Annotated in this window: 113 protein-coding genes, 3 tRNA genes and 1 other RNA gene (2 of these 117 running past the window's edge); 46 read left to right on the top strand and 71 right to left on the bottom strand. The window is 73.8% G+C overall.

Annotated elements, in window-relative coordinates; translation table 11 throughout:
• On the bottom strand, positions 1 to 548 hold the 5' portion of the coding sequence (locus HBO46_RS01400) for an FAS1-like dehydratase domain-containing protein (RefSeq protein WP_166135845.1). 7 nt of this gene lie to the left of the window's left edge; the window shows 548 of its 555 coding nt (coding positions 1-548); it begins with the start codon at positions 546 to 548; its stop codon lies beyond the left edge, outside the window.
• 228 nt (positions 549 to 776) lie between these two features.
• Between HBO46_RS01400 and HBO46_RS01395 the strand changes: the two genes are divergently transcribed.
• Positions 777 to 1,361: a TetR/AcrR family transcriptional regulator gene (locus tag HBO46_RS01395; protein WP_166135842.1), complete on the top strand. Its 585-nt coding sequence runs from the start codon at positions 777 to 779 to the stop codon at positions 1,359 to 1,361.
• Here HBO46_RS01395 and HBO46_RS01390 read toward each other — a convergent pair.
• Positions 1,345 to 2,175: a hypothetical protein gene (locus HBO46_RS01390; RefSeq protein WP_166135839.1), complete on the bottom strand. Its 831-nt coding sequence runs from the start codon at positions 2,173 to 2,175 to the stop codon at positions 1,345 to 1,347. The genes HBO46_RS01395 and HBO46_RS01390 overlap by 17 nt on opposite strands.
• A 179-nt stretch (positions 2,176 to 2,354) precedes the next feature.
• On the opposite strand from HBO46_RS01390, the gene hsaA reads away from it, so the two are divergent.
• Positions 2,355 to 3,521: a 3-hydroxy-9,10-secoandrosta-1,3,5(10)-triene-9,17-dione monooxygenase oxygenase subunit gene (gene hsaA / locus HBO46_RS01385; RefSeq protein ID WP_166135836.1), complete on the top strand. Its 1,167-nt coding sequence runs from the start codon at positions 2,355 to 2,357 to the stop codon at positions 3,519 to 3,521.
• Positions 3,522 to 3,549: 28 nt separating this feature from the next.
• Here hsaA and HBO46_RS01380 read toward each other — a convergent pair whose 3' ends face one another.
• Positions 3,550 to 4,434 (bottom strand): IclR family transcriptional regulator, encoded by an 885-nt coding sequence (locus HBO46_RS01380; protein ID WP_207949866.1) that lies wholly within the window; start codon positions 4,432 to 4,434, stop codon positions 3,550 to 3,552.
• Between the two features lie 138 nt (positions 4,435 to 4,572).
• Between HBO46_RS01380 and HBO46_RS01375 the strand changes: the two genes are divergently transcribed.
• Both HBO46_RS01375 and HBO46_RS01370 read left to right on the top strand, forming a co-directional pair.
• Positions 4,573 to 5,463: a CoA transferase subunit A gene (locus HBO46_RS01375; protein ID WP_224769318.1), complete on the top strand. Its 891-nt coding sequence runs from the start codon at positions 4,573 to 4,575 to the stop codon at positions 5,461 to 5,463.
• Positions 5,460 to 6,230, top strand: coding sequence for a CoA-transferase subunit beta (locus HBO46_RS01370; RefSeq protein WP_166135833.1), 771 nt, complete (start codon positions 5,460 to 5,462; stop codon positions 6,228 to 6,230). The genes HBO46_RS01375 and HBO46_RS01370 overlap by 4 nt, the downstream gene beginning before the upstream one ends.
• 39 nt (positions 6,231 to 6,269) lie before the next feature.
• Here the strand turns inward: HBO46_RS01370 and HBO46_RS01365 are convergent, their stop codons facing one another.
• Both HBO46_RS01365 and HBO46_RS01360 read right to left on the bottom strand, forming a co-directional pair.
• Positions 6,270 to 6,740: a ribonuclease H family protein gene (locus HBO46_RS01365; RefSeq protein WP_224769317.1), complete on the bottom strand. Its 471-nt coding sequence runs from the start codon at positions 6,738 to 6,740 to the stop codon at positions 6,270 to 6,272.
• Positions 6,741 to 6,797: 57 nt separating this feature from the next.
• Positions 6,798 to 7,298: a pyridoxamine 5'-phosphate oxidase family protein gene (locus HBO46_RS01360; RefSeq protein WP_166135830.1), complete on the bottom strand. Its 501-nt coding sequence runs from the start codon at positions 7,296 to 7,298 to the stop codon at positions 6,798 to 6,800.
• Between the two features lie 42 nt (positions 7,299 to 7,340).
• Between HBO46_RS01360 and HBO46_RS01355 the strand changes: the two genes are divergently transcribed.
• Positions 7,341 to 7,946 (top strand): TetR/AcrR family transcriptional regulator, encoded by a 606-nt coding sequence (locus tag HBO46_RS01355; protein ID WP_166135827.1) that lies wholly within the window; start codon positions 7,341 to 7,343, stop codon positions 7,944 to 7,946.
• A gap of 92 nt (positions 7,947 to 8,038) precedes the next feature.
• Here the strand turns inward: HBO46_RS01355 and HBO46_RS01350 are convergent, their stop codons facing one another.
• The 12 genes from HBO46_RS01350 to HBO46_RS01295 form a co-directional block, all read right to left on the bottom strand.
• The gene (locus HBO46_RS01350) at positions 8,039 to 9,007 is read right to left on the bottom strand and encodes an aldo/keto reductase (RefSeq protein ID WP_166135824.1); all 969 of its coding nucleotides are present in this window, start codon (positions 9,005 to 9,007) and stop codon (positions 8,039 to 8,041) included.
• 20 nt (positions 9,008 to 9,027) lie between these two features.
• Positions 9,028 to 9,897 (bottom strand): fumarylacetoacetate hydrolase family protein, encoded by an 870-nt coding sequence (locus tag HBO46_RS01345; protein WP_166135821.1) that lies wholly within the window; start codon positions 9,895 to 9,897, stop codon positions 9,028 to 9,030.
• A 36-nt stretch (positions 9,898 to 9,933) separates the two neighbouring features.
• Positions 9,934 to 10,995, bottom strand: a complete 1,062-nt coding sequence (gene paaE / locus HBO46_RS01340; protein WP_166135818.1) for a 1,2-phenylacetyl-CoA epoxidase subunit PaaE — start codon at positions 10,993 to 10,995, stop codon at positions 9,934 to 9,936.
• Positions 10,995 to 11,498, bottom strand: coding sequence for a 1,2-phenylacetyl-CoA epoxidase subunit PaaD (gene paaD / locus HBO46_RS01335; protein ID WP_166136344.1), 504 nt, complete (start codon positions 11,496 to 11,498; stop codon positions 10,995 to 10,997). Before paaD ends, paaE begins: the two co-directional genes overlap by 1 nt.
• Before the next feature lie 5 nt (positions 11,499 to 11,503).
• Positions 11,504 to 12,367 (bottom strand): 1,2-phenylacetyl-CoA epoxidase subunit PaaC, encoded by an 864-nt coding sequence (gene paaC / locus HBO46_RS01330; RefSeq protein WP_166135815.1) that lies wholly within the window; start codon positions 12,365 to 12,367, stop codon positions 11,504 to 11,506.
• Complete coding sequence (paaB, locus tag HBO46_RS01325; RefSeq protein WP_166135812.1) at positions 12,351 to 12,638, bottom strand: 1,2-phenylacetyl-CoA epoxidase subunit PaaB; 288 nt, start codon at positions 12,636 to 12,638, stop codon at positions 12,351 to 12,353. Before paaB ends, paaC begins: the two co-directional genes overlap by 17 nt.
• Positions 12,635 to 13,573 carry a 1,2-phenylacetyl-CoA epoxidase subunit PaaA gene (gene paaA / locus HBO46_RS01320; protein WP_166135809.1) on the bottom strand — a complete coding sequence of 313 codons (939 nt, stop codon included), beginning with the start codon at positions 13,571 to 13,573 and terminating at the stop codon, positions 12,635 to 12,637. The genes paaB and paaA overlap by 4 nt, the downstream gene beginning before the upstream one ends.
• A gap of 186 nt (positions 13,574 to 13,759) precedes the next feature.
• On the bottom strand, positions 13,760 to 14,308 hold the full coding sequence (locus tag HBO46_RS01315; protein ID WP_166135806.1) for a hypothetical protein: 549 nt from the start codon (positions 14,306 to 14,308) through the stop codon (positions 13,760 to 13,762).
• 132 nt (positions 14,309 to 14,440) lie between these two features.
• On the bottom strand, positions 14,441 to 14,836 hold the full coding sequence (locus HBO46_RS01310) for a hypothetical protein (RefSeq protein WP_166135803.1): 396 nt from the start codon (positions 14,834 to 14,836) through the stop codon (positions 14,441 to 14,443).
• Positions 14,837 to 14,960: 124 nt separating this feature from the next.
• Complete coding sequence (gene dmpG / locus HBO46_RS01305) at positions 14,961 to 15,995, bottom strand: 4-hydroxy-2-oxovalerate aldolase (RefSeq protein ID WP_166135800.1); 1,035 nt, start codon at positions 15,993 to 15,995, stop codon at positions 14,961 to 14,963.
• A complete protein-coding gene (locus HBO46_RS01300) occupies positions 15,992 to 16,948 on the bottom strand; it encodes an acetaldehyde dehydrogenase (acetylating) (RefSeq protein WP_166135797.1) in 957 nt (318 codons plus the stop codon). The genes dmpG and HBO46_RS01300 overlap by 4 nt, the downstream gene beginning before the upstream one ends.
• On the bottom strand, positions 16,948 to 17,805 hold the full coding sequence (locus HBO46_RS01295) for a 2-keto-4-pentenoate hydratase (protein ID WP_153321771.1): 858 nt from the start codon (positions 17,803 to 17,805) through the stop codon (positions 16,948 to 16,950). Before HBO46_RS01295 ends, HBO46_RS01300 begins: the two co-directional genes overlap by 1 nt.
• A 144-nt stretch (positions 17,806 to 17,949) precedes the next feature.
• On the opposite strand from HBO46_RS01295, the gene HBO46_RS01290 reads away from it, so the two are divergent.
• Positions 17,950 to 18,714, top strand: coding sequence for an IclR family transcriptional regulator (locus HBO46_RS01290; RefSeq protein ID WP_166135793.1), 765 nt, complete (start codon positions 17,950 to 17,952; stop codon positions 18,712 to 18,714).
• 32 nt (positions 18,715 to 18,746) lie between these two features.
• Here the strand turns inward: HBO46_RS01290 and HBO46_RS01285 are convergent, their stop codons facing one another.
• The 3 genes from HBO46_RS01285 to HBO46_RS01275 are packed head-to-tail and all read right to left on the bottom strand — an operon-like array spanning position 18,747 to position 21,323.
• Positions 18,747 to 19,439: an acyltransferase gene (locus tag HBO46_RS01285; protein WP_166135790.1), complete on the bottom strand. Its 693-nt coding sequence runs from the start codon at positions 19,437 to 19,439 to the stop codon at positions 18,747 to 18,749.
• On the bottom strand, positions 19,436 to 20,413 hold the full coding sequence (locus HBO46_RS01280) for an alpha/beta hydrolase (RefSeq protein ID WP_166135787.1): 978 nt from the start codon (positions 20,411 to 20,413) through the stop codon (positions 19,436 to 19,438). The genes HBO46_RS01285 and HBO46_RS01280 overlap by 4 nt, the downstream gene beginning before the upstream one ends.
• A 10-nt stretch (positions 20,414 to 20,423) precedes the next feature.
• Entirely contained in the window at positions 20,424 to 21,323 is a 900-nt protein-coding gene (locus HBO46_RS01275) for an endonuclease/exonuclease/phosphatase family protein (protein WP_166135784.1), read from the bottom strand.
• Between the two features lie 89 nt (positions 21,324 to 21,412).
• Here HBO46_RS01275 and HBO46_RS01270 point away from each other — a divergent pair, with 89 nt between their 5' ends.
• Entirely contained in the window at positions 21,413 to 22,123 is a 711-nt protein-coding gene (locus HBO46_RS01270) for a YoaK family protein (protein ID WP_166135781.1), read from the top strand.
• 31 nt (positions 22,124 to 22,154) lie between these two features.
• Here the strand turns inward: HBO46_RS01270 and HBO46_RS01265 are convergent, their stop codons facing one another.
• Together HBO46_RS01265 and HBO46_RS01260 are read right to left on the bottom strand one after the other, a co-directional pair.
• Positions 22,155 to 22,562 carry a DUF6157 family protein gene (locus HBO46_RS01265; protein WP_191480187.1) on the bottom strand — a complete coding sequence of 136 codons (408 nt, stop codon included), beginning with the start codon at positions 22,560 to 22,562 and terminating at the stop codon, positions 22,155 to 22,157.
• Positions 22,563 to 22,687: 125 nt separating this feature from the next.
• Positions 22,688 to 23,056: a winged helix-turn-helix transcriptional regulator gene (locus HBO46_RS01260; protein ID WP_166135778.1), complete on the bottom strand. Its 369-nt coding sequence runs from the start codon at positions 23,054 to 23,056 to the stop codon at positions 22,688 to 22,690.
• Positions 23,057 to 23,149: 93 nt separating this feature from the next.
• Here HBO46_RS01260 and HBO46_RS01255 point away from each other — a divergent pair, with 93 nt between their 5' ends.
• Entirely contained in the window at positions 23,150 to 23,764 is a 615-nt protein-coding gene (locus HBO46_RS01255; RefSeq protein WP_166135775.1) for a malonic semialdehyde reductase, read from the top strand.
• Positions 23,765 to 23,830: 66 nt separating this feature from the next.
• Here HBO46_RS01255 and HBO46_RS01250 read toward each other — a convergent pair.
• Positions 23,831 to 23,906 (bottom strand) — tRNA-Thr (locus HBO46_RS01250).
• Positions 23,907 to 24,014: 108 nt separating this feature from the next.
• On the bottom strand, positions 24,015 to 24,203 hold the full coding sequence (locus tag HBO46_RS01245) for a hypothetical protein (protein WP_166135772.1): 189 nt from the start codon (positions 24,201 to 24,203) through the stop codon (positions 24,015 to 24,017).
• 104 nt (positions 24,204 to 24,307) lie between these two features.
• Between HBO46_RS01245 and HBO46_RS01240 the strand changes: the two genes are divergently transcribed.
• Positions 24,308 to 25,234: a LysR family transcriptional regulator gene (locus HBO46_RS01240; protein ID WP_166135769.1), complete on the top strand. Its 927-nt coding sequence runs from the start codon at positions 24,308 to 24,310 to the stop codon at positions 25,232 to 25,234.
• Between the two features lie 86 nt (positions 25,235 to 25,320).
• Positions 25,321 to 26,253, top strand: coding sequence for a TauD/TfdA dioxygenase family protein (locus tag HBO46_RS01235; RefSeq protein WP_166135766.1), 933 nt, complete (start codon positions 25,321 to 25,323; stop codon positions 26,251 to 26,253).
• Between the two features lie 12 nt (positions 26,254 to 26,265).
• On the opposite strand, the gene HBO46_RS01230 is transcribed toward HBO46_RS01235, so the two are convergent.
• The 8 genes from HBO46_RS01230 to HBO46_RS01195 all read right to left on the bottom strand — a co-directional run bounded on the left by HBO46_RS01230 (position 26,266) and on the right by HBO46_RS01195 (position 38,071).
• On the bottom strand, positions 26,266 to 27,840 hold the full coding sequence (locus tag HBO46_RS01230) for an alpha/beta hydrolase (protein WP_224769316.1): 1,575 nt from the start codon (positions 27,838 to 27,840) through the stop codon (positions 26,266 to 26,268).
• Entirely contained in the window at positions 27,837 to 29,015 is a 1,179-nt protein-coding gene (locus HBO46_RS01225) for a DNA polymerase III subunit delta' (protein ID WP_166135763.1), read from the bottom strand. Before HBO46_RS01225 ends, HBO46_RS01230 begins: the two co-directional genes overlap by 4 nt.
• Positions 29,012 to 29,662 (bottom strand): dTMP kinase, encoded by a 651-nt coding sequence (gene tmk, locus HBO46_RS01220; RefSeq protein WP_224769315.1) that lies wholly within the window; start codon positions 29,660 to 29,662, stop codon positions 29,012 to 29,014. The genes HBO46_RS01225 and tmk overlap by 4 nt, the downstream gene beginning before the upstream one ends.
• 92 nt (positions 29,663 to 29,754) lie before the next feature.
• Entirely contained in the window at positions 29,755 to 30,630 is an 876-nt protein-coding gene (locus HBO46_RS01215; RefSeq protein WP_166135760.1) for a hypothetical protein, read from the bottom strand.
• Between the two features lie 114 nt (positions 30,631 to 30,744).
• A complete protein-coding gene (gene topA, locus HBO46_RS01210) occupies positions 30,745 to 33,474 on the bottom strand; it encodes a type I DNA topoisomerase (protein WP_166135757.1) in 2,730 nt (909 codons plus the stop codon).
• 126 nt (positions 33,475 to 33,600) lie between these two features.
• Positions 33,601 to 35,088 (bottom strand): DUF7059 domain-containing protein, encoded by a 1,488-nt coding sequence (locus tag HBO46_RS01205; protein ID WP_166135754.1) that lies wholly within the window; start codon positions 35,086 to 35,088, stop codon positions 33,601 to 33,603.
• A gap of 87 nt (positions 35,089 to 35,175) precedes the next feature.
• A complete protein-coding gene (locus HBO46_RS01200) occupies positions 35,176 to 37,566 on the bottom strand; it encodes a sodium-translocating pyrophosphatase (protein ID WP_166135751.1) in 2,391 nt (796 codons plus the stop codon).
• Between the two features lie 166 nt (positions 37,567 to 37,732).
• Positions 37,733 to 38,071 carry an anti-sigma factor antagonist gene (locus HBO46_RS01195; protein ID WP_166135748.1) on the bottom strand — a complete coding sequence of 113 codons (339 nt, stop codon included), beginning with the start codon at positions 38,069 to 38,071 and terminating at the stop codon, positions 37,733 to 37,735.
• Positions 38,072 to 38,257: 186 nt separating this feature from the next.
• Between HBO46_RS01195 and HBO46_RS01190 the strand changes: the two genes are divergently transcribed.
• Complete coding sequence (locus HBO46_RS01190) at positions 38,258 to 40,618, top strand: DEAD/DEAH box helicase (protein ID WP_166135744.1); 2,361 nt, start codon at positions 38,258 to 38,260, stop codon at positions 40,616 to 40,618.
• 21 nt (positions 40,619 to 40,639) lie between these two features.
• On the opposite strand, the gene HBO46_RS01185 is transcribed toward HBO46_RS01190, so the two are convergent.
• The 8 genes from HBO46_RS01185 to ssd all read right to left on the bottom strand — a co-directional run bounded on the left by HBO46_RS01185 (position 40,640) and on the right by ssd (position 46,746).
• Positions 40,640 to 41,848 carry a cysteine desulfurase-like protein gene (locus HBO46_RS01185; RefSeq protein ID WP_166135741.1) on the bottom strand — a complete coding sequence of 403 codons (1,209 nt, stop codon included), beginning with the start codon at positions 41,846 to 41,848 and terminating at the stop codon, positions 40,640 to 40,642.
• 51 nt (positions 41,849 to 41,899) lie between these two features.
• Positions 41,900 to 42,241, bottom strand: coding sequence for an Rv3654c family TadE-like protein (locus tag HBO46_RS01180; protein ID WP_224769313.1), 342 nt, complete (start codon positions 42,239 to 42,241; stop codon positions 41,900 to 41,902).
• Positions 42,242 to 42,249: 8 nt separating this feature from the next.
• Entirely contained in the window at positions 42,250 to 42,642 is a 393-nt protein-coding gene (locus HBO46_RS01175; RefSeq protein WP_166135735.1) for a TadE family type IV pilus minor pilin, read from the bottom strand.
• Entirely contained in the window at positions 42,639 to 42,827 is a 189-nt protein-coding gene (locus HBO46_RS01170) for a DUF4244 domain-containing protein (RefSeq protein ID WP_166135732.1), read from the bottom strand. The genes HBO46_RS01175 and HBO46_RS01170 overlap by 4 nt, the downstream gene beginning before the upstream one ends.
• A gap of 172 nt (positions 42,828 to 42,999) precedes the next feature.
• A complete protein-coding gene (locus HBO46_RS01165; protein WP_166135729.1) occupies positions 43,000 to 43,743 on the bottom strand; it encodes a type II secretion system F family protein in 744 nt (247 codons plus the stop codon).
• A 2-nt stretch (positions 43,744 to 43,745) separates the two neighbouring features.
• Positions 43,746 to 44,426, bottom strand: a complete 681-nt coding sequence (locus HBO46_RS01160; RefSeq protein ID WP_166135727.1) for a type II secretion system F family protein — start codon at positions 44,424 to 44,426, stop codon at positions 43,746 to 43,748.
• A gap of 98 nt (positions 44,427 to 44,524) precedes the next feature.
• On the bottom strand, positions 44,525 to 45,703 hold the full coding sequence (locus HBO46_RS01155) for a TadA family conjugal transfer-associated ATPase (RefSeq protein WP_224769312.1): 1,179 nt from the start codon (positions 45,701 to 45,703) through the stop codon (positions 44,525 to 44,527).
• Positions 45,700 to 46,746: a septum site-determining protein Ssd gene (ssd, locus tag HBO46_RS20495; RefSeq protein ID WP_207949865.1), complete on the bottom strand. Its 1,047-nt coding sequence runs from the start codon at positions 46,744 to 46,746 to the stop codon at positions 45,700 to 45,702. Before ssd ends, HBO46_RS01155 begins: the two co-directional genes overlap by 4 nt.
• 131 nt (positions 46,747 to 46,877) lie before the next feature.
• Between ssd and HBO46_RS01150 the strand changes: the two genes are divergently transcribed.
• From HBO46_RS01150 to HBO46_RS01135, 4 genes are all read left to right on the top strand, one after another.
• Entirely contained in the window at positions 46,878 to 47,675 is a 798-nt protein-coding gene (locus tag HBO46_RS01150; RefSeq protein WP_166135724.1) for an HAD family hydrolase, read from the top strand.
• Positions 47,676 to 47,768: 93 nt separating this feature from the next.
• Positions 47,769 to 48,626 (top strand): ABC transporter permease, encoded by an 858-nt coding sequence (locus HBO46_RS01145; protein ID WP_224769311.1) that lies wholly within the window; start codon positions 47,769 to 47,771, stop codon positions 48,624 to 48,626.
• On the top strand, positions 48,623 to 49,348 hold the full coding sequence (locus tag HBO46_RS01140; RefSeq protein WP_166135721.1) for an ABC transporter ATP-binding protein: 726 nt from the start codon (positions 48,623 to 48,625) through the stop codon (positions 49,346 to 49,348). The genes HBO46_RS01145 and HBO46_RS01140 overlap by 4 nt, the downstream gene beginning before the upstream one ends.
• 97 nt (positions 49,349 to 49,445) lie before the next feature.
• On the top strand, positions 49,446 to 50,420 hold the full coding sequence (locus HBO46_RS01135; RefSeq protein WP_166135718.1) for an ABC transporter substrate-binding protein: 975 nt from the start codon (positions 49,446 to 49,448) through the stop codon (positions 50,418 to 50,420).
• Positions 50,421 to 50,737: 317 nt separating this feature from the next.
• Here HBO46_RS01135 and HBO46_RS01130 read toward each other — a convergent pair whose 3' ends face one another.
• Positions 50,738 to 51,490: a Fic family protein gene (locus HBO46_RS01130; protein WP_166135715.1), complete on the bottom strand. Its 753-nt coding sequence runs from the start codon at positions 51,488 to 51,490 to the stop codon at positions 50,738 to 50,740.
• 47 nt (positions 51,491 to 51,537) lie between these two features.
• Between HBO46_RS01130 and HBO46_RS01125 the strand changes: the two genes are divergently transcribed.
• From HBO46_RS01125 to acs, 9 genes are all read left to right on the top strand, one after another.
• Positions 51,538 to 52,413, top strand: a complete 876-nt coding sequence (locus HBO46_RS01125; RefSeq protein WP_166135712.1) for a class I SAM-dependent methyltransferase — start codon at positions 51,538 to 51,540, stop codon at positions 52,411 to 52,413.
• 88 nt (positions 52,414 to 52,501) lie between these two features.
• Positions 52,502 to 53,629 (top strand): sensor histidine kinase, encoded by a 1,128-nt coding sequence (locus HBO46_RS01120; RefSeq protein WP_207949864.1) that lies wholly within the window; start codon positions 52,502 to 52,504, stop codon positions 53,627 to 53,629.
• Positions 53,626 to 54,372, top strand: a complete 747-nt coding sequence (locus HBO46_RS01115) for a LytR/AlgR family response regulator transcription factor (protein ID WP_166135706.1) — start codon at positions 53,626 to 53,628, stop codon at positions 54,370 to 54,372. The genes HBO46_RS01120 and HBO46_RS01115 overlap by 4 nt, the downstream gene beginning before the upstream one ends.
• Entirely contained in the window at positions 54,369 to 54,746 is a 378-nt protein-coding gene (locus HBO46_RS01110) for a DUF485 domain-containing protein (protein ID WP_166135703.1), read from the top strand. Before HBO46_RS01115 ends, HBO46_RS01110 begins: the two co-directional genes overlap by 4 nt.
• Positions 54,743 to 56,263 (top strand): sodium/solute symporter, encoded by a 1,521-nt coding sequence (locus tag HBO46_RS01105; protein WP_166135700.1) that lies wholly within the window; start codon positions 54,743 to 54,745, stop codon positions 56,261 to 56,263. Before HBO46_RS01110 ends, HBO46_RS01105 begins: the two co-directional genes overlap by 4 nt.
• Before the next feature lie 21 nt (positions 56,264 to 56,284).
• Positions 56,285 to 57,463, top strand: a complete 1,179-nt coding sequence (locus HBO46_RS01100) for a PucR family transcriptional regulator (protein ID WP_166135697.1) — start codon at positions 56,285 to 56,287, stop codon at positions 57,461 to 57,463.
• A gap of 263 nt (positions 57,464 to 57,726) precedes the next feature.
• Positions 57,727 to 58,089, top strand: coding sequence for a DUF485 domain-containing protein (locus HBO46_RS01095; protein WP_166135694.1), 363 nt, complete (start codon positions 57,727 to 57,729; stop codon positions 58,087 to 58,089).
• A 1-nt stretch (position 58,090) separates the two neighbouring features.
• The gene (locus HBO46_RS01090) at positions 58,091 to 59,704 is read left to right on the top strand and encodes a solute symporter family protein (protein ID WP_166135691.1); all 1,614 of its coding nucleotides are present in this window, start codon (positions 58,091 to 58,093) and stop codon (positions 59,702 to 59,704) included.
• A 128-nt stretch (positions 59,705 to 59,832) separates the two neighbouring features.
• Positions 59,833 to 61,839, top strand: a complete 2,007-nt coding sequence (gene acs / locus HBO46_RS01085; protein ID WP_166135688.1) for an acetate--CoA ligase — start codon at positions 59,833 to 59,835, stop codon at positions 61,837 to 61,839.
• Between the two features lie 21 nt (positions 61,840 to 61,860).
• On the opposite strand, the gene nhaA is transcribed toward acs, so the two are convergent.
• Entirely contained in the window at positions 61,861 to 63,225 is a 1,365-nt protein-coding gene (gene nhaA / locus HBO46_RS01080; protein ID WP_166135685.1) for a Na+/H+ antiporter NhaA, read from the bottom strand.
• Between the two features lie 175 nt (positions 63,226 to 63,400).
• Here nhaA and HBO46_RS01075 point away from each other — a divergent pair, with 175 nt between their 5' ends.
• Positions 63,401 to 63,805 (top strand): phage holin family protein, encoded by a 405-nt coding sequence (locus HBO46_RS01075; RefSeq protein ID WP_166135682.1) that lies wholly within the window; start codon positions 63,401 to 63,403, stop codon positions 63,803 to 63,805.
• Between the two features lie 112 nt (positions 63,806 to 63,917).
• Here the strand turns inward: HBO46_RS01075 and HBO46_RS01070 are convergent, their stop codons facing one another.
• From HBO46_RS01070 to nth, 4 genes are read right to left on the bottom strand one after another with little or no spacing between them, the layout of a single operon-like run.
• Positions 63,918 to 65,093 carry a MarP family serine protease gene (locus tag HBO46_RS01070; protein WP_166135679.1) on the bottom strand — a complete coding sequence of 392 codons (1,176 nt, stop codon included), beginning with the start codon at positions 65,091 to 65,093 and terminating at the stop codon, positions 63,918 to 63,920.
• Complete coding sequence (locus HBO46_RS01065) at positions 65,090 to 65,818, bottom strand: NUDIX hydrolase (protein ID WP_166135676.1); 729 nt, start codon at positions 65,816 to 65,818, stop codon at positions 65,090 to 65,092. Before HBO46_RS01065 ends, HBO46_RS01070 begins: the two co-directional genes overlap by 4 nt.
• Entirely contained in the window at positions 65,815 to 66,435 is a 621-nt protein-coding gene (locus HBO46_RS01060; RefSeq protein ID WP_166135673.1) for a TlpA family protein disulfide reductase, read from the bottom strand. The genes HBO46_RS01065 and HBO46_RS01060 overlap by 4 nt, the downstream gene beginning before the upstream one ends.
• The gene (nth, locus tag HBO46_RS01055; protein WP_224769310.1) at positions 66,432 to 67,148 is read right to left on the bottom strand and encodes an endonuclease III; all 717 of its coding nucleotides are present in this window, start codon (positions 67,146 to 67,148) and stop codon (positions 66,432 to 66,434) included. Before nth ends, HBO46_RS01060 begins: the two co-directional genes overlap by 4 nt.
• A gap of 177 nt (positions 67,149 to 67,325) precedes the next feature.
• Between nth and HBO46_RS01050 the strand changes: the two genes are divergently transcribed.
• From HBO46_RS01050 to HBO46_RS01040, 3 genes are all read left to right on the top strand, one after another.
• Positions 67,326 to 68,003, top strand: a complete 678-nt coding sequence (locus HBO46_RS01050; protein ID WP_166135670.1) for a Crp/Fnr family transcriptional regulator — start codon at positions 67,326 to 67,328, stop codon at positions 68,001 to 68,003.
• A 71-nt stretch (positions 68,004 to 68,074) separates the two neighbouring features.
• A complete protein-coding gene (locus HBO46_RS01045; RefSeq protein ID WP_166135667.1) occupies positions 68,075 to 68,578 on the top strand; it encodes a SigE family RNA polymerase sigma factor in 504 nt (167 codons plus the stop codon).
• Entirely contained in the window at positions 68,575 to 69,912 is a 1,338-nt protein-coding gene (locus tag HBO46_RS01040; protein WP_166135664.1) for a prolyl oligopeptidase family protein, read from the top strand. The genes HBO46_RS01045 and HBO46_RS01040 overlap by 4 nt, the downstream gene beginning before the upstream one ends.
• A gap of 22 nt (positions 69,913 to 69,934) precedes the next feature.
• Here the strand turns inward: HBO46_RS01040 and HBO46_RS01035 are convergent, their stop codons facing one another.
• From HBO46_RS01035 to HBO46_RS01020, 5 genes are all read right to left on the bottom strand, one after another.
• Positions 69,935 to 70,843 (bottom strand): DUF559 domain-containing protein, encoded by a 909-nt coding sequence (locus HBO46_RS01035; RefSeq protein WP_166135661.1) that lies wholly within the window; start codon positions 70,841 to 70,843, stop codon positions 69,935 to 69,937.
• A 146-nt stretch (positions 70,844 to 70,989) separates the two neighbouring features.
• Positions 70,990 to 71,799 carry an MBL fold metallo-hydrolase gene (locus HBO46_RS20490; RefSeq protein ID WP_224769309.1) on the bottom strand — a complete coding sequence of 270 codons (810 nt, stop codon included), beginning with the start codon at positions 71,797 to 71,799 and terminating at the stop codon, positions 70,990 to 70,992.
• Positions 71,796 to 72,662 (bottom strand): NUDIX hydrolase, encoded by an 867-nt coding sequence (locus HBO46_RS20485; protein ID WP_224769308.1) that lies wholly within the window; start codon positions 72,660 to 72,662, stop codon positions 71,796 to 71,798. Before HBO46_RS20485 ends, HBO46_RS20490 begins: the two co-directional genes overlap by 4 nt.
• Positions 72,662 to 73,135 (bottom strand): RidA family protein, encoded by a 474-nt coding sequence (locus HBO46_RS01025; protein WP_166135655.1) that lies wholly within the window; start codon positions 73,133 to 73,135, stop codon positions 72,662 to 72,664. Before HBO46_RS01025 ends, HBO46_RS20485 begins: the two co-directional genes overlap by 1 nt.
• A 2-nt stretch (positions 73,136 to 73,137) precedes the next feature.
• Positions 73,138 to 73,296 (bottom strand): DUF4177 domain-containing protein, encoded by a 159-nt coding sequence (locus HBO46_RS01020; RefSeq protein ID WP_153321726.1) that lies wholly within the window; start codon positions 73,294 to 73,296, stop codon positions 73,138 to 73,140.
• A 92-nt stretch (positions 73,297 to 73,388) separates the two neighbouring features.
• Between HBO46_RS01020 and HBO46_RS01015 the strand changes: the two genes are divergently transcribed.
• The 4 genes from HBO46_RS01015 (at position 73,389) to HBO46_RS01000 (ending at position 78,748) form a co-directional block, all read left to right on the top strand.
• Positions 73,389 to 74,570 carry a sensor histidine kinase gene (locus HBO46_RS01015; protein ID WP_166135652.1) on the top strand — a complete coding sequence of 394 codons (1,182 nt, stop codon included), beginning with the start codon at positions 73,389 to 73,391 and terminating at the stop codon, positions 74,568 to 74,570.
• Positions 74,571 to 74,614: 44 nt separating this feature from the next.
• Entirely contained in the window at positions 74,615 to 75,283 is a 669-nt protein-coding gene (locus tag HBO46_RS01010; protein WP_224769307.1) for a response regulator, read from the top strand.
• 322 nt (positions 75,284 to 75,605) lie between these two features.
• Positions 75,606 to 76,352 (top strand): ABC transporter ATP-binding protein, encoded by a 747-nt coding sequence (locus HBO46_RS01005; RefSeq protein ID WP_166135646.1) that lies wholly within the window; start codon positions 75,606 to 75,608, stop codon positions 76,350 to 76,352.
• A complete protein-coding gene (locus tag HBO46_RS01000; RefSeq protein WP_166135643.1) occupies positions 76,349 to 78,748 on the top strand; it encodes an ABC transporter permease in 2,400 nt (799 codons plus the stop codon). Before HBO46_RS01005 ends, HBO46_RS01000 begins: the two co-directional genes overlap by 4 nt.
• Here HBO46_RS01000 and HBO46_RS00995 read toward each other — a convergent pair.
• Both HBO46_RS00995 and HBO46_RS00990 read right to left on the bottom strand, forming a co-directional pair.
• On the bottom strand, positions 78,745 to 79,347 hold the full coding sequence (locus HBO46_RS00995) for a YdeI/OmpD-associated family protein (protein WP_166135640.1): 603 nt from the start codon (positions 79,345 to 79,347) through the stop codon (positions 78,745 to 78,747). The genes HBO46_RS01000 and HBO46_RS00995 overlap by 4 nt on opposite strands.
• Positions 79,348 to 79,472: 125 nt before the next feature.
• On the bottom strand, positions 79,473 to 80,762 hold the full coding sequence (locus HBO46_RS00990; protein ID WP_166135637.1) for an Nramp family divalent metal transporter: 1,290 nt from the start codon (positions 80,760 to 80,762) through the stop codon (positions 79,473 to 79,475).
• Positions 80,763 to 80,865: 103 nt separating this feature from the next.
• On the opposite strand from HBO46_RS00990, the gene HBO46_RS00985 reads away from it, so the two are divergent.
• Positions 80,866 to 82,221, top strand: a complete 1,356-nt coding sequence (locus HBO46_RS00985; protein ID WP_166135634.1) for an MFS transporter — start codon at positions 80,866 to 80,868, stop codon at positions 82,219 to 82,221.
• A 3-nt stretch (positions 82,222 to 82,224) separates the two neighbouring features.
• Here HBO46_RS00985 and HBO46_RS00980 read toward each other — a convergent pair whose 3' ends face one another.
• The 3 genes from HBO46_RS00980 to HBO46_RS00970 all read right to left on the bottom strand — a co-directional run bounded on the left by HBO46_RS00980 (position 82,225) and on the right by HBO46_RS00970 (position 84,441).
• The gene (locus HBO46_RS00980; protein WP_166135631.1) at positions 82,225 to 82,962 is read right to left on the bottom strand and encodes an SDR family oxidoreductase; all 738 of its coding nucleotides are present in this window, start codon (positions 82,960 to 82,962) and stop codon (positions 82,225 to 82,227) included.
• A 64-nt stretch (positions 82,963 to 83,026) separates the two neighbouring features.
• Entirely contained in the window at positions 83,027 to 83,662 is a 636-nt protein-coding gene (locus HBO46_RS00975; RefSeq protein ID WP_166135628.1) for a CoA transferase subunit B, read from the bottom strand.
• Positions 83,659 to 84,441, bottom strand: coding sequence for a CoA transferase subunit A (locus tag HBO46_RS00970; RefSeq protein ID WP_166135625.1), 783 nt, complete (start codon positions 84,439 to 84,441; stop codon positions 83,659 to 83,661). The genes HBO46_RS00975 and HBO46_RS00970 overlap by 4 nt, the downstream gene beginning before the upstream one ends.
• A gap of 104 nt (positions 84,442 to 84,545) precedes the next feature.
• On the opposite strand from HBO46_RS00970, the gene HBO46_RS00965 reads away from it, so the two are divergent.
• From HBO46_RS00965 to HBO46_RS00955, 3 genes are read left to right on the top strand one after another with little or no spacing between them, the layout of a single operon-like run.
• Positions 84,546 to 85,337 carry an IclR family transcriptional regulator gene (locus HBO46_RS00965; RefSeq protein WP_191480186.1) on the top strand — a complete coding sequence of 264 codons (792 nt, stop codon included), beginning with the start codon at positions 84,546 to 84,548 and terminating at the stop codon, positions 85,335 to 85,337.
• A 1-nt stretch (position 85,338) separates the two neighbouring features.
• Positions 85,339 to 86,373, top strand: coding sequence for an ArsA-related P-loop ATPase (locus HBO46_RS00960; protein WP_191480185.1), 1,035 nt, complete (start codon positions 85,339 to 85,341; stop codon positions 86,371 to 86,373).
• Positions 86,370 to 87,581, top strand: coding sequence for an ArsA family ATPase (locus tag HBO46_RS00955; protein WP_166135622.1), 1,212 nt, complete (start codon positions 86,370 to 86,372; stop codon positions 87,579 to 87,581). Before HBO46_RS00960 ends, HBO46_RS00955 begins: the two co-directional genes overlap by 4 nt.
• A 56-nt stretch (positions 87,582 to 87,637) precedes the next feature.
• Here the strand turns inward: HBO46_RS00955 and HBO46_RS00950 are convergent, their stop codons facing one another.
• Entirely contained in the window at positions 87,638 to 87,940 is a 303-nt protein-coding gene (locus HBO46_RS00950) for a WhiB family transcriptional regulator (RefSeq protein WP_166135619.1), read from the bottom strand.
• 191 nt (positions 87,941 to 88,131) lie between these two features.
• Between HBO46_RS00950 and HBO46_RS00945 the strand changes: the two genes are divergently transcribed.
• Complete coding sequence (locus tag HBO46_RS00945; RefSeq protein WP_166135617.1) at positions 88,132 to 90,348, top strand: transglycosylase domain-containing protein; 2,217 nt, start codon at positions 88,132 to 88,134, stop codon at positions 90,346 to 90,348.
• A 94-nt stretch (positions 90,349 to 90,442) separates the two neighbouring features.
• Here HBO46_RS00945 and HBO46_RS00940 read toward each other — a convergent pair whose 3' ends face one another.
• Positions 90,443 to 90,907: a GatB/YqeY domain-containing protein gene (locus HBO46_RS00940; RefSeq protein ID WP_166135614.1), complete on the bottom strand. Its 465-nt coding sequence runs from the start codon at positions 90,905 to 90,907 to the stop codon at positions 90,443 to 90,445.
• A 25-nt stretch (positions 90,908 to 90,932) separates the two neighbouring features.
• On the opposite strand from HBO46_RS00940, the gene HBO46_RS00935 reads away from it, so the two are divergent.
• The 3 genes from HBO46_RS00935 to HBO46_RS00925 all read left to right on the top strand — a co-directional run bounded on the left by HBO46_RS00935 (position 90,933) and on the right by HBO46_RS00925 (position 92,912).
• Positions 90,933 to 91,856: a metallophosphoesterase gene (locus HBO46_RS00935; protein ID WP_166135611.1), complete on the top strand. Its 924-nt coding sequence runs from the start codon at positions 90,933 to 90,935 to the stop codon at positions 91,854 to 91,856.
• A 76-nt stretch (positions 91,857 to 91,932) separates the two neighbouring features.
• Positions 91,933 to 92,006 (top strand) — tRNA-Pro (locus HBO46_RS00930).
• Positions 92,007 to 92,429: 423 nt separating this feature from the next.
• A complete protein-coding gene (locus tag HBO46_RS00925) occupies positions 92,430 to 92,912 on the top strand; it encodes a hypothetical protein (RefSeq protein WP_166135609.1) in 483 nt (160 codons plus the stop codon).
• A gap of 31 nt (positions 92,913 to 92,943) precedes the next feature.
• Here HBO46_RS00925 and HBO46_RS00920 read toward each other — a convergent pair whose 3' ends face one another.
• The 7 genes from HBO46_RS00920 to ffs all read right to left on the bottom strand — a co-directional run bounded on the left by HBO46_RS00920 (position 92,944) and on the right by ffs (position 99,359).
• Positions 92,944 to 93,987, bottom strand: a complete 1,044-nt coding sequence (locus HBO46_RS00920; protein WP_166135604.1) for an aspartate-semialdehyde dehydrogenase — start codon at positions 93,985 to 93,987, stop codon at positions 92,944 to 92,946.
• A gap of 1 nt (position 93,988) precedes the next feature.
• On the bottom strand, positions 93,989 to 95,263 hold the full coding sequence (locus tag HBO46_RS00915) for an aspartate kinase (protein WP_166135601.1): 1,275 nt from the start codon (positions 95,261 to 95,263) through the stop codon (positions 93,989 to 93,991).
• Between the two features lie 100 nt (positions 95,264 to 95,363).
• On the bottom strand, positions 95,364 to 95,978 hold the full coding sequence (locus HBO46_RS00910; protein WP_166135598.1) for a DUF5063 domain-containing protein: 615 nt from the start codon (positions 95,976 to 95,978) through the stop codon (positions 95,364 to 95,366).
• Positions 95,975 to 96,571: a recombination mediator RecR gene (gene recR, locus HBO46_RS00905; protein ID WP_166135596.1), complete on the bottom strand. Its 597-nt coding sequence runs from the start codon at positions 96,569 to 96,571 to the stop codon at positions 95,975 to 95,977. The genes HBO46_RS00910 and recR overlap by 4 nt, the downstream gene beginning before the upstream one ends.
• 9 nt (positions 96,572 to 96,580) lie before the next feature.
• Positions 96,581 to 96,964, bottom strand: coding sequence for a YbaB/EbfC family nucleoid-associated protein (locus HBO46_RS00900; protein ID WP_166135593.1), 384 nt, complete (start codon positions 96,962 to 96,964; stop codon positions 96,581 to 96,583).
• A gap of 48 nt (positions 96,965 to 97,012) precedes the next feature.
• Positions 97,013 to 99,166 (bottom strand): DNA polymerase III subunit gamma and tau, encoded by a 2,154-nt coding sequence (locus tag HBO46_RS00895; RefSeq protein WP_166135590.1) that lies wholly within the window; start codon positions 99,164 to 99,166, stop codon positions 97,013 to 97,015.
• Positions 99,167 to 99,268: 102 nt separating this feature from the next.
• Positions 99,269 to 99,359, bottom strand: an RNA gene (gene ffs / locus HBO46_RS00890) — signal recognition particle sRNA small type.
• A 132-nt stretch (positions 99,360 to 99,491) separates the two neighbouring features.
• Here ffs and HBO46_RS00885 point away from each other — a divergent pair.
• Positions 99,492 to 99,580 (top strand) — tRNA-Ser (locus HBO46_RS00885).
• Here the strand turns inward: HBO46_RS00885 and HBO46_RS00880 are convergent.
• From HBO46_RS00880 to HBO46_RS00865, 4 genes are read right to left on the bottom strand one after another with little or no spacing between them, the layout of a single operon-like run.
• Complete coding sequence (locus tag HBO46_RS00880; protein ID WP_166135587.1) at positions 99,551 to 99,880, bottom strand: hypothetical protein; 330 nt, start codon at positions 99,878 to 99,880, stop codon at positions 99,551 to 99,553. The two genes, HBO46_RS00885 and HBO46_RS00880, sit on opposite strands and share 30 nt — an antisense overlap.
• Before the next feature lies 1 nt (position 99,881).
• Positions 99,882 to 101,240: an EsaB/YukD family protein gene (locus tag HBO46_RS00875; RefSeq protein WP_224769306.1), complete on the bottom strand. Its 1,359-nt coding sequence runs from the start codon at positions 101,238 to 101,240 to the stop codon at positions 99,882 to 99,884.
• Between the two features lie 8 nt (positions 101,241 to 101,248).
• Positions 101,249 to 101,554 carry a WXG100 family type VII secretion target gene (locus tag HBO46_RS00870; protein WP_166135584.1) on the bottom strand — a complete coding sequence of 102 codons (306 nt, stop codon included), beginning with the start codon at positions 101,552 to 101,554 and terminating at the stop codon, positions 101,249 to 101,251.
• A gap of 46 nt (positions 101,555 to 101,600) precedes the next feature.
• Positions 101,601 to 101,915: a WXG100 family type VII secretion target gene (locus HBO46_RS00865; protein WP_166135581.1), complete on the bottom strand. Its 315-nt coding sequence runs from the start codon at positions 101,913 to 101,915 to the stop codon at positions 101,601 to 101,603.
• A 367-nt stretch (positions 101,916 to 102,282) separates the two neighbouring features.
• Here HBO46_RS00865 and eccCa point away from each other — a divergent pair, with 367 nt between their 5' ends.
• A complete protein-coding gene (gene eccCa, locus HBO46_RS00860; RefSeq protein ID WP_166135578.1) occupies positions 102,283 to 106,212 on the top strand; it encodes a type VII secretion protein EccCa in 3,930 nt (1,309 codons plus the stop codon).
• Between the two features lie 32 nt (positions 106,213 to 106,244).
• On the opposite strand, the gene HBO46_RS00855 is transcribed toward eccCa, so the two are convergent.
• The gene (locus HBO46_RS00855) at positions 106,245 to 106,691 is read right to left on the bottom strand and encodes a nuclear transport factor 2 family protein (protein WP_166135575.1); all 447 of its coding nucleotides are present in this window, start codon (positions 106,689 to 106,691) and stop codon (positions 106,245 to 106,247) included.
• Positions 106,692 to 106,818: 127 nt separating this feature from the next.
• Between HBO46_RS00855 and HBO46_RS00850 the strand changes: the two genes are divergently transcribed.
• The 3 genes from HBO46_RS00850 to HBO46_RS00840 all read left to right on the top strand — a co-directional run bounded on the left by HBO46_RS00850 (position 106,819) and on the right by HBO46_RS00840 (position 107,883).
• On the top strand, positions 106,819 to 106,986 hold the full coding sequence (locus tag HBO46_RS00850) for a hypothetical protein (RefSeq protein WP_166135573.1): 168 nt from the start codon (positions 106,819 to 106,821) through the stop codon (positions 106,984 to 106,986).
• 85 nt (positions 106,987 to 107,071) lie between these two features.
• Complete coding sequence (locus tag HBO46_RS00845) at positions 107,072 to 107,368, top strand: type II toxin-antitoxin system VapB family antitoxin (RefSeq protein WP_166135570.1); 297 nt, start codon at positions 107,072 to 107,074, stop codon at positions 107,366 to 107,368.
• Positions 107,365 to 107,883, top strand: coding sequence for a LytR C-terminal domain-containing protein (locus HBO46_RS00840; RefSeq protein ID WP_166135568.1), 519 nt, complete (start codon positions 107,365 to 107,367; stop codon positions 107,881 to 107,883). The genes HBO46_RS00845 and HBO46_RS00840 overlap by 4 nt, the downstream gene beginning before the upstream one ends.
• Before the next feature lie 15 nt (positions 107,884 to 107,898).
• On the opposite strand, the gene HBO46_RS00835 is transcribed toward HBO46_RS00840, so the two are convergent.
• Positions 107,899 to 109,410, bottom strand: a complete 1,512-nt coding sequence (locus HBO46_RS00835; protein WP_166135565.1) for a potassium/proton antiporter — start codon at positions 109,408 to 109,410, stop codon at positions 107,899 to 107,901.
• 93 nt (positions 109,411 to 109,503) lie between these two features.
• On the opposite strand from HBO46_RS00835, the gene HBO46_RS00830 reads away from it, so the two are divergent.
• Positions 109,504 to 110,334: the 5' portion of an FAD-binding protein gene (locus HBO46_RS00830; RefSeq protein WP_166135562.1), read on the top strand. The gene runs 657 nt beyond the window's last position; the window shows 831 of its 1,488 coding nt (coding positions 1-831); it begins with the start codon at positions 109,504 to 109,506; its stop codon lies beyond the right edge, outside the window.

Raw genomic sequence — 110,334 nt, 5'->3', positions numbered from 1 at the left:
ACCTTCTCCTGGGTGCTCGGGTCGAATCGGAGCATCACGAACCGCTCGTCGACGAGCAGGTCGCCGTGCTGGTCCACGTAGCGCTTGTTCAGCGTGATGAAGCAGCCCAGCCCGAGGCCGGTGCGCTTCACCGGCGAGATGGACTCGATGGTGAAGTGGCAGGTGACGTGGTCGCCGGGCTGCAGCTCGCGCACGTACTCCTGCTCCTGGCTGGTCGCCACGACCGAGGTGAAGCCGTGCTCGGCCAGCAGCGCGAGCAGCCGGAAGTACGCGTGGTCCTCCACGACGCCGTCGGCCTGCTGGCGCTGGACGGCGCGCCAGCGGCGGTAGCCCTGCATGACCCAGGTGCTGACCATGGCCGGCGGGCAGATCACCCCGCTGCGACCGGTCTCACGCGCCGCGTCGGCGTCGACGTAGACGGGGTTGAGATCGTCGTGGGCCTCGACCCAGTTGCGGATCATCGCCTCGTTGACCGCGTAGCGGGCAACGCGCGGCGGCTCGGCAACCTGACCGACGAACTGCTCGAACTGTGCCTCGAGCTCCTTCATCACACCTCCGTAGCAAGCGCTTGGTTTTGCACCGTAGCACTCGTCGGCGGCGGCCGTCGCCGGCCGATCCCACTGGTCGCGATGCTCCGCGGGAACGCCCGTGCCGAACCCTCGCCCACCAGCCGGGCGGGGTCCAGACCGCCTCCCACCCACCGGAAGGCGCCGCGCGTCGCGGCGGCGCAGCCGCCACCCTCGCTGCACGACCCACCCGCCCGCGGAAGGACCACGATGAGCAAGGGATCGGACCGTCGGACCAGGATCAGGGACGTCTCCGCCGCGCTCTTCGCCACCCACGGCGTCGCAGCGACCACGGTGCGCGACATCGGCGAGGCCGCCGGCGTGCTGTCGGGCAGCCTCTACCACTACTTCCCCTCGAAGGACGCGATCCTCAGCGAGGTCCTCGGCGAGTTCATGAGCGACATCCACGCGGGCTTCCGCGAGGTGGTGGCCCGCGGGGACTCCCCCGCCGACACGGTGCGCGGGATGATCCACGCGACACTGCGCGTCATCGACACCCACCCGCACGCGACCGCGATCTACCAGAACGACCGCGCCTACCTGCGCGACCACGACCTGATCGCCGAGGTCGAGGCGCAGTCGCGGCTGATCCGCGAGCACTGGATGGCGGCCCTGCTCGCCGGGGTCGAGGACGGCACCTTCCGCGCCGACATCCCGGTCGAGATCGTCTACCGCTCGCTGCGTGACGCCCTGTGGGCCTCCATGCACTGGCCGACCCGGGGCTCACACAGCAGCGCGGAGCTCGGCGACCTGCTCGCCGCGGTCTTTCTCGAGGGGTTCACGCCCCGGGACTGACCGCCGTTCCCGCGCGGTCCGCGTCGAACCAGGACCACTCGCCCGCGACGACCGTGCGCAGCGGGGTCCGCAGCACCGTGCGCAGGCCGGGCACCGCGACCGGGGGCGGCAGGGTCGCGGCGACCTCCACCGGGTCGGCCTCGCACCAGTGCAGGCCGACCGTGTAGGCGCCCCGGGTGGTGTCGCGCCGGACGTCCCCGTCACCACCGTCGCCACCGTCGCCGCGCAGCGTGACGTCGCGGCTGGCGAAGCTCCAGGTGCCCAGGACCCCCGGCACCGCCAGGACCGCCGGCAGGTGCTCGCGGTGCAGCACGCCGAAGCCGGCCTCGGCGGCGGCGCCGCTCGGCTCGTCCGCGCGCAGCACCTCCAGGACGACGCCGCGGTGGGGGCGGTGCGGCAGCGCCTCGGGCGAGATCGCCACCCCGGGCGCCACCCGGCCGCCGAGGGGGCGGAAGAACCCGTTGACGCGGCGACGCGTCCACTCCAGCTCCGGGCGCCGGCCCTGCTCGAGGGTGGTCTGCCCCAGCTCGCTCCACTCCTCGATGCTGGCGCCCGCCGGCTCGGCGAACCAGTACATCGCGACGTACTGCGCGGGCGAGAGGACCGGGTCGTCGTCGATGGCCGAGGCGCCGCGGCACTCCGGCGAGCGCACCCACCGGTCGCCGTGCAGCACGCCCGGTAGCGCGAGGTTCTCCGGTCGGTGGTCGAGCTGGTGCCAGGCGTTGTAGTCGCGGTGCCGCGCCGGGTCGGTGACCTCGGGGAAGGAGAAGAACACGCGGGTGCAGCGCGACAGGGCGTGCGAGCCTCGGGACACGAGGGCCTCCTGGGATGCGGCGGGGCGGGCGGGCCGGACACCGCGATGATGTCGGGCGGGGTCGCCGCTCGGGGGCGCGTTCGACTCAGCGGGACCACCCGTCCGAGCGTGGACCTCCGCGCCGCTTCGACCCGTGCGCCGTGAGATTCTCTTTCCAGCACCAGGGGGAGAGGGGCACCATGAGCATCGAGGTCTTGAAGGCGGTCACCGACCTCCTGCCGACGCTGGCCGAGCGCGCCGACCAGGCCGAGGCCGACCGGCGGATCAGCGCCGAGACGATGGCCGACCTCAGCGCGGCCGGCGTCTTCGGGATGCTCCGGCCGCGGCGCTACGGCGGCCTGGAGTCCGACCCCTCGGACTTCTTCCACGTGGTCCGCACGATCTCCACCGCCTGCGGCTCCACCGGGTGGGTCAGCGCGGTCGTCGGGTGCCACCCGTGGCAGGTCGCGCTGTTCCCCCGCGAGGCCCAGGACGAGGTCTGGGGGAACGACCCCGACACGCTGATCGCCTCCTCCTACGCCCCGGTCGGGCGCCTGGTCCCCACGGACGGCGGCTTCCGCCTCACCGGCCGGTGGAGCTTCGCCTCCGGGGCCGACCACGCCTCCTGGCTGACCCTCGGCGGGCTCGTGGTCGGCACCGACGGGCGGCCGGTGGACTTCCTCACCGTGCTGGTCGCGCGCGAGGACGCCGAGATCCTCGACGTCTGGGACGCCGTCGGCCTCTCCGGCACCGGCAGCAACGACATCGTGGTCAAGGACGTGTTCGTGCCCGCCCACCGGCTGCTGCGCAACTACGACGTCGCGCACCTGCGCTCCCCCGGCCTCGCGGTCAACCCCGGCCCGCTGTACCGGATGCCGTTCGGCACCATCTTCACCACCGCCATCACGACCCCGCTCGTCGGCGTCGTGGAGGGGGCCTTCGAGGCCTACCTGGCCGCGATGCGCGACCGGATGCGCCTCAGCCTCGGCGGCGGCCGCTTCACCGAGGACGCCCACGCCCAGGTCGCCGTGGCCCGCGCCGCCTCGGAGATCGACGCCGCGATCCTCCAGCTCGAGCGCAACGTGCGCGAGATGTACGCCGAGACCGTCGCCGGCGCCGAGATCCCCATGCACATGCGCTTCCGCGCCCGCCGCGATCAGGTGCGCGCCACCGAGCGGGCGATCAGCGCCGTCGACATCCTCTTCAAGACCGCCGGCGGCGCCTCCCTGCGCCGCGGCAACCGCATCGAGCGCGCCTGGCGCGACGCCCACGCCGGCAGCGTGCACGTCGCCAACGACGTGGAGCGGGCGCTGGCGATGTACGGCAAGTTCGCCTTCGGCCTGGACGTCGAGGACAACCTGGTCTGAGGCCGGCGCGGGCCCGCGCCCGTGGGACTCAGAGCCAGGCGTCGGAGCCGACGGCGACCAGCCGGTCGAGGGTGTCGGCGGACCAGCCGCCTGCCGCCGGAGCGTCGGCGGCCGAGCGCGAGGAGCGACGGCGGTCCATCCGGCCGGCGATCCCGCGCGACACGCTCAGCACCAGCGGCACCAACCGCTCGAAGTTGACCGTGGGGTCCCCGACCAGCGAGACCGCGCCGAGCGGACCCTCGGGACCCGGGATGGCGGCGGCCACGCAGCCGACCTCGAGGTGGCACTCACCGCGGTCGATGGCCGCACCCTTGCGGGCCCGCACCCGGGTGAGCTCCTGGTGCAGCGTGCCGACGTCGCCGATGCTGTGCCGGGTCATGCGTCGCAGCGGGCCGCCGACCAGCAGCGCGTCGACGTCCTCGGCCGCGAGCGTGGCGAGCATCGCCTTGCCGAGCGCCGTGCAGTGCGCCGGCCGGCGGTCGCCCACCCGGCTCGGCACCTTGCTGGCGTAACGCCCCCCGACCTTGTCGAGGTAGCGGACGTCGGCGCCGTCGAGCACTGCGAGATGGACGACGAGGCCGGTCTGCAGGTGCAGCTCGCGCAGGTCCTCGGCCGCCGCCTCGCGCAGCTCGGTGTAGGTCGCGCTTCCGGTGCCGAGACCGAGCGCCCGGGATCCGAGGGAGTACCCGCCGGGGCTGTGCTGGATCCAGCTCAGCCCGACCAGCTGGTTCATGATCCGGTGCGCGGTGGACCGCGGCAGCCCGGTGACCCGGGCGACGTCCTCGAGCGACAGCCGCGTGGACGGCGAGGTGAACGCCTCCATGATCGTGGTCATCCGCTCGACCATCGACTGCGGGACCTCGCGGCGCCCGGTCGCACGCCGATCTGCCGCCTCTGCGCGAAGCACACTCACGACATCCTCCTCGCCTCGTTGCCACCGTGCGGGCACGTCCCGGCCTCGAGAGGCCCGGCCGCAGCCGTCGCACACATGCTAATCTACCAAGCAATTGCTAGGTAGGTTAACGCGGACGAAACGAAGCAGGTGAGGCGGGTGGACCCCAGACCGCGCGACAAGCGGATGGAGATCGACGACGTCGTCGCCGAGCTGCGCGACGGGATGACGATCGGCATCGGCGGATGGGGCCCGCGGCGCAAGCCGATGGCACTCGTGCGTGCGATCCTCCGCTCCGACCTCCGCGACCTGACGGTGGTGAGCTGGGGCGGCGCCGACCTCGGTCTGCTCGCCCGCGCCGGCAAGGTCCGCCGCGCCGTCTATGCGTTCGTCTCCCTCGACTCGGTCCCGCTCGAGCCGAGCTTCCAGCGCGCCCGCCAGAGCGGCACGATCCCCGAGGTCGTCGAGCTCGACGAGCAGATGTTCCTCACCGGGCTGCGCGCGGCCGCCCAGCGGCTGCCGTTCCTGCCGACCCGTGCCGGCCTCGGCTCCGACGTCCTGGTGCACAACCCCGAGATCCGCACGATCCGCAGTCCCTACCCGGGCCCGGACGGCGCGTACGACGACCTGGTCGCGATGCCCGCGCTGCGTCTGGACGTCGCGCTGGTGCACCTCAACCGCGCCGACGCGCACGGCAACGCGACGTACCTCGGGCCGGACCCGTACTTCGACGACCTGTTCTGCCTGGCCGCGGACCGCGCCTACGTCTCCACCGAGCGCGTGGTGCCGACCGCCGAGCTGAGCGACGGCGTGCCGGTGCAGCGGATGCTGCTGAACCGGCTGATGGTGAGCGGGGTCGTGGAGACGCCGAACGGCGCGCACTTCACCGCCTGCACCCCCGACTACCCCCGCGACGAGGCGTTCCAGCAGCTGTACGCCCGCGCCGCGCGCGGCAGCGACGAGGACTGGGCCGCCTTCCGCGACCGATTCCTCGCCGGCGACGAGGCGGCCTACCAGGACGCCGTACGGACCTGGACGGAGCAGCGATGAGCGCGGAGCACACCGACCCGACCCGCGCGGAGGTGTGCGCGGTCGCCGTGGCCGACGCCTTCGCCGAGGACGGCGAGACGCTGGCCAGCCCGATCGGGCTGATCCCGATGCTCGGCGCCCGACTGGCGCGGCGCACCGTCAACCCCGACCTGGTGCTCAGCGACGGGGTCTCGCTCTTCGTCGCCGACGACCCGCCGCTGGGCGAGTCGGGGCAGGAGGTCGAGGGCTGGTTCCCTCACCCCCGGGTCTTCGACATGCTCACCTTCGGCCGGCGCCACGTGATGATGGGCGCCCCGCAGCTGGACCGCCACGGCAACCAGAACCTCTCCGCGATCGGCGACTTCGACCGTCCCGACCGCCAGCTCCTCGGCACCCGCGCGGCGCCGGCCAACACCGTCAACCACCGCACGTCGTACTGGATCCCGCGGCACTCCCCGCGGGCCCTGGTCGAGCGGGTCGACGTCGTCTGCGGCGTCGGGGCCGCGGCGGCGCGGGCGGCCGGCAGCGGCGCGACCCGCTTCCACGACCTGCACCGGGTCGTCACCGACCTCGCGGTCCTCGACTTCACCGGGCCGGACGGCACCCTGCGGGTGCGCAGCGTGCACCCCGGCGTCGAGGCCGAGGAGCTGCGCGCGGCGACCGGCTTCGCGCTCGAGCTGCCCGACCCGCTGCCCCGCACCCGGCTTCCCCGCCCCGAGGAGCTGCGGCTGATCCGGGAGGTCCTCGACCCCCGCGGCCTGCGCGAGCGGGAAGTGCCGACGCGCTGAGTCACTCGTCGACCGGGTCATCCCGTGCCGTGGAGGGGGTCAGACCTTCTTGCTCGCCGCCACCGCGAGCCGGTCGACGAAGTCGTTCATCCGGTCGCCGGAGTGGCCCTTGACCCAGCGGAACGCGATGTCGCCGCGCGCCTCGACGGCGTCGACCAGCGGCTCCCACAGGTCGCGGTTGGCGACCGGCTTGCGGGCGGTGTTCACCCAGCCGCGGGTGCGCCAGCCGCGCCACCAGGCGTCGCGGAAGCAGTTCACGACGTAGGTCGAGTCGCTGACGATGAGCAGCGGGCCGTCCAGGGAGCGCACCGCCTCGAGGGCGGCGCGGATCTCCATGCGCTGGTTGGTCGAGGGGGCCTCGCGACCCGAGGCCCACACGGCCTGGTCCACCGCCCAGGCCCAGCCGCCGGGGCCGGGGTTGCCGGCGCAGGCGCCGTCGGTGAAGACCTCGCGCGCGCCGGGCGGCACGGGCATGGCGGGCGGAGTGGGGCGGCGGGTCCGGGGAGGCACGACCGGCAACCTTGGCACAGCCGTCGCGGCGGCCTCACCCCGGGACCGCGGGTGCCCTCACTTGTCCAGGTCGACGGTCTCGTTGGTGCCGGGGAACTTCTCGGGGTCGCCGCTCACCGCGGCCCGGGCGGCGCCGACGAGACGCTTGACCCGCGAGGCCGGGCTGTCCCAGTACTCGGCGCTGTGCGCGGCCACGCGCAGCAGCACCAGGCCGGGGGTGTCCGGCCCGTCGGGGAACCAGACCTTCAGCGGCGCCGACCACAGCTCCTCCATGCGGGACCGGTCGCGCACCACCTCCGCGGTGCCGGCGACCGAGGTCCACGCGGTGTTGCGGTGGTCAGCGAAGGAGACGCCCACCTCCGGCCGCGCCGCGATCTGGGTGGCCGCGCTGGAGTCCTCGTGGGTGAAGAACCACAGGTCGCCGTCGAACTCGGCCTCCTGCAGCGCCATCGGCCGGCTCACCAGCCGGCCGTCGTCGGTCTGGGTCGTGAGCATGCACAGGTGCGCGGCGCGAACCAGGTCGGCGACACGCTGCTGGGGGTCGGTGGTGTCGGTCATGGCGCGCCAGTACCCGCGTTGCGCCTGTGGGATCCTGCGACCATGACCCAGCCCCGCCGCGGGCGGCCCGGCCACGACCAGGCCGCGGTGCTGCAGACAGCGATCGACCTGTTCAACCGCCACGGCTACGAGGGCACGAGCATGGGCGACCTCGCCGCCGCGCTCGGCGTCACCAAGGCCGCGATCTACCACCACGTGCCGGGCAAGGAACACCTCCTCGCGCAGGCCCTGGACGAGGCCCTCGACGAGCTCGACGCGCTCGTCACCGCCGCCGCCTCCGCCCCGGGCACGGCCTACGAGCGGCTGCGCGCGGTGGTCCGCGGCGCGGTCGACGTGCTGGTCGCCCACCAGCCGGCGGTGACGCTGCTGCTCCGGGTGCGCGGCAACAGCCCGGTCGAGCTCGACGCGCTGCGCCGGCGCCGCGAGGTGGATGCCCGGCTGGCCGACCTGGTCCGCGCCGCGGCGGCCGAGGGCTCCGTGCGCGCCGACCTCGATCCCGAGCTGGTCAGCCGGCTGGTCTTCGGCACCGTGAACTCCCTCGTCGAGTGGCACCGTCCCGGCGGTGAGCTGACCCCCGACGCGCTCGCCGACGCGGTCACCACGGTGGTGTTCGACGGTCTGCACGCGGGCGCCGGGCCCGAGCTGTAACGCGGGGTTATTGACGCTTCCGCGGTCGTAGACCGCGTGTGCAGCGTCAATAACCCCGCGTTACAAGCGGGTGGGGGCGGGCGGCGCGGCGGTCAGTGCCCCGCCACCGCGTGCGGGACGTAGCCCGCGGAGAGCTCGGCGAGCTCGTCGGCGGAGAGCTCCAGGTCGACCGCGGCGACCGCATCGGTGAGGTGGCCCATCCGAGTGACGCCCACGATCGGGGAGGTGACCACGGGCTGGTGCAGCAGCCAGGCGAGGGCGACCTGGGCCCGGGAGACGCCTCGGCGCTCGGCGACCGCACCGACCGCCTCGACGATGGTGCGGTCGGACTCGGGGTAGAGGTCGGCGCCCCACGTGTCGGACTCCAGGCGGCGGGTGGTCTCCTCCCACGGCCGGGTGAGGCGGCCGCGGGCCAGCGGGCTCCACGGCAGCACTCCCACCCCGGAGTCGGCGCAGTACGGCAGCATCTCCCGCTCCTCCTCGCGGTAGAGCAGGTTGTAGTGGTCCTGCATCGAGACGAAGCGGGTCCACCCGTGCAGGTCGGCGGCGTGCTGGGCCTTGGCGAACTGCCAGGCGTACATCGAGGAGGCGCCGAGGTAGCGGGCCTTGCCGGCCTTCACCACGTCGTGGAGGGCCTCCATGGTCTCCTCGATCGGCGTGTGCGGGTCCCAGCGGTGGATCTGGTAGAGGTCGACGTGGTCGACGCCCAGTCGGCGCAGGCTGTGGTCGATCTCGGCCATGATCGCGCGCCGCGAGAGGCCGCCGCCGTTGGGACCGGGCCGCATCACGCCGTGCACCTTGGTGGCGATGACGACCTCGTCGCGCGTGGCGATCTCCTTCAGCAGCCGGCCGGTCACCTCCTCGCTGGTGCCGGCGGCGTACACGTTGGCGGTGTCGAAGACGTTGATCCCGGACTCGTACGCCGCGCGCACGATCGGGCGGGCGGCGTCCTCGTCGAGGATCCACGGGTGCCAGCCCTGGGACGGGTCGCCCCAGCTCATGCAGCCGAGGCTGACCGCGGAGACCTCGAGACCGGTGCTGCCCAGGCGTACGTAGCGCATGCCCGCGAGGCTAGCCCCGCTCAGCGCAGGGTGTGGACCATCTCGCCGATGCCCTCGACCCAGGTGCGCAGCGTCTCCCCGGACCGCAGGAAGCGCTGCGGCTCGCGCCCGACGCCGACGCCGTCCGGGGTGCCGGTGAAGACGATGTCGCCGGGCAGCAGCGTGAGCACCCGGGAGAGCTCCGCGACCGCGCGCGGGACGGAGAACAGCAGCCGGCTGGTGCGCCCGTCCTGGACGACCTCGCCGTCGATCGCGCAGCCGAGGGCGAGGTCGTCGGGGTCGGCGAGCTCGTCGGGGCTCACCAGCCACGGCCCCGTGGGGCTGAAGCCGGGGTAGGACTTGGCCAGCCCGAACTGCGGGGCCGGGCCGGCGAACTGGCGCCGCCGCTCGGAGAGGTCCTGACCCACGCAGAGCCCGGCGACATGGTCCCAGGCCTGCTCGGGGGTGATCCGGTGCGCGGTGCGCCCGATGACGGCGACCACCTCCACCTCCCAGTCGGTGTTCCCGCCCGCGGGCAGGTCGACGACGCCGCGCGGCCCGGTGAGGCTGCTGGCGAACTTGGGGAACACCGGCGGCAGCTCGGTGGGCGCCTCGAACCCGGTCTCGCGGGCGTGCTCGGCGTAGTTGAACCCCAACCCCATCGCCTGGAGCGGCCGCGGGGAGGGCGGGCCCAGCCGGTCCGGGTCGACGTCGAGGTCGGCGACGAGCTCGTCGGCCGCCGCGGCGTACCACGCGCGTACGGCGTCCCAGTGCTCGAAGACCGTCTCCGGGGCCGGGCCGAAGCGGCCGCCCGACGCGGCGTGCAGGTCCACGCCGCGGGCGCCGGTGCCGTCCGCAGCACCGGTCGAGAGCACCAGGACCGCGCGGCCCTCCAGGTTGGCCAGGCGCATGGCTCTCTCCTCAGGGCTGTGGTCGTGGGATCCGGGTCAGGCGTCGAAGTCGACGCTCACCGTCGCCGACACGGGCTCAGCCTGACAGGTGAGCACGAACCCGGCCACCACCTCGTCGGGCTCCAGCGCGTGGTTGCGGCGCATCTCCACCTCGCCCTCCACCACCCGTGCCCGACAGGTGCCGCAGACGCCGCCGCGGCAGGCGAACGGCAGGTCGGCGCGGGCCGACTGGGCGGCGTCCAGCACGGTGGCGTCGCGGGCCGCGGTGACCACGGTGCTGCGCCCGTCGAGCACCACCCGCACCTCGCTGGTCGCTCCGGTCGGCGCCACCGGCGCGCGCCGGAGCGGCGGCGGCACGTCGTCCTCGTCGACGTGGAAGAGCTCGACGTGCACCCGCTCGGGCGGCACCCCGAGCTCGGCGAGCACCTCGCGGGCGCCGCGCACCATCGCGAACGGGCCGCAGATCCACACGTGGTCGACCCCGAGGACGTCGAGCGGGACCAGCTCGGTGAGCAGCCGGCGCAGCCGGTCTGGGTCCAGGCGCCCGGTCAGCAGCTCGGCGTCGCGGGCCTCGCGGCTCAGCACGTGCACCAGCTGCACCCGGGGGCCGTAGCGGTCCTTGAGGTCGGCGAGCTCGTCGACGAACATCACCGACCCGCTGGTGCGGTTGCCGTAGAGCAGCGCCACCTCGGTGCCGGGCTGCTCCAGCACGGTCGCGGCGATCGAGAGCACCGGCGTGATCCCGGACCCGGCGGCCACGCACAGGTGCCGCTCGCCGGGCCGCGGCTCGGCGCGGAAGCGACCGCTCGGCGCGAGCACCTCCACCGGGGTGCCGGGGCGCACCTCGCGCACCAGCCAGGAGGAGAAGAGCCCGTCGGCGATCTCGCGCACGCCGATCCGCGGCGGCGCCCCGACCGGTGCGCACAGCGAGTACGAGCGCCGCTGCTCGACGCCGTCGACCTCCCGGCGCAGGGTGACCGACTGGCCGGCGGCGAAGGCGTACTCCGCGCACAGCTCGGGCGGCACCTCGAAGGTGATCGCCGCGGCGTCCGCGCACAGCGGCTCGACCGCCGCGACCCGCAGGGTGTGGAAGCCCATCAGACCTCCTTGAGGTGCTCGAAGGGCTCGGCGCAGTCGCGGCAGCGCAGGATCGCGGTGCAGGCGGTCGGCCCGAAGCGGGACAGCAGGTCGACGTGCTCCGACCCGCAGCGCGGGCAGCGCGCGGCGTACCGGGTCGGGGCGAGCAGCAGCGGCACCGCGCCCCCGGCCCGTCCGCCGGCAGGACCGGGCGGCGAGACGCCGGCTGCGGCGAGCGCGGCCCGACCGTGCTCGGTGATGTCGTCGGTGCTCCACGGCGGGGCGAGCGCCAGGCGCACCTCCACCCGGGCCCAGCCGGCGGCGTGCAGGGCGCGCTCGAGGTCGTCGCGCATGGTGGCGGTGGCCGGACAGCCGGAGTAGGTCGGCGTGAGCGTGACGCGCACGCCGCGGTCGGTCCCGTCACCGTCCTCGACCACCTCGCGCAGCACGCCGAGGTCGGCGAGGGTCACCATCGGCAGCTCGGGGTCGACGACGTCGGCGGCGACCTCCCAGGCGCTGCGCATCGCGCTCACCACCGGCCCCGCGGGTGCGCCCGGGCGACCGACTGCATCTCGCCCAGCACCTCGGCGAGCCGGTCGGGCGGCTCGCCCACCCCGTCGGTGCCCGGCACGGCCAGCTCCGCGCGGTCGAAGAGCGCACCCACGGCCTCGGCCACCTGCGCGCGCACCTCCGGGTGTCGCGCCAGCAGCTCGGCGTACGACGGGGCGAGCGCGGCCACCGCCTCGACCGTGCGCCGGCGCGACTCCGCGGTGCCCTGGGCGAGGGTCAGCACCCAGGAGGCCGCCCAGTCCCGGTGGTAGGCGACCTCGGAGACACCGGCCCCGGCGATCGCGGCCAGCACCGGGTCGGCGTGGGTGCGGGCCCGGGCGAGCACCTCGAGCCGCACGCCGGCCCACCAGAAGAGCCTGACCACCGCGTGCGCGAAGTCGGGGTCGGGCAGCGCCGCCGTGCGCGAGCTGCGGAACTCCCCCGGCCCGCGGAAGAACGCGAGGGCGTCCTCGGGGGCGACCGGGGCGCCCTCCGGCAGCGTCGGGAGTACGCCGGGGTCCGCGGCGGCGGCTCGGGTGAGCAGCCGCCGGGCCTGGCCGAGCAGGTCGAGCGCCACGTTGGCGAGCGCGATGTCGTCCTCCAGCTCCGGGGCGCGGCTGCACCACTCCGAGAGCCGGTGGCCCAGCACGAGCGCGTCGTCGCCGAGGGCCACGCACTCGCGCGCCAGCTCGCCGGCGTCCACCCCGGGCGGCACGGAGGTGTCGAGGCCCGCGAGCGGGTCCTCCGCGCGGGTGCCGAACGCCCAGTGCGTGGCGTCCGCGCCGGTGGCGTCGACCAGCCCGGCGTACACCGACTGCTCCTCGGGCTCAGATGTGCGGGACATCGGCGGGCAGCTCGTAGAAGGTCGGGTGGCGATAGACCTTGTCGCCGCTGGGGGCGAAGAAGGGGTCCTTCTCGTCGGGGCTCGAGGCGGTGACCGCGTCGGCGCGGACCACCCAGATGCTCACGCCCTCGCTGCGCCGGGTGTAGACGTCGCGCGCATGGCGCAGCGCCATCGCGTCGTCGGCGGCGTGCAGCGAGCCGACGTGCACGTGGTTGAGGCCGCGGCGGCCCCGGACGAAGACCTCGTAGAGCGGCCACTCGGGGGTGCTCATCGGGCCACCTCCTCCGGAGCCGGCTGCTCGGCGCGCCGGCGGGCGAAGGCGGTCGCCGCCTCGCGCACCCAGGCGCCCTCCTCGTGGGCGCGGCGACGGTGCGCGAGCCGCTCGGCGTTGCACGGTCCGTCGCCGGAGACCACCCGGCGCAGCTCCTCCCAGTCGGGGGTGCCGAAGTCGTGCGCCCCGCGCTCGGGGTTCCAGCGCAGCTCGGGGTCCGGGAGCGTGACGCCCAGGACCTCGGCCTGCGGGACCGTCATGTCGACGAACTTCTGGCGCAGCTCGTCGTTGGTGTTGCGCTTGATCCCCCACGCCATCGACTGCGCGGTGTTGGGCGAGTCGGTGTCGGGCGGGCCGAACATCATCAGCGCCGGCCACCAGAACCGGTCGACCGACTCCTGCACCATCGCGCGCTGCTCCTCGGTGCCGCGCGACATGGCCAGCAGCAGCTCGAAGCCCTGGCGCTGGTGGAAGGACTCCTCCTTGCAGATGCGCACCATCGCGCGGCCGTAGGGGCCGTAGGACGTGCGGCACAGCGGCACCTGGTTGCAGATCGCCGCGCCGTCGACGAGCCAGCCGATGGTGCCGACGTCGGCGTACGACGGGGTGGGGTAGTTGAAGATCGAGGAGTACTTCTGCGCCCCGCTGAGCAGCTTGGCGCCGAGCTCGGCGCGGCTGACGCCGAGGGTCTCCGCGGCGGCGTACAGGTAGAGGCCGTGGCCGGCCTCGTCCTGCACCTTGGCCAGCAGGATCGCCTTGCGGCGCAGGGTGGGCGCGCGGGTGATCCAGGCGCCCTCGGGCTGCATGCCGATCACCTCGGAGTGGGCGTGCTGGGCGATCTGGCGCACCAGCGTCGCGCGGTAGGCGTCCGGCATCTCATCGCGCGGCTCCACCCGCTCGTGTCGCTCGAGCAGCTCCTCGAACCTCGCGCCCATCGCGTCTCCCGGGTGTGCGGCACCATTAACTGACCAGTTGGTCAGTAATCATGGTGGCACGTGCCGCCGACACCCTCAAGGCCCCCGCGCCGGCCCGGGACGTACGACGGGGCGGCGACCCGCAGGTCGCCGCCCCGTCCTGAGGTCGGACCGGCCTCGCTCACGCGAGGCGGTTGCTGGAGGTGATCAGTACTTGACGGTGCCGATCGTGTTCTTGCCGGACGGCGTGCAGGAGCCGGACATGCCGAACTCCGGCACGCTGAAGTCGAGCTTGGTGATCTTGACGACCGACTTCTTCGCCTTCTTGCCGACGTTGGCCTTGCCCTTGAGGGTCGGCACGGCCAGCGTGGGCTTCACCTCGACGGTCGAGCTGCCCTTGGCCTTCGCGGTCTTCGCGCCGAGCTTCAGCGTCGCGGTCGCCTCGAGCTTGGTGCTGATGCCGAGCCCGTCGGGGATGCCCGCGATCGTCATCGGCGCCATCTTGACGGTGATGTTCGCCTTGGCGGACTTCTTCGCCTTCTTCGCGGTGACGGTGACCTTGCCCTTGTGGTTGAAGTCGCCGAAGGCCGGCAGGCTGCACTTGAACGCGATCGACTTGCTGACCGAGGCCTTCTTCTTCGCGACCGGCTCGGCGGCGTTTGCGGTGCCCATGCCCGCGAGGGGGGCACCGACCATCAGCGCGCCAGCGGCCAGCGCAGCGGCGAGACGAGCACGGGTGGAGGTGGAAGCGGTCATCGAATGACTCCTGATCTGTTGCCCGGGACGGACCGCAGCAGGTCGCCTGCGGTGAGGGCCGAAGGTATACGATCTACGCGCGAGTAGGAAGGGTCTGCGCGGTCCTTCCTCCACTTCCGGCAGCGTCCACCCTCAGAGGTGGTCGGGGACGATCAGCGCGTCGGGGTCCTGGCGCGGGGGCATCCCGGCGAGCGCGATCCGCACCATCTCCACTCGTGCCTTGAGCACGACGGCCCGCTTGAGGCGCCCGCCCTCCTCGCCGAGCCGGGCCTCCACGGCCTCGGTGATCTGGGCGTCGGTGAAGCTCGGACGGGTGCCGGGCTCGACGTCGACGTCCGGCAGCGCTACGAGCACCGGGAGCACCTGCGAGCCGAGCTGGTCGAGCACGCTGAAGCGCTCGAAGCGGCTCATCTTCTCCCAGACCTGGTCGACGTCCTCCCGCTTGCGCCGCCCGCGGCGCTGGGCCCCGACCACCGCCTTGGCACAGGCGGTCAGGCCGGCGGTCATCTCGTGCTCGGTGAAGCGCATGGGGACCAGCCTAGGGTCGCCCCGCCGCCCTGCCGCCCCCTCCCCCCGGCGTACGCAAAGACCCCACGCCGCACCGGCAGGACCGGTACGGCGTGGGGTCGGGGTGACGCGGAGGCGTCGAGGATCAGCTGGCGGCGGCCTCGCGGTCGGCGACCAGGTTGAGCGCGATGTCGATGATCATGTCCTCCTGGCCACCGACGAGGCGGCGACGGCCGCACTCCATCAGGATCGAGCGGACGTCGAGGCCGTAGCGGGCGGCGGCGGTCTCGGCGTGGCGCAGGAAGCTGGAGTACACGCCGGCGTACCCCAGGGTCAGGGTCTCGCGGTCGACGCGCACCGGGCGGTCCTGGAGCGGGCGCACGATGTCGTCGGCGGCGTCCTGGAGCTTGAAGACGTCGCAGCGGTGCTCGAAGCCGGAGTGGTCGGCGACCGCGATGAACGCCTCGATCGGGCAGTTGCCGGCGCCCGCGCCGTGGCCGGCGAGCGAGGCGTCGACGCGGTAGACGCCGTTCTCGACCGCGACGACGGAGTTGGCGACCGAGAGCGAGAGGTTCTCGTGGGCGTGGATGCCGATCTCGGTGCCCGGGTCGAGCACGTCGCGGTAGGCCTTGACCCGCTCCTCGACGCCGCGCATGGTGAGCCGGCCGCCGGAGTCGGTGACGTAGACGCAGTGCGCGCCGTAGGACTCCATCAGCTTGGCCTGCTTGGCGAGCTCCTCGGCGGGCGCCATGTGGCTCATCATCAAGAAGCCCGAGACGTCCATGCCGATCTCGCGGGCGGTGGCGATGTGCTGGGCCGACACGTCGGCCTCGGTGCAGTGGGTCGCCACGCGCACCGAGCGCACACCCAGGCTGTAGGCGTGCTTGAGCTCCTCGATGGTGCCCACGCCGGGCAGCAGCAGGGTGGTCAGCCGGGCGTTGCCGATGACCTCGGCGGCCGCCTCGATCCACTGCCAGTCGGTGTGCGAGCCGGGGCCGTAGTTGACCGAGCCGCCGGCCAGGCCGTCGCCGTGGGCGACCTCGACGGCGTCGACGCCCGCGTCGACCAGGGCCGTGACGATGCGCTTGACGTTGTCGGGGGTGATCCGGTGGCGCACGGCGTGCATGCCGTCGCGCAGGGTGACGTCCTGGACGAAGATCGGGGTCTTCTGCTCGCTCACTGGGCGTTCTCCTTCGCGGCCGCGATCCGCTCGGCGACCTGGAGGCCGGCGGAGGTCATGATGTCGAGGTTGCCGGCGTACGCCGGGAGGTAGTGGGCGGCGCCCTCGACCTCGAGGAAGACCGACACCTGGTGGGTCGGCCGGGTGGTCTCGCCGTCGGCGAGCAGCGTCTCGACCGGCTGGTCGGCGGGGATCTCGGAGATCTGCACCTGCTGCTTGAGGCGGTAGCCGGGCACGTACGCCGCGACGTCGCCGACCATCTTCTCGACCGAGGCGACGATCTCGGCGTGCACCGACTCGTCCGGCGCGGAGACCAGGCAGAAGACCGTGTCGCGCATGATCAGCGGCGGCTCGGCGGGGTTCAGGATGATGACCGCCTTGCCGCGCTTGGCGCCGCCGACGTTGACGATCGCGTTGGAGGTGGTCTCGGTGAACTCGTCGATGTTGGCGCGGGTGCCAGGGCCGGCCGACTTCGAGGCGATGGAGGCCACGATCTCGGCGTACTCGACGGGGACGACGCGGGACACCGCGGCGACGATCGGGATCGTCGCCTGGCCGCCGCAGGTCACCATGTTGACGTTGTCGGCGTCGAGGTGGTCCTCGATGTTGACCGCGGGCACGACGTACGGGCCGATGGCCGCCGGGGTCAGGTCGATCATCCGCTTGCCGAGCGGACGCAGCTTGGCGTCGTTGGCGATGTGGGCCTTCGCCGAGGTCGCGTCGAAGACGATCTCGATGTCCTCGAAGCCCTCCATCGCCATCAGCCCGTCGACGCCCTCGTGGGTGGTCGGGACGCCGAAGCGCGCGGCCCGGGCCAGCCCGTCGGACTCGGGGTCGATGCCGACCATCGCGCCCATCTCGAGGTGCTGGGAGGTGCGCATCACCTTGATCATCAGGTCGGTGCCGATGTTGCCCGACCCGATGATGGCGACCTTGGTCTTCTTCTCGCTCATCACTGGTCCTTGCTGTCGTTGCTGAAACGTGCGGTGACGGTGCCGAGGCCACTGATCTCGGCGGTGACGACCTGGCCGGGCTCGACCGGGCGCATCGGGCCGAGGGCGCCGGAGAGGATGACCTGGCCGGCGCGGAGCGGCTCGCCGAAGGTGCGGGCCTGGTGGGCCAGCCACGCGACGGCCTTGAGCGGGTCGCCGAGGCAGGCCGCGCCGTTGCCGGTGGAGACCTCCTCGCCGTCGATGCTCATCGACATCGTGACCTCGACCGGCTCGACCTCGGCCAGCGTGCGGCGCTCGGCGCCCAGCACGTAGAGCCCGGAGGAGGCGTTGTCGGCCACGGTGTCGGCGAAGGTGATGTCCCAGTTGGTGATCCGGCTGCCGACGATCTCCAGGGAGGCCACGGCGTAGTCGATCGCGTCGCGGATCTGGGCGTCGTCGAGCGGGCCCTCGGCGAGGTCCTTGCCGAGCACGAACGCGACCTCGGCCTCGGCCTTGGGCTGCATCAGCGCCGAGGTCGGGATCTCCGCACCGTCCTCGAAGCCCATGTCGTCGAAGAGCACACCGAAGTCCGGCTGGTCGACACCGAGCTGGGTCTGCACGGCCTCGGAGGTGGCGCCGATCTTGCGGCCGACCACGCGGGCGCCGCGCTCGAGGCGGGCGCCGTTGAGGCGCTCCTGCACGAGGTACGCCGCGGCGACGTCGTCGGGGCCGATCAGGTCGCGCACCGGGGCGCAGGGGGTGCCGGAGAAGTGCGCCTCGATGAGGCGGTCGCCGGCGGCGGCGATGGAGGCCGGGTCGACGGTGGTGGTCGGCCGGGCGTTGTCGCCGGCCGGGACGTCGTACGAGCGAGTGGTCATGTCCTGCTTTCTGGATCGACCGAGGTGGTGACGGCTTCACCCTCCCCTCCCCACCCCGCCCCGGCCACCCGTTCGTCTCGCTCACCGATACATTGGGGCGAATTGTTTGCCGCCCGCCCAGGAGGACCGCGTGGGACCCGTGCGATGAGCGACGCCGACCTCGACACCGTGCTCGGCAAGGCGGTCACGATCCTGCGCGCGTTCACCGTCGACGACCAGGTGCTGTCGCTGGCGGAGCTGGTACGCCGTACCGGCCTGCACAAGGCGACCGCCCACCGGCTGGCCCGCGACCTGGTCGCCAACCGATTGCTGGACCGGGTCGAACCGGGCGGCTACCGGCTCAGCGGCGGGCTCTTCGAGCTCGGCATGCGCGCGTCGGTGGAGCGCAGCCTGCTGGAGGTGGCGATGCCGTTCCTGCAGGACCTCTACGAGCGCACCCACGAGACCGTGCACCTGGGCGTGCGCGAGGGCACCGAGGTCGTCTACGTCGCCAAGATCGGCGGGCACCGCCAGGCGGTCGCGCCGTCGCGGACCGGTGGCCGGATGCCGCTGCACTGCACCGCGATCGGCAAGGCGCTGCTCGCCCACGCCGACCCGGCACTGCGCCAGCAGGTGCTCACCGGACCGCTGGAGCGCCGCACGCCCCGCACCGTCGTGGCGCCCGGGCTGCTGCAACGCCAGCTCGAGGCCGTCCTGGAGACCGGGGTCGCCTTCGAGCACGAGGAGTCGGCGCCCGGGCTGACCTGCGTCGCCGCGCCCGTGCTGGTGCGCGGCACCGAGGCGGTCGCCGCGATCAGCGTCACCGGACCGACCACCCGGTTCCGCCCCGACCAGCACGTCGCCGCCGTCCGCGCCGCGGCCGCCGGCCTGGCCAGCACCGTCGCCCGCCGCGAGGCCCTGGCCCCCTGACCCTCCCCCGCCGTACGCCGAGAGCGTGGGGGTCAGCCGGCGGTCGCGGTCGCCGGTTCGTCCTCGACACCGGGCGTCGGGGCGACCGGTCGTACGTCGCCGCCGCGGCCCACCCAGCCGAGGCCGGGCTGGTAGCGGCGCACCACCTTGGCCGGGGCGCCGGCGACGATCGCGTGGTCGGGGACCTCGCCGCGCACCACCGAGCCGGCGGCGACCACGACGTTGCGGCCCAGCCGGGTGCCGGGCAGCAGGATCGCGCCGTGCCCGATCCAGGACCCGGACCCGACCACGACCGGGTCGTGGGTGCCGAACTGCTGCCCGATCGGCACGTCGGGGCGCTGGTAGCCGTGGCTGGCGTCGGAGACGAAGACGTCCTGGCCGAACCACACGTCGTCGCCGATCTCGATCGACTCGTGCGCGGTCAGGCAGGTGCGGGCCCCGATCACGCAGCGGTCGCCGATGACCAGCCCGCGCGGCGACGCGCCAGGGTCGCCGGGGCCGTACCCGACCGACAGCGTCACCTGGCGTCCGATGAGCGTGCGATCCCCGACGTGGATGCAGTGCTCGTTCATCAGCGTCGCGAGCGGGAAGCCGATGCAGCTGCCCTCCCCGAGGTGGCCGAACCGGTCCCCGCGGTGGGTGCCCGGGGCGATCTCCCCGGCGGTCTCGACCCAGCGCCAGGCGGCGTGGACGGCCCGGTTGACCCATCTGCTCGGCGGCTTCACGCCCGCGAGCGTAGCGGCGCGCCCTCCGGGTCGGCCGCGAGCGCGCGCGCCTCGAAGGCGAGCACGTCGGCGAGCAGCGCCTCGTCCTCCGGTGTCGCGCCGCCGAACCCGCCGTGCCCGGCGGCCTCCAGTACCCGCAGCTCCACCGGCACCCCGGCGTCGAGCAGCCGGCGGTGCATCCGCACGGCGTTGGAGAGGAAGAGGTCGCGGGTGCCCGACTGCAGGAACGTCGGCGGGAAGCCGGTGACATCGCCGAACAGCGGCGAGAGGTGCGGGTCCGCCAGGTCGCGGCCCCCGGCGTAGAGGCGGCTGGCCAGCGGCATCGGCGCGAGCCCAGCCGCGCCGCGCAGCGTGCGGAAGCTGTCCCCGGACTCAGTGAGGTCGAGCGCGGGGCTGAGCAGCACCAACCCGGCCGGCAGCGCGAGGCCCGCCTCGCGGGCCTGCAGCACCAGGGCCGCCGCCAGGTTGCCGCCGGCGGAGAAGCCGCTGACCACGACACGACCGGGCCCGCGCCGCGCCACCGCCTCCCGGTAGACGGCCAGACAGTCCTCCAGCGCCGCCGGGAACGGGTGGTCCGGGGGCATCCGGTAGTCCACCGCCCAGGTGACCGCGTCCCGCCGTACCGCCGCCGGGGCGTTCGCGCGCCACGCCAGCTCGCCGCCTCCGGAGACCATCGCACCGCCGTGCAGCTCCACGACCACGGGCGCCCCGTTCGGATCCGCCAAGCACGCCGGCACCAGCTCGTACGCCGCGGCGCCGGCGATCTCGACCCGGGTCACGCGCAGCTCCCCCTCCTGCGGCTGTCGCACGGCGAGGGCAGCAACCGTCAGCGCGTCGAGGAGCTCGGCGTAGCGGCGCCACCCCGCCAGGTCGTCGAGCGCGGGCTCGGGCACCGGCTCCCCACGTGGCCGGGCGAGCACCGCCCGCGCGGCGGCGCTCAGCCCGGCCGGGGGCGGCGGCTGCTGCTCGGGCATCGCGGCCGCCTCAGCCGCGCTTCTTGGCGCGCACCTGCACCTTGACCGCGAGCGGTCGGTGGTCGGAGCGCAGCCCGTCGATGACCACCTGCCGGGTCGGCACCAGGACGTCGCGGCGCAGCGCCCGGCGGCCCACCATCACGTAGTCGATGTGGCGTCCCGTGCCCGGATGGGTGAGCGCGACGGCGTCGTTGCCGCCGAGGACCTGCCAGCTCGACCGCAGCGTGTCGCGCAGCTGGGCGAACATCATCGCGGGGTGGCGCACCTCGAGGTCGACGAACGCGTCGACGTTGAAGTCGCCGAGCACGATCGGCTGGCCGGGTGCCCGTGCGATCGCCGACTCGAGGCGGTCCCAATGTTGCTGGGCCCACCGGATCCGCGGGCGGACCGGATGCCCGGGCCTGCCCTGCCCCTGCGACTCGATGGTCGGGATCACGTGGTTGTTGAAGACCGACAGCACCCGGCCGGTCGCCCGGTGACGCAGCGTGACCCGGTTGAAGAACTTGCGCGGCACGTCCTTGCGGTGCCGCTTGAGGGTCGCGGCCCGGTGTGCGAGATAGATCTCGGTCTCCACGAGCTCGAACTCCGAGCGGCGCCACGAGATCGGGTCCTGGCGCGCCTCGCCGCTGGGCACCCACGTCGCCCAGCCGTGCTTGCGCAGCCGGTGCAGGGCCTTGTCGCGCCCCCACATCTCCTGCCAGCCGATGATGTCCAGCCGCGGCCTCGCGGCCAGCTCTCGGATGTCGCGGCGCGCGGCCCTCGCGGGCATCTCGCGGAACATGTTGTAGGTCGCCACCCAGATCGGCGCCCGCTCCCGCCCCCGCTCGGCCGGCGCGGCGGAGGCCGCTCCGGGCAGCAGCGACAGCGCGATCACGAGCGACAAGGCGAGGGCGACGGCGGTACGGCGCATGACTTCTCCGGGATCGACGGCACGGCCGCTGGCAAGGTACCCCGCCGCGTGGGGTGCCCTTCTGCGCGCAGCAGGCGTTGTATCGGTGGATGGACACCCTCGCGCGCATCCCGACCGCCCGCATGCACCTGGGGCTGATGCTGGCGCTGACCTTCGCCACCGGCATCGTCGACGCCCTGTGCTACCTCGGGCTCGACCAGGTCTTCACCGCCAACATGACCGGCAACGTGCTGCTCCTGGGCATGGCCGTCGGCGAGGGCGGCGACCTGACGCTCCTCGGCCCGGTGCTCGCGCTCGTCGGGTTCGTGGTCGGCGGGGCACTCGTCGGCCGGGTCCTCAAGGACTCCCACGAGCCGTGGAGCGCACTCTCCACCGGGCTGCTCTCCCTTGTCGCGGTCGTCGTCCTGGCCGTCGGCGTGGTGCTGCTGGTCACCGGTGGCGAGCCGCACCGCGTGGTCCGCCTCACCGTCACGGCCGCGCTCGGGGTGGCGATGGGCACCCAGGCCGCGGCAGCCCGGTTCATCGCGGTCAAGGACGTCACGACCATCGTGGTCACCGGCACCATCACCGCGCTCGCGATCGACTCCCCGCTCGGCAACGGGCGCCAGCGCTCCGCGGGACGCCGCACCGCTGCGGTCGTGCTGCTCGTGGCCGGTGCCGCGCTCGGCGCGCTCCTGCTGACCTGGAACCTGGCCGCCGCCCTGCTGCTCGCGGGCCTCCTCATCGCCGTCGTCACCGTCCTCGGCGACCTGCACGCGCGCGCCGTACGCGCCGCCGCACCGTCGCCGCTCCAGCCCTGACGTCGCAGCCCTGACGTCGCAGCCCTCGTCGTCAGGCGCGCTTGCTACGCATCGCCCGGAGGACCGTGAGCTCCTCGGAGGCGAGATGGGCGGCGTACTCCGCGGAGTCCACCGCGCAGAGCGCGATCCGGCCCTCCGCGTCGAACACCAGCCCCCACCCGTGGGTGCGGGCGAGCGGGGAGGTCCGCAGGCACGGCTGCTCCTTGGCGAAGAACTGGGCGCGCAGCCCGGCCCGCTCCTCCGGCGTCACGTCGAGGCCCTGGCGGGCGAACCAGGACTCGAAGAGGACGTCCTCCTGGGTGAAGGTGTAGGGCTGCTCGGCGAGCATGTCGTACTGGATCTGCGCGACCGTGCGCGACGACCCGCGAGGAACCGGCACCTTGCCGTGGTCGGCCTTGCAGTCGTCGGCCACCGCGATGAACGTCGTCCGGTAGTCCATGGTGTCTCCTCCGCGTGCAGTCGGGAGTGCTGCCTGTCCCGGACGCTAGCGGCACCCGGGGACAACGACGCGCCGCGCGACCCCGTGGATCACCGCCCGCTCATTGCCGCCGGGACGTGCCGTCCCTATCGCAGGGGCGGGCACGCGTCGTTCGGCAGGTGCTCCTCCGCCCACGTCGACAGCGCCCTCATCGCCGGCAGGATCGCGTGCCCGGCCTCGGTGAGGTCGTAGAGCACCGACACCGGGGGCCCCTCCTCCACGGAGCGCCGCACCAGCCCCGCGCCGGACAGCTCGCTCAACCGATCCGAGAGCATCGAGTCGCTGATCCCGGCGATGGCGCGCTTGAGATCGGCGAATCCGGCCGGCCCCTCCAGGAGCGTCGCCAGCAGCACGCCGTTCCACCGCTTGCCCAGGAAGCCGAACGCGCGGATGAGTGCGCCGCTGCACGCCCGCGGGTCGTGACCCGCCGCGTCCGGAGCCGCCTCTTTCGCCATGCCGCCAGCCTACCCGTCACCACACCTGCTGAACTAGGTGCTATGTTTTTCGTAGTACCTAGTCAATCCCAAGCAGCACGTTCAGGAGCGGTCATGACCCAAGCACCCCCCACCCTCTTCGCCCTCGAGGAGCAGGCGCGTGCGCTCCTGTTCACCGAGGCCCGGACGGCGAACACCTTCGCCGACACCCCGGTCACCGACCAGGAGCTCTCCGCGATCTGGGAGCTCGCCCGCTGGTCGCCGTCCGCGGCCAACACCCAGCCGCTGCGCGTGCTGTTCGTGCGCACCGAGGAGGGCAAGGCCCGACTGATCCCCCACCTCGCCGAGGGCAATCGCGCGAAGGCCGCAGGCGCACCGGTCGTCGCCGTCATGGCCTACGACCTCGACTTCCACGAGCACATGCCCACCGTCTTCCCGGCCCGCGGCGAGCAGATGCGCGAGAACCTCGGCGGCCAGCCTCAGCTGCGCGAGGGCATGGCCCGCCAGTCCGCCTCGCTCCAGACCGGCGTGTTCCTCCTCGCCGTGCGCGCCACTGGCCTCGCGGCCGGCCCGATGGGCGGGTTCGACGCCGCCGGCATCGACGCGGAGTTCTTCGCCGGTACGACGTGGCGCAGCCACCTGGTCGTCAACATCGGCCACCCCGGCGTCGACCCGTGGTTCCCGCGCCTGCCGCGCCTCGAGCACGATCAGGCCCTCGCCTGGGCGTGAGACGCAGCCGACCTCCGACGAAATGGCGACAGCCCCTGCCCGCGTCGCGGGTCAGGGGCTGTGTCGTGGAGCCGCCTGTCGGAATCGAACCGACGACCTAATCATTACGAGTGATTCGCTCTACCGACTGAGCTAAGGCGGCGTGTCGCCCGGCACGCCGGACAACCCGGCAGAGCATACCGATGCCGCAGGCCGGGCGCGAAACCGGCACCCACCCCGCGGCGGCACTCCGACGCAGTCAGGCGACGGGTCAGGCGACGAGCTCGACCTCGCGCGGACGGCGGGGCTCCGCGACCAGGCTCAGCGGCGCGGACTGGGTGGCGCCGCACCAGCAGGTGAAGGTGGCGACCGGGCCGCGAGCACCCTTGGCAACCGCAGTGACCTGGCTGGGGAAGATGAGCTGGCGCTTGTCGCAGGCGCTGCAGACGTGGGTGAACACCGCGGTTTCCTTTCCGTGGGTGAGATCCGGGGACGTCACCATCCTCCCGCGCGCCCAGAGCAAGGGGTAGCCTTGCTTTCCTCGATTCGTCATAGGCTTGACCTATGCTTTCGCTACACCAGCTCACCTGCTTCCTCGCCGCCTACGAGCACGGCTCGCTCACCGCGGCCGCCGAGCACCTCGGCTACGCGCAGCCCTCGGTGTCCGAGCAGATCCGCAGCCTCGAGCGCACCCTCGGCGTGGAGCTCTTCCGCCGCGTCGGTCGCGGAGTCGTCCCCACCGGGGCCGCTGACTCACTGCGCCCCCACGCCGAGCAGGCCCTCACCGCGGTCCGCGAGGCCCAGCAGGCCGTCCAACGGGTCCGCTCCCTGGAGACCGGGACCATCCGGTTCGGCATGTTCGGCACCGCACGGCTGTACGCCGGGGCGGGCCTGGTCGCCGACGTGCTCGCCCGACACCCCGGCGTCCGCGTCGAGCTGGTCGGACAGAACTCCCTCGACGTCCAGGACGACCTGCGCCGCGGCCGCCTGGAGGCGGCGATGATCGCGGTCTCCAGCGCGACCAGCGAGGGGCTGACGATCACGCCGGTGGCTCGCGACGAGCTGGTCTACATCAGCGCTGATCCCGACCGCCTGGCCAGCCCGCTCACCGCACACCGGCTGGCGCAGGCCTCGCTGGTGATGCCCGAGACCACCTGGCGCGCCCGCGACTCCACCCGGATCGTGCTGCGCCAGATGCTGCACGAGACCGGGCGCAACCCGCAGACCCGCATCGAGGTCGAGGACGTCGAGACCGCCGTCGAGCTGGTCGGCATGGGACTCGCCGACTCGGTCGTCAACAAGGGCGCGGCGCTCCAGCTGCTCCCCCGCCTCGCCCCCGGCGCCGGCTGGGTCTCGCTGCGCCCGCGGCAGTACGACACGATCGCGATCGTGCACCGCGCCGGCGCCGCCCTCTCCCCCGCGGCACGGCTGATGATCGAACTCGCCACCGCCCGCATCCAGGCGATCGCGGACCCGGTCCACCCGCACTGATCGCCCCAGCGGGCCGGGAGTGGCGGACCAGGGCATTTAAGTCTAGTTTGTGAATAGACAAGGACGATCACGAAGGACGGATCCCCATGACCCTCAACCTCGAGCGCCAGGCCCCCGCCGTGCGCCAGATCGGCGGGCGGATCGGCGCCCGCATCGACGGCGTCCGCCTCGGCGCCGATCTCGACCCCGAGATCGTGGCGACGATCCGGGCCGCCCTGCTGCGCCACAAGGTGCTCTTCGTCCGCGGTCAGGAGCATCTCGACGACGCCGGCCAGCTCGCCTTCGCCGAGCAGCTCGGCACCCTCACCACCGCGCACCCCACAGTCAACAGCGGCAGCGCCCACGTGCTCACCCTCAACGCGACCCGCGGCATGGCCGCGAACAGCTGGCACACCGACGTCACCTTCGTCGACCGGATCCCCGCCATCAGCATCCTGCGCGGCGTCCACATCCCGCCGTACGGCGGCACCACGGTGTGGGCCAACACCGTCGCGGCGTACGACGCGCTCACCCCGCCGCTGCGCGCCCTGGTCGACACCCTCTGGGCACGCCACACCAACGAGTACGACTACGCCGCCGCCATCGAGGACCCCGAGGACGACGACCAGCACGAGGGCGCGTTCTCGCGCGAGGAGTTCCGCTCGACCTACTACGAGGCCGAGCACCCGGTCGTGCGCGTGCACCCCGAGACCGGCGAGCGCTCGCTGCTGCTCGGACACTTCGTGAAGCGGTTCGTCGGGCTCAACAGCTCCGAGTCGAGCGCGGTCTTCCAGCTGCTGCAGAACCGCGTCACCCGGTTGGAGAACACCGTGCGGTGGACCTGGCAGCCCGGCGACGTGGCGCTGTGGGACAACCGGGCCACCCAGCACTACGCGGTCGCGGACTTCGACCACCACCGCCGCGAGGTGCGCCGCGTGACGCTGGTCGGCGACGCCCCGGTCTCCGTCGACGGACGCACCAGCACCGTGGTGGCCGGCTCCTCCGACGCCTACACCCGCATCGAGGAGCTGATCAGCTGAGGTGGGCGCCGCTCAGCAGCGGCGTCCTTCCTCGGGCACCGTGCCGTCGATGAGGTAGGCGTCGACGACCTCGTCGACGCACTCGTTGCCGACGTTGTAGCCGGTGTGCCCGTCACCCTCGCGGGTGAGCAGCACTCCGGACTCCAGCTGGTCGGCCAGCGCGACCGACCACTCGTACGGCGTCGCGGGGTCGCGGGTGGTGCCGATGACGAGGATCGGCGCGGCGCCCTCGCCGCGGATGTCGAGCTCGGCCTCCTGGGAGCGGGCGTCGTAGCCCACGCAGCCCAGCAGGCCCCAGGCGAACACGCGGCCGAAGGTGGGCGCCGCCTCGTCGAACGCGGCGAACTCGTCGGGGATCCGCTTCAGCGGGACCGATGCGGGGTCGTCGAGGCAGCGGACCGCCACGATCGCCTCGGTGGAGTTGTCGAGGTAGCCGTCGGGTCCGCGGGAGGCGTAGGTGTCGGCCAGCAGCATCAGCACGGTGCCGTCGCCCTCGAAGGCACCCTTGAGCGCCTCGTCGAGCAGGCTCCAGTACTGGCGACTGTAGAGCGGGGTGACGATGCCGAGGAAGGCCGTGCCCGGCTCCAGCTTGCGCCCGTCGCGGGTCGGCAGCGGCTTGCGGTCGAGGTCGTCGAGCAGCTCGGAGATCCGCTTCAGGCCGGCGTCGACGGAGTCGCCCAGGAAGCAGTCGCCCGCGTCCACGCAGTTCTGCACGTAGGCGCGCAGGGCCGTCTCGAAGCCGCGGGCCTGGCCCAGGCTCGACTCCCGCGCGTCGAGAGTGACGTCGACGCCGCCGTCGAGGACCATCCGGCCGACCCGGTCGGGGAAGAGCTCGGCATAGGTCGCGCCGAGCTGGGTGCCGTAGGAGGCGCCGAAGTAGGTGAGCGTGTCCTCGCCGAGCACCGCGCGCAGGATGTCGAGGTCGCGCGCGGCCTCCGCGGTGGAGACGTGGGTGGCGACGTCGCCGGAGCGCTCGACGCAGCCACGGTTGAACGCGCGGACCTGGAAGAGCAGGTCGTCGGCCTCGGCGCCGCTGTCCGGGGCCGGGTCGAGCGCGAGGTAGCGGTCCAGCGCGGCGTCGGGGACGCAGTCGATCGGCGAGCTGGACCCGGTGCCGCGGGGGTCGAAGCCGACGACGTCGTAGACCCGGGTCAGCTCCGGGCGGAACGCCGCCGCGGCCTGCTCGGCGTACGCCGTGCCCGGCGCGCCCGGTCCGCCGGGGTTGACCAGCAGCGAGCCGATCCGCGCCTCGGGGTCGCTTGCCGGGTCGCGCAGCAGCGCGAGCTCGATGCTCTCGGCGCCGGGGTCGGCGTAGTCGAGCGGCACCTCGACCCGGGCGCACTCGAAGTCACCCTCACCCGAGCAGCGCTCCCAGTCGATGGTCTGGTCGTAGAACTCCTGCAGGTTCGCGGCCGGCGCCTCGGCCGCGCCGGGGTCCGCGGTGCCGGTGGGGGCGGGGCTCCACTCGCCGTCGCCGGAGGAGGAGCCCGATCCGGAGGTCAGGGCGCTGATCGTGACCCCGATCGTGCCGAGCACCAGCGCGGCGACGGTGATCAGCACGATCACCCGCACGGTCGTGGGCCTCACCGCACGGCTCCGTCCGGGGCGCGCAGGGACACCATCATCGACTCCAGGGCCAGGGCAGGGGGCACGTTGAACTCCAGCATCTGTTCGCGGGCCTCGAAGATCCACCCGATCCGTTGAAGGTTCAGCTCGGGGCTGGAGGTCTCGACGAGCCACTCGACGTCGGCGCGGATGTCCTCGTTGACCAGCTCGCCGGGCGCACCCGACGCGAGCGCGACCGCGTCGCGGTAGACCGAGACCAGGTCCATCAGCGCCCGGTCGACGACGTCGAGGTGGCGCCGCTTGGCCCGGGTCTTCTGCTCCTTGAGCAGCTCGGAGAGCGCGGGGCCGTACTCCCGCGGCCGCCGGCCGCGCTCGACCACGCCGTACGCCGCGTCGAGGTCGGCCTTCTCGCGGGCGTCGAGGTCGCCGGTGAGCGCCTCGGCCTCCTCCTTGCTGACCTCCGCGATCCGGGCGGCGAAGTGCATGCAGGCGCCGAGGCTGGTGAGCTTGGCCGGCATCGCGACCACCTCGTTGCGGCGCTCGCGGGTCTCGGGGTCGCGGGCGAGCGCGCGGGCCCGGCCGATGTGGCCCTGGCTGGCACGGGCGGCGGAGGCGGCCAGCGCCTCCGGAACGCCGTCGCGGGCCATCAGGAAGCGCGCGACGTCGCCCGGGCTGGGGGTGCTGAGCGTGACCAGGCGGCAGCGCGAGCGGACCGTCGGCAAGACGTCCTCGACCGTGGGCGCGCACAGCATCCACACGGTGCGCTCGGCCGGCTCCTCGATGGCCTTCAGCAGCGCGTTGACCGCCTGCTCGGTGAGCCGGTCGGCGTCCTCGACGACGATCACCTGCCAGCGTCGCCCGACGGGGGCGAGGGAGGCGGCCCGCACGAGGTCGCGCACCAGGCGCACCCCCAACGACAGCCCGGAGGTGCTGACCTGCTTGACGTCGGCGTGCGAGCCGCCCAGGACGGTGCGGCACGCGTGGCACTGCCCGCACCCGGGCTCGGTGGGGTGCTCGCACTGGAGGGCAGCGGCGAAGGCGAGGGCGGCGTTGGACCGCCCCGAGCCGGGCGGGCCGGTGAAGAGCCAGGCGTGGCTCATGCCGTGACCCCCGGCCGCGGCCCGCAGGGCGGTGATCGCGGCGCGCTGGCCGACCAGGCCGTCCCAGACGCTTCCGGCCTGCTGCACCGCCGTCATCGGGCCGCCTGCCCGAGCAGCGGCTCGACGCGGGCCCAGACGGCGGCGGCGATCTCCTCGACCGAGGCCCGGGCGTCGAGGACGAGGTAGTGGTCGGGGTCGGCCGCGGCCATCTCGAGGAACGCGGCGCGCACCCGCTGGTGGAACTCCACCGACTCACCCTCGATCCGGTCGCGGGCCTCGAAGCGGGCCAGGCCGGCCTCGGGGGCCAGGTCGAGCACGACGGTGAGGTGCGGGCGCAGGTCGCGGGTGGCCCAGCGGGCGACCTCCTCGACCTCGGCGACCGCGAGCGAGCGACCGGCGCCCTGGTAGGCCAGGGTGGAGTCGACGTAGCGGTCGGTGATCACCACCGCGCCGCGCGCCAGCGCCGGGAGCACGAGCGTCTCGACGTGCTCGGCCTTGTCGGCGGCGTACAGCAGCGCCTCGGTGCGGTCGGCCAGCGCGCCGGTCTCGGGGCTCAGCACGATGCGGCGCAGCTCCTTGCCGACACCGGTGTCGCCCGGCTCGAAGGTCAGCACGGTGGCATAGCCGGCGGCGTCCAGGCGCTGCGCGAGGAGCCGCGACTGGGTGGACTTGCCCGATCCCTCGCCGCCCTCGAAGCACACGAAGACGCCGCTCTCGGCGAACACACCAGGGTTACCGCTCACGCCGACCACCTTATGCGGGAGCGCCGACCGTGCCCGGCGTGGGCACGGTCGGCACGGTCGGCCGGCGGATGACCCGGCTCGACGGGCAGGGATCAGAACGCCTCGTAGAGCAGCTCGCCCTTCTCGATCGCCGGGAGCGACTCGGTCGCGCAGAGCACCCGCGGCTGGGCGAGGACGGCGCGGACCGACGGGGCCGAGTCAGCGTCCTCCGCCAACCCGTTCACCTCGACCATCATGAGAACGGCGTTGGCACCGCTGAGGTCCACGGCGACTCGCTTCGCGGCGCCGATGCCGGCCCGGAAGTCCACAGGCGGCGTCCCCGTGTCGTGGAGGCTGGTCAGCCCGATCACCCCCAGCTCCATCGAGGCGTCGTTCGTGAGCCGAGTCCGGTCCGCGTCGAGGAAGCCGAGGTGCAGCTCGAGCCGCGAGCAGGAACCGCCGGTGCCGAAGGCGTAAATGCCGTACCCGGCGGACTGGAGGGTCGAGGCATAGCGCGTGCCGGCGATCGTGGCGCTGTGGTTCGCGAACCCCGCCGCCACCGCCAGGTGCGGCGCCCGGGTCAGATCGATCCACTTCTGCACGGTGAGCACCACCGGCTTGCTGGTCCCCGCGGAACGCTGGGCCGAGCGGGGCTTGAGCACCCGCACCGAGGTGCGGCCGGCCTTGGTCAGCGCGATCTTGGCGGTGTACGCCGACCGCGCGTTGGTCCGCACCGTCGCCGCCTTCTTCCAGCCCCCGGTGGTGTGGCGGACCTGCACGGTGACCGGGGACCCGGCGGCGCCGGGTCCGGTGACCTTGCCGGCGATCGTGACCTTCTGGCCGACGATCGCCTGGCCGGAGACCGAGGCGGTGACGCCGTAGGCCGGAGCCTTGCGGGCGAGCGGCTCCGCGGAGGTGGCCGCGGCGGTGCCGGCGAACGAGAGGCCGGCCGCCACGGTGAGGGCGAGTGCTGCAGCGACGGTGCGCAATGGTGCTCCTGGTCTTGGGGTGTTCCACCAACGGACGAAGCCCGGAGTCTAAGACAAAGTCTTAGAAACCGGGCATCGTCGCGGGGCAGGTCCGTACCAGCGCGGGGCCGAGAGTCACTCGGTGTCGGCGGCCGCCTTCTTCGTGGCCTTCTTCGCCGTGGTCTTCTTCGCCGGCGCCTTCTTGGCCGGCGCCTTCTTGGCGGCGGCCTTCTTGGCGGGCGCCTTCTTCGCGGCCTTCTTGGCGGTCTTCTTCGCCGGGCCCCGCTCACGCCGCTCGGCCAGCAGCTCCGCGGCACGCTCGAGCGTGATCGACTCGACCGTGTCGTCCTTGCGCAGCGTCGCGTTGTACTCGCCGTCGGTGACGTACTCGCCGAAGCGCCCCGACTTCACCACGACCGGCTGGCCGGAGACGGGGTCGTTGCCGAGCTCCTTGAGGGGCGGCGCCGCGGCCGCGCGGCCGCGCTGCTTGGGCTGGGCGTAGATCTTGAGCGCCTCGTCGAGGGTCACCGTGAAGATCTGGTCCTCGCTCGCCAGCGAGCGCGAGTCGGTGCCCTTCTTCAGGTACGGCCCGTAGCGGCCGTTCTGCGCGGTGATCTCCTCGCCGCTCTCCGGGTCCTCGCCGACCACCCGCGGCAGCTCGAGGAGCTTGACCGCGTCGGCGAGGGTCACGGTGTCCAGCGACATCGACTTGAACAGCGACCCGGTCCGCGGCTTGGCGGACTTGGGGGCGTCCTCGGGCAGCACCTCGGTGACGTAGGGGCCGAAGCGGCCGTTCTTCGCCACCACCTGCAACCCCGTCTCCGGGTGGGTGCCGAGCGCGATCTCCTCGCCCGCCGGGTTGGCGAACAGCTCGGCGGCCTTCTCCAGGGTCAGCTCGTCGGGCGGCAGGTCGTCGGGCACGTTGGCGCGCTTGCCCGCCGGGGTGCCGTCGTCGCCGGGGCCCTCGAGGTAGGGCCCGTAGCGACCCACGCGCAGGTTGATGCCCGCCTCGGGGTCGCCGATCGGGAACGTCGCGAGCTCGCGGGCGTCGATGTCTCCGAGCCCGTCGACGAGCTTCTTGAGCCCGTCGATGTCACCGGAGCCGTAGTAGAACTCGCCGAGCTCGGTGTTGCGGTCCTTGCGACCGGCGGCGATCTCGTCGAGCACGTCCTCCATCTCGGCGGTGAACTCATAGGAGATCTGCCGGGGGAAGTGCTCCACGAGCAGGCGCACCACCGAGAAGGCCAGCCACGCCGGGACCAGCGCGGTGCCCTTCTTGTAGACGTAGCCGCGGTTGAGGATCGTCCCGATGATCGAGGCGTACGTCGAGGGTCGACCGATCTCGCGGTCCTCGAGCTCCTTGATCAGCGTGGCCTCGGTGTAGCGGGCCGGCGGCTTGGTCTCGTGACCGCTGGCGCTCACCGAGGCGGCCGACACGGCGTCGCCCTGGGCCAGCGCGGGCAGGCGGGTCTCCGCGTCGTCCTTGGCCGCGCCCTCGTCGACGCCCTCGACGTAGGCCTTGAGGAAGCCGTGGAAGGTGATCACCCGGCCGCTGGCGGCGAACACGACGTCCTCGCCGGTCGCGGCGGTGCCGCCGAGCCGGATCGAGACCGACTGCCCGGTCGCGTCCTTCATCTGCGAGGCGACGGTGCGCATCCAGATCAACTCGTAGAGGCGGAACTGCTCGCCGGTGAGCCCGGTCTGGGCGGGCGTGCGGAAGGACTCGCCGGCGGGCCGGATCGCCTCGTGCGCCTCCTGGGCGTTCTTGACCTTGGAGGCGTAGGTGCGCGGCTTGTCCGGGAGGTACTCGGCGCCGTACAGCTCGCGCACCTGGTTGCGCGCCGCCTCGACCGCCCCACCCGAGAGGGTCGTGGAGTCGGTACGCATGTAGGTGATGAAGCCGTTCTCGTAGAGGCGCTGGGCGACCGACATGGTCACGCTCGCGCTCATCCCGAGCTTGCGGCTGGCCTCCTGCTGCAGCGTCGTGGTGCGGAACGGCGCGTAGGGGCTGCGGCGGTAGGGCTTGGACTCCACCGAGCGTACGTCGTACGTCGCGTCCTGGAGCGCCTCGGAGAGCGCCTCGGCGCGGGTGCGGTCGAGGTGGACGATGCCGTCGCTCTTCTTCAGCAGCCCGTCGGGGCCGAAGTCGGAGCCGCGGGCCACGCGGGCGCCGTCCACGGAGTGCAGCTTGGCCGGGAACATCCGCTGGTCGTGCTTGCTGCCGGCGTCGAAGGTCCCCTCGAGGTCCCAGTACGACGCGACGTGGAAGCGCATCCGCTCGCGCTCGCGGTCGACGACCAGGCGGGTCGCCACCGACTGCACGCGCCCGGCGGAGAGGCCGGACATGATCTTCTTCCACAGCACCGGGGAGACCTCGTAGCCGTAGAGGCGGTCGAGGATGCGGCGCGCCTCCTGGGCCTCGACGAGGTCCATGTCGAGCTCGCGGGGGTTCTCCGCGGCGGCCTGGATGGCCTGCTTGGTGATCTCGTGGAAGACCATCCGCTTGACCGGGACGCCCTTCTTGGGCTTCAGCTCGTCGAGGAGGTGCCAGGCGATCGCCTCGCCCTCGCGGTCCTCATCGGTGGCGAGGTAGAGCTCGTCGGCGTCCTTCAGCAGCGACTTGAGCTTGGCCATGTGGGCCTTCTTGTCGCGCGGGACCACGTAGTAGGGCTCGAAGCCGTGGTCGACGTCGACGCCGAGCCGGCCCCAGGGCTTGTCCTTGATCTTGGCCGGTGTCTCCGCGGCGCTCTGCGGGAGGTCACGGATGTGGCCGATGGAGGACTCGACGACGTACCCCGGGCCGAGGTACCCGCCGATGGTGCGGGCCTTCGCCGGGGACTCGACGATCACCAACTTGTGTGCCACGTCTGCTCTTTCTCTTCGTGCTGCCGGTCAGCGGCTCACGGTAGCGCGTGCCCGAGACGCTGCTGCCCACGAGCCGCCACGCGGCTGGTCGGAGGTCCCGCCCGTAGCGGGCGGGACCGTGGGGTCCTAGACGTCGGCCGGCTCGAGGAAGCCCTCGGCCACCAGGTCGCGGACGACGGGGAGGTAGGTCTCGCGCACCTCGGCGGGGTCGCGCTCGAGCAGCTGCGCGAGCGCGTCGAGGATCTGCCCGAGGGTCAGCTCGCCGTCGCAGGCGCCGACGAGCGCGGCCTCGAGGGTGTCGGCGCGGCGGGCGCGGCGCAGGCCGCGCTGCTGGCGCAGCACCAGCGCCTCGGGGTCCTCCGCACCGGGCACCCCGATGGTCTCCTGCTGCACGTCCGCGCGCACGACCAGGCGGCTGCCCGCGTCGATCCCGTCGTCGAGCACCTCGACCGCGTCACCCCAGGCGCCGATCGCCGGGGCGACCGGCTGCTCGACGTCGTAGGGCCACTCCAGCAGCTCGCGGGCCGCGTTCGTGGTGGCGCCGGCGGCCCGCTTGCGCAGGTTGATCCAGCCGAACCCGACCGCCTCGATGCCCTGCTCGTCGAACCACGACAGCCAGGTGTCGTAGCGGCGCACGTAGTCCGCCGCGCCGTGCTGGCCGGCGTCCTTGAGCCACAGCTCGACGTACGCCGCTGGGTCGAGGACCTCGCGCTGCACGACGAAGGCGTCGCAGTCGTCGGCGAGCCAGGGCAGCAGCCGCTCGTCCCAGGGCCGGTCGCGACTGATCACCCAGTTGGCCAGCACCTGGCACCAGCCGCCGGGGTTCAGATGGGCCGGCGCGGCGCGGACGATGTCCTCCACGACCCGGTCGCCGGGGAGGCCGCTGTCGCGGTAGACCAGCCGTTCGCCGGTCGCCGGGGAGATCACGAACGGCGGGTTGGTGGCGATCAGGTCGAAGCGCTCCTCGCGCACCGGCTCGAAGAACGAGCCGTCGCGCACCTCCACGACGTCGGCGACGCCGTTGAGGGCGGCGTTGAAGCGGGTGATGCGCAGGGCGCGCTGGTTGACGTCGGTGGCGACGACCGCGTCGCTGTGGCGCGCGAGGTGCAGCGCCTGCACGCCGCAGCCGGTGCCGAGGTCCAGGGAGCGGCCGACCTGGTCGCGCAGCGTCAGCTGGGCCAGCGACGTCGAGGCCGAGCTGATGCCGAGCACGTGGTCGGGGCCGACGCGCTGCGGGCCGCCGTCGAGGCCGGGGGTCAGGTCACTGACCACCCACAGCGGCTCGTCGGCGTCGGTGCCGTAGGGCCGCACGTCCAGGCGCGCGGCGACCTCGCTGACCGACTGCTCGATCAGGCCCTCCACGGCGAGCCGGTCGACCAGGCCGGGCAGCGCGGCGTCGGCCGCGGCGCGCGGGACGGTCTGCTGGAGCAGGAACAGCCGCACCAGCGTCTCCAGCGGGGAGCCGCCGGCGGTACGGCGTACGCCCGGGGTCGTCTCGTTGCGCGCCAGCGCGTCGTGCGCGCGGGGGCCGAGCAGCTCGGCGACGGCGTCGTAGGTGAAGTCGGCGGCCTCGAGGGCCGATCGGAGTCGTGCGGGCAGATCGGTGTCGGGCACGGGCCCCAGCCTAGGGGTCCGTGCCCGACGCCTCGGAGGGTGCCGTCCGCCCTGCCAGTGACCGGGCAGCGACGGGCGGGCGACCCGTCAGTGACCGGAGGTGGCGGGCGAGGGGTCCGACGACGACGCGGGCGGCACCGGCGTCTGGTCGTCGCCGATCGAGACCCCGCGTCGCTTGGAGATGTAGACCGCGACCGCGATCACGGCGACCGCTACCAGGGCGATGGCGATGCGGGCGACGTCGTTCTCGTCCTCACCGACGCTCAGCGAGACCACCGCACCGACGATCAGCAGGGAGACGAGGTTCATCACCTTGATCAGCGGGTTGATAGCCGGGCCGGCGGTGTCCTTGAACGGGTCGCCGACGGTGTCGCCGATGACCGTGGCGGCGTGCGCATCGGAGCCCTTGCCGCCGTGGTGGCCGTCCTCGACCAGCTTCTTGGCGTTGTCCCAGGCGCCGCCGGAGTTGGCCAGGAAGACCGCCATCAGGGTTCCGGTGCCGATGGCGCCGGCCAGGAACCCGGCCAGCGCGGAGACACCGAGGCCGAAGCCGACCGCGATCGGGGCGAGCACCGCCAGCAGGCCCGGGGTGACCAGCTCGCGCAGCGAGTCACGGGTGACGATGTCGACGACCTTGCCGTACTCCGGGCGGCCGGTGCCCTCCATGATCCCGGGGATCTCGCGGAACTGGCGGCGCACCTCGAAGACCACCGCGCCGGCGGCGCGGGCGACGGCATTGATGGCCAGGCCGGAGAACATGAACACCACAGCCGCACCGATCAGTACGCCGACCAGGACCGCGGGGTTGAAGACGAAGAAGTCGGCGAGGTCGAAGTCGACCGCGTTGGCCTCCTCGAGGGCCTCGAACGCCGAGGTGGCGTAGGAGCCGAACAGGGCGGTCGCGGCGAGCACGGCCGTGGCGATCGCGATGCCCTTGGTGATCGCCTTGGTGGTGTTGCCGACCGCGTCGAGCTCGGTGAGGATCTGCGCCCCCTCCGGGCTGACGTCGCCCGACATCTCCGCGACGCCCTGGGCGTTGTCGGAGACCGGGCCGAAGGTGTCCATCGCGACGATGACGCCGACCGTGGTCAGCAGGCCGCACCCGGCCAGGGCGACCGCGAAGAGCGAGACCGTGAGGGAGGCGCCGCCGAGCAGGAAGGCGCCGAAGACCGCGGCGCCGATGACCAGGGTCGTGTAGACGGCGGACTCGAAGCCGAGCGCGAGGCCGGACAGGATCACCGTGGCGGGGCCGGTCAACGAGGTCTCCCCGACCTCGCGCACCGGGGTGTGCTCGGTGCCGGTGTAGTAGCCGGTGAGGGCGAGGATCCCGGCCGCCATCACGATGCCGATCACCACCGCGACCGAGGCGATCAGCGCGGGGTTCCCCTCGCTGGTGCCGCCGAGGACCTCGTCGATCAGGTTGCCCTGCAGTCCCTCGAGCTCCCCGAAGGTGGTGGGCAGGTAGAGGAAGGAGACGACCACCGACGCCACCGCGGCGATGGCGGAGGAGATGTAGAAGGACTTGTTGATCGTCGTCAGCCCGCTCTCGCTGGACTTCGGCCGGGTCAGGTAGACGCCCGCCACCGCGGTCAGGGCGCCGATGGCGGGAATCAGCAGGGGGTAGACCAGGCCGGCGTCGCCGAACGCCTGGGAGCCGAGGATCAGCGCGGCGACCAGCGTGACGGCGTAGGACTCGAAGAGGTCCGCTGCCATCCCGGCACAGTCGCCGACGTTGTCGCCCACGTTGTCGGCGATGGTGGCGGCGTTGCGCGGGTCGTCCTCGGGGATGTTGTGCTCGACCTTGCCGACCAGGTCGGCGCCGACGTCGGCGGCCTTGGTGAAGATGCCCCCACCGACCCGCATGAACATCGCCAGCAGCGCGGCCCCGAAGCCGAAGCCCTCGAGCACCTCCGGCGCATGGTCCTGGAAGAAGATCACCACGACGCTGGCGCCGAGCAGGCCCAGGCCGACGGTGAGCATGCCGACCATCGCACCGGTGCGCAGGCCGATGTGCATGGCCGTCTCGCGCCCGGTGGTGTTGGCCGCCGCCGCGACCCGAAGGTTGGCCCGCACCGCGAGCGACATGCCGAGGTAGCCCACGGCCGCGGAGAACCCGGCGCCGACCAGGAAGAACACCGAGCGGAAGATCCGCACCGTCCAGTCGTCGGCCGGCAGCGCCAGGAGCAGGAAGAAGGCCAGCGCCGCGAAGACCGCGAGGGTGCGGAACTGGCGCTGGAGGTAGGCGTCGGCCCCCTCCTGCACCGCCTGCGCGATGGCCTTCATGTCGGCGGTGCCTTCGGGGGCGGCGAGGACCTCCTGGCGGAACATCGCCGCCATCGCCAGCGCGCCGAGCGCGATCAGGGCGACGACGACGACGAGGACGAGATTGCCGCCGGAGACCTCCACGACCCCTGGCACGAACCCTGGCACGACCCCTGGCACGACTGCCGGCACGACTGCTGGTGAGAACCCCGTCATGTGCTTCCTCCTGCTGCCGGTGGATGCGTTCCACGGCGTCCGAGCGCCGGAACGAGCCGGAGTCTACGCAGATGAGACCTAGGTCACACCAGACCCGCGGAAGGATCTTTCGGGCACGACGGCGAGCCCGGCCCCTCACGGGGACCGGGCTGCGCGGACGCGGAGGTCAGCTGCCGGCGAGCGCGGCGTCGGCGGAGTCGTGGATCACGAACACCTTCGACAGGCCGGTGATGCGGAAGATCTTGAGCAGGCGGTCCTGGGTGCAGACCAGGTGCAGCGAGCCGTCGTGGGCGCGGACCTTCTTGAGTCCGCCGACAAGCACGCCCAGGCCGGTGGAGTCGAGGAACTCCACCGCCTCCATGTCGATCACGAGGTCATAGACGCCCGCAGCAACGAGCTCGGTGATCTTGTCACGGAGCTTCGGGGCGGTGTAGACGTCGATCTCGCCACCGACGGCAACGATGGTCTTCCCATCGACGTCGCGTGTTGCAAGAGTGAGGTCCACGGTTACTCCTCGAGAGGCGGGCTGAGCGAGCCGGCCACCGAGACGTCCCCCGCCCCGACACCCGGCCTGCCATATGAAACCACGGGGTCACGTTCTGCGCACAGACACGACCACACCAGTGGTGGACGACGCACGGCCGATACGCCGGATTCCGGGCCTGTCGGCGCCGTTTGCGACACTGCCGACATGGCCGTCTCGCTCCACCTCCCGCGACCCGCAGGGGGCGAGGGGGGCGCGCCCGTGACCGGGCTCGTCGAGCGCCTGGCGTCGGTCCCGGGGCGCGAGGACCGGCTGGTCCACCTCGAGGCGCTGGCCGCGCGCGAGGGGATCGCCGCGGACTGGCCGACGTGGGCGGACCCCGAGGTCGTCGCCGCCTATGCCGCCCGCGGGGTCGCGGCGCCGTGGCGCCACCAGGCGGTGGCCGCCGAGGCCGCCCACGAGGGCCAGCACGTCGTCCTGTCCACCGGCACCGCCTCGGGCAAGTCCCTGGCCTACCAGCTCCCGGCGCTCACCGACATCCGCGCCGCCCGGCGCCCGCGCGAGCGGCGCGGCGCCACCGTGCTCTACGTCGCCCCGACCAAGGCGCTGGCCCAGGACCAGCTGCACTCGATGTCCGGGCTCGGCCTCGACGTGCGGATCACGACCCACGACGGTGACAGCGGCCGCGAGCAGCGCGACTGGGCCCGCGACCACGGCGAATACATCCTGACCAACCCCGACATGCTGCACCGCTCGCTGCTGCCCGGGCACGAGCGGTGGGCGGCGTTCCTGGGCTCGCTGCGCTACGTCGTGATCGACGAGTGCCACCACTACCGCGGCGTGTTCGGCGCTCACGTCTCCCACGTGCTGCGCCGACTGCGCCGCATCTGTGCCCACTACGGCGCCCATCCGACGTTCGTCCTCGCCTCGGCCACGGTGGCCGAACCGGAGCGCGCCGCCGAGCGACTCACTGGTCTAGACGTCCTGGCGGTCACCGAGGACACCTCACCGCGCGGCCGGCTCTCGCTGGCGCTGTGGGAGCCGCCGCTCACCGCCGGCGCGGGCGAGAACGGCGCCCCGGTGCGACGCGCGGCCTCCTCCGAGGCCGCCGACCTGCTCGCCGACCTGGTGGTCGCCGGGGTGCGCACGCTCGCCTTCGTGCGCTCGCGCCGCGGCGCCGAGCAGGTGGCGATGAGCGCGGCCGGGATGCTGGCCGAGGTCGACCCGAGGCTGGCCGGGCAGGTCGCGGCGTACCGCGGCGGCTACCTGCCCGAGGAACGGCGCGCGATCGAGGACGCGCTGCGCCGCGGCGAGCTCACCGGCCTCGCGGCGACCAACGCCCTCGAGCTCGGCATCGACATCAGCGGCCTCGACGCGGTGCTGATCGCCGGGTTCCCCGGGACACGTGCGGCCCTGTGGCAGCAGGTCGGCCGCGCCGGGCGCGGGGCGCAGGACGCGATCGGGGTGCTCGTCGCCCGCGACGACCCGCTGGACACCTATCTCGTGCACCACCCCGAGGCACTGCTCGGCCGCCCCGTCGAGGCCACCGTCTTCGATCCCGGCAACCCCTACGTCCTCGGCCCGCACCTGTGCGCGGCCGCGCAGGAGCGGCCGCTGACCGAGGAGGACCTGCCGCTCTTCGGGCCCGACGCCCGGGCGGTGGTCGACTCCCTGACCGAGATCGGGCTGCTGCGTCGGCGCCCGCGCGGGTGGTTCTGGACCGACCGAAGGCGCGCCGCCGACCTCGCCGACATCCGCTCGAGCGGCGGCAGCCCCGTCCAGCTCGTCGAGCAGGACACGGGACGGGTGGTCGGCACCGTCGACGCCGCCAGCTCCCACGCCGCGGCCCATCCGGGGGCCGTCTACGTGCACCGCGGCGAGACCTGGCTGGTGACCTCGCTCGATCTCGACGAGCACGTCGCCGAGATCGTGCGCGCCGAGCCGGACTACTCCACCTCGGCGCGCGAGATCACCGACATCGCCATCGTCGCCGAGCGGCAGCACACCACCTGGGGCCCGTGCCGCCTCGCCTTCGGCGACGTCGAGGTGCGCCACCAGGTCGTCTCGTTCCTCAAGCGCCGCCACCCCAGCGGCGAGGTGATCGCCGAGGAGCCGCTCGACCTGCCCGAGCGCACGCTGGCCACCTCCGCGGTGTGGTGGACGGTGCCGGCCGACGTGCTCGCCGAGAGCGGGATCCTCCCCGCGGACCTGCCCGGCGCCGCCCACGCCGCCGAGCACTGCTCGATCGGGCTGCTGCCGCTCTTCGCCACCTGCGACCGCTGGGACATCGGCGGCGTCTCGACCGCGCTGCACCCCGACACCGGGCAGCTGACGGTCTTCGTGCACGACGGGCACCCCGGCGGCGCCGGCTTCGCCGAGCGGGGCTACCTCGCCGCGTCGGAGTGGCTGACCGCGACCCGCGACACGATCGCCGCCTGCGGCTGCGTCGAGGGCTGCCCGTCCTGCATCCAGTCGCCCAAGTGCGGCAACCAGAACAACCCGCTCGACAAGCCCGGCGCGGTGGCGCTGCTGGAGCTGCTGCTCGAGCACGCGCCCCGCGACGTCTGAGGCCCGCCCGGGCCGTTCGGGCTAGCGGGCCAGCTCGGCGACCCCGGTGAGCAGCCGGTCGACGTCGTCGTCGTTGGTGTACGGCGCCAGACCCGCGCGCACGGCGCCGTCGTCGCCCAGTCCGAGCCACCGCGACGCCTCGATCGCGTAGAAGTGGCTCGCCGGCGCGTTCACGCCGAGCGCCGCGAGGTGGGTCTGGACCTCGTGGCCCGAGCGCCCCGCGACCGAGAAGAACACCGTCGGCGTCCGCCGGGTCGGGTCGCCGTGCAGGGTGATCGCGTCGATCCCGCGCAACCCGTCGAGCAGCCGCTCGAAGACGCGGCCCTCGTGCTCCTCGACGGCGCCCATCGAGGCCAGCAACCGGGCCCGCCGGTCACCCTCGGGCGTGTCGCCCGGCGCGAGGCCCGCCATGAAGTCGATCGCCGCGGTGGTGCCGGCGAGCAGCTCGTAGGGCAGCGTGCCGAGCTCGAAGCGCTCGGGCACGGCGTCGGAGGACGGCACCAGCTTGTCGGGGCGCAGCCGCTCCCAGAGCCCGGGGGCGGCGACCACGAGACCGTGGTGCGGGCCGAAGAACTTGTAGGGCGAGCAGGCGAAGAAGTCGGCGCCCAGCTCGGCGACGTCCACCGGCGCGTGCGGGGCCAGGTGGACCCCGTCGACGTAGAGCAGCGCCCCGAACTCGTGCACCGCCTCGGCGAGCGCGGTGACGTCGGGCCGGGTGCCGAGCACGTTGGACGCGGCGGTCACGGCCACCAGCCGGGTGCGCTCGGACAGCGCGGCACGGATCTCCTCGACCCCGAGCTCACCGGTCCTCTGGTCGAACCCGACCCAGCGCACCGTCGCCCCGGCCCGCTCGGCGGCCTGCACCCAGGGCCGGATGTTGGAGTCGTGGTCGAGGCGGGTCACCACGACCTCGTCCCCCGGGCCCCACTCCTTGGCGAGCGCCCGCGACACGTCGTACGTCGCCTGGGTCGCGGAGCGGGTGAAGACCACGCCACCCGGGTCGCAGCCGAGCAGGTCGGCCACCGCCGCGCGCGCCCCGAGGGTCACCGCGTCGGCCCGCCGCTGGGCGGCCGTGACGCTGCCCCGGTTGGAGATCCCGGAGGTCATCGTGGTCGCGACCGCCTCGGCCACCTGGCGCGGCACCTGGGTGCCGCCGGGCCCGTCGAAGAAGGCGACGCCCTGCTGGAGGGCCGGGAAGTCCGCGCGGACACGGTCGACGTCGAAGCTCATGGCGACATCCTCGCCCCGGCGGCCCCGGAGTCGTGGCCCGGACCCGCCGGGTCACTCCGGCCCGGCGCGCGCCTCGGCCGTCGGGTCGCCGCCGCTCCCCCGCCACCACGGCCCGTCGGCCTGCACCCGCACGAGGACCGCACGTCCCTGGACCGCGCACCCGACCAGCCGCGCGCCGTTGGCCGCGGCGACGCCGGCACCCCGCGCGCACCCGTCCTGGCCGGCAGCGAGGGCGGTGGCCGCGCCGAGCGCGGCGAGATCGGCGGCCGACTGGGCCTGGCGGTGAGCGACCACCAGGCCGGTCACGGCGGACAGCGCCGTGCCGAGGAGCATCAGCAGGCCGATCAGGGCGACCGCGAGGACGCTCGCCCCGCCGCGCTCGTCGCGGCTCACGGCGCCTATCACGGGGCGGCCCCCTCGTCGACCGCCACTGCCTCGGCGCCGACCCGGATGCCCGGCAGCGCGCCGAACAGGCCACCGGGACCGTGGACGGTGCCCCGCACGGCCACCCGCACCTCGCCGCCGGCCCGGACCAGGGTCACCTCGCTGCCGGCCACGGCCACCGCGCGTCCGCGGCCCAGTGCCTCGGCGTCGGGATCGCCGCGGGCCGCCATCCGTGCGGTCTCCCGCGCCGCGTCCACCGCGCGCACCTGGGCCAGCCCCGCGGAGAGCAGCCACACCAGGCCGATCGTCACCGCCACCAGGAGCGGCAGCACCAGCGCCAGCTCCGCGGTGGCCGCACCGCGGTCGCCGCGCCCGCGACGGCGCGACCACCGGGAGCCGGCCGCCCTCATCCGATGCCCAGCAGGCCGAGCACGTGGTCGAACAGGGTCTTGAGCAGCCTGTCGCCGAACCCGCCGGTGAGCAGCTTGTAGAGCAGGCCGGCCAGTCCGGCGCCGGCGGCCGTGCCGACGGCGTACTCGGCGGTCGTGATCCCGCGCTCGTCGCGCGCGGGCCTGGGGGTGGGCAGGTGTCGCATGGGTCCTCCTTCTGCGGCCACGGCGTGGCCTCCTGCCCCGAGACTGCGACCGCGCGGCCCCCGCCGGCCGGGGTCGCCGGCGCCGCTGTGGAACCCGGTGCCGGGCCGGCGCCGGTGGACGACTGGCGGCCCGCGCAGCCGCCAATCAGGGCTCGTCAGGGCGCGGCGGGGCTCACAGACCGAGGGTGCCGAGCATCCCGGCCACGAGCGGGACGATGCCGACCAGAACGAACGCGGGCAGCAGGCAGAGCCCGAGCGGCAGCGCGGCGCGGACGCCGACCGCACGGGCCCGGTCCTCGACCGCGGCGCGGGCGGAGCCGGCGAGCTCGTCGGCGAGCCGCTCCACCGTGCGCACGACCGGGGTCCCGGTGGCCTGGGCGCGCGCCATCGCCCGGCCGAGCGGGGCCAGCTCCGGGTCGTCGGCGAGGCTCTGCCACACAGCTCCCGGCTCCACCCCGAGCGCGAGGCGGGCCGAGACCGGGGCGAGCCGGTCGGCGGCCGCTCCGGGCAGCGCGGCGCACACGGCGGCGACCGCGGCGCCCGGCGGCGTCCCGGAGCGCAGGGCCGCACCGAGGAGGCTCACGACGTGCGGGAGGTCGGCGAGCACCGCCTCCCGCGCCCGGCGGCGGGCCGGGGGCTCGGCCCGGCCGATCCCCACCCAGGCCGCCGCAGCGCCGCCCACACCCGCCACCAGACCCGGCCCGCCGCCGACGAAGACCGCCGCCGCCACCCCGGCCAGCAGGCACCACAGCGGGCGCCCGCGCAGCATCCAGCCGTCCGCGGCGGAGGGCGGGCCCGCCGCTGCGGCGGGGGCGCGGGGGCCGGGGGAGACACGTCGCGCGGCGGGTCTCGCGGGCAGCACGAGCGCGGCGGCCGCACCGGCGGCCAGCGCGGCGGCGAGGACGGCGGCGCCCATGCTCAGCACGCCCGGTCGACGTCGCGGGCGATGGCCTCGATCCACCACAGCCCGAGCAGACCGAAGCCGAGCCCGGCGGCCAGGCACGCGATGCCGAGCGGGTGGCCGAACAGGAAGCCCACCGGGTCGCCGCCCGCGCCCGAGCCCATCGCCAGCGCCAGCACCGGGAGGCCCGCCACCAGCCGCGCGGTCGCCCGCGCCGAGGCCAGCTCCCCGTCCACGACGCGGCGCGTGGTCTGCGCCGCGCGCAGCCCGGCCGCGACCCGGTCGACCGCGTCGGCGAGCCCCTGCCCGGTGCGCTGGGAGACCTGCCAGGCGGCGGCGAGCAGGCGCAGGTCACCCGCACCCGGGGTCCCCGCCGTCACGCGGAGCGCGCGCGGCACGTCGGCGCCCACCCGGAACGCCTCGGCGACCGGGCCGAGGACCGGCCACGCCTCCCCGGCGCGCTGGAGCGCGCGGCCGGGCGGTTGCCCGACGCTGAGCTCGGCGGCGAGCTGCTCGCAGGACTCCAGCACCCGCCGGCCCGTGTGCGCGGCGGCGATGCGCGCACGCCGGCGCCGCCACAGCGCCGCCGTACCGCCCGCACAGCCGAGGGCGACCGCGCACAGGGCGATCCAGCGGCCGGGGGCGTCTACGGCGACGACGGCGACGCCGAACGCGACCAGCGGGCCCAGTGCCGGCACCCCTGGTCGCCGCGACCGCCGGGGGAGAGCCGGGCCGGGGCGCACCAAGAGCGCCACAGCCAGTGCGGCGCAGCCCGCCGCGACCAGCGCCGCCGCGCTCACGTGGACCGGTCCAGCAGGTCGCCCAGCCGGTCGGCGCCCGGACCGGTCCGGGAGCGCCCGCCCGGCTCGAAGGACACGGCCGTCTCCATCACCACCAGGCCGTCGGGCTCGCGGCGCGGCAGCGCGACCTCGCGCAGCCGGCGTACGCCGTCGCGCCCGCGCACCAGGTGGAGCACCAGGTCGATCCCGGAGGCCAGCTGCCCGTGGGCGGCTGCCCGGTCCAGCCCCGCAGCCAGCGCGAGGGCCTCCACACGGGCCGGGACGTCGGCGGCGGAGTTGGCGTGCAGGGTGCCGCATCCGCCCTCGTGGCCGGTGTTGAGCGCGGCCAGCAGGTCGACCACCTCGCCGCCCCGGACCTCCCCGACCACCAACCGGTCCGGGCGCATGCGCAGCGCCTGGCGCACCAGGGTGCGCACGTCGATCGCGCCGGCGCCCTCGACGTTGGCCGGTCGGCCCTCGAGACCGACGACGTGCGGGTGCGCGGGTCGCAGCTCGGAGGAGTCCTCGACCAGCACCAGCCGCTCCCCCGGCGGCACCGCGGACAGCAGCGCCGCGAGCAGCGTGGTCTTGCCGGTGCCGGTCCCGCCGCTGACCAGGAACGCGAGCCGGGCCGCCACCACCGCCTCCAGCAGCCGCCCGCCCTCGGGGCTCAGGGCGTGGCGCCGCACCAGCTCCTCCAGCGAGAAGTGCTCGCGGCGCGGCACCCGCAGCGACACCACGGTGCCTGGCCGCGAGACCGGGGAGAGCACCGCGTGGAACCGGGTGCCGTCGGCCAGCCGGACGTCGGCGTACGGCGTGGCGTCGTCGAGGCGGCGCCCCGCCGCGGCGGCGAGGCGCTGGGCGAGGCGGCGTACGGCGGTGTCGTCGGGGAACCTGACCGCGGTGAGCTCGAGTCCGGCGCCGCGGTCGAGGTGGACCGCGTCGGGACCGTTGACCAGCACGTCGGTGACCCCGGGCAGGCGCAGCAGCGGCTCGAGCGGCCCGGCGCCGACGACGTCGCGGCGCAGCGACTCATAGACCGCCAGGACCGTTGCGTCACCCACCGGGCGTCCGGTCTCGCGCAGCGCCTCGGCCACCCGGTGCGGGGTCAGCTCCCCGGGCCGGGCGGCCAGCCGGTCGCGGACCCGGTCGACGTCGGCGTCGGTGCCGCCGGGACCGATCGGCAGGGCGCTCACGCGGCCGCCGTCGTCAGCGCGAGCCGGGCCAGCACCTCCGCGGCTGCGCGGCCGAGCGGTCCCCGGCGGGTGCGCACCGGACCGAGACCGAGGTCGATGGCCTCCGCGAGACCGCGCTGCTGCCCCATCGTCGCCAGCACCGGCACCCCGGTGACCCGGGCCACCTGGCGCGGGTCCATCCCGGCGCCGCGCACCACCAGCCGCAGCGCGGAGCGGTCCGCGAACCGGCCACAGAGCCGCGCGGCGGAGGCCAGGCCGACCACCGACGGCACCGCCACGACCAGCACCAGGTCGCAGCGCGCGCAGACCTCCTCCACCAGCGGGTCCACGGTCCGTGGCAGGTCGACGACGACCGTGGCGTGGCCGCGCTGGGCCGCCGAGACCGCTTCGCGCACCGCGAACGCAGGCAACGGCCCCTGGGTGCCGGCATGCCAGGTCAGCACGCCCAGCCCCTCGCGCCGCGGCAGCGCCTCGCGCAGCGAGCGGGCGCTCAGCCGGCCGGTGGTCTGGCACAGCGCGTCCCACCGGATGCCGTCGCGGTCCTCCAGGCCCAGCACCCGGTCGACGCCGGGACCGAGCGGGTCCGCGTCGACGACGACCACCGGGCCGCGGCGGGCGGCGACCTGGGCCAGCGCGCACGCGAACGTGGTCGCCCCCGCGCCACCGGAGCCCCCGATCACCCCGACCATCGTGCCGCGCGGGCGGGCGGTCTCGCCCAGGTCGGTCAGGGCCTCGGTGACCCAGGTGTCGGAGCGCGGCAGCTCCGCGACGTTCTCGGCACCCACGGCCAGCGCGGTGCGGAACAGCTCGTCGGGTGGGTGCCCGCAGATCACGACGTGCACCCCGGCGCGCCGGACCGGGCCGAGGGCGGCGATCTCCTCGGCGAGGTCGGCACCGAGCAGCACCAGCGGCGCGCTCGACCAGCGGCGCAGCGCGGAGGCCGCGTCGCTGGCGTGGTCGGGGCTGATCCCGGCGGCGGCGGCGAGCCGGAACAGCTCCTCGTGCAGCTGGGCGTCGGCGGTGATGAAGAGGGGAGCGCTCATGGCTGCGACGCTGCCCCGGGCCGCCCCCGGCCGCCGCGGCGAGGCCGGCCGGCTGTGGACGGAACGCTCCCGAGCCGCGCCTGTGCGCCCGACCCGGCCCGATGGCGAGGCGATGTCCCTACGATGGGGTCATGGCGACCAGCCGAGCAGCGGCCTTCTTCGATCTCGACAAGACGATCATCGCCAAGTCGAGCACGCTTGCGTTCAGCAAGCCGTTCCAAGCGGGCGGGTTGATCTCCCGCGGCGCAGTGCTGCGCTCGGCGTACGCCCAGTTCGTCTATCTGGTCGGCGGCGCCGACCACGACCAGATGGAGAAGATGCGGCAGTTCCTCTCCCAGCTCAGCGCCGGCTGGGACGTCGCGACGGTCAAGGAGATCGTCGCCGACACGCTGCACACGATCGTCGACCCGCTCGTGTACGACGAGGCGGTGTCGCTGATCGAGGAGCACCACGCGGCCGGGCGCGACGTGGTGATCGTGTCCGCCTCCGGCGCCGAGGTCGTCGAGCCGATCGGCGAGCTGCTGGGCGCCGACACCGTCGTGGCGACCCGCCTGGAGGTCCAGGACGGCAAGTACACCGGCGAGATCGCCTTCTACGCCTACGCCGAGGAGAAGGCCCGCGCGATCCGCGAGCTCGCCGAGCAGCACGGCTACGACCTCGCGGAGTGCTACGCCTACAGCGACTCGGTCACTGACGTGGCGATGCTCGAGGCGGTGGGGCACGCGTACGCCGTGAACCCCGACCGCGAGCTGCGCCGGGTCGCTGCCGAGCGCGACTGGCCGGTGCTCGTCTTCAACCGCCCGGTGACCCTGCGCAGCCGGGTGCTCCCCCCGGTCAGGCCCGCCCTCGCCGCTCTCGCGGTCAGCGGCGTGGTCGCGGTCGGCGGGGCGCTGTGGGCCAATGCCCGCCGGCGTCGCATCGAGGCCTGACCCGGCCGCCATCCGCTCGTCACCAGCGGCCGACGGCCGACACGGCGTGAGACGCACACTCAAACACTAGTAATTTGGCTATATTCATCATTTGTGACGACAGCCTTGATCCTCGGACCCGCTCCGGGACCCTCCGCACCGGACTCGGGCAGCCCGAGCACCTCCCCCCGTGCCCGCCGCCGACGCACCGGCGCCTCCTGGACCGCCCTGCGCTGGGTCAGCCCGCTGGCGCTGGTGGTGCTCTGGCAGGTCGCCTCCTCGACCGGCCTGCTCGACCCCGACGTGCTGCCCGCCCCCCGCGAGCTGGCCGGCACGACCGCGGAGCTCTACCGCAGCGGCGAGCTCGTCGACGCGCTCCTGGTCTCGACGCGCCGCGCCGCGCTGGGCTTCGCCTTCGGCGCCCTCGCCGCCGTCGTGCTCGGCCTCGCGGTCGGCCTGTCCCGGCTCGGTGACGCACTGATCGACCCGCTCATGCAGATGGTGCGGATGCTGCCGCTCTTCGGCCTGATCCCGTTGTTCATCGTCTGGTTCGGGATCAAGGAGGAGCCCAAGATCTACCTGGTGGCCCTCGGCGTCGTGGTGCCGCTCTACCTCAACCTGGTGGCGGCGCTGCGCGGCGTGGACCCCGACCTCAAGGAGGCCGCGATCTCGCTGCGCCTCACCCGGTGGGAGCAGGCCCGCCACCTGGTGCTGCCCTCGGTGCTGCCCGGGGCGCTCGTCGGCCTGCGCCAGTCGCTGGGCGTCGCCTGGCTCGCACTGATCGTCGCCGAGCAGATCAACGCCGGCGCCGGCCTGGGCTACCTGATCAACCACGCCCGCGACTTCCTGCGCACCGACGTGATCGTCGTGGGCCTGCTCTGCTACGCCGTCCTCGGCCTGCTGACCGACCTGGTCGTCCGGGCCCTCGAACGCCGCGCCTTGCGCTGGCGCGACGAAGGAGTCCGCGCATGACCACCACCACCACCGAGCAGGTCGTCCGGGTCCGCGGCGTACGTCGCGCCTTCGGCGACACCGAGGTGCTCGCCGGCATCGACCTCGACATCGCCCCCGGCGAGTTCGTGGCCCTGCTCGGCCACTCCGGGTCCGGCAAGTCCACCCTGCTGCGGATCCTGGCCGGCCTCGACGACGGTGCCACCGGCGAGATCCGCACCGGCAGCGCGCCCGCCGTCGTCTTCCAGGACCCGCGCCTGTTCCCGTGGCGCCGGGCGCTGGAGAACGTCGTCCTGGGCCACCGTGGCGCGGACCCCGAGGCCCACGGCCGCGAGATGCTCGCCGAGGTCGGCCTGGCCGGTCGCGAGGACGCCTGGCCCCGGGAGCTCTCCGGCGGCCAGCGCCAGCGCGTCGCGCTGGCCCGCGCGCTCGTCCGCGAGCCCGACCTGCTGCTGCTCGACGAGCCGTTCAGCGCCCTCGACGCGCTGACCCGGATCTCCGCCCAGCAGCTCGTGCAGGCGCTGTGCCAGCGCCACCAGCCCGCCGTCCTGCTCGTCACCCACGACGTCGAGGAGGCGCTGCTGCTCGCCGACCGGGTGCTCGTGCTCCACGAGGGCCGCGTCGTGCACGACGACCGGCTGGACCTGCCGATGCCGCGGCGTCGCGACCACCCCGAGATCGTCGCCCGCCGCGTCGAGCTCCTCTCCCTGCTCGGCGTACGCGACGACTCCGCCCCGCTCTGACGCCGCTCCCGCTCTCCCCCACCGCTCGCAGCCACCACTCGCAGCACCCCGACGCGTCGGCGTCGGCGCGCGCCACCCACCCATCAGGAGAAGCCCCATGCCCCGAACCACCCGTGCCCGCCGTACCGCGGCCCTCGTCGCCACTCTCGGCCTGAGCGTCTCGGCGCTGGCCGCCTGCGGCGGTGACGACACCAGCTCCGAGGACGGACCGGTGCTGCGCGTCGGCGTGCAGAAGGACGGCATCCGCGCCGTCCTCGACGCCGCCGGCCTGCTCGACGACCTCGACTACGAGATCGAGTGGGCGGAGTTCACCTCGGGCCCGCCGATCGTCGAGGCCGCCTCGGCCGACCAGATCGACGTCGCCTGGGTCGGCAGCGCCCCGCCGATCATCGGCGCCGCCTCCAGCGCGAACTTCAAGGTGGTGGCGGCGGTCCAGGAGCGCGACTCCCATGAGAACTCCATCCTGGTCACCGGTGACTCCGACATCAAGGACGTCGCGGACCTGAAGGGCAAGCGGGTGGCGGTCGGCCGCGGCACCTCCGCCCACGGCCTGCTCGCCCGTGCGCTGGACCGGGTCGGGCTGACCTTCGACGACATCGACGCCAACTACCTCGCGCCGGCCGACGGCTTCGCGGCCTTCACCTCCGGCGCGGTCGATGCGTGGGTGGTCTGGGACCCGTTCGTGACCCAGGCGGTCCAGGAGGAGGGCGCGGTCGCGATCACCGGCGGGCGTCCCGACGAGTTCGGCACCCAGTTCGAGATCGCCTCCACCGAGGCGCTCGAGGACCCCGAGACCCGCGAGCTCGTCGCCGACTTCGTCGACCGCCTGTCCCAGGGCCTGGCCTGGGCCGTGGAGAACCCCGAGGAGTGGGGCGAGGCGTGGGCCACCGAGTCCGGCCTGCCGGCCAGCACGACCACCGTGGTCGCCGCCCAGAAGGCCTCCGACGTGATCCCGGTCAGCGACGAGATCATCGCCCAGACCCAGGAGCTCGCCGACCTGTTCCACGAGCTCGGCGAGCTGCCCGAGAAGATCGACTTCGCCTCGATCGTGGAGCCCGGCCTCATCGACTGAGCGGATCCGGCTCGCGGCCCCTGCACCCACGCAGGGGCCGCGAAGTCAACCCTTGAACCCGCGAGCGAACCGGCGTAGACAGAGATTCACAAGAGCACAGACTCACACGTGGTCCGCGGAACCCACGCGGCGACCTACCCTTCCTCATGGGCGCTGATCGATCCGGATCCCGGACGCAGCAGTTGGAACGCGCACGCCTGTTAACCGGCGGTCCACGTGTCAGCGGTGGCGTTCGGTTCCCGAGGACCGAACGCCACTTGCTCGTCAGTGGCTCCTCCGGGCCCGTCAGGGGGCTCCTCCGGCGGCCCCCGCGGTGGCTATTCCGCGGCTCGCCGCAGTGGGCTCGCCTCAGCGCCCGCGGCGTACGCCTCGGCGGCATAGAGCACCCAGGCGTGGACGCCGGCGCGGCCGCCGTCGGCGTACCCCCGCAGGTTGGACTCGTACGCCGCGCGCAGGGCCAGGTGACCGGCCTCCGGGACGACCAGCGACTTCTCGTCCACGCCGCGCGCGACGAGCACCAGGCGCTCGGCGGCCCGCGCGACGATGCCGTTGTGGGAGGCGAACGGGGTCGAGGTGGCGAGCTCGGCGTGCACGACCGCGGCCACGAGCAGCGCGGGCGCGCTGGTGCGGGCGGTGAGCAGGTCGGCCACGCCGCGCAGCCGCTGGGCGGACTCCGCGTCGCGCGGGCGGCCCAGGCGGTCCTCGGGCAGGGAGGCCCCGGCGGCCACCGCGTGGACGCGCGCGAGCGCCTGCAGCGGCGCCTGGCGCAGCGTCGGCACCACCGAGAGCAGCATCGCCGAGACCCGCACCGCGTCGGTGGCGATCGCGTCGCCCTCACCGGCACGCACCTCGGCGAGGGTGGAGGCCGACCCCTCGAGCACGCCGCTGGCGTGGGCGCCGCGCAGCAGCGACTCCGCGGTCGTCTCCGGCGAGGTGCGCCGCAGCCCGCGGTCGCGCAGCATCACGTCGATGCCGTCGCGCGCGGCGGCGTACGCACTGGGGACGCCCTCGAGCGCGGCCAGCGCCTCGAGGGCCGCGGCGGGCGGGTCGGCGCGACGATCGGAGCTCACGCCGGGACACGCTACTGGGGACCCGCCGCGGGGTTAGGGTCGAGGGGATGAGTGACCTTCCAGCCCGCTCGTTCGGCTCCGTGGCCGACTCCTACGACCGCGGCCGCCCCTCCTACCCGGAGGCCGCGGTCTCCTGGCTGACCGGCGAGCGGCCCGCCACGGTGCTCGAGCTCGGCGCGGGCACCGGGCTGCTGACCACGCGGCTCGTCGAGCGTGGCCACGACGTGCTCGCCACCGATCCCGACGAGGAGATGCTGGCCCGTCTCTCCGCCCGGCTCCCCGACGTACGCACCGCGGTCGCGGCGGCCGAGGACCTGCCGGTGGCGGACCGCTCCGTCGACGTGGTGGCGTGCGCGCAGGCCTTCCACTGGTTCGACGCCGACCAGGCCCTGCCCGAGATCGCGCGGGTCCTGCGCCCCGGCGGGCGGCTCGCGCTGGTGTGGAACCAGCCCGACCTCACCATCCCCTGGGTGCGTCGGCTGAGCCGGCTGATCGGCGACCAGGAGCAGCGCGACGACCTGGCGCAGGCGGTGGTCATGTCGCCGCACTTCGGGTTCGTGGAGGAGGCGGCGTTCCGGCACTGGCAGCGCCTCGACCGGACGAGCGTGGTCGACCTGGCCTGCTCGCGCTCCAACATCGCCACCCTCGAGGAGGCCGAGCGCGAGGCCAAGCTCGCCGAGGTGGTCGAGCTCTACGACGACTACGGCCGCCGCGGGGTCGACGGCATGCAGCTGCCCTACACCGCGCGCTGCTACCGCGCGACCGTCACCGAGGGCCCCGGCCGGACGCCGGCGGTCGGCTTCGGCTCCGACCCCGCGCCGCCGCCCGACGATCCCCACACCCACCGCTCACCACGCAAGCAGGCCCCCTCCGGCCCCCTCGACGGCACCGACACCGACCTCCTCCTCATCGACTTCCGCTGACCCCCTTCGCCGAGTCGGCCCTGGTGGTTGCGCGACTCGCGGGGCGGGGAGACGCATGGGGAGGGCATGGTGCGGTCAGGATGAGGCCATGAGGGGCCCGACCAGTCGTCCGTGGCGCCGTCGGCACTTGGGCACGGAGGCCGACCGCGCGACGTTCCGCACGCTCCATCAGGCCTCGCTGGCCAGCCCCGCCCTGCGCGCCGGGCTCACCGCCGACAGCGCCCAGCGCTCGATCCGGCACCTGCGCTCCCTGCTCGGCACCCCCGCCCTCGCGATCACCGACCCCGTCTCCGTGCTCGCCTGGGACGGCGCCGGGCAGCACCACGCCGACCGGGTGCCCCGCCTGGTGGCCGCCACCACCGAGGCCGGCGGCACCCGCAGCTTCGAGCGGGCCGACCTGCCCTGCACCGAGCCCGGCTGCCCCGTGCGGACCGCGATCGCCAGCCCGCTGGTCGTCGACGAGCGGATCGTCGGCTCGCTGCTGGCCTTCGCGCCGTACCCCACCGCCGGCCTGGCCCGCGCCACCGACGAGGTCGCCGCCTGGGTCTCCAGCCAGCTCGAGCTGGCCGAGCTCGACGCCTCGCGCACCCGGCTGATGGAGGCCGAGGTGCGCGCGCTGCGGGCCCAGATCAGCCCGCACTTCATCTACAACTCCCTCGGCGCGATCGCCAGCTTCGTGCGCACCGACCCCGACCGGGCCCGCGAGCTGCTGCTGGAGTTCGCCGACTTCACCCGCTACTCCTTCCGCCGCCACGGCGAGTACACGACCCTGGCCGAGGAGCTGCGCAGCATCGAGCGCTACCTGCTCCTCGAGCAGGCCCGCTTCGGCGACCGCCTCCAGGTCACCTTGAGCATCGCCCCCGAGGTGCTGCCGGTCGCGGTGCCGTTCCTGTGCATCCAGCCGCTCGTGGAGAACGCCGTGCGCCACGGCCTCGAGGGCAGCGACGCCGGCGGCCGGATCCAGATCACCGCCAGCGACCGCGGCCGGGAGTGCGTGATCGAGGTCGAGGACGACGGCATCGGCGAGGACCCCGACCGGGTACGCCGCGCGCTCGCGGGCGAGCCGGACCTCGACGCGGTCGGGCTCGGCAACGTCGACGCCCGGCTGCGCAACGCCTACGGCGACGAGCACGGCCTGGTCGTCGAGACCGCGCCGGGCGCCGGCACCCGCGTCGTCGTACGGGTGCCGAAGTTCGCGCCGGGGGTGCAGGTGTGAGTGGCCTGCGCGTCCTGGTCGTCGACGACGAGCGCCCCGCCCTCGACGAGCTGTCCTGGCTGCTGGGCCGCGACCCGCGGGTCGCGAGCGTGCTGACCTGCGACTCCGCGACCGCGACCCTGCGCACGCTGCGCGAGACCGAGGTCGACGCGGTGTTCCTCGACATCCAGATGCCCGGCCTGACCGGGCTCGAGCTGGCCCAGGTGCTGGCCCGGTTCCGCACCCCGCCGCCGATCGTCTTCGTCACCGCCCACGAGGCACACGCGGTGGAGGCCTTCGAGCTGCACGCGGTCGACTACGTGCTCAAGCCGGTACGCGCCGAACGCCTCACCGAGGCGGTGCGCCGGGTCGCCGGCGTCGCCGACGGCGGCGGCGACCGGCCGGCGAACGGCGACCTCCAGGTGCCCGTCGAGCTCGGCGGCGTCACCCGGTTCGTCCGCCGCGCCGACATCACCCACGTCGAGGCGCAGGGCGACTACGCGCGGCTGCACACCGGCGAGGCCTCGCACCTGGTGCGGATCCCTCTCTCCCAGCTGGAGGAGGAGTGGGGCCCGGCCGGGTTCGTGCGCATCCACCGCTCGCTGCTGGTCTCGTTGGCCCACGTCACGGAGGTCCGCACCGACGCCGGGCGCTGCACGGTGGTCGTCGGCGGGCCCGGTGGCCCCGCGCTCGGGGTCAGCCGGCGCCACACCCGCGAGCTGCGCGACCTGCTGCTGCGCCGGGCCTCGGAGCCGCGCCCGTGAGCGAGACCTCGCGCCCGGCGCGCGTCCGCGTGACCGGCCCGCCCCGGCGGCGTACCGCCTCCCCGTCGCGGGCCGGGGCCATCGACGCCGGCACCCGGCTCGGGAGCCTCTACCTCGGCTCGCTGCTGCGCGAGCAGCTCTGGCTGGCGCTGCGGGTGCTCACCGTCCTGCTGCTCACCGTCGGGCTGCTGCCGCTCGCCTTCCACCTGATCCCCTCCCTCGCCGACGTCGAGGTCGCCGGGATGCCGCTGTCCTGGCTGGTGCTGGGCGTGCTCGTCTACCCGTTCCTGGTCGTCCTCGGCTGGTGGTACGTCCGCCGCGCGGAGCGCAACGAGCGGGCGTTCGCCGAGCTGATGAGCGAGGCCGGGGAGTGAGCAGCCTCGACGCGGTGCCCGGCATCGTCGCGATCACCGCAGTCACCGTGGCCACCCTCGCGATCGGCACCTGGGGGCTGCGCATCTCGCGCACGACCAGCGACTTCATGGTCGCCTCCCGCTCGGTCAACCCGCGCCTCAACGCCTCCGCGATCAGCGGCGAGTACCTCTCGGCGGCCTCGTTCCTCGGTGTCGCCGGCCTGGTGCTGGCCTTCGGCGCCGACATGCTCTGGTACCCGATCGGCTGGACCGCCGGCTACCTCGTGCTGCTGGTGCTCGTCGCCGCGCCGCTGCGCCGCAGCGGCGCCTACACGCTGCCCGACTTCGCCGAGGCGCGGCTGGCCTCCCGCCCGGTGCGGGCGATGTGCTCGCTGCTGGTGGTGGCGATCGGCTGGCTCTACCTGCTGCCGCAGTTCCAGGGCGCCGGCATCACGCTGCGCTCCGCGATCGGTGCACCGAGCTGGGTGGGGCCGGTGCTGGTGGGGGTGATCGTGCTGGCCAACGTCACCTCCGGCGGGATGCGCAGCATCACCTTCGTCCAGGCCTTCCAGTACTGGCTCAAGCTCACCGCGCTCCTCGTGCCGCTGGCGGTCCTGCTGGCGGTGTGGCTCGGCGACGGCTCGCCCGGCGCCCGCGGAGGCGGCGACACCGCATGGTCGGCCCCGCTCGCGGGCGACGGCGGCGGGGCCGGGCTGTACACGACGTACTCGCTGATCCTGGCGACGTTCCTGGGCACGATGGGCCTGCCGCACGTGGTCGTGCGGTTCTACACCAACCCCGACGGGCGGGCGGCGCGTCGTACGACGCTCGTGGTGCTGGCGCTGCTCGGCGGCTTCTACCTGCTGCCCCCGGTGTACGGCGCGCTCGGCCGCGTCTACGCGCCCGAGCAGACCGGACCGGCCACGGACGTGATCGTGCTGGAGCTGCCGCGGCTGATGCTCTCCGGGCTGGGCGGCGAGGTGCTCACCGGGCTGGTGACGGCCGGCGCGTTCGCGGCGTTCCTGTCCACCGCCTCGGGCCTGGTGATCGCGGTCGCCGGCGTGCTGAGCCAGGACGTCACCAGCCGCGGGCCGCGCGGGCGCCGCATCGACGGGGTCACCGCGTTCCGCCTGGGCGCGGTGCTCGCGGTGTCGGTGCCGGTGCTGACCGCGCTGGCCGCCCCGCACGTCGGGGTGGCGCGCGTCGTCGGGCTGGCCTTCGCCGTGGCCGCCTCGACGTTCGGGCCGCTGCTGCTGCTCGGCATCTGGTGGTGGCGGCTCACCGACGTCGGCGCCATCGCGGGCCTGGTGCTCGGCGGGCTCGGCTCGGCGGTCGCGGTGGCCCACACCCTCGCCGGCGAGCCCGTCGGCGGCTGGGGCGGCGTGCTGCTCGCCCAACCTGCCGCGTGGACGGTGCCGCTGGCCGCGGCCGCGATGATCGCCGGCAGCCTGCTCACCCCCGGCCGGGTCCCGCCCCACACCCGGCAGCTGATGGTGCGCCTCCACGCGCCGGAGGCGCTCGGGCTCGACCGGGCCTGACGCGCCCTAGGATCGAGCGCGATGACCGAGATCCCGGCGTACCCCGCCCCGCTGGTCGCGGCGCTGCGCGAGCGGCTGCCCGACGTCGCGGCGCTCGCCGTCCGCACGATCATCGCGGAGGTGCCGAGCTATGCGAACGCGCTCAGCGGGCCGATGGGCGCCAAGATCCGCCGTTCGGTGCAGCTGGCGCTGACCGGCTTCGTGGACCTGCTCGACCAGGAGGTCGAGAACGCCGCGGAGCCGACCGCCCTGGCGAAGGACTACTCCTACCAGCTCGGCCGCGGCGAGGCGCGCAGCGGACGCACGGTCGACGCGCTGCTCGCGGCCTTCCGCATCGGCGCCCGGGTCTGCTGGGAGCACATCTCGGCGACCGCGGTGCGTCTCGACGCCCCCGCCGACCTGGTGGCCGGACTGGCTGGGGTGGTGTTCGCCTACATCGACGAGCTCTCCGCGGCCAGCGTGGCCGGGCACACCGACGAGCTCACCAGCTCGCGGCTGCTGCGCCAGCGGCTGCGCGACCGGATGATCCACCTGCTGCTGAGCGACAGCTCCCTCGAGGCGGTCCGCGAGGCCGCGGCCACCGCGCTGTGGGAGCCGCCGACGACGCTGACCGCGGTGCTGGTGCCCGAGGCGGAGGTACGCCGCGCGCTCACGGCGCTGCCGCCGGGCACCCTGGAGTACTCCGAGGACGTCGCGGGCCTGCCGGGCCGCACCCTCGTGCTGGTCCCCGACGTGCACGGCCACGCCCGCGGCACGCTGTCCAAGGCGCTGAAGGCGACCGGCGCGGTGGCCGGTCCCGCCCAGCCGTGGACGGCGGTGCGGGTCTCGCTGGAGCGCGCGCGCCGGGCCCTCGGCAGCGGCCTGCTCCCCGATGGCGGCGACACCGAGGACCACCTGCCCGAGCTGGTGCTGACCGCCGACCCCGAGGCGCTGGCCGAGCTGCGCGCCCGCGCCCTGGCCCCGCTCGCCGACCTGCGCCCCGCGACCGCCGCCCGGCTCACCGAGACGCTGCGCTCGTGGCTGCTGCACCAGGGCCGCCGCGACGCCGTCGCCGAGGAGCTGTTCGTGCACCCGCAGACCGTCCGCTACCGCGTCGGGCAGCTGCGCGAGCTCTTCGGGGACCGGCTCACCGACCCGCGGAGCGTGCTGGAGCTGGTCGTCGCCCTCGGCGTACCCCCGGAGGAGGAGCGCGGCTCCTGAGTCCCCCGACGAGATAGTCCGCCACACAGGTGTCGTGATCTTCCTCAGGAGCGACCGCTGTGTGGCGGACTATCGGCCGAGCCGGACCTGACCCTCCACCCGCGCCCAGAGGACGAGTGGCGTGACCGCTCGTCGCGGCGATCCGACCGCTCACCGACGACGGGCGCCGCTGAGCGCGCGGCCCGCGTCCGGTCGTGCCGCGCTAGGGGTGGGCGCTCCTACTGTGACGGCGATCACGTCACCGCTCACCGGAAGGGGCTCCCGTGTCCACCGACCAGCCCGCGCGCCACGATCCGATCTACGACGACCTCCACGAACGCCCCGAGTTCACCGAGCTGCGCAGCCGCTACCGCGGCTTCGTGTTCCCGGCGACGGTGGCGTTCCTCGTCTGGTACCTGCTCTATGTCGTCCTCTCCAACTGGGCCGGGGACTTCATGGCCCACAAGCTCATCGGCAACATCAACGTCGCGCTCGTCTTCGGGCTGCTGCAGTTCGTGACGACCTTCCTCCTCGCCTGGCTCTACAGCCGCTTCTCCTCCGCTCGCCTCGACCCGCTGGCCCGCCAGCTCGACGAGGAGTACATCGCCGCCCTCGAGGGCCGCACCACCATCGGACGGGAGGGCTGAGATGGACAGTCAGGTCCTCACCACGCTGCTGTTCCTCGCCGTCGTCGCGCTGACGGTCGGGATCACGTTCTGGGCCAGCCGACAGTCCTCCGGCACCGCCGACTTCTACGCCGGCGGCCGCAGCTTCTCCGGCTTCCAGAACGGGCTCGCGATCGGCGGCGACTACATGTCGGCGGCGTCGTTCCTCGGCATCTCCGGCGCCATCGCCCTCTACGGCTACGACGGCTTCCTCTACTCCATCGGCTTCCTGGTCGCCTGGCTGGTGGCGCTGCTGCTGGTCGCGGAGATGCTGCGCAACTCCGGGCGCTACACGATGGCCGACCAGCTGGCCTTCCGGATGCGCCAGAAGCCGGTGCGGATGGCCGCGGCGACCTCGACGGTCGTGGTCTCGATCTTCTACCTGCTGGCCCAGATGGTCGGTGCCGGCGCGCTCGTCGCGCTGCTGCTGGGCGTCGACAGCCAGGTCACCAAGAACCTCACGATCGCGGTCGTCGGCGCCCTGATGGTCTTCTACGTCACCGTCGGCGGGATGAAGGGCACCACCTGGGTGCAGATCGTCAAGGCCGTGCTGCTGATGGCCGGCTCGGCGCTGATCGTGATCCTGGTGCTGGCGAAGTTCGACTTCAACCTCTCCGACCTGCTCGGCAGCGCCGCCAGCGAGTCCGGCGCCGGAGCGGCGTTCCTGGAGCCGGGGCTGCGCTACGGCGCCGACCTGACCAGCAAGCTCGACTTCCTCAGCCTCGGCATCGCCCTGGTCCTCGGTACGGCGGGCCTGCCGCACATCCTGATCCGCTTCTACACCGTCCCGACCTCCCGCGACGCCCGCAAGTCGGTGCTGTGGGCGATCGGCCTGATCGGCGTGTTCTACCTCTTCACGCTGGTGCTCGGCTTCGGCGCCGCGGCGCTGCTCGACACCAGCAAGCTCGACGCGGCCGGCAACCTGGCCTCACCGAAGCTGGCCGAGGCGGTGGGCGGCGGAGCCGGCTCGACCGGAGGCGCCGTCCTGCTGGCACTGATCGCGGCCGTGGCGTTCGCGACGATCCTCGCGGTGGTCGCCGGCCTGGTGCTGACCTCGTCGGCCTCGGTGGCCCACGACATCTACAACAACGTGATCCGCAACGGGACCGCCACCGAGAACGAGGAGATCCGGGTGACCCGGATCGCGGCCGGCGTCATCGGCCTGGTGGCGATCCTGCTGGCTATCCCGGCGCAGAACCTCAACATCGCGTTCCTGGTCGCGCTGGCCTTCGCGGTCGCGGCCTCGGCCAACCTGCCGGCGATCGTCTACAACATGTTCTGGCGCCGCTTCAACACCCGCGGCGCGATCTGGAGCATCTACGGCGGCCTGATCTCCGCCGTCGGCCTGGTCTTCTTCTCGCCGGTCACCTCCGGCAAGGTCAGCCCGGAGGGCGAGAACCTCTCGCTGCTGCCCGCCAGCATCGACATCTCCTGGTTCCCGCTGGAGAACCCCGGCCTGGTCTCCATCCCGCTCGGGTTCTTCCTCGGCTGGCTGGGGACGGTGAGCTCGCGCGAGCCCACCGCCGAGGACCGCTACACCGAGCTCGAGGTCCGCGCCCTCACCGGGGCCGGGGCCGAGAAGGCGATCAAGCACTGATCGAACCACGCCCGGATCGGTCACTGATCGAGCATCGGGCACCGGTGGCCCCCGCCGCTACTGTGGCGGGGGCCACTCCCCCATCCGTTCCCCGACCTGGGTTCCGACCCTTTGACACAGGAGCTGACGTGAGCGACGAGACCCTGTCCAACCTGCTGAAGGAAGACCGCCGGTTCGACCCCCCGGCCGACCTGGCAGCCGCGGCCAACCTCACCGAGGAGGCCTACGCCACGGCCGACGCCGACCCCGAGGCCTTCTGGGCCGAGCAGGCCGAGCGCCTCACCTGGGACACCCGGTGGGAGCAGGTGCTGGACTGGTCGAACCCGCCGTTCGCGAAGTGGTACGTCGGCGGCAAGCTCAACGCGGCGTACAACTGCGTGGACCGCCACGTCGAGGCCGGACGCGGCGACAAGGTCGCGATCCACTGGGTCGGCGAGCCGGTCGACGACCGCCGCGACATCACCTACGCCCAGCTCAAGGACGAGGTCTCCCGCGCCGCGAACGCGCTCACCGAGCTCGGCGTGCAGACCGGAGACCGCGTCGCGATCTACATGCCGATGATCCCCGAGGCGATCGTGGCGATGCTGGCCTGCGCCCGCATCGGCGCCCCGCACACGGTGGTCTTCGGCGGGTTCTCCTCCGACGCGCTGGCCTCGCGCCTGGAGGACTGCCAGGCGAAGGTCGTGGTCACCGCCGACGGCGGCTACCGCCGCGGCTCCGCCTCCGCCCTGAAGCCGGCCGTCGACGAGGCCCGGGCCAAGTCGGCCGAGCGCGGCCACACGGTCGAGAAGGTGCTCGTGGTCCGCCGTACCGGCCAGGACCTCGGCGCCGACGGCTGGGACGACGCGGTCGACGTGTGGTGGCACGACGTCGTCGACGCCGCCTCCTCCGAGCACACCCCCGAGGCCTTCGACGCCGAGCACCCGCTCTACGTCATGTACACCTCCGGCACGACCGGCAAGCCCAAGGGCATCCTGCACACGACCGGCGGCTACCTCGTCGGTACGGCGTACACCCACTGGGCGGTCTTCGACCTGAAGCCCGAGACCGACGTCTACTGGTGCACCGCCGACATCGGCTGGGTCACCGGGCACTCCTACATCGTCTACGGCCCGCTCGCGAACGGCGCCACCCAGGTGCTCTACGAGGGCACCCCGGACAGCCCGGAGCGGGGCCGGTGGTGGCAGATCATCGAGGACCTCGGCGTCACGATCTTCTACACCGCGCCGACCGCGATCCGCTCGTTCATGAAGCAGGGCCGGGAGATCCCGGACCGTGCGGACCTCTCCAGCCTGCGGCTCCTCGGCTCGGTCGGCGAGCCGATCAACCCCGAGGCCTACGTCTGGTACCGCCACGTGATCGGCGGCGACCGCACCCCCGTGGTGGACACCTGGTGGCAGACCGAGACCGGCATGATCATGATCAGCCCGCTGCCCGGCGTCACCGCGGGCAAGCCGGGGTCGGCGATGACCGCGATCCCGGGCGTGGCCGCGGACGTCGTCGACGAGGAGGGCAAGCCGGTCCCGAACGGCTCCGGCGGCTACCTCGTGCTGACCCGACCGTGGCCCTCGATGCTGCGGACGATCTGGGGTGACGACCAGCGCTACGTCGACACCTACTGGTCGCGCTTCCGCAGCCAGGGCTACTACTTCGCCGGCGATGGCGCCAAGAAGGACACCGACGGCGACCTGTGGGTGCTCGGCCGCGTCGACGACGTCATGAACGTCTCCGGCCACCGGCTCTCCACCACCGAGATCGAGTCGGCGCTCGTGTCGCACCCCAAGGTCGCGGAGGCCGCGGTGGTGGGCGCGAAGGACGAGGACACCGGCCAGGCGGTCTGCGCGTTCGTGATCCTGCGCGACGAGTTCGTGGTGGATGCCGACGAGACCGGCGAGGGCAGCGAGATCGTCACCGAGCTGCGCCAGCACGTGCGCAAGGAGATCGGCCCGATCGCCACCCCGCGCCAGATCATGATCGTGCCCGAGCTGCCGAAGACCCGGTCGGGCAAGATCATGCGGCGCCTGCTGCGCGACGTCGCCGAGCACCGCGAGATCGGCGACGTCACCACGTTGGCCGACAGCTCGGTGATGAAGCTGATCTCCTCGGGGCTGTCGGGCTCGGCCTCCTCGGAGTGAGGCCCCGCACGCGGCGGTGACCTAGCCGCGCTGGTCCTCGGGCCGCTGGAACAGGTCGGGGATGCCGTCCTGGTCCTCGTCCACCTGCTCGCGACGCTCGAGCTCGCGGTAGTGGCGGTTGCGGGGGACGAGGACCAGCGCGGACAACCCGGCGGCGAGCACCGACGCCGTCAGGATCGCGATCTTGGCGTGGTCGTAGTGCGCCGAGCCCGCCGCGAAGCTGAGCTCGGAGATCAGCAGCGACACGGTGAACCCGATGCCCGCGAGCATCGACATGCCGACGAGGTCGCGCCAGGCGATGTCGCTGTCCAGGTTCGCGTGCCGGGTGCGGGTGACCAGCCAGGTGGCGACCAGGATCCCGATCGGCTTGCCGACGACGAGGCCGATCACGATGCCCCAGGCGACCGTGTCGGTGAACAGTGCACCGAACCCGCCGTCCCCACCGCCGATCGCGACGCCGGCGGAGAAGAACGCGAAGACCGGCACGCAGAACCCGGCCGACAGCGGGCGGACCCGGTGCTCGAGCACCTCGGCCAGGCCGGGGCCCTCGCCGCCGGACTTGCGCAGCACCGGGACCAGGAAGCCCAGGACCACGCCGGCGATCGTCGCGTGCACCCCGGACTCGTGGAAGAAGGCCCACACCAGCACGCCCAGCGGCACCAGCAGCACCGCGCCGGCCCAGGCATGCACCCCGAAGAACGCGGTGCGGCGCTGGACCAGCCAGCCGAACGCCGCCAGCGGGATCAGCGCCCACAGCAGCTGCTCGACGGCCAGCTCGTCGGTGTAGAAGAGGGCGATGATGAGGATCGCGACGAGGTCGTCGACGACCGCGAGCGTGAGCAGGAACAGCCGCAGCGCGGACGGCAGCCGCGATCCGACGACCGCCAGCACCGCCACCGCGAACGCGATGTCGGTCGCGGTGGGGATCGCCCAGCCGCGCAGCGTCTCCCCGCCGGAGCCGAGGTTGACCAGGACGTAGAGCACCGCCGGTACGGCGACCCCGCCGAACGCGGCCGCCACCGGCACGATGGCGCGGTCCAGGCGCCGCAGGTCCCCGGCGACGAACTCCTTCTTCAGCTCCAGGCCGACCAGGAAGAAGAAGACCGCCAGCAGTCCGTCCGCCGCCCAGTGCCCCAGGGTCAGGTCGAGGTCGAAGCCGAGGACCTGCCCGCCGACGTGCAGGTCACGCAGCGAGGAGTAGGAGTCCCCGGCCAGGTTCGCCCACACCAGCGCGAGCACGGCGCCGGCGATGAGGAGCAGGCCGCCGACCGTCTCGGCGCGCAGGATCTCGGTGATGCGCTGGTACTCGGGCCAGCTCGGGCGGGTCAGGACGCGGCGCTGACCGTCCGATCCGGAGTCGGGTGCGGTCGAGCGAGGGTCGGGCATGGGGGCCTCTTCGAGGTGGGGGCGTGCGGACAGCATTGCCGACCAGACTTCCCGGCGCACCGCACCCGATGCTACCGGCGGGGCGAACGGGGAGGCGTTCGATAGGGTCAGTGACACTGTCCGACGCCACGCCGGGTCGAGGACTCACCGCCACGCACACCGCCAGAGGAGCCACATGGCCACCGAACCGGTCAAGGACGCCGATCCGACGATCGGCAAGCTCGTCGCCGACGCCAGCCGGGACATCTCGACGCTGGTCTCCAAGGAGATCCAGCTCGCCAAGTCCGAGCTCAAGGTCAGCGTCCGCGCGGGCGGAGTCGGCATCGCCCTGTTCGCCGCGGCCGGCTTCATCGCCGTCCTTGCGATCATCATGCTCTCGGTCGCGATCGCCTACCTGATCCACTGGAACGGCTCCGGGCTGTCCCTGCACTGGGCGTTCCTGATCGTCTTCGGCTTCTACCTCCTGCTGGCCGGCCTGCTCGCCTTCATCGGCGTCAAGAAGGTCAAGCAGGTCAAGCCGCCGGCGAAGGCCATCGAGCAGGGCCGCGAGATCCCGCGCGCGCTCAAGGGCCAGCACTGACGCTCGCCCCCGCACCACGCGCATGACACGAGCCCGGCCCCGGAGCACTCTCCGGGGCCGGGCTCCTGTCATGGGTGGGGCCGCGCGGCCCGCAGCCCCGGCGTCCGGGCGATCAGCTGGCGCAGTCGCCGGTGGAGACCTCGGCGCTGCGGGCGATGCCCTCGATCGCGACGCCCTCCGCCTGCTCGGCGGTGACCGCGTAGCCGGTGTCGCTGTCGGTGACCGAGGCCGCGAAGACGACGCCGACGACGTCGCCGTCGCGGGCGAGCACCGGGCCGCCGGAGTTGCCCGGGCGCACCAGCGCGCGCAGCGAGAACACCTCGCGCAGCACCGACCCGTTGCCGTAGATGTCGGGCGAGCGCAGCCGCTGCTCGTCGCGGATCCGGCCGGCACGGGCGTCGAAGGGACCGTCGAGGGGGTAGCCGAGGATCGCGACGGCGTCCGAGGGGCCGGCGGAGGTGTCGAAGTCCAGCGCCGGACGGCCGCGGTCGTCGAGCGCGAGGACCGCGAGGTCGAGGTCCGGGTCGTAGAGGACGACCTCGGCGGGGATGCTCTCCTCGCCCACCAGGACCTCCGGGTCGCTGACCCCCGCGACGACGTGGGCGTTGGTCATCAGCCGGTCGTCGGCGTAGAGGAAGCCGGTGCCCTCGACGCCGCGACCGCAGCGGTTGGCCCCGCGGACCTTCAGCACGCTCTGCTGGGCCCGCTGCACCCGCGGGCTGCCCAGCAGCTTCTCGTTGCCGGGGGCGACCTCGACGATCTGCTCCGGGGCGAACGGCTCGAGGTAACGCGGGAAGAAGCCGGTGCCGACGACGTCGTTGAAGGTGCCGAGCATCGAGCCCGCGGAGGCCGGGAGCGCCTCGTCGACCTTGGCCAGCACCGTGGACTCGCGCACCAGCGAGGTGACCGGCCCGATCCTGGTGCCGGACACCGCCACGCCGAGGGCCCAGGCCACCAGCAGTACGGCGCCGACGCTGAGCGCCGCGCCGCCGAGCGCGTCGAGCGCGCGCACCGGCTGCCAGGTGATGCGCGAGCGGATCCGCGCCCCGACGTACTGCAGCAGCGCCTGGCCGAGGGAGGCGGCGAGGATGACGATGAACAGCGCGCCGATCGAGACCAGCAGCGACGGGGCGGCGTCCCCGAGGGCCAGCGGCGCCAGCCAGATGCCGAGCAGACCGCCGCAGAGCAGCCCGGCGGTGGCGAAGACGCCGGTGACGAAGCCCTGCCAATAACCGGACAGGGCGTACAGGGCGAGCAGGACCACCAGGATCCAGTCGAGCGGGTTCACCGGGCGCGTCGCTCCTCGTCGGAGATGTCGAGCAGGCCGGCGCGCGCGTTGCGCTGCGTCTCGGAGTCGCCGGCGAACATGTAGTCGGGCAGGACCTGCACCCGGGCGGCGTCCCACGGCTCGGCCCAGCCGAGGTAGTCCAGCAGCCGGGAGATGATCCCGCCGGTGAAGCCCCACAGGATGACGTCCTTGTCGGCGCCGATCAGGAAGCCGGGGCTGGTGTAGCCCGAGGGGTGGCGCACGGTCACCCGGTGGGTCGGGTCGACGAGCTCCGCGACCGGGGCGTGGTGGATCGCGTGCACCTCGTCGGGACTGACCACCTCGATGCGGTGCTGCTCGCGCCACCAGCCCAGGACCGGGGTGACCGCGAAGTTGCTGGGCGGCAGGAACAGCTCGGGCAGCAGGCCGAAGACCTCGACCGACGCCGGGTCGACCCCGACCTCCTCCTCCGCCTCGCGCAGCGCGGCCTCGACCACCGACTCGCCCGGGTCCAGCGACCCGCCGGGGAAGGAGACCTGCCCGGGGTGCGAGCGCATGTCGTGGGCGCGCTCGGTGAGCACCAGCTCGGGGCCCTGCTCGCCCTCGCCCCACAGCATCAGCACCGCGCCCCGGCGTACGTCGTCGGAGTCGGGGGGAAGGAAGCGGGTCAGGTAGCGGCCCTCGATGGTCTGGGCCGCCTCGTGCACGGGCAGCAGCCACGCCGGCAGACCGGCGGAGGAGCTCACAGGTCCACGCCGAGGTGCTCGGAGACCAGCTCGACCATCTCGTCGGCGCTGTGGATGCCGCCGCCCTTCATCGTCACCTCACCGTCCTCGGACAGGAACACGAAGGTCGGCAGCGCGAGCGGGCGCACGTCGGTGCCCTGCAGCTCCCCGCCCGGGTCCGCGATCAGCGGGTAGGTGACGCCGCTGCGCTCGACGAGCTCCATCGCGGCCTCCGGCATCACGTCGAGGAAGTCGATCCCGAGCACGGGGACCCGGTCGCCGTAGGTCTCGTGGAACTCCTGGAGCGCCGGCATCTCCTTGCGGCACGGACCGCAGTTGGAGGCCCAGAAGTTGATGACGAGGGGGCCCTCGAGGGTGGAGAGGTCGACGCGTTCCCCGCCGCCGAGGCACGGCAGGCTCACCGCGGGCAGCGCGCCGTCGGTGGCGGTGCCGGGACGGCACTCCTCGACGCCGGCGGCGGCCTTCATGCGGCGCAGCTCCGGGGTGTCGACATCGACGTTGGACTCCGAGGGGCGGGCCGGGCCGCTCGTCGTGCTCGTGCCGGGCGCACAGCCCGCCAACGCGGCGGTCGCGAGGAGGGCGCCGGCGGCGCACGCCGCACGCAGGCGCCTGCTCATGCCGGGCCCTGGGTGCGCACGAGCGCCTCGGCCACGACCGGGTCGGTCGGCCCCTCGCCGTACGACGGGCACCAGCGCGCGACCGGGCAGGCGCCGCAGGCGGGCCGCTTGGCGTGGCAGCGGCGCCGGCCGTGCCAGATGACGTGGTGCGACAGCATCGTCCAGTCCCGCTTGGGGTAGAGCGCGCCGATCGCGTGCTCCACCTTGACCGGGTCGGTCTCCTCGGTGAGGCCGAAGCGGCGCACCAGGCGACCGAAGTGGGTGTCGACGGTGATGCCGGGGACGCCGAAGGCGTTGCCGAGCACGACGTTGGCGGTCTTGCGGCCCACGCCGGGCAGCTTCACCAGGTCGTCGAGGCGGCCCGGGACCTCGCCGCCGTGGTCGGTGACCAGCGCCGCGGAGAGCTTGAGCAGCGCCTCGGTCTTGGCCCGGAAGAAGCCCAGCGGGCCCACGATCCGCTCGAGGTCCTCGCGCTCGGCCTGCGCCATCGACGCCGGGTCGGGGTAGGCGCCGAACAGGATCGGGCGCACGGCGTTGACGCGGCGGTCGGTGGTCTGCGCCGAGAGAACGGTCACCACGAGGAGCTCGAAGGGGTTCTCGAAGTCGAGCTCGCAGTGCGCGTCGGGGTAGGTCTCGGCGAGCACGCGCCCGATCTTGCGGGCGCGTCGGACAAGCGAGGTGTCGGGGCGCGTCAGTGGTACGGCAGCGGGCACGGGCCTAGGGTACGGCGGGGCGATGACACCGCACGCGGCCCCGCCCGGCAGCGCGCGCGAGCCTCTCCCGAGGTCGCTGCGGCGCGCCGGTTATTGCGCCGATATGGCTGTGAGAAACCGCACGCGTAGGATTCGATCGATGCCCGCACGCCAGGCGGGCGCACCGAAGGAGGATCCGTGGACAACGACGTACTTCGTCAAGCCCCGCTTTTCAGTGCGCTGGACGACGAGGCCGCCACGGCGCTGCGCAGCTCGATGACCGAGTCCCGCCTTCGCCGTGGTGATGTGCTCTTCCACGAGGGCGACTCCGGAGACAAGCTCTATGTCGTCCTGGACGGCAAGGTGAAGCTCGGACGCACCTCCTCCGACGGTCGCGAGAACCTCCTCGCGATCCTCGGCCCCGGCCAGATGTTCGGCGAGCTCTCGCTCTTCGACCCGGGCCCGCGCTCGGCCACCGTGACCGCGGTGACCGACGCCTCGTTCGCCTCGCTCTCCCACGAGGACCTGCTGCGCTGGCTCGAGGGCCGCCCGGTCGTCGCCCGCGGCCTGCTCACCCAGCTCGCCAGCCGGCTGCGCAAGGCCAACGACGTCGTCGCCGACCTGGTCTTCTCCGACGTCCCCGGCCGTGTCGCCAAGGCGCTGCTCGACCTCGCCGACCGCTTCGGCCGCACCGCCGACGACGGCGTGCACGTGCACCACGACCTCACCCAGGAGGAGCTCGCCCAGCTGGTCGGCGCCTCCCGCGAGACGGTCAACAAGGCGCTCGCCGACTTCGCCTCCCGTGGCTGGGTGCGCCTGGAGCCGCGCTCCGTGGTCATCCTCGACCTCGAGCGCCTGGGCCGCCGCGCCCGCTGATTTCTTTTCCACTGGTTGCCCCCCGAATCACCCCGCAGCAGCGTCTGACGGGGTGAGAGGGGGGATCGCCTGTGACGTCGACGTACGACGAGGACGCGTTTCGCGCGTTCGTCGTGACCCGCACGCCGGCACTCTCGCGCACGGCGTACCTGCTCACCGGGGACGCCCATCTCGCTGAGGACCTGGTCCAGACGGCCCTCTTCAAGGCCGCCAAGTCCTGGCACCGCATCGAGGGTGACCCCGAGGCATACGTGCGCCGCATCCTCTACACCCAGAACATCTCCTGGTGGCGCAGCCGCCGGCACGTGCGCGAACACCAGATGGGTGGCTACGACGCCCCGGCCGCGTCCCACGACACCGATCTGCGCCTCAGTCTCGAGGATGCGCTGAGGCGGTTGACCGCCAAGCAGCGCACCGTGTTGGTGCTGCGCTACTTCGACGACCTCACCGAGGTACAGACCGCGGCCGTGCTCGGCATCGGCGCAGGCACCGTGAAGTCCACGGCCCGGCAGGCGCTCGCGCGCCTGCGCGCGCTGGCCCCCGAGCTCGCCGACCTGGCCGGGAGGACCTCATGAGTCTGCACGACGAGCTCGACCGGATCGCCGACGGCGCTCCCACCGTCGACGTCCCCCATGACACGTGGGCCCGCGCACGCCGTGCCCGGCGACGCGACCACGCGCTGGCGGGCGGCGCGGCGCTGGCCGCCGTTGCACTGGTGGCCGGGCTGGCGAACGGGCTGGTGGGCGCACTGCCGCCCCGTCTCGACGAACCCGCCGCCGGCAGCGGATCGCTCGGCGTGCCCGACCGGCTCCATGAGGTCCCAGCGCGCACGTTCGACCTCGAGACCGACCTCGCCGTCGGGCCCGGTGCCGCTGCATGGATCCACGGGGGCGACATGGTCGCGACCCCGGTCGTCGTCGATGCCGCCACTGGCGCCTACCACCTGCTCGACCTGCCCCACTACGGCGGCAAGAACGACCTCGTCGCGCACGGCCTCGCCGAGCCCGACGTCGCGCTCTCCCCCGACGGCACCCGGCTCGCCTATTCCTACGCGGTCTTCGGCGAGGACGCCGCCACCGAGCCGATCCCCAGCGGGATCCGGGTCGTCGACCTGGAGACCGGGGGGATCCGGGAGGTCCCGCTTCCGGGTGCGGAGGGCACCGCGGTGACGTCGATCGTCTGGTCGCCGTCGAGCACGTGGATCGGTTGGGCCGGACGACGCTTCGGGTCGTGGACCGAGGCGTCGATGGGGCAGTTCACTGCGGTCGCCGGCCGCATCGCCCCCGGTGCGACCCGGTCGGAGACCCGGAAGGTGCGCGGCGACCGGGCGCACGGCGTCGGCGACTCGGGGCTGGTCGTCATCGCCGGCGACAGGCGCCTGACCCGCTGGGGCCCCGACGGCGACCTGACCGAGGCGCGGGCGGACGGCTTCTGGTCAGGACGAGGGGTGCTGAGCGGCGAGGAGCTGGTGGTGGGATCGGGCGACGACCTCCGGGTATCCGTGCTGCCGGCCGACGGCCGCCCCACGGAGCTCGCTGCCACCGGGGACCTCCCGGTGGTCGGTGGCGGACGCACGGAGGTCGTCGGCACCCTCGGGGACCGGTTCGTGGTGCGCACCGCCGGCCTCGACGACACCCCGGGCCAGCTGCTCCTGCTCGCTCGCGACGGCTCCCACGAGGCCGTCGGCACCGTCGACCCCGGTGTCGGCGACCTGTCGCTGGCCACGGCCCTCATGAGCGACGACCGACCCACCGTCGCCCGCCCCGCGCCCGACTGGCCCTGGTCCGATGAGCGCAAGGCCCTCGTCTGGGGCGGTACCGCCGCCCTGCTCCTCCTCGCCCTGGCCCTCTTTCGCCCCCTCCACCGCAGGTTGAATCGAGACTTCCTACCGTCGAGTCGAGAGTCCTGACCGCTCGAGTCGAGACCTGTCGTCACCAGCGACGGTTCGAGTACGCCGCCGCCAGCGCCTCCCGGAGCTCCGCGAGCCAGCGGTCCAGCGCCTCGTCGGCGAAGTCCCCCTCCCGCACCACGATCACGCGCCAGCCCTGGCCACGCAGCCACGCGCGGCGGTCCGCGTCGTACTCCTCCCGGCCGCGGTGCGCCTCCTCGCCGTCGTACTCGACGCACACCCGACGCCGGCGGTAGGCGAAGTCGAGCCGGTACGTCGGCACGCCGTCGACCTCGATCCAGACCTGCGGCTCGGGAGCCGGGAGGCCCGCGTCGAGGATCGCCAGCAGCACCCACGCCTCGCGCTGCGACTCCACGCGGGGATCGACACAGTTGACGAGCTCGCGCAGCTGCACGACGCCGCGGCGCCGGCGATAGCGGCCCAGCGCACGACGGTAGTCGCCGCGGATGAGCCCGTGGAGCCGCGCCATCGCCGTGAGGACGGCGAACGCCTCGCGGCGCCGCAGGCAGCAGCCGAGATCGAGGGCCGTGCGCAGAGGCGTCGTCACCCGGACGCCGTTCAGGGTCATCACGTCCTGGGGCGACAGGTCCCTCGTCCGCCCGTCGGCCCCCGGCACCTTCGTCGGAGCGTGCCAGCGGAGTGCGCAGATCTCGACGTGCGGCACGCCGTCGTGCTCGGCGTACACGTGCGCGTCGACGCCGTGGAGCCAGGCCGCCGTAGGATCCGCGACGACCTGGTGGGGCCTGACCACCTTGGCGACGGCACGCGCCCGGAGCTCGAGGCTGTCCTCCAGGTCGGCTGGCACATAGACGCCGCGTACGACGGGGCGCACCTCACCGTTGCGCAACGCGCGACGCAGCCGGGACGGCGGTATGTCACGGACGCACAGGTCCGCGCTCGAGAACGGCGTGTCTGGCCAGCGAGGTTCCATGGCCCGACGGTGGCGCCACCCGAGCGGCTTCGGTCGGGAGCCGGGGCCGCCCTGTGGAGACGACGCGCCGACACCCGTCGGTGGACGACACCCGGCCCTCGACTCAACCGGCCGGAAGTCTCAATTCGACCGTCAGAGGTCTCGATTCAACGGGAGGCGAGGTAGGCCAGCTGGGCGCGGACGGAGAGCTCGGCGGCGTCCCAGAGGACAGGGTCGACGTCGGCGTAGACGAGCTCGACGACGCGGCGCGGGAGCTCCTCGCTGGCCAGGCCCTCGGGGTGCGGGTGGGCGGCGAGCTCGCGGACTGCGTCCTCGACCTGGGCGAGCCGCTCGCGGCGGTGGGTGAGGTAGAAGTCGAGCACGGCCCCGGCATCCTCGAGCACCGGCCCGTGCGCGGGCCAGACGGTGTCGATCTCGCCGGCCTCGACCAGCGAGCGCATGGTCTCGATGGAGGAGAAGTAGGGACCCAGCTGGCCGTCGGGGTGCGCGACCACCGTGGTGCCGCGCCCCAGCACCATGTCGCCGGTGAGCAGGGCACGCTGCTCGGGCAGCACGAAGGACACCGAGTCGGCCGTGTGCCCGGGGGTGTGGAGCACCCGCAGCCGCAGCCCGTCGACGTCGAGCTCCTCGCCGTCGCCGAGCGGATCGCCGCGGAAGCAGTACGCCGGGTCGAAGGCGCGCACCGCGCTACCGGTGCGCCGGGCGAGCTCCTCGGCGACCTCGGAGTGGTCGAAGTGGTGGTGGGTCAGCAGCACCAGCCCGACCTCGCCGACCTCGGCGAGCAGCCGGTCGAGGTGTCCGTCGGTGACCGGTCCGGGATCGACGACCACGGCGCGGTCGGCGCCGGGCTCGCGCAGCACCCAGGTGTTGGTGCCGTCCAGCGTCATGATCCCCGGGTTCGGCGCCAGCAGGCACTCGGCCCGCGGCGGGTAGCTGCCGCCGGCCCAGGCGCTCACCGGCGCCGCTCCGCGACCAGCCCGCGCAGCCGGTCCGGCATCGACAGGGTCCAGGCGTCGCCGAGTGGCTCCACCGACGGGGTGAACATCTCCACCGCGCGGCTCGCCGCCACCGCCAGCACCTCCTCGGGGCTGTCGTGGACGCCGACCTCCAGGCTGGTGAGGTACGTCGGGGGCATCAGCGCCAGCTCGCCGGCGTCGGCCTGCGCGGCCGCGACCCGGGCCGGCAGCCAGGTGACCGAGGACGACTCCGAGGAGACGTCGCGGGTCAGCTGCCCCGCGGGCAGGGCCGCGACGAAGAACCAGGTGCGGAACCGCTTCGGCTCGAAGACGGGGGTCAGCCAGGCGTCCCAGACCCCGAGCAGGTCGGTGCGCAGCACCAGCCCGCGCCGGTTGAGGAAGTCGGTCATCGCCAGCTCGCGGGTCTCCAGGGCGACCCGGTCGGCCTCCCAGTCCGCGCCGGTGGTGTCGGCGACCACCTCGTCCGCGGAGGGGCCGGCGAGCAGCACCCCGGACTCCTCGAAGGTCTCCCGCACCGCCGCGCAGACCAGCGCCCGGGCGGTGTCGGCGTCGCAGCCCAGGCGCGCGGCCCATTCCTGCGGCCCCGGCCCCGCCCATGCCACGTCGGCGTCGAAGTCGCGCGGGTCCACCCCGCCGCCGGGGTAGACCGCCATCCCGCCGGCGAAGTCCATCGAGACCTGGCGGCGCATGTAGTAGACCTCGGGCCCGGACGTGCCCGGGCGCAGCAGGATCACCGTCGCCGCGTCGCGGGGGGCGACCGGCTCGCGGTGGCCCTCGTCGTACTCACGGGCGGCGTCGACGACGTGGGCCGGGAGCGGGACCGGCGGCAGCGGGATCCGCATCAGCTCGCCTCGGGGGCGACCTCGACCAGCAGCTCGACCTCGACCGGTGCGTCCAGCGGCAGCGAGGGCACGCCGACCGCGGACCGGGCGTGCAGCCCGGCCTCGCCGAAGGCCTGGCCGAGCAGCTCCGAGGCGCCGTTGGCGACCTGCGGCTGGCCGGTGAAGTCCGGCGTCGAGGACACGAACGCGACGACCTTGACGATCCGGACGACCTTGTCGAGGTCGCCGATCACGCTCTTCACCGCGGCGATCGCGTTGAGCGCGCACTGCTGGGCGCAGGCGTAGGCCTCCTCGGCCGACACCTCGCCGCCCACCTTGCCGGTCACGCTCAGCTCGCCGCCGCTCATCGGCAGCTGGCCGGAGGTGAAGACGTGGTTGCCCGAGCGCACGGCCGGGACGTACGACGCCACCGGCGCGGGGACGTCGGGCACGGACAGGCCGAGCTCGGCCAGGCGGTCCTCCGCGGCGCTCATGCTCAGCCCTCGATCGGGCGCTTGAAGTAGCCGACGAGGTTCTCGGGGTTCATCCCTGGTGCGATCTGCACCAGCTCCCAGCCGTCGGCCCCGAAGTTGTCGAGGATCTGCTTGGCGGCATGCGTCAGGATCGGCGCGGTCAGGTACTCCCACTTGGTCATGGCGCGACCCTACTCCGGAGCGACCGGCCCCCGGACGAGGTCATCCCGTGGTCGGACGCGCCGCCGCGCCAAGGCCTCTACGGTGGTGCCCCGTGGACCCTCTGCACGCCCCGCGCCAACCGTGGCGACTCGACGAGCGCGGGCGGCGCTGGTTCGACCGCGCGCTGGTCGCGGTCCTGCTGCTCCCGGTCCCGCTGATGGCACTCAGCGGCGTCAGCGGCCGGTCGGTCACCTTCACGGTGCTCGAGCTGGTCCCGCTGCTGTGGCGCCGCTCCCACCCGGTCGCGGTGTTCGCCGCCGTGGCCGGCGCCAGCGCGCTCCAGGCGGGCTTCGTGGACCTGCCCGTCTGGGGGCAGGCGGCGTTCCCGATCGCGACGTACTCGGTGGCGCGCTACGCCGGCGTCCTGGCCTCCTGGGTCGCGCTCGGCGTCGGCCTGTGCGGCGCGTGGGTCGCGACGTGGGCCTGGCTGGCGCCGTTCCCCGAGGACTCGCGCAGCGGGATGGTCTCCTACGTCGTCACGATCTCGGTGATCGTCCTCGCCGCCTGGGCGCTCGGCACCCTGGGCCGCACCCGTCAGGCGTACGTCGCGGCGCTGGTCGAGCGCGGTGAGCGGATCGAGCACGAGGCCGCGCAGCGCGTCGCGCTGGCCGCCACGGAGGAGCGCACCCGGATCGCGCGGGAGATGCACGACGTGGTCGCGCACGGGCTCTCGGTGATCGTGGTGCAGGCCGACGGCGCCCGCTACGCCGCCGAGCACGACCCGGCGGTCGCCACCCGCACCCTGGAGACGGTGGCCGCGACCGGCCGCGAGGCGCTCACCGAGATGCGCCGGCTGCTCGGGCTGCTGCGCACCGACGGCGCCACCGGCACCCGCCCGCAGCCGCACCTGGACGACATCGCGGTGCTGGTCGCGGAGGCCCAGGAGCATGCCGCCAGCGCCGGGGACGGCACCCGGATCGAGGCCCGGCTGCCCGAGCCCGGCGTACGCGTGCCGCCGGGGATCGCGCTGACGGCGTACCGCGTCGTGCAGGAGGCGCTCACCAACGTCCGCAAGCACGCCGGCCCGGGCGCCACCGTGCGGGTCGAGGTGCGCCTCGGCTCGGACGTCGAGGTGGTCGTGGAGGACGACGGCCGTGGTGCCGCGTCCCCCGACGACGGCCTCGGTCTGGGCTTGGTCGGCATGCGCGAGCGGGTGCTGATCCACGACGGCGAGCTGTGCGCCGGGCCCCGGCCGGGCGGTGGGTTCCGGGTGTCGGCGAGGCTCCCCCTATGAACGACCCCGTGAACGGCCATGCGAACGATCCTGCGAACGATCCTGTGAACGATCCGATCCGGGTCTTCCTCGTCGACGACCAGCAGATGGTGCGTGCCGGCTTCGCGATGCTCGTCGGCAGCCAGCCGGACATGGAGGTCGTGGGCGAGGCCGGGGACGGCCGCGAGGCGCTGGATCGGCTCGCGGCGACCCGGGCCGACGTGGTGCTCATGGACGTGCGGATGCCGCGCCTCGACGGTGTCGCCGCCACCCGCGCCCTCGCCGCCCGGCCGGGGGCGCCGCGGGTGATCGTGCTGACCACCTTCGACCTCGACGAGTACGCCTTCGCCGCGATCAAGGCCGGTGCCGCCGCCTTCCTGCTCAAGGACGCCACCCCTCCGGACCTGCTCAACGCGATCCGCTCGGTGCACGCCGGCGACGCGGTGGTCGCGCCCAGCACCACCCGGCGGCTGCTGGAGCACTTCGCCGCGACCCTGCCCGACCCCGCCGCGCCGGCCGCCACCCCCGACGCGCGCCTGGCCGCGCTGACCGAGCGGGAGCGCGAGGTGCTGGTGCTCGTCGGGCGTGGCCTGTCCAACACCGAGATCGCCGCCGAGCTGGTGGTCGCCGAGGCCACGGTCAAGACCCACGTGAGCCGGCTGCTGGCCAAGACCGGTTCGCGGGACCGGGTGCAGCTCGTGGTGCTGACCTACGACGTCGGGCTGGTCGGCTGACAGCGGTGCTCCGCCGTCACCGGCTGGCAGCCGAGCACCGCTGTCCCCCTCAGCCAGCGCAGTCGGCGCACGGCCTCACCTCGCCCGGCCAGCCGCGCCGCCGCAGCAGGGCGCCGATCGCGGCGGCCGTCGCGCCGGCCCCGGCGTACACCTGACCCCAGCCGAGCCGCACCGTGTCCCGGCCGGCCCCGGCGGCTGTGGAGGACAGCGGTGCTGCCCTGCCACGGGCTGACAGTCGAGCACCGCTGTCATCCCCAGGTCGTACGACGGAGGGTCCCACGGCCTGACGACCACGGGCCCGCAGCCGCGAAGACTCGGGGCCATGACCCAGATGCTCGACACCTTCACCAGCGTGGCCGCCGGCGCCCGCGGTCTGACCCGCACCTACGGCCACGGCGACACCCTCGTCTCCGCCCTGCGCGGGGTCGACCTGGACCTCCCCCGCGGCCGCTTCACCGCGATCATGGGCCCGTCCGGGTCCGGGAAGTCCACCCTGATGCACTGCCTGGCGGGCCTCGACCAGCCGACCTCCGGCACGGTCACCGTCGCCGGTCGCTCGCTGGAGCGGCTCACCGACGACCAGCTGACGACGTTTCGCCGCGAGCAGCTCGGGTTCGTGTTCCAGGCCTTCAACCTGCTGCCGATGCTCACCGCCGAGCAGAACATCTGCCTCCCCCTCGAGCTGGCCGGGCGCCGCGTCGACCCCGAGCGCCTCACCCGCCTCGTGGAGGGCCTCGGACTCGCCGATCGCCTGGGGCACCGACCCAGTGAGCTCTCCGGCGGCCAGCAGCAGCGCGTCGCGATCGCCCGCGCCCTGATCACCGGCCCCGCGGTCGTCTTCGCCGACGAGCCGACCGGCAACCTGGACAGCGAGACCTCCGCCGAGGTCCTCGACCTGCTGCGGCACTCGGTGCGCGAGCTCCGCCAGACGGTCGTGATGGTCACCCACGAGCTCGACGCCGCGGCGTACGCCGACGACGTGGTGGTGCTCGCCGACGGCGCGGTCCGTGCGCACCTCGTCGACCCCACGCCCGACGCGCTGGTCGCGACGCTGCGGGGCGAGCGATGAGGACCGTGCTGCTGGCCTCGCTGCGCACCCACGCGCGCCGCTACGTCGCGGCCGTGGTCGCCGTCGTCATCGGCGTCTCGTTCGTCGTCGTCACCGCTGCGCTGTCCGCGGCCGCCAAGGAGGGGATGGTGGCCGGGGTCGGGCTCCCCTACGCCGGGGCCGACTCGGTGGTCTCCGACCTCGGCACCGACCAGGCCGCCACCATCGTGCGCCGCGCCGAGTCGGTCGGCGAGCACGCCGTGATCATCGGCGACGTCACGTTGCCGCTCACCTCTGCGGACGCGGTGCTCGACCAGCGGGCCACGGTCGCGCCGCTCGCCGACGTCGCATCGCTGCGCTGGCAGGAGCTGCGCGAAGGCCGCTGGCCGCAGGGGCCGGGCGAGACCGTGGCCGACGTGAACGGCGCCAAGGCCGCCGGGCTCGCCGTGGGCGACCCGATCCGCATCGGCTCCGGCAGCCGGGCGCTCGAGGCCACGGTCGTCGGCATGGTCGACACCCCGGCCGCCTCGGACCGGGCCGCGCTCTACCTGCCGTGGTCGCAGCTGCAGCGCTGGGCCCCGACCTTCTACACCGACACCGTGGCCTACGCCGGGCCCGGCGCCGCCGAGGCTGCCCGCGGCACCGGCGCCCTGGTGCGCCCGACCGCGCAGTTCGTCCAGGAGCGGCAGGCCCAGCTGACCCGCGAGGTCGACGTGGTCGCCATGCTGCTGCTGGTCTTCGCCGCGATCGCGCTGTTCGTCTCGGTGCTGGTCATCGCCAACACCTTCTCGATCCTGTTCGCCCAGCGCACCCGCGACCTCGCGCTGCTGCGCTGCGTCGGCGCCACCCGTCGCCAGCTGCTGCGCTCCATCCGCCTCGAGGCACTCGCCCTCGGCGTCGGCGCCTCGGTGCTCGGCCTCGCCGTGGGCACGGCGCTCGGCCACGCCTTGGTCGCCCTCGCCCGCACCCAGATGGATGCCGGGACGCTGGGCAGCTCCTGGGCGCCGCCGACCTGGTACGCCGCGGCGGGCGCGGTCGGGGTGCTCGTCACCGTCGTGGCGGCCTGGCTGCCGACGCGCAAGGTGGTCCGGGTCAGCCCGCTCGCCGCGCTGCGCCCCGACCCGGGCGTCGACGTGCGCACCGCGTCCGGGCGGCTGCGCAGCGTGACCGGGCTGCTCGCGGTGCTCGGCGGCTCCGGGCTGCTCGCCGTGGCGGTCGCGCAGCACCACCTGCTGGCGATGCTGGCCGGCGGCATGCTGTCCTTCACCGGCGTGCTCGTGCTCGGGCCGTGGGTCATGCCCGCACTGGTCCGCGCCGTCGGCGCGCTCGGCCGCGGCAGCACCGCCCGGCTCGCGACCGGGAACGCCGTGCGCGACCCCCGGCGTACCGCCGCCACGACAGCCTCGCTGCTCGTCGGCGTCACGCTGACCACGGCGGTCCTCACCGGGCTGGCCAGCTCGCGCGACTCCGTCGACACCGACCTGGACCGCTCCTACCCGATCGACCTCGCGCTCACCTCGACCGGAGCGCCGCTCGAGGGGAGCCTGCTGGGCGACGTCCGCTCGACCGCGGGCGTCCGGGATGCGGCCGCGCTCGAGGGCGTACGCGCGGAGGTCGAGGGCATCGGCGCGGTCCCGGTGCTGGACCCCACCCCGGCCCTGGGTCTCACCCACGACGCGCGGCGGGTCGCACCGGAGCCCGGCGTGATCGTGGTCCCGGGGGATCTCCTCACGGGCGGCGAGATCCCCGAGCGGGTCGCCGTCACCGTCGACGGGCACACCGAACGGCTGCGGATGGACATCGCCGACGGCTGGGGCGAGGCGGCGCTGGTCGCGCCGGAGACGCTCGCCCGGCTCGGCGGCGATCCGCTGCCGCGGGCGGTCTGGGTGCGCGCCACCGAGACCGCCGACGCGGAGGACCTCGCCGGTGACCTGGGCGCGTTGGCCGCCCAGGGCGGCGTCGACCTGACCGACGCCCTGGCGCTGCGCGGCTGGGTGCTGCTCCAGCTCGACGTGCTGACCATCGCCGTCCTGGCCCTGCTGGGCATCGCGGTCGTGATCGCGCTCGTCGGCATCGCGAACACCCTCGGGCTCTCGGTGCTGGAGCGCGCCCGGGAGAACGCCCTGCTGCGAGCGCTCGGCCTGACCCGTCGTCAGCTGCGCCGGATGCTCGCCGTGGAGGCGGTGCTGCTCTCGGTGGTGGCCACGGCGCTGGGCACGCTCATCGGGGTGGTGTTCGCGTGGGTCGCGGTGCGGACGCTGGTCGGCGGCGCGGTGGACGAGGTCGCGGTGGTGCTGCCTTGGGGCCAGCTGGCGATCGTGGTCGTGGTCTCCGGGGTCGCTGGCCTGCTGGCCGGGGTGCTGCCCTCCCGTCGCGCCGCACGGGTCACCCCCGCGGCCGGGCTGGCGCTCGACTAGGACGGTGGCGTCCCGGGGCGGGCCCGCTGGGGGTAGGGAGTCTCCTGGCGGGCCAGCATGGCCACGAACTCCGCGATCCGCCGCTCGCGCGTCTCGGCCCGCTTGATCGCCCCGAGCCGGTGGATCAGGGCGAAGCGGTTCTGGCTGGTCAGCACGTCGTACATCGCCTGCGCGGCGGGGTCGGCCGCGATCGCCGCGGCCAGGTCGTCGGGGATCTCGGCGGTCGAGGGCGGGGCGTACGCCGCGGCCCAGCGCCCGTCGGCCTTCGCCGCCTCGACCACCGCGCGGCCGGCGGGTGTCATCCGGCCCTCCGCCTCGAGTCGGGCCACCAGGCCGACGTTGACCTGCGACCAGCGGCTGCGCGAGGTGCGAGGCGTCATCCGCTGGTAGGAGGTCGCCTCGTCGCGGCGCCGCGCCTGCCCGTCGATCCAGCCGAAGCAGAGCGCGTCGTCGAGCGCGGCCGCGCGGGTCAGCGCGGTGACGGTGCCGCCCTTCTTGGTCAGCACCAGCCACACCCCCGGCGAGTCCGCGTGGTGCTCGGCCAGCCACGCCCGCCACGCCGCGGCGTCGGGTACGAGCAGCTCCTCCAGGTCGGCCATCTTCCGACCCTAGACGCCTGCGCCGACGGTGTCGCGGGGTGCGGAGCCGCTCCCGGGGCGGGCGCCGGGGTCGGTGTCTATCCGCGCAGTTACGGACGCCAGCCGCCCACCCGGCCACCCCGCACTCACACGTACGGCGCGAGCGTCTCGCGGATCTCGTTGACCGCGAGCGCGATGAACAGCACCGCGCACAGCGCCATGAAGCCGTTCGACAGCCACCCGTTGCGCCACTCGGGCGGCACGTCGGAGTGCGGCAGCGCGCCGGCGCGGCGCTTGTTGAGCAGCACCAGCAGGGTGATCGCGAGGAACGGCATGAACAGCGCGCCGAGCACGCCGTAGGTGAGGATCAGCCCGACCGGCTCGTCGAGCAGCAGGAGCAGCATCGGCGGGAAGGTCAGCCACAGCATGTAGCCACGGAAGTAGCGGCCGCCGGTGCGGGTGTCGGGGTGCCCCGAGGGCAGGTCGCGCAGGTTGCCGACGAAGTCGGCGAACATCAGGCTCACCCCGCTCCACACGCCGATCAGCGAGGAGAACGACGAGGCGAAGAACCCGATCAGGAACAGCTTGCCGAAGACCTCGCCGTACCGGTCGTCGAGGATGTCGGAGAGCTGCACCAGCGCCTGGTCGCCGGTCTCCGCCGCGATCCCGACCGAGTGGTAGAGCTCGGCGCCGACGATCAGCATCGAGACCACGAAGATGCCGGTGACGGTGTAGGCGACGCCGTTGTCGATGCGCATCACCCGCATGAACGCCGGAGTGCTCCAGCCCTTCTCGCGCAGCCAGTAGCCATACGCCGCCAGCGTGATCGTGCCGCCGACGCCGCCCGCGATCGCCAGCACGTTGACCACCGAGTCGTCGGGGAACACCGGCCGCAGCCCGAGCACGATCTCGCCGAGGTTGGGCGTGGCCACCAGTGCCGCGCCCACCACGGCGACGAACATGACGCCGACCAGCGCGGCCATCACCTTCTCGAACGCCGCGTAGGAGCCGAACCACACCATCGCCAGCCCGACCAGGCCGATCACGACCGCCGTCCAGCGCAGCGAGAGGTCCGGGAACAGCGCCACCAGCGGCAACGCCGAGGACGACATCGCGGTCGCGCCGTAGACCAGCCCCCAGATCACGATGTACGGCGCGAAGTACCACGTGGTCCAGCGGCCCAGGCTGCGCCAGCCCTCGAAGATCGTGCGGCCGGTCGCCAGCGAGTAGCGGCCCGCGCCCTCGACCAGCACCACCTTGATGATCGAGCCGAGCACCGCCACCCACAGCAGGGTGTAGCCGAACTTGGCGCCGGCGACCAGCGTGGCCACGAGGTCGGCCGCGCCGACGCCGGTCGCGGCCACGACCAGGCCGGGACCGATCACCCGCCAGCGAGGTGGGCGGTCGGTGTGGGTCTGGTTCCCGAGGTCGGTCATGGCCTGACGTTTCCCCGCGAGGGCGCATCGTGAACGCGCGCGCTCGCGGACGCCCGGCCGATCCGGTTGGCCCGGGTCCGGTCAGGGGACCTACGGTCCAGAGGTGGACTCCGCCGCACCTGCCCAGCCGCCGCGGCTGCTCTCCCCGACGTACGCCGCGACGACGGTCGGCATGTTCGCGCTGTGCGCCTTCGTGGCCTTCGAGGCCACGGCGGTGACGACCGTGATGCCGACCGTCGCGGATCGCCTCGACGGCGTCGGCCTCTACGCCCTGTCCTTCGCCGCGCCGCTGGCCAGCGGCGTGGTCGGCATGGTGGTGGCGGGCGGCTGGAGCGACAAGCGCGGGCCGGCGGGGCCGCTGGGGGCGGCGATGCTGCTGTTCTCGCTCGGGCTGCTGGTCTGCGGGACGGCGCCGTCGATGGAGGTCCTGGTCGCCGGCCGGGTGCTCCAGGGGCTCGGGGGCGGGGCGCTGACGGTCTGCCTCTACGTGCTGGTCGGGTTGGTGTTCCCGCCCGTGCTGCAACCGGCGGTGTTCGCGAGCTTCGCGGCGGCGTGGGTGCTGCCCTCGCTGTTCGGGCCGGCGCTCGCGGCGACCGTCGCGGACCGGATCGGGTGGCGCTGGGTGTTCCTCGGCGTGGTGGTGCTGGTGGTGCTGGCCGGGGGCCTGGTCGCCCCGGCCCTGCGGCGCGTGGTGCGTGCCCCGCGCGCCGACACGCGGTTCCCGACGACGCGGCTGCTGTGGGCGCTGGCCGCGGCCACCGCCGTACTGACCTTCGAGCTGCTCGGGTCGCGGCGCGACTCGCTGCTCGCGCTGGCGGTCCTCGCGTTCGTGGTGGTCGTGGTCAGCCTGCGCCGGCTGCTCCCGGCCGGTGCTCTGGTCGCGGCACCCGGGCTGCCGGCGGTGGTCGGGACCCGCGGCATGCTCAGCGCCGCGTTCTTCTGCGCGGAGGCCTACATCGTCTTCGTGCTGCAGGAGCGCTGGGGCCAGACGCCGACCCGGGCCGGGGTGGCGCTGATGATCGTCGGCGTGGTCTGGGCGGGGGCCAGCCAGCTCCAGTCTCGCCTGGGCCAGCGGGTCTCGGACCGGGGCGCGATGTGCTGGGGCACCGGCCTGGTGCTCATCGGGACCGTCGCGCTCGCCCTGGTCGTCGCCACGGACCTGCACCCCGCGCTCGCCGTCGCGTCGTACGTCCTCGCCGGCGCCGGCATGGGCTTCGGCTATCCCCGGACCGGGGTAGCGACGCTGGCGGCCTCCACCGACGCCGACCGCGGCTTCAACTCCTCCGCGCTGTCGATCGCCGACTCCCTGGGCGGCGCCTTCGCACTGGCGGCGTCGGGGATCGTCTATGCGACGGCCGAGCGGGCCGGCGCCGACCCGTTCCTGCCGGTCTTCGTGCTGGCCGCCGCCCTCGCGGTGCTCGGCGTGCTCACGGCCGCGCGGACCCGCCCGCCCGGCTGAGGCTCACGGCCCGGCGAGCCACTGCGCGAACGTCGTCGTCCCGCGCGGGCCGTCACCGGTCGGGCAGAGCACGCCGGAGCGCATCGCACGACCCGCGGCGCCGGGCACCGGTACGCCGACCACCCGGCGCCCCAGCCCGCGCGCCTCGGAGACCCGGCGCGCCAGCTCGACCATGTCGAGGCGCTCCGGTCCGGCAAGGTCGGGGACGCGGCCCGACGGCCCGGCCTCCGCGAGGGTGACCAGCGCCGTCGCCACCTCGTCGGCGGCGACCGGTTGGCTGAGCATCCGCGGCACCAGCGAGACGGGTCCGACCGACGCGAAGCCGAGGACCTGCTCGGCGAACTCGTGGAACTGCGTCGCCCGCAGGATGCTCCCGTGTGGTGCGGCGCCGACCAGCCGCTCCTGGAGCTGCTTGCCGCGGTAGTAGCCCGACGCCACGTCGTCGACCCCCACGATCGAGAGCGCGACGTGGTGGCCGACCCCGGCCGCCTCCTCGGCGGCGAGCAGCGTCCGGGTGACGCCGCCGAAGAACGCCTCGGCCCCCGCCCGGCGCTGGGTCCGCACGCTGGTGACGTCCACGACCGCGTCGACACCGACCAGGAGCCCGTCCAGACCCGCGCCGGTCGTCAGGTCGACCCCACGGGACCGGGCAAGCGGGACGACCTCGTGGCCGCGGCCCCGGGCCACGTCGACGACATGGCTGCCGACGACCCCGGTCGCTCCGGCGACGGCGATCAGCATGAGCCGAGTGTGCTCCCCCGAGCGCCGGACGGCCAGCCCGTCTGGAGCGCCGGCCCGGCCCCGCTCACAGCTCGGAGACCAGCTCCGGCTCGGTCTTCTCCCGCACCTCGGCCTCGGTGACGCCGGGGGCGAGCTCGACCAGGTGCAGTCCGTCGGGGTGCACGTCGATGACGGCGAGGTCGGTGATGATGCGCTGCACGACGCCCTTGCCGGTGTAGGGCAGCGAGCACTCCTCGACGATCTTGTAGGAGCCGTCGCGGGCGACGTGCTCCATCAGCACGATGACCTTCTTGGCACCGTGGACCAGGTCCATCGCGCCGCCCATGCCCTTGACCATCTTGCCGGGGATCATCCAGTTGGCGATGTCACCGGCCGCGGAGACCTGCATGGCGCCGAGGATCGCGGCGTCGATCTTGCCGCCGCGGATCATCCCGAACGACAGTGCGGAGTCGAAGAACGACGCACCGCGGCGCACCGTGACGGTCTCCTTGCCGGCGTTGATCAGGTCGGGGTGCTCCTCGCCGGCGACGGGGTAGGCGCCCACGCCGAGGATGCCGTTCTCGGACTGCAGCACCAGCTCGACGTCGTCGGCGACGTAGTTCGGCACCAGGGTCGGCAGCCCGATGCCCAGGTTGACGTAGGAGCCGTCGGTCAGCTCGGAGGCCGCCCGGGCGGCCATCTGCTCGCGGGTCCAGCTCATCGGTTCTCCTCCTGGGCGCGCACGGTCCGCTTCTCGATGCGCTTGTCGGCGGCCTGCTCGGGGGTCAGCGGGACCACCCGGTGCACGAAGACGCCGGGCAGGTGCACCTCGTTGGGGTCCAGCTCGCCGGGCTCGACGAGCTCCTCCACCTCGGCGACGGTGGTCCGCCCGCACATCGCGGCGAGCGGGTTGAAGTTGCGGGCGGCGTCGCGGAACACCAGGTTGCCGTGCCGGTCGCCCTTCCAGGCGCGGACCAGGCCGAAGTCCGCGACGATCGCCTGCTCGAGCACGAACTCGCGCGGGCCCTCGGCGGTCTCGAAGACCCGGACCTCCTTGGCGGGCGAGGCGACGACCACGTTGCCCGCGTCGTCGTAGCGCCACGGCAGCCCGCCCTCGGCGACCTGGGTGCCGACGCCGGTCGCGGTGAAGAACGCCGGGATCCCGGTGCCGCCGGCGCGCATCCGCTCCGCGAGCGTGCCCTGCGGGTTCAGCTCGACCTCGAGCTCCCCGGAGAGGTACTGCCGGGCGAACTCCTTGTTCTCCCCGACGTACGACGCGACGACGCGGCGCAGCCGACCGGCGGTGAGCAGCAGGCCCAGGCCCCAGTCGTCGACGCCGGCGTTGTTCGAGAAGACCTCCAGGTCGCGGGTGCCCGCGTCCAGGATCGCCTGGATCGTCACCGAGGGGATGCCGCAGAGACCGAATCCGCCGACGGCCAGCGAGGCACCGTCGGGGATGTCGGCGACCGCGGCCGCAGCCGACTCCATCACCTTGTCCATGCCGCGCATTCAAGGCAGCCACCCCCGGCCGCGTCAACGCCGCCCGCCCGGCCCGCCCCGGATCACTCGCCCACCGGACCTCCGGGACCGGTAGCGTTCACCAGGTGAACGCGACGACTCCTCCCGTGGACGTCGTCGGCCGCGCCGGCGCGGTGCTCCGCGCGCTCGCCGCCCACGAGCCCGGCGGCGCCACGACCACCGCGGTCGCCCAGTGGTGCGGCCTGGCCCGGCCCACCGCCCACCGGCTGCTCAGCGCGCTGGCCCGCGAGGGGCTCGCCGACCGCGACCCCGACAACGGGCGCTGGCTGCTCGGCCCCGAGCTGTTCTTCCTCGGGACCGCCGCGGCCGCCCGCTACGACGTGACCGCGGTGGCCCACCCCTTCGTACGCCGGCTCGCGGACGCCACCGGCGAGAGCGCGTTCTTCTCCGCGCGCCGCGGTGACGAGACGATCTGCCTGGTCCGCGAGGACGGCAGCTTCCCGATCCGCTCGCACGTGCTCAGCGAGGGGGTGCGCTTCCCGCTCGGCGTCGCCTCGGCCGGCATGGTGGTGCTGGCCCACCTGCCCGACGCCGAGGTCGAGGAGCTGCTCGCCCGCACCGACCTCACCGCCGTCTGGGGCGACCAGCACCGCCCCGAGGAGGTGCGCCGCCACGTCGCGCTCACCCGCGCGCAGGGGTACGCCGTCAACCCCGGCCTGATCGTGGACGGCAGCTGGGGGCTGGGCGCGGCGGTCTTCGACACCGACGGCCGGCCCCGGTGGGCGCTCAGCATCACCGCCATCGAGCAGCGCCTGGGCCTCGAGCGTCGCCGCGAGCTGGGCCGGATGCTCCTGCGCGAGGCCCACGAGCTGTCCCGGGCACTGCAACGCCGTGGACCCAGCGCCTACTCTTCGTGAGGTGAGCCAGACCGACACCAGCGCCGCGCGCGAGCAGGTGCGCCTGCACGTCGTCACCGGCAAGGGCGGCACCGGCAAGTCGACGGTCGCCGCGGCCCTCGCGCTCGCGCTCGCCTCGCACGGGCGCGACGTCCTGCTGTGCGAGGTGGAGGGGCGCCAGGGCATCGCCCGGATGTTCGACGTCGACCCGCTGCCCTACGACGAGCGCCGCATCGCCACCGGGCTGGCACGCACCGAGGCGGACGGCGGGCCGGCGGGGAGCGCGGGCACCGTCCACGCCCTGCACATCGACGCGGAGTCGGCGCTGCTGGACTACCTGGCGATGTACTACAAGCTCGGCCGCGCCGGCCGGGCCCTGGACCGGTTCGGGGTCACCGAGTTCGCCACCACGATCGCCCCGGGCGTGCGCGACGTGCTGCTGACCGGCAAGGTCTACGAGGCCGTCGAGCGCAACAGCCGCAACAAGGGCGCGGTCACCTACGACGCGGTCGTGCTCGACGCCCCGCCGACCGGCCGGATCGCCCAGTTCCTCAACGTCGGCAAGGAGCTCGCCGGCCTGGCCAAGGTGGGGCCGATCCGCAGCCAGGCGGACACGATGACGACGCTGTTCCGATCGCCGCGGACCGCCATCCACCTGGTCACCGTGCTGGAGGAGATGCCCGTGCAGGAGACCTGGGACGGAATCGAGGAGCTGCGTGCGGACGGGCTGCCGGTCGGCAGCGTCGTGGTCAACCAGGTCCGCCCCCGCGACATCGCGGAGAGCGACCTGGCCCTGGTCCGCGCCGGCGACCTCGACGAGGCGGCGCTCGGCGCCGACCTGGAGGCCGCCGGGGTCGAGGTCACCCCGGACCTGGTGGACGCACTGGTCGACGAGGCACGCGACCACGCCGAGCGCCGCGCGCTCGAGGAGGCCCAGCGGGCCGTGGTCGACGGCTTCGGCGTCCCGGTGATCGAGCTGCCCCGGCTGCCCGCCGGCGTGGACCTGGGCGGGCTCTACGACCTCGCCGCCCGGCTGCGCGAGCAGGGCCTCGGATGAGCCCGGCACGCCCCGGCCGCGCCCGCGGAGGCCGCGCCGCCCGCACCCGTGTCGGCCCGCTCGCCGCCCACCCCGGCACCGCGCCGGTCCTCGACGTGGACGCGATGCTCGACGACCCCGGCACCGGGATCATCGTGTGCTGCGGCTCCGGCGGGGTGGGCAAGACCACCACGTCCGCGGCGCTCGCGCTGCGCGCCGCCGAGCGCGGCCGCAAGGTGGTCGTGCTCACCATCGACCCCGCGCGCCGCCTGGCCCAGTCGATGGGCATCGAGCAGCTCGACAACACCCCGCGCCGGGTGGTCGGCGTCGACGACAGCGCCGGCGGCAGCCTCGACGCGATGATGCTCGACATGAAGCGCACCTTCGACGAGGTCGTGCTCTCCCAGGCCACGCCCGAGAAGGCCCAGCAGATCCTGGAGAACCCCTTCTACATCGCACTGTCCAGCTCCTTCGCCGGCACCCAGGAGTACATGGCGATGGAGAAGCTCGGGCAGATCCACCAGGACGCCCGTGCCGACGGCAGCTACGACCTGATCGTCGTGGACACCCCGCCGTCGCGCTCGGCGCTGGACTTCCTGGACTCCCCCGAGCGGCTCTCCAGCTTCCTCGACGGCCGCTTCGTGCGGGTGATGCTCGCTCCCGCCCGCGGCCCGGCCCGGCTGATGAGCGCCGGGGTCGGGATCGTGACCAACGCGCTCACCAAGGTCATCGGCGGGCAGATGCTGCGTGACCTGCAGACCTTCGTCGCCGCCCTGGACACCGTCTTCGGCGGCTTCCGGGCCCGCGCGCAGAAGACCTACGCGCTGCTCCAGGCCGACGAGACGTCGTTCCTCGTGGTCGCCGCGCCGGAGCCCGACGCGCTGCGCGAGGCGGCGTACTTCGTCGAACGCCTCGGCGAGGACGAGATGCCGCTCGGCGGCCTGGTCGTCAACCGGGCGACGCCGACGCCGCGCGGCGACCTGTCTGCCGACGAGGCGATGACCGCCGCCGCCCGCATCCGCAAGCGCGACCCCCGCTCGCTCACCGCCGGCCTGCTGCGCCTGCACGCCGACCGGGTCCGCGCCGTCGAGCGCGAGAAGGCGCTCGGTGAGCGGTTCGCGGCCGCACACCCGCACGTCGAGACGACGGTGGTGGCCGCGCTCCCCGGCGACGTCCACGACCTCACCGGGCTGCGCAAGGTCGGCGCGCTGCTGGCCGGCGAGGACTGAGAAACGCCACGAGGGCGACCCCGCTCACGCGGAGTCGCCCTCGACGGCGGTACGGCTCAGACCGTGGCCTGGTCCGGGACCGGGGTCTCGACGGTGCCCTTGGCTCGCGCGGTCTCCAGGACCGAACGCCAGGAGGCTGCGGGGCGGCGGCGCAGCAGCGCGCGACGCTCCCGCTCCGTCATTCCTCCCCAGACCCCCCACTCGATCTGGTTGTCGAGAGCCTCGGCCAGGCACTCGGTGCGCACGGGACATCCCGAGCACACCAGCTTGGCCTTGTTCTGCTCGGCTCCCCTGACGAAGAGCTGGTCAGGCGACGTCTCGCGGCACGCAGCACGCGGCGTCCAATCTTCTACCCACATAGATGTCCCCACATCGTCCGAGATAGGTCAACGTCCCCATGACGCCTTCCCGGGTTACCCCTCCACCATGAAGGTAGAGAGGTTCTCCTGGCTAGTACAGACCCAGAAGGACCACTGACCATAGTCCGAATTGACTAGTCTGTGTCGACTACGACATGTGGGGGGTCGTCGCCGCCCCGTACCCTGATGGCATGTCGCAGCCCCCCTCCGAGCGCCTGCCTGCCCGCAGACTGCTCAGCCACCTGGCCGTGATGGTGGCGGTCTCCGCCGTCCTCGGCGTCGTCGTCGCTGGTCTAGTCATCCCGTTCGCCGGGATCGCGGGAATCGGCGCGAAGAACGTCGCCGAGACCGTGGACGACCTGCCGAAGGAGCTGGAGACCCTCGCGCTGCCGCAGCGCACCCGGATCGTGGACACCGAGGGCGACACCATCGCCACGCTCTATGACCAGAACCGGGTCGAGGTCCCGCTCCACCAGATCTCGCGCACGATGGTCAAGGCGATCGTGGCCATCGAGGACTACCGCTTCTACCAGCACGGCGCCCTCGACCTGAAGGGCACGCTGCGCGCGTTCCTCACCAACGCCGCCAACGACGGCGCGGTGCAGGGCGGGTCCTCGATCACCCAGCAGCTGGTGAAGCAGACGCTGGTGACCCAGGCCAAGACCAAGGAGGAGCGCCGCGAGGCGACCGACCGCAGCTATGCGCGCAAGCTGCGTGAGCTGCAGTACGCCGTGGCGATGGAGCAGGCCCACAGCAAGGACTGGATCCTCGAGCGCTACCTCAACACCGTCTACTTCGGCGACGGCGCCTACGGCATCCAGGCCGCGGCGAAGAACTACTTCGACGTCAACGCCAAGGACCTCAACCTCGCCCAGTCCGCGATGCTCGCCGGGCTGGTGAAGAACCCCTCCGGCTACGACCCGACCAACGCCCCGGACCGCGCCCTCGAGCGCCGCAACATCGTCCTGGACCGGATGGCCGAGCTCAACGTCGTGCCGCGCGCCCGCGCCGAGAAGATCAAGCGCCAGGGCCTGCGCCTGGACCCCCAGCCCACCAACAACGGCTGCGTCGACTCCGCGGCGCCGTTCTTCTGTGACTACGTCGTCGAGTTCCTCATGCGCGACAAGGCCTTGGGCGACACCAAGGCCGAGCGCCGCGAGCTGCTGTGGGCCGGCGGGCTGACCATCCGCACCACCTTGGACCAGCGCTTCCAGGACGCCGCGGACGCCTCGGTCGCCACCCACGTCTACCCCACCGACTCCGCGATCGGCGGTCTCGCGATGGTCGAGCCCGGCACCGGCAAGGTCCGCGCCCTCGCCCAGTCCCGGCCGATGGGCCCGGACCGCGACAAGGGCCAGACGTTCCTCAACTACGTCGTCAAGGAGTCGCTGGGCAACTCCTCGGGCTTCCAGGGCGGCTCCACCTTCAAGGCGTTCGTGCTGGCCGCCGCCCTCGAGGACGGCCTGCCGCTGACGACGTCGTTCAACTCGCCCTCCTCGCTCACCCTGTCGGAGTCCGGCTTCGAGGACTGCGACGGCGAGCCGTACGGCTACGGCACCTGGCGGGTCGGCAACTCCACGACCTCGGGCACCAAGAACATGTACTCCGGCACGCGCGAGTCGGTGAACACCTACTTCGCCCAGCTTGAGCGCCAGATCGGCATCTGCAAGCCCTATGACCTCGCCCGCAAGCTCGGCCTCGAGCTGGACAACCCCACCGGTGACGGGCCGGGCCAGGCCGAGCGGGTGCCGACGTTCACCCTCGGTGTCGCCGATGTCAGCCCGCTCGAGATGGCCGAGGCCTACGCGACGTTCGCCGCCCGCGGCCTGCACTGCGAGAGCCGCCCGGTCGCGAGCATCGAGGACGCCCAGGGCAACGTGCTCAAGGAGTACCCCAACCGCTGCACCCAGGTCCTCGAGCAGCGCAACGCCGACGCCGTGAACGACGTGCTGCGCGGTGTCATCGAGGGCGGCTTCGCCTCGGCCCAGGCGCTCGACCAGGACGCCGCCGGCAAGACCGGCACCACCCAGGACGGCAAGGCCGTGTGGTTCATCGGCTACACCACCGAGGTGGCCACCGCCGCGATGATCGCCGGCGCCAACGACTTCGGCACCCCGATCCCGCTGGTCGGCCAGACGATCGGCGGCGACTACATCTCCACCGCCTCCGGCTCCGGCTTCGCCGGGCCGATGTGGGGTGACGCGATGAAGGTCATCGACGACTTCACCGAGAACAACACCTTCGTCTACCCCTCCGGCGTGGCGGGCGCGGGCGTCACCGCGGTCGCCCCGCCGCCGGCCCCCGAGGGCGACGACCGTGGCGACGACGTCGGCCGCGACGACGACCGTGGCAACGGCGGGGGCCGCGGCAACGGGCGCGGTGGCCGCGGCGGTGGACGCGGGCGCTGATCCCGCCCCCGCGGGCCCCTGAAACGAACCGACCCGCGCCCTCGAGTGATCGAGGGCGCGGGTCGTTCTCGTCGTGGCGGGTGACCGGCTCGGCTCAGGCGGCGCCGAGCTGGCGGCGTACCTCGGCGGCCACCGCGGCGCCGTCGGCGCGGCCCTTGACCTGCGGCGTGACGACGCCCATGACCTTGCCCATCGCCCTCATGCCCTCGCCGGCCGCGCCGGTCTGCTCGATCGCCGCACGGACCACGTCGGCGATCTCCTCGGGGCTCAGCTGCTCGGGCAGGTAGTCGGCGATGACCGCGGCCTCGGCGCGCTCCTTCTCGGCGCGGTCGGGACGGTGGCCGTCCTCGAAGGCGACCGCGGCCTCGCGACGCTTCTTCGCCTCGGCCGAGAGCACCCCGACCACGTCCTCGTCGGTGAGCTCACGGGCGACCTTGCCCGAGACCTCGGCGTTGGTGATCGCGGTCAGGACCATGCGCAGGGTCCCCGAGCGCACCTCGTCGCGGGCCTTGATCGACGTGGTGAGGTCGGCGCGGAGACGGTCCTTCAAAGAGCTCATGGCGCCATTGTGGCAGCCTTGCCCCATGCTCTTGACCCGCGCTCTGACGGCTGTCGCCGGCGCCGGCGTGGTGGGCGGCGCCGCACTCACCGCGTACGCCGCCACCGAGGCCCGTGCCTACACGCTGCGCCGCGTGGAGGTGCCCCTGCTGCCCCGCGGACAGCGTCCGCTGCGGGTGCTGCACCTCTCCGACATCCACCTCACCCCGGGGCAGCGGCGCAAGCAGGAATGGCTCTCCTCCCTCGTCACCCTGCGTCCCGACCTCGTGGTGAACACCGGCGACAACCTCGCCCACCGCGACTCCGTGGCACCGCTGATCGACGCCCTGGGCGGCCTGCTGGACGTGCCGGGGGTGTTCGTGCTCGGCAGCAACGACTACTTCGAGGCCCGGATGCGCAACCCGGTGCGCTACCTGCTGCCCGACGACGGCCGGCGGCACACCGACGTCCCCGAGCTGCCCTGGCGCGAGCTCCGCTCGACGTTCAGCGACGCCGGCTGGTGCGACCTGACCAACGTCCGCGCCGAGCTGGCCGTCGGCGAGACCCGCTTCGCCTTCGCCGGCGTCGACGACCCGCACCTGTCCTACGACCGCCTCGACCTGATCTCCGGACGGGCCGCGCCGGACGCCGACGTACGCCTGGGTGTGGCGCACGCGCCGTACCTGCGGGTGCTCGACCAGTTCGCCGCCGACGGGTACGACGCGATCCTGGCCGGGCACACGCACGGCGGCCAGGCGTGCCTGCCCGGCGGCCGGGCGCTGACGACCAACTGCGACCTCGAGCCCGCCCGGGCCCGGGGCCTGCACCGGCACCCGGCGGACTCGCGCCCGGGCGACCCCGGCTCGTCGTGGCTGCACGTGTCCGCCGGGATCGGCACCAACCCCTACATCCGGCTGCGCCTGGCCTGCCGCCCGGAGGCGACGCTGCTGACCCTCATCGCCCGGGACTGAGCCCGATTGGGGAACCGGAGCCGTCCTCCGGTATGCTCCGGTGCTTGTGAGCCGGGTGTGAACCCGCGATCACGATCGGGCTGTGGCGCAGCTTGGTAGCGCGCCTCGTTCGGGACGAGGAGGCCGCAGGTTCAAATCCTGTCAGCCCGACACAGTAGGAGCCGGATCCGCTCAGCGGGTCCGGCTCCTGCCATTTCCTCCCTCGCCGAGTCGGCCCTTGTGGTTGTCCGAGTTGGCGATTGTGGTTGCGCGAGTCGGCCCTCGTGGCGGCGGAACTCTCGATTCATGCGGTCAGGACTCTCGACTCGACCGTCAGAAGTCTCGACTCAACCGTGCCGCCGGGACTGGACGTGGTCTGCGACACTCGGCGCCATGGCAGACGACGACCGCCGTGGGAGCACGCCCTCGCTCGAGCCGCCTTCGCTGAACCCGTTCCGCCGTCGCCGGCCCGCTGCCGGGCCCCCTGCGCCGGCCATCGCTGCGCAGCCGTCCGCTGCTCCTGCCGCGCCGCCGCCGTCTCCTCCGGCGCCGCCCCGGGGCCCCGAGCGCCGCGAGGAGCGCCCTGCGGGCCCTGTGTCGGCCCCTGAGCGCCTGGCACGGCCCGCGGCGCCCCCAGCCACCCCGCAGGCACCTCGGGCCCCTCGCGAGCCGCGGCGGCCGCTGCTGGCCGAGGTCGTCGTCCCGGGGATCGTGGCGGCGCTCGTGGGCGGCCTGGTGGTCGGCCTCGGCGCGGTCTCGCTGACCGCCGGCGGCATGCAGGCCTGCGAGTCGGTGCGTGGCACCTCCGCGTGCGGGCGCGGGCCCGGCCTCGCGCTGCTGCTGGCGATCACCGGCGTGCTGGTGCTGCTCGGCAGCGCCGTGCTGCGGGCGCTGCGTCACCCCGGTCCGCTCGCCACCGGCCTGCTGGGGGTGGGCCTGCTCGCCGTGGTCGTGCTCGCGCTGGCCGACCACGTCTTCGAGACCTGGATGGCGGCGGCCGTGCCGGCGCTCGGCGCCGCGGCGTACGCGCTGAGCCACGCGGTGGTCACACACGCGAACGAGCCCGCCCCGGAGTGACTCCCGGGCGGGCTCGCAGCGTGGGCGGTGCTCAGCGCGCGGCGGCGACGAGCTCCGCGATCTGCACGGTGTTGAGGGCCGCGCCCTTGCGCAGGTTGTCGTTGCTGATGAACAGCGCGAGCCCGCGGTCGCCCTCGACGCCCTCGTCGCGGCGGATCCGGCCGACGTACGACGGGTCCTTGCCGGCGGCCTGGAGCGGGTTCGGGATCTCGGCGAGCTCGACGCCGGGGGCGTCGGCGAGCAGCTCGGTGGCCCGCTCGGGCGTGATCGCGCGCTCGAACTCGGCGTTGACCGAGAGGGAGTGCCCGGTGAAGACGGGGACGCGCACGCAGATGCCGGAGACGAGCAGCTCGGGGATGCCGAGGATCTTGCGCGACTCGTTCCGCAGCTTCTGCTCCTCGTCGGTCTCGTTGAGCCCGTCCTCGACGAGGTTGCCGGCGAACGGCAGCACGTTGTAGGCGATGGTGCGGCGGTAGACGCCCGGCTCGCCGAAGGCCACGGCCTCGCCGTCGTAGGCGAGCTCGCTGGCCTTGTCCCCCGCGGTGGCGATGCCGTTGGCGAGCTCCGCGACGCCGGCGATGCCGGAGCCGCTCACGGCCTGGTAGGTCGAGACCACGAGGCGGCGCAGGCCGGCCTCGTCGTGGAGCGGCTTGAGCACCGGCATCGCGGCCATGGTGGTGCAGTTCGGGTTGGCGATGATGCCGCGCCCGGCCTCGATGACGCCGCGGGCGTCCTCCGGGTTGACCTCGGAGACCACCAGCGGGATGGCGGGGTCCTTGCGGAAGGCCGAGGAGTTGTCGACCACGATCACGCCGGCGTCGACGAACTTCTGCGCGAGCGCCCGCGAGGCGGTGGCGCCGGCGGAGAAGAGCGCGACGTCGAGACCGCTGGGGTCGGCGGTGGTGGAGTCCTCGACCACCACCTCGCGGCCCTCGTAGTCCAGCACCTTGCCCGCGGAGCGCGGGCTGGCGAAGAAGCGGATCTCCTCCACGGGGAAGGAGCGCTCCGCGAGGATCTGGCGCATCGCGACGCCGACCTGGCCCGTGGCGCCGACGACGCCGATCCGGATGCCCATGTCAGCGACCGGTCCCGCCGTAGACGACGGCCTCGACCTCGGTCGCGTCGAGGTCGAACGCCGTGTGGGTGGCACGCACGGCCTCGTCGACCTGGACCTCATCGACGATCACCGAGATGCGGATCTCGGAGGTCGAGATCATCCCGATGTTGACGCCGGCGTTGGCGAGCGCGGAGAAGAACTTGGCGGTGATGCCGGGGTGCGAGCGCATGCCCGCGCCGACCAGCGACACCTTGCCGACCTGGTCGTCGAAGAGCAGCCGGTCGAAGCCGACGGTGTCCTGGATGCGCGCGAGCGCGGCCATCGCGGCCTGCCCGTCGGCACGCGGGAGGGTGAAGGAGATGTCGGTCAGCGCCGTCGCCGCGGCCGAGACGTTCTGCACGACCATGTCGATGTTGGCGCCGGCTGCGGCGAGGGTCTCGAAGATCCGCGCAGCCTCGCCCACCTTGTCGGGGACCCCGACGACGGTGATCTTGGCCTGCGACCGATCGTGGGCGACACCGGCGATGATCGGCTGCTCCATGGACTGTGCTCCTGCCTGGGCGTCGGGGATGATCCAGGTGCCTTCCTTCTGGGAGAAGGAGGACCGGACGTGGATCGGCATCTGGTAGCGGCGCGCGTACTCGACGCACCGCAGGTGGAGGATCTTGGCGCCGGACGCGGCCATCTCGAGCATCTCCTCGGCGGAGATGCGCTCGAGCTTGCGCGCGGCGGGGACGATGCGGGGGTCGGCGGTGAAGACGCCGTCGACGTCGCTGTAGATCTCGCAGACCTCGGCACCGAGGGCCGCGGCGAGCGCGACGGCAGTGGTGTCCGAGGCGCCGCGGCCCAGCGTGGTGACGTCCTTGGTGTCCTGGGAGACCCCCTGGAAGCCGGCAACGATCGCGATCGCGCCGTCGGCGAGGGCCTGCTCGATGCGGCCCGGGGTGATGTCGATGATCTTGGCCCGGCCGTGGGCCGAGTCGGTGATCACGCCGGCCTGGGAGCCGGTGAACGACTGGGCCTTGTGGCCGAGCTGGGCGATCGCCATGGCGACGAGCGCCATGGACATCCGCTCACCCGCGGTCAGCAGCATGTCCAGCTCGCGCGGCGGCGGCAACGGCGAGACCTGCTCGGCGAGGTCACGGAGCTCATCGGTCGTGTCACCCATGGCCGAGACGACCACGACGACGTCGTGGCCGGCCTTGCGGGTGTTGACGATGCGCTGCGCCACCCGCTTGATGCCGGCCGCGTCAGCGACGGACGAGCCGCCGTACTTCTGCACGACAATGCTCACGACTGCTTCCCTCGCAACTCGGTGGAGATCCCTGGACGAACCGCACGGCAGAAGGGGCGCGGACCTGGTCTGGTCCGGGCGCCCGGCGGCTCCCCCGAGTTTATCGCGCGGTGTCCTCGGTCCCGCCCAGCATCTCATCAGCCGCAGCGAGCTGGTCGTCCTCGTCGATCTGCTCGGCGTCGAGGCGGTCGTGGGTCACGATCGACTGGAGCGCGCGCAGGACGCCGCTGGCGGTGTTGCCCCAGGAGGAGACGTAGGAGAACTGCCACCACCACAGCGCCTCGGAGACGTTGCCGGCCCGGTAGTGGCGCAGGCCGATCGCGACCTCCGCGGCGATGGCCGCGAGGTCGTCGGAGAGCAGCTCCTCGACCAGCTCGGGGGCGTAGGCGTCGAAGTTCACGACATAGGTGTCCACCGACTCCAGCAGCCGTGCCAGCCGCTCTCGCATCAGGTCGAGGTCGGGATCGGGGCCGACGTCGGGCTGGTACTCCTCCTCGGGGGTGAAGTCCGCCTGCGCCCCCAGACGGGCGCCGGCCAGGAGGAGCTGGCTGACCTCGAGCAGCAGCAGCGAGATCGCGCGGGCGCCCGCCTCGTCGCGGGCGATGGCCTGCAGGGCGAGCAGGAAGCTCTCCACCTGGTCGGCGATCTGCTGGGCGAAGTCCTCCGTCGCGGCGTCGAGGACCGCCTCGGAACGGGTGCTGGGGGTGGGGGTCATTCGGCGTTCCGCCTTCCTGCGAATGCTCGGCCGAGAGTCACCTCGTCGGCGTACTCGAGATCGCCCCCCACGGGCAGTCCACTCGCCAGACGCGTCACGCGCAACCCCAGCGGCCGCAACATCCGGGTCAGGTAGGTCGCCGTCGCCTCCCCCTCGAGGTTGGGATCGGTCGCCAGGATCGTCTCCGTGATCGCGCCGTCGGCGAGGCGCGTCATCAGCTCACGGATGCGCAGCTGGTCGGGACCGATCCCGTCGATCGGCGAGATCGCCCCGCCGAGGACGTGGTAGCGGCCCCGGAACTCGCGGGTGCGCTCGATGGCGACGACGTCCTTGTACTCCTCCACCACGCACAGCACCGAGGGGTCGCGACGCGGATCGCGGCAGATGCGGCACTGCTCGTCCTCGGAGACGTTGAAGCAGATCGAGCAGAACTTCACCTTGGCCTTGACCTCGGTGAGCACGTCGGCGAGCCGCCGCACGTCGACCGGGTCGGCCTGCAGGATGTGGAACGCGATGCGCTGCGCGCTCTTGGGACCCACGCCGGGCAGCCGGCCCAGCTCGTCGATCAGGTCCTGGACGACACCTTCGTACAAGGCGAGACCCTAGAAACCGAGCTGACCGGACAGCCCGCCGGGAGCGTCGCCCCCGGGGAGGCCGCCTGCCAGCGGGCCGAGCGCCTCGCTCGCGATGGCATCGGCCTGGGCCTTGGCGTCACGGTAGGCGGCGACCACCATGTCGCCGAGGTCGGAGAGGTCGTCGGCGTCGTCACCGTCGAACTGCCCGGCCTTGATCGCGACCCCGACCAGCTCGCCGACGCCGTTGACGGTCACCGTCACGGCGCCCCCGGCCACGGTGCCCTCCACGGTGGAGTCGGCCAGGCGCTGCTGGGCCTCCTGGAGCTGCTCCTGCATCTGCTGGGCCTGCTGGAGGAGCGCATTCATGTCGAAACCGCCGCCGCCGAGCGCGTCGAAGGGGTTCTGGGTCATCGCAGTCTCACCTGGTCCTGTCTGTCCTGTGGTGCTGGGTCGTGGGAGTCACTGGTGGCGGATCTCCTCGATGAGCTTGGCCCCGAGCTCGCGCTGGAGCAACTCCGCGCCGCCGACCTCGTCGAGGTCGGCGTCGAGGTCGTCGCGCCGGGCGTCGGCGTCACGGTCGACGGTGTCCTCCGCCGCGGCAGGCTCGGGGATCCCGGCCGCCCGGGTCGGCTGGACCGCCTGGCGGGCCAGGTGGATCGGGTCGTGGTCGGGCGCACGCGGCGCCCGGTCCTCGGGCGCCTGGTCGGTCCCGGCCGGCGCGTCCGCCGCCGGCTGCGGCTGCTGCTGAGCCGACGGCGCGGGCTGCGGCGCGGTGTCCGCGGGCGGGGCCGGGGCCGCCGGTGCGGGGGCCGCGGGCCGGGAGGCGTCGACCTGGGTGCCGGCGTCGATGATCGTCTCGATGCGCCAGTCGGCGCCGACCACGTCGATCGCCGCCTGGCGCAGCACGGCGTCGCAGCCACCGGCCACGAAGGAGTCGCGCGCGCCGACGTTGGAGAACCCGACGGTGAGCACGTTGCCCTCGAGGCCGACCACCTGGCAGTTCTGGGTCAGGATCATCCAGGCCACCCGCCGGCGCAGCTTGGTGGCCTCGACGATGTCGGGCCACAGCCGGCGCACCTCGACCAGGGACAGGCCACCGGACGCGGCCGACTGCGGGGGCGCGGGCTGGGCGGCGGGCTGGGCCTCCGGTGGGGCGGGCGCAGCCTGCTGCGGTGCCGGCGGCTGCGGGGCGGGCTGGGCGGCCGGCGCGGAGCCGGGCACGGCGGGGGTCGACCACTGCGCGGCGGGCGGCTGTGGAGCCTGCTGCGCGGCCTGCTGCGGGGGAGCCGGCTGCTGGGACGCGGGCGGAACCGCGGCGGGAGCAGGAGCGGGCGGCGCGGCCGCCTCGGGGTGCCGCTCGGCCGCGACGTGGACGTCGGCTGGACGGTCCTGCGCCGGCGGCGCGGGCGGGGACGCGGGACGGGCGGCGGCCGAGGGCGTGCCGGTGATCGTGAGGCGCTTCTCGAGACGGTCGAGGCGGGCCATCACGCCCTCGGTGGAGTGGTCGGCGCCGGGCAGGAGCACCCGGGCGCAGATCAGCTCCAGCAGCAGGCGCGGCGCGGTCGCGCCGCGCATCTCGGTCAGCCCGGTGGCGACCAGATCGGCGGCACGGGACAGCTCGGTGCTGCCGAAGCGCGCGGCCTGGGCGACCAGGCGCTCGCCCTGATCCTCGGAGACGTCGATCAGCCCGGAGACGGTCGCCTCGGGCACGGCGGCCACGATCACCAGGTCACGCAGGCGACGCAGCAGGTCCTCGGTGAAGCGGCGCGGGTCCTGCCCGGTCTCGATCACCTTGTCCACGACCCCGAACACCGCCGCGCCGTCACCGGCCGCGAACGCGTCGACGACCTCATCGAGCAGCGTGTCGGGGGTGTAGCCGAGCAGACCGGTCGCGAGCTCGTGGGTCACGCCCTCGGGACCGCTGCCACCCAGCAGCTGGTCGAGCACCGAGAGCGTGTCGCGCGCCGACCCGCCGCCGGCGCGGACGATCAGGGGCAGCGCCACAGGCTCGATCGCGACGCCCTCCTTGGCGGCGAGCTCGGAGAGGTAGGAGGAGAGCAGCCGCGGCGGGATCAGCCGGAAGGGGTAGTGGTGCGTGCGCGAGCGGATGGTCGGGATGACCTTCTCGGGCTCGGTGGTCGCGAAGATGAAGCGGAGGTGCGGGGGCGGCTCCTCGACGAGCTTGAGCAGGGCGTTGAAGCCCTGCGGGGAGACCATGTGGGCCTCGTCGATGATGTAGACCTTGTAACGGCTCTTCACCGGGGCGAAGAACGCCTTCTCCCGCAGGTCGCGGGCGTCGTCGACGCCACCGTGCGACGCGGCGTCGATCTCGATCACGTCGATCGAGCCGCCACCGCCGCGGGACAGGTCGCGACAGCTCTCGCACTCCCCGCACGGATCGGCCACGGGCGCCTTCTCGCAGTTGAGCGCGCGGGCCAGGATGCGGGCCGAGGTGGTCTTGCCGCAGCCGCGCGGGCCGGAGAAGAGATAGGCGTGGTTGACCCGATTGTTCGCGAGCGCGGCGCGCAGCGGGCCGGTCACGTGATCTTGACCGATGACCTCGGCAAAGGTCTCGGGCCGGTAGCGGCGGTACAACGCGAGGGGTGACTCCACGTCAGAACCCTAACCACCGGGTCCGACAGCCGGTAGCGCACCGGTCGGGCGACGTCGCTCCGGACACGGGCACGGGAGAACACCGGGGCGCCCGGGACATGAAAAGGCCCCCCGCGTACCCGACAGAGCTCACTTACCCTTGCTGCCTTCCGGCCCTGGGGGAGTTGGGCGAGATGCCGCCACGCGGGGGGTTGGCCGCAACTCTAGGCGACGCCCGCGGGCGGCACCAAGACGGCCCGCCGCTCCGGATCCTGCGGTGGCGGGCGGGCGGGATCGGGCGGGGTCGATTTCGCCCCCCGTCGGCGTGACCGGTACGCTCCGTCGCGGAGGATTCGCCTAGTGGCCTATGGCGCTCGCTTGGAAAGCGGGTTGGGTTAACAGCCCTCAGGGGTTCGAATCCCCTATCCTCCGCCAGCAGGAGCCCTCGACGTTCGCGTCGGGGGCTCCTTTGCATGTGGCCACTTCGACATCGGGCGCCGAGGCGGCTGCGGACCGGTCCGGCTCATCGAGGACCCGGTCGATGTGGGCCGCCGCGGCGCTGCCGGCCACGACGAGCACGGCGAGCACCACGCCTCCCAGCAGCTGGCGGCCGGTCCGTGGCGGCTCCACCTCGTGCTCGCCGGGCGAACCGGACACGAAGCCGGACACGAAGGCGGTCACGACCCGGCGACGCTCGAAGGACTGCGCCTCGGCCAGGTCGCGCCGGGTGACCACGTCAGACCCCGAGCCGGTCCGCGAGGCCGGCGGCCACCGCGAGGACGGGCAGGAGCGACAGCACCGCCGCGGTCTCGGCGAGGTCGCCCAGGCGTCCCCGGCGTACCGATCCCGCCCCCGGCACTGCGCCGGCGACCAGCACGCCGACGCCGGAGGCGAGGAGCACCGCAGCGGTCCCCGGGCGCCAACCGGGGTGCAGCACCAGGGCCGCTCCGGCGGTGCTCAGCAGGGCGGCGACGCCGAGGACCGTCGCGGCGACCACCTCCGCGGCGACCCGGTGGCGGCGCGCGCGCAGCAGCACGACCAGGCAGGCGGCGACTGCGAGCGTGGTGCCGGCGGTGCCCAGCGCGACCGCGAACGGCGCCAGCACCAGGACCCCGAGACCGACGCTGACCACCAGCGCGAGCAGGACCTCGTGCGCGGCGCGCACGTCGTGGCTCAGCCGCACCAGGTCGACGGGCTGGTCGTGGCCGCGCTCCCCCGCCCGGTCGACGCCCGGGACCAGGCCGAGCGCCAGGCGAGGGAGCAGCGCGGCACCGAGGATCACCACCACCAGCAGGGCCGCCGCGACGAGCGCCGGCGGGGCGTCGAGCAGCCGGTCGCCCACGACCGCGACGAGCCCGCCCAGGCCGGCGAGCACCACGGGGATCGCCCACGCCCGACCGGCCCCCAGGGCGAGCAGGCCCGTCAGCCCCGCCGCGGCGGCACCCGCCGACCCGCCGAGCAGGGGCGGGAGGTCGGCCCGCCCCGCGAGCAGCACGCCGGCGACCACGGCGTACGCGGCCGCGGCACCGAGCGCCGCGAGACCCGGACCGGGGTCGGGCCGCAGCCGGGAGAGCAGGGCCGCACCCCCGAGCAGCCCCGCCGCGGCACCCGCCGCCGCGGCCGCGGCACCCAGCGGGTCCTCCTGCACCAGCAGCGCGAGCGCCCCGAGGACCAGGGCGAGTACGGCGGCGACCGGCGCGGTGGACCCGGCGAGCGGGCCGGGGTGGTGCGCCAGGTCGTGCTCCACCACGTCGCGCACCGCCTCGGCGAGGTCGTCGTGGCGCCGCGGCAGCGGGTCGGCGACCCCCTCGAGCAGGGTGAGCAGCGCGCCGTCCACGACCCCCTGCGCGAGCAGGCCCGCATCACCGGCCAGCGGCCGACCGGTGGCCGTGCGCAGCCGGTGGCCCAGGTGCGCCGACCGCGCGGTGAGCAGCCCCACCGCCCGGGCGAGCTCGGGGAGCAGCTCGGCGACCGGCACCGCGCCGGGCAGCACCAGGTCCACCCGGCGGGTGGCGGAGGCGAGGGTCACCCGCACCTGCCCGGCGGCTCCGGTGATGACTCCGGGGTCGCCGGGCAGGTGCGCGGGATCGGCCACCGGCCTGCTCAGGCGCCGAAGGTCGCGGCGCCGCGGGCGTCGGCGGCGGCGTACTCGGCGTTGGACGCCGACACCGCCCGGCCGGTGTCGTCGAGCAGCTGGCGCATCTCCTCCATCGCGGCGTCCCAGGTCGCCTTGGCCTGGAGGTAGGCCTCCTGGGCGCGCCCGCTCCAGTCGCGGCGCAGCGGGGCGAGCTCGCTCTCGAGACGGTCGAGGCGCTGGTCGATCTCGCGTGCCTTGCGGCGCAGGTCGTCGGCGGCCTGGTCGAGGCCGCCGTGGTCGACGAGCATGCCGCCGTCGGGTGCTGAGGTCATGGTGGGCTCCTGTGGTCGGTGGTGGTCGGGGGTGGTCGGGGGTGGCTCAGCCGAGCCGGGAGGCGGCCGCGGTGAAGGTGGCCGACTGCTGGTCGTCGGTCGTGACGTTGATCTGCTCGGTGCGGGTCAGGGAGCCCTCGAGCTCCTCGAGCGCGGCGACGATCGTGGACTGCTTCGCCGTCCACGCGTGGTGCAGGCGGAAGAACGCCTGGGCGCCCTGCCCCTGCCAGCGCGCCTGGGCGCCGCCGATCTGGTCGGAGAGCTGGGCGGCGAGCCGGTCGAAGTCGGCGCGGGCGCCGGCGACGAGCGCCGCCCCCGCAGAGAGCGTCCCTGCGCCCTGGCCGTAGGTGCCGGTGGTCATCACGGTGCTCCTGTCCGGTGACGGTGGCCCGCCACGCAGTCGGGGTGGAGGTGGTGCTGCGACTCGGGTGTCGCGGTCCGGACCCGCCACCAGGCGGCCGGACACCGCGCCCCTACCGCTGGCCCCGGGGCCCGAAACCGGCACCGATCGCTTTCCACAGCCACGGCCGGACATCGGGTCGACGAGGACCGCCCGATGCCGCCGGGACGGGCCGGGAACCGTCCTCAGCGGGTCGTACGACGCGCTCCTCCACAGCACGGGCGCGCGGCCGGGCGGGCCGGGGCCGGGGTCGCACAGCATCACCTGCGCGGGCCCCCGCCGGACGGCTCGTTCCCTTCCCCCCGAGCAGCAGCACCCAGGAGGACCCGTGGCGACCGCGCCGGACCACCGCCCACCGCCGCTGCCGACCGGGCGGATCGTGCTCAAGGCACCACCCGAGCTCCGGCCCGCCGAGGGCACCGGCGGCGTGCTGATGAACGCGGTGCCGATGCTGGGCGGCCTCGGCTCGGTCGTCCTGGTGGCCACCCTGGGCGGCGGTGCCAGCGCGCTGCGCCTGGTGGCGGCGGGCATGTTCCTGGTCGCGACCGTGGGGTTCGTCGTGGTGCAGGTGGATCGCCAGCGCACCCAGCGCGCCCAGCAGGTCGGGGGCGCCCGCGCGGACCACCTGCACCACCTCGCCTCGGTGCGGAGCCGGGCCCGCGAGGCCGGGGAGCGCCAGCGCGCGGCACTCGTCTGGCACCACCCCGAGCCGGCGGCGCTGCCCGCCCTCGCGGCCGAGCGGTCCCGGGTCTGGGAGCGCACCGCCGGCACCCCCTGGTTCCTCCAGGTGCGCTGCGGGGTGGGGGCGCAGCCGTCGGCCCTCGAGCTGGTCGCGCCCGAGACCGACGGCTCGGCCAGGGCAGACCCGGTGGCCGTCGCCGCCGCGCAGCGGCTGCTCGCGGTCCACCGCACCCAGCCGGACCTTCCGGTGGTCCTCAACCTGGCCGCCCACGAGCGGGTCGAGGTCGTCGGCCCCGTGGACAGCGCCCGCGCCGCGGTGCGCGCCCTGGTCTGCTCCGCGGCGACCTTCCACTCCCCCGGCGTGCTCGCGGTGGCCGTCCTGGCCGATGAGGCCTCGCTGGCGCACTGGGACTGGGTCAAGTGGCTGCCCCACGCCCACAGCCCCCACGGGCGCGACGCGATCGGAGCGCGCCGGCTGGTGAGCACCGCACCGTCGCAGCTGCGGGCACTGCTGCCCATCGACCCGCACCTGCTGCTGGTCCTCGACGCCGCCGGACACCTCCCCGCAGCCCTGGACCTGCCGGCGTCCGGGGTCACGGTGGTCCGGTTGCCCTCCGGGGCGGACCCGCCCCCAGCCGGCCAGGACGGCCCGCCCCGGCGGGTGCGGCTGCTGACCGGCACCGAGGCGGTCGCCGCGGAGCCCGACCGGTGCGACCTCGCGACGGCCGAGGCCGTCGCCCGCCGTCTGCTCCCTCTCGGCGCGGTCGGCGCAGCGGGCCCCACCGGCCGGGACCGGAGGGCTCCTGCCGACTTCGCGGACCTGCTCGGCGCCGGCGACCTCCGCGTCCTCGACCCCGGGACCAGCTGGCGGCCGCGCCCCGCACCCGACCGGCTGCGGGTGCCGATCGGCACCGCCGAGGACGGCCGCCCCCTCCACCTCGACCTCAAGGAATCGGCGCGCGGCGGCATGGGCCCGCACGGCCTGGTCATCGGAGCCACCGGCTCCGGCAAGTCCGAGCTGCTGCGGACCCTGGTGCTCGGGCTGGCGGTGACCCACCCCCCGGGCGACCTCAACCTGGTGCTGGTCGACTTCAAGGGAGGCGCGACCTTCGCCGGGCTGGCCGCGCTGCCCCACGTGTCCGCGGTGATCACCAACCTCGCTGAGGAGCTGGCCCTCGTCGAGCGGATGCAGGACTCCCTCACGGGAGAGCTGCTGCGCCGCCAGCAGGTGCTGCGCCGGGCCGGCAACCTCGCCTCGCAGCACGACTACGAGCAGGCGCGCGCCGCCGGCGAGCCCCTCGCACCGCTCCCCTCGCTGCTCGTCGTGGTCGACGAGTTCTCCGAGCTGCTCGCGGCCCGGCCCGAGCTGCTCGACCTCTTCGTGGCGATCGGCCGTCTCGGTCGCTCCCTCGGCGTCCACCTGCTGCTGGCCTCGCAGCGGCTGGAGGAGGGACGGCTGCGCGGACTGGAGTCCCACCTCTCCTACCGCGTCGGGCTGCGCACCTTCAGCGCCCAGGAGTCGCGGGCCGTGCTCGGCGTCCCGGACGCCCACGAGTTGCCTGCCGTCCCCGGCCTCGGCTATCTGCGCCCCGACCCCGCGCACCTCGTGCGCTTCCGCGCGGCGTACGTCTCGGGGCCCGTGCCGCCGGCAGCGGCGCGGGCCGGGGCCAGGCACCACGCCGTCCCGGTGCCGTCGGGGTCGCCGGTGTCGACAGGGATCTGGCCGTTCACGATCACCCGCGTGCCCGCGCCGCCGGTCCCTCCGCCGCCACCCGGTCCCACGGCCTCCGACGACCCGCGCCCCCTGCTGGAGGTGGCGCTGGCCCGGGTGACCGGCCACGGCCCGGCCGCCCACCGGGTCTGGTTGCCGCCGCTCGACGCCCCGGAGACCCTGGACCGGCTGCTCGACCCGCTCGTCGAGGACGCCCGGCTCGGGCTGGTCGCGCCGCGCTGGCGCGCGCTGCCGGGCCTGGCGGTCCCGGTGGGGATGGTGGACCGCCCGCGCGAGCAGCGTGCCGATCCGCTCACCGTCGACCTGGCCGGGGCCGCCGGGCACGTCGCGGTGGTCGGCGCCCCGCGCAGCGGCAAGAGCACCGTGCTGCGCACCCTCGTCGCGGCCCTGGCGCTGCGCACCACCCCGCAGGAGTCGCAGTTCTTCGTGCTCGACTTCGGCGGCGGCACCTTCGCGCCGTGGGCGCGTCTGCCGCACGTCGCGGGCGTCGCCTCGCGCGCCGAGCCCGACGTCGTACGCCGGGCGGTGGCGCAGGTGCGCAGCCTGCTCGACCGGCGCGAGGCGTACTTCCGCGAGCACGGCATCGACTCGGCCGAGACCTATCGCGACCTCCGCGCCGCGGGCCGCGCCGACGACGGGTACGGCGACGTCTTCGTCGTCGTCGACGGATGGAGCACCCTGCGCGCCGAGCTCGACGACCTCGAGCCGGTGCTCCAGCAGCTGGCCGCGCGGGGGCTGGCCTTCGGCGTGCACCTGCTCACCAGCGCCGCCCGGTGGGCCGACTACCGAACCTCGATGCGCGACGTCCTCGGCACCCGGATCGAGCTCCGGCTCGGCGACCCGGTCGAGTCCGAGATCGACCGCCGCGCCCAGGCCCTGGTGCCGGCCCCGCGCCCGGGCCGGGGGCTCCTCGCCGGCCCGCTGCACGTGCTCGCGGCGGTGCCACGCATCGACGGACGCCGCGGCGCCGACGACCTCGCCGACGGGGTGGCGGACCTGATCGACCGGGTCGCCGCGGCCTGGCGCGGACCGGCCGGGCCCCGGCTCCGGCTGCTCCCCGGATGCGTCCCGCTCTCCGACGTACGCCGGGTCCACGGCACCGACGGCATCCCGGGCGACATCCCCGGCGACACCCCCGACTGCGGGGGCGGGCCGCTGCTGCTCGGCCTGCGCGAGTCCGATCTCGCCCCGGTCGCCCTCGACGTCGACGCCGAGCCGCACCTGCTGGTCCTCGGCGACAGCGGGTCCGGCAAGAGCTCGCTGCTGCGCGCCTACGTGCAGGAGGTGGTGCGGACCCGCAGCCCGCAGCAGGCCCAGATCGTGCTGGTCGACCCGCGCCGCTCGCTGCTGGGCGAGGTCCCGGACGCCTACCTGCTCAACCACCTGTCGACCGCCGCCCAGGCGCACGCGGCGCTCACCGACCTCGCGACCCACCTCGAGACCCGGCTTCCGGGGCCCGGGGTCAGCACCGCGCAACTGCGCAGCCGGACCTGGTGGACCGGCGCCGAGGTCTTCGTGGCCGCCGACGACCACGACCTCCTCACCTCACCCCAGGGCTCGCCGCTGCGGGTCCTGCTGCCGCTGCTCGCCCAGGCGCGCGACACCGGGCTGCACCTCGTCGTGGCCCGCCGGGCCGGCGGGGCCGCCCGCGCGCTGCACGAGCCCGTGCTCCAGACCCTGCGCGACCTGGGGACGCCCGGCCTGCTGCTGTCCGGCAGCCCCGAGGAGGGCCCGCTGCTGGCCGGACTGCGCCCGGTCGCCGCACCGCCGGGGCGTGGGCGCCTGGTCACCCGCGACCGCGGGATCGAGGTGGTGCAGGTGGCCTGGCAGGAGCCGGCGCCGTGACGGCCCGGCCCGCGCGCAGCCCGCCCGCCGGGTCAGTGCGTGGCGACGCCCGGGCCGGTGATCTTCAGGCCGGGGAGCTGCTTGAGGTCGTACTTCATCTCGAAGGTGCGGCGGTAGCCGGTGTGGGTGACCCGCCAGCCGTCCGCGGTGCGGGCGTAGCGGTCGGCGTAGAAGGCCGCCCCCTCCAGCATGAAGTCGTAGGCCGGCACCAGGACCTTGTCCTGGAGGTACCAGCGACCGGTCGCGGTGTCGCCGTCGACCTCGATCTCGGGGTGGTGCGCCTGGTGCATGGTGTACATCCCCTCCACCATGTGGGTGCGCATGTAGTCCACCAGCGCCGACCGGTCCTCGAAGACCAGGCCGTCGTAGTCGGCGGTGGCGTCGGGCGCGAAGCACGCCTCGAAGTCCTCCCACTGCTTGGAGTCCAAGGTGCGCAGGTAGCGGTACTTCAGCCGGCAGATCTCCTCGACGTCGCTCACGGGTGCAACCTAGATCACACACCCGCGGCACACACGACAACTTCCCGTAACCGGGACACAACATCGTGGCGATCTTTCGGGCGCACGCTGGTCTCGACCCCGACCCCACCGAAACCAGGAGCCAGCGATGCCCCACGACATCGACCCGACACTCGACCGCATCGCCGCCCAGCGCACCAAGCTGGAGCTCCGTCACTCCCAGGCCCTCGCGAGGCTGCTGGAGGAGCGCCAGGACCTCCGCGGCGTCAACGCCCTGGCCGACCTGGTCGCCGACTCGCTGCGCTGGTCCGCCTGAGCTCCCGCGCCCGCGGCGGGCCGATACGCCGCGGGCTCGGGCTCCACGGACCCCCGCGAGACGTGATGCTCGTTATAGTCGCCGCGTGATCTTCAAGCGCGTCGGCGACAGCCGCCCGTACCCCGATCCCGGACTGACCCCCCGGGAGTGGGCGGCGATCGCCCCGCGTGCGGTCCGCCTGGACTCGCTGATCACCACCAAGGACACCTTGCAGCTGGCGGCCCTCCTCGACGAGGACTCCACCTTCTACGGCGACCTGTTCGCCCACGTGGTCGAGTGGCGTGGCGAGCTCTACCTGGAGGACGGCCTGCACCGCGCGCTGCGCGCGGCCCTGCGCCAGCGCAGCGTGCTGCACGCCCGGGTCCACGTGGTGTCCGAATGAGCCCCGACAGCGACCTCTCGCCGCGCAGTCGCAGCGCGCTGACCCTCGGCGTCCTGGTCCTGCTCCTCGTCGGCGGGGCAGTGTGGGGCTGGACCGCCCTGACCTCGCCGCTGCCCGGGATCTCCGAGGAGGTCTGCGTCGAGACCGAGATCGCGGCGGGCAGCAAGATCTACCCCGACCAGGTGCTGGTGAACGTGCTCAACGCGGGCAATCGCAACGGACTGGCCGGGCGCACGATGCAGGAGTTCATCGACGCCGGTTTCGGCGAGGGCACGCGCGACAACGCGCCCCGCGGCACCGACGTCATCCGCGCCCAGATCTGGACCTCCACGCCCCAGCACCCCGCCGTCCGACTGGTCCGCTCGCGCCTCGGGGACGCCAAGGTCATCAAGCGCCGCACGACCCAGCCGGGCGTGCTGGTCGTCGTCGGGGACAAGTTCGACAAGCTCGTCCCCGGGCGCAAGACCACCGTGGCCGCCCGCGACATCACGATCTGCAGCCCGCCGGTCGTCTAGGACACCGCCGCCCACCTAGGCCCGGCGCTCCCGGGTGGCCTGGATCCACTGCGCCAGCCGGCCGTGGCGGCTCACCTGCCGCAGGCGCGTCTCCGTGGCCTCCCGCAGCCGACGCGGGGTCACCACCAGCAGGTCGTCGCCGTGACGCAGCACCGTGCGCCGCTCGGGGACCAGCGTCTCCCCGTCGCGGATCACGATGGTCACCACCGCGCCGTGGGGCAGACGGAGCTCACCGATCTCCACGCCGTGCATCTGCGAACGCGGACCGATGGTGATCTGGAGCAGGTCGGCGGCGATGCGCTCCAGGGGCGCGGCCTCGAGCTCGAGCTCGCGCGCCTCGGAAGGACGCGCCACGCCCAGCAGCCGGGCCACGAAGGGCAGCGTCGGGCCGGTCAGCAGGGTGTAGACCACCACCAGCACGAAGACGATCTCGAAGAGCTGCTCGGCCCCGCTCACCCCGTCGGCGAGCGGGATCGTGGTGAACACGATCGGGACCGCACCGCGCAGGCCGGCCCACGACAGGAACGCACCCTCGCGCCACGGCAGCCGACGCACCAGCCCGCACACGAAGACCGAGACCGGGCGGGCCACGAAGGTGAGCACCAGCCCGGCGGTCACCGCCAGCCAGACGGTGTCCCAGGTCAGCCGGTCCGGCTCGAGCAGCAGGCCGAGCATCACGAACAGACCGATCTGGGCGATCCAGGCAACCCCCTCGGCGAAGGACCGGGTCGCCTGGCGGTGCGGCAGCTCGGCGTTGCCGAGCACCAGCGCCGCGACGTACACGGCGGCGAACCCGGAGGCGTGGACGGTGACCGCGCCGCCGTAGGCGAGCACGGCCAGGCAGAGCACCGCGATCGGGTAGAGGCCGGAGGCGGGCAGCGCCGCGCGCCGCATCACCCACGCCCCGCCGGCCCCGGCGGCCAGGCCGATCAGGACGCCGGCCACGAGCTCGAAGGCGACCAGCGCGACCAGCGCGAGCGGGCCGTGCTCCTGCGCCGCACCCGAGGACACGAGCACGATCAGCACCACCACCGGCGCGTCGTTGAGACCGGCCTCCGCCTCGAGCGCGCCGGTCAGCCGCGCCGGGAGCGGGAGGGCGCGCAGCACCGAGAAGACCGCGGCCGCGTCGGTCGCGGACGTCGCCGCCCCCAGCAGCACCGCCACCTGCCAGGGCAGGCCGAGCAGGTAGTGCCCGGCGAGCGCGACGATGCCCACCGAGATCGCGACGCCCACCGTCGCCAGCGCCACCCCCAGGCCGATCGCGGGGCGGATCGAGCGCCAGCTCGTGGTCAGGCCGCCCTCGGCCAGGATCAGCACGAGCGCCCCGAAGCCGAGCGCGTGGGCGATCTCGGCGTCGACCAGGTCGATTCCGAGCCCGGAGGCACCGAGCAGCACGCCGATCATGAGGTAGACCAGCAGGCTGGGCAGCCCGGCGCGGTGCGAGAAGCGGACGGCGAGCACCGCCATCAGGGTCACCGCCGCGCCGATCAGCAGGAACAGGTCCAGCTGATGGGCGTCGAAGGCCATGGCACCTCGGGACTGGGCGGGAGTCCCGATGCTAACGGCCGGGCGCACTCCCATCCCGTCGCGCAGAAGTGGAACTTGTTCTAGATTCCTCGCATGACGAGCGAGCCTGCGGGCATCCGGGTCCCCGACGTGCTGTCCCCCGACGTCCTCGACGGCGCCGCGTCGTACGACGTGGTGGTGGTCGGCTTCGGCATCGCCGGCGGGTGCGCGGCGCTGGAGGCGGCGCGCGCCGGAGCGCGGGTGCTGGTGCTGGAGCGGGCGGCGGTGCACGGCGGCACCTCGAGCATGTCCGGGGGCCATTTCTACCTGGGCGGCGGCACCGTCGTGCAGCGCGCGACCGGCCACGAGGACTCCGCCGACGCGATGTACGACTACCTGGTGGCGGTCTCCAAGGAGCCCGAGCACGACAAGATCCGCGCCTACTGCGACGGCTCGGTCGAGCACTGCGACTGGCTGGAGTCGCTCGGCTTCGAGTTCGAGCGCTCCTTCTATCCCGAGAAGGCGGTGATCCAGCCCGGCACCCAGGGCCTGATGTTCACCGGCAACGAGAAGGTCTGGCCGTTCCGCGAGCAGGTGCCGCCCGCGCCGCGCGGGCACAAGGTGCCGGTCCCCGGCGACACCGAGGGCACCCGGATGGTGATGGACCTGCTGCGCGACCGTCTCGAGGAGGCCGGCGTCGAGGTCCGCTACGAGACCGGCGCGACCAACCTGGTGCTCGACGACGCGGGCGCCGTCACCGGGCTGGCCTGGCGCCGCTTCGAGGAGACCGGCATGGTGCGCGCGGGGGCCGTGGTGATCGCCGCCGGGGGCTTCGTGATGAACCCGGCGATGGTCGCGCGCTGGACCCCGCAGCTCGGCGAGAAGCTGTTCACGCTCGGCTCGACCTACGACGACGGGCTCGGCATCCGCCTCGGCGAGTCCGCC

Origin of the sequence: Nocardioides ochotonae (genome assembly GCF_011420305.2) — a bacterium.
GTDB lineage: Bacteria > Actinomycetota > Actinomycetes > Propionibacteriales > Nocardioidaceae > Nocardioides > Nocardioides ochotonae.
Note: the sequence above shows the minus strand (reverse complement) of the source record. Positions and strands in the feature narration are given on the sequence as shown.

Excerpts from the sequence above, each read along its gene's own strand:
- HBO46_RS00955 (WP_166135622.1), top strand. The coding sequence starts at position 86,370 with ATGAGCCCGGCACGCCCCGGCCGCGCCCGCGGAGGCCGCGCCGCCCGC.
- HBO46_RS00835 (WP_166135565.1), bottom strand. The coding sequence starts at position 109,410 with ATGGCCTTCGACGCCCATCAGCTGGACCTGTTCCTGCTGATCGGCGCG.
- paaD (WP_166136344.1), bottom strand. The coding sequence starts at position 11,498 with ATGCGCAGCGCCTGGGAGGTCGCCGCCGACGTCGTCGACCCCGAGCTG.
- HBO46_RS00990 (WP_166135637.1), bottom strand. The coding sequence starts at position 80,762 with ATGACCGACCTCGGGAACCAGACCCACACCGACCGCCCACCTCGCTGG.
- HBO46_RS01140 (WP_166135721.1), top strand. The coding sequence starts at position 48,623 with ATGACCACCACCACCACCGAGCAGGTCGTCCGGGTCCGCGGCGTACGT.
- HBO46_RS01185 (WP_166135741.1), bottom strand. The coding sequence starts at position 41,848 with ATGAGCTTCGACGTCGACCGTGTCCGCGCGGACTTCCCGGCCCTCCAG.
- HBO46_RS00970 (WP_166135625.1), bottom strand. The coding sequence starts at position 84,441 with ATGGACAAGGTGATGGAGTCGGCTGCGGCCGCGGTCGCCGACATCCCC.
- HBO46_RS01040 (WP_166135664.1), top strand. The coding sequence starts at position 68,575 with ATGAGTCTGCACGACGAGCTCGACCGGATCGCCGACGGCGCTCCCACC.
- HBO46_RS01360 (WP_166135830.1), bottom strand. The coding sequence starts at position 7,298 with ATGACCGACACCACCGACCCCCAGCAGCGTGTCGCCGACCTGGTTCGC.
- HBO46_RS01345 (WP_166135821.1), bottom strand. The coding sequence starts at position 9,897 with ATGCGCCTGGCCAACCTGGAGGGCCGCGCGGTCCTGGTGCTCTCGACC.
- HBO46_RS00995 (WP_166135640.1), bottom strand. The coding sequence starts at position 79,347 with ATGGCCGACCTGGAGGAGCTGCTCGTACCCGACGCCGCGGCGTGGCGG.
- paaC (WP_166135815.1), bottom strand. The coding sequence starts at position 12,367 with ATGTCCCGCACATCTGAGCCCGAGGAGCAGTCGGTGTACGCCGGGCTG.
- HBO46_RS01035 (WP_166135661.1), bottom strand. The coding sequence starts at position 70,843 with ATGGAACCTCGCTGGCCAGACACGCCGTTCTCGAGCGCGGACCTGTGC.
- HBO46_RS01370 (WP_166135833.1), top strand. The coding sequence starts at position 5,460 with ATGAGCGCGGAGCACACCGACCCGACCCGCGCGGAGGTGTGCGCGGTC.
- HBO46_RS00850 (WP_166135573.1), top strand. The coding sequence starts at position 106,819 with ATGCCCCACGACATCGACCCGACACTCGACCGCATCGCCGCCCAGCGC.
- HBO46_RS01190 (WP_166135744.1), top strand. The coding sequence starts at position 38,258 with ATGGCCGTCTCGCTCCACCTCCCGCGACCCGCAGGGGGCGAGGGGGGC.
- HBO46_RS01355 (WP_166135827.1), top strand. The coding sequence starts at position 7,341 with ATGACCCAGCCCCGCCGCGGGCGGCCCGGCCACGACCAGGCCGCGGTG.
- HBO46_RS01025 (WP_166135655.1), bottom strand. The coding sequence starts at position 73,135 with ATGAGCGCCGCGGAGGACCGCCTGGCCGAGCTCGGCCTGTCCGTGCCC.
- HBO46_RS01350 (WP_166135824.1), bottom strand. The coding sequence starts at position 9,007 with ATGCGCTACGTACGCCTGGGCAGCACCGGTCTCGAGGTCTCCGCGGTC.
- nhaA (WP_166135685.1), bottom strand. The coding sequence starts at position 63,225 with ATGCCCGACCCTCGCTCGACCGCACCCGACTCCGGATCGGACGGTCAG.
- HBO46_RS00935 (WP_166135611.1), top strand. The coding sequence starts at position 90,933 with ATGCTCTTGACCCGCGCTCTGACGGCTGTCGCCGGCGCCGGCGTGGTG.
- HBO46_RS01295 (WP_153321771.1), bottom strand. The coding sequence starts at position 17,805 with ATGACCACTCGCTCGTACGACGTCCCGGCCGGCGACAACGCCCGGCCG.
- HBO46_RS01290 (WP_166135793.1), top strand. The coding sequence starts at position 17,950 with ATGAGCGACGCCGACCTCGACACCGTGCTCGGCAAGGCGGTCACGATC.
- ssd (WP_207949865.1), bottom strand. The coding sequence starts at position 46,746 with ATGAGCGCTCCCCTCTTCATCACCGCCGACGCCCAGCTGCACGAGGAG.
- HBO46_RS01270 (WP_166135781.1), top strand. The coding sequence starts at position 21,413 with ATGGACACCCTCGCGCGCATCCCGACCGCCCGCATGCACCTGGGGCTG.
- HBO46_RS01075 (WP_166135682.1), top strand. The coding sequence starts at position 63,401 with ATGGCCACCGAACCGGTCAAGGACGCCGATCCGACGATCGGCAAGCTC.
- HBO46_RS00950 (WP_166135619.1), bottom strand. The coding sequence starts at position 87,940 with ATGTGGGTAGAAGATTGGACGCCGCGTGCTGCGTGCCGCGAGACGTCG.
- HBO46_RS20485 (WP_224769308.1), bottom strand. The coding sequence starts at position 72,662 with ATGCGGATCCCGCTGCCGCCGGTCCCGCTCCCGGCCCACGTCGTCGAC.
- HBO46_RS01000 (WP_166135643.1), top strand. The coding sequence starts at position 76,349 with ATGAGGACCGTGCTGCTGGCCTCGCTGCGCACCCACGCGCGCCGCTAC.
- HBO46_RS01175 (WP_166135735.1), bottom strand. The coding sequence starts at position 42,642 with ATGAGGGCGGCCGGCTCCCGGTGGTCGCGCCGTCGCGGGCGCGGCGAC.
- paaB (WP_166135812.1), bottom strand. The coding sequence starts at position 12,638 with ATGAGCACCCCCGAGTGGCCGCTCTACGAGGTCTTCGTCCGGGGCCGC.
- HBO46_RS01020 (WP_153321726.1), bottom strand. The coding sequence starts at position 73,296 with ATGACCAAGTGGGAGTACCTGACCGCGCCGATCCTGACGCATGCCGCC.
- HBO46_RS01150 (WP_166135724.1), top strand. The coding sequence starts at position 46,878 with ATGGCGACCAGCCGAGCAGCGGCCTTCTTCGATCTCGACAAGACGATC.
- HBO46_RS01225 (WP_166135763.1), bottom strand. The coding sequence starts at position 29,015 with ATGACGGCGGTGCAGCAGGCCGGAAGCGTCTGGGACGGCCTGGTCGGC.
- HBO46_RS01100 (WP_166135697.1), top strand. The coding sequence starts at position 56,285 with ATGACCGAGATCCCGGCGTACCCCGCCCCGCTGGTCGCGGCGCTGCGC.
- HBO46_RS01260 (WP_166135778.1), bottom strand. The coding sequence starts at position 23,056 with ATGGCGAAAGAGGCGGCTCCGGACGCGGCGGGTCACGACCCGCGGGCG.
- HBO46_RS00865 (WP_166135581.1), bottom strand. The coding sequence starts at position 101,915 with ATGACCACCGGCACCTACGGCCAGGGCGCAGGGACGCTCTCTGCGGGG.
- HBO46_RS01265 (WP_191480187.1), bottom strand. The coding sequence starts at position 22,562 with ATGGACTACCGGACGACGTTCATCGCGGTGGCCGACGACTGCAAGGCC.
- HBO46_RS01135 (WP_166135718.1), top strand. The coding sequence starts at position 49,446 with ATGCCCCGAACCACCCGTGCCCGCCGTACCGCGGCCCTCGTCGCCACT.
- HBO46_RS01120 (WP_207949864.1), top strand. The coding sequence starts at position 52,502 with ATGAGGGGCCCGACCAGTCGTCCGTGGCGCCGTCGGCACTTGGGCACG.
- HBO46_RS01310 (WP_166135803.1), bottom strand. The coding sequence starts at position 14,836 with ATGCGCTTCACCGAGCACGAGATGACCGCCGGCCTGACCGCCTGTGCC.
- HBO46_RS00920 (WP_166135604.1), bottom strand. The coding sequence starts at position 93,987 with ATGGGCATCCGGATCGGCGTCGTCGGCGCCACGGGCCAGGTCGGCGTC.
- hsaA (WP_166135836.1), top strand. The coding sequence starts at position 2,355 with ATGAGCATCGAGGTCTTGAAGGCGGTCACCGACCTCCTGCCGACGCTG.
- HBO46_RS01240 (WP_166135769.1), top strand. The coding sequence starts at position 24,308 with ATGCTTTCGCTACACCAGCTCACCTGCTTCCTCGCCGCCTACGAGCAC.
- paaA (WP_166135809.1), bottom strand. The coding sequence starts at position 13,573 with ATGGGCGCGAGGTTCGAGGAGCTGCTCGAGCGACACGAGCGGGTGGAG.
- HBO46_RS00980 (WP_166135631.1), bottom strand. The coding sequence starts at position 82,962 with ATGCTGATCGCCGTCGCCGGAGCGACCGGGGTCGTCGGCAGCCATGTC.
- HBO46_RS00910 (WP_166135598.1), bottom strand. The coding sequence starts at position 95,978 with ATGACCCCCACCCCCAGCACCCGTTCCGAGGCGGTCCTCGACGCCGCG.
- paaE (WP_166135818.1), bottom strand. The coding sequence starts at position 10,995 with ATGGGCTTCCACACCCTGCGGGTCGCGGCGGTCGAGCCGCTGTGCGCG.
- HBO46_RS01170 (WP_166135732.1), bottom strand. The coding sequence starts at position 42,827 with ATGCGACACCTGCCCACCCCCAGGCCCGCGCGCGACGAGCGCGGGATC.
- HBO46_RS01125 (WP_166135712.1), top strand. The coding sequence starts at position 51,538 with ATGAGTGACCTTCCAGCCCGCTCGTTCGGCTCCGTGGCCGACTCCTAC.
- HBO46_RS00840 (WP_166135568.1), top strand. The coding sequence starts at position 107,365 with ATGAGCCCCGACAGCGACCTCTCGCCGCGCAGTCGCAGCGCGCTGACC.
- HBO46_RS01235 (WP_166135766.1), top strand. The coding sequence starts at position 25,321 with ATGACCCTCAACCTCGAGCGCCAGGCCCCCGCCGTGCGCCAGATCGGC.
- HBO46_RS01090 (WP_166135691.1), top strand. The coding sequence starts at position 58,091 with ATGGACAGTCAGGTCCTCACCACGCTGCTGTTCCTCGCCGTCGTCGCG.
- HBO46_RS01300 (WP_166135797.1), bottom strand. The coding sequence starts at position 16,948 with ATGAGCGAGAAGAAGACCAAGGTCGCCATCATCGGGTCGGGCAACATC.
- HBO46_RS00975 (WP_166135628.1), bottom strand. The coding sequence starts at position 83,662 with ATGAGCTGGACCCGCGAGCAGATGGCCGCCCGGGCGGCCTCCGAGCTG.
- HBO46_RS01165 (WP_166135729.1), bottom strand. The coding sequence starts at position 43,743 with ATGGGCGCCGCCGTCCTCGCCGCCGCGCTGGCCGCCGGTGCGGCCGCC.
- HBO46_RS00900 (WP_166135593.1), bottom strand. The coding sequence starts at position 96,964 with ATGACCCAGAACCCCTTCGACGCGCTCGGCGGCGGCGGTTTCGACATG.
- HBO46_RS01315 (WP_166135806.1), bottom strand. The coding sequence starts at position 14,308 with ATGACCGCTTCCACCTCCACCCGTGCTCGTCTCGCCGCTGCGCTGGCC.
- HBO46_RS01255 (WP_166135775.1), top strand. The coding sequence starts at position 23,150 with ATGACCCAAGCACCCCCCACCCTCTTCGCCCTCGAGGAGCAGGCGCGT.
- HBO46_RS00940 (WP_166135614.1), bottom strand. The coding sequence starts at position 90,907 with ATGAGCTCTTTGAAGGACCGTCTCCGCGCCGACCTCACCACGTCGATC.
- HBO46_RS01280 (WP_166135787.1), bottom strand. The coding sequence starts at position 20,413 with ATGCCCGAGCAGCAGCCGCCGCCCCCGGCCGGGCTGAGCGCCGCCGCG.
- HBO46_RS01395 (WP_166135842.1), top strand. The coding sequence starts at position 777 with ATGAGCAAGGGATCGGACCGTCGGACCAGGATCAGGGACGTCTCCGCC.
- HBO46_RS01200 (WP_166135751.1), bottom strand. The coding sequence starts at position 37,566 with ATGACGGGGTTCTCACCAGCAGTCGTGCCGGCAGTCGTGCCAGGGGTC.
- HBO46_RS01005 (WP_166135646.1), top strand. The coding sequence starts at position 75,606 with ATGACCCAGATGCTCGACACCTTCACCAGCGTGGCCGCCGGCGCCCGC.
- HBO46_RS01060 (WP_166135673.1), bottom strand. The coding sequence starts at position 66,435 with ATGAGCAGGCGCCTGCGTGCGGCGTGCGCCGCCGGCGCCCTCCTCGCG.
- HBO46_RS01275 (WP_166135784.1), bottom strand. The coding sequence starts at position 21,323 with ATGCGCCGTACCGCCGTCGCCCTCGCCTTGTCGCTCGTGATCGCGCTG.
- HBO46_RS00870 (WP_166135584.1), bottom strand. The coding sequence starts at position 101,554 with ATGACCTCAGCACCCGACGGCGGCATGCTCGTCGACCACGGCGGCCTC.
- HBO46_RS00945 (WP_166135617.1), top strand. The coding sequence starts at position 88,132 with ATGTCGCAGCCCCCCTCCGAGCGCCTGCCTGCCCGCAGACTGCTCAGC.